The 114309-nt window shown below is 67.2% G+C and carries 103 protein-coding genes (1 of these 103 only partly in view); 68 read left to right on the top strand and 35 right to left on the bottom strand.

Annotated features, from left to right (window positions below; translation table 11 throughout):
• The 5 genes from VF167_05920 to VF167_05900 form a co-directional block, all read left to right on the top strand.
• A protein-coding gene (locus tag VF167_05920; protein ID HEX6924944.1) for a 2-oxoglutarate dehydrogenase E1 component crosses the window boundary here: on the top strand, nucleotides 1–47 show its final stretch. It extends 2770 nt beyond the left edge of the window; the window shows 47 of its 2817 coding nt (coding positions 2771–2817); its start codon lies off the left edge, out of view; it ends in the stop codon at nucleotides 45–47.
• A gap of 30 nt (nucleotides 48–77) precedes the next feature.
• Nucleotides 78–1415, top strand: a complete 1338-nt coding sequence (gene odhB, locus VF167_05915; GenBank protein HEX6924943.1) for a 2-oxoglutarate dehydrogenase complex dihydrolipoyllysine-residue succinyltransferase — start codon at nucleotides 78–80, stop codon at nucleotides 1413–1415.
• 155 nt (nucleotides 1416–1570) lie between these two features.
• Nucleotides 1571–1936 (top strand): response regulator, encoded by a 366-nt coding sequence (locus VF167_05910; protein HEX6924942.1) that lies wholly within the window; start codon nucleotides 1571–1573, stop codon nucleotides 1934–1936.
• Nucleotides 1937–2032: 96 nt separating this feature from the next.
• On the top strand, nucleotides 2033–4009 hold the full coding sequence (locus tag VF167_05905) for a response regulator (GenBank protein HEX6924941.1): 1977 nt from the start codon (nucleotides 2033–2035) through the stop codon (nucleotides 4007–4009).
• A 114-nt stretch (nucleotides 4010–4123) separates the two neighbouring features.
• Nucleotides 4124–5542 (top strand): class II fumarate hydratase, encoded by a 1419-nt coding sequence (locus tag VF167_05900; GenBank protein ID HEX6924940.1) that lies wholly within the window; start codon nucleotides 4124–4126, stop codon nucleotides 5540–5542.
• A 216-nt stretch (nucleotides 5543–5758) separates the two neighbouring features.
• Here VF167_05900 and VF167_05895 read toward each other — a convergent pair whose 3' ends face one another.
• Both VF167_05895 and VF167_05890 read right to left on the bottom strand, forming a co-directional pair.
• Entirely contained in the window at nucleotides 5759–6256 is a 498-nt protein-coding gene (locus VF167_05895; protein ID HEX6924939.1) for an HAD family acid phosphatase, read from the bottom strand.
• 2 nt (nucleotides 6257–6258) lie between these two features.
• The gene (locus tag VF167_05890) at nucleotides 6259–7005 is read right to left on the bottom strand and encodes an SDR family oxidoreductase (protein ID HEX6924938.1); all 747 of its coding nucleotides are present in this window, start codon (nucleotides 7003–7005) and stop codon (nucleotides 6259–6261) included.
• A gap of 172 nt (nucleotides 7006–7177) precedes the next feature.
• Between VF167_05890 and VF167_05885 the strand changes: the two genes are divergently transcribed.
• The 9 genes from VF167_05885 (at nucleotide 7178) to VF167_05845 (ending at nucleotide 15086) form a co-directional block, all read left to right on the top strand.
• Nucleotides 7178–7357: a hypothetical protein gene (locus VF167_05885; protein ID HEX6924937.1), complete on the top strand. Its 180-nt coding sequence runs from the start codon at nucleotides 7178–7180 to the stop codon at nucleotides 7355–7357.
• Nucleotides 7358–7648: 291 nt separating this feature from the next.
• Nucleotides 7649–8266, top strand: coding sequence for an SIS domain-containing protein (locus VF167_05880; GenBank protein HEX6924936.1), 618 nt, complete (start codon nucleotides 7649–7651; stop codon nucleotides 8264–8266).
• A complete protein-coding gene (locus VF167_05875; GenBank protein ID HEX6924935.1) occupies nucleotides 8266–8742 on the top strand; it encodes a hypothetical protein in 477 nt (158 codons plus the stop codon). The genes VF167_05880 and VF167_05875 overlap by 1 nt, the downstream gene beginning before the upstream one ends.
• A gap of 89 nt (nucleotides 8743–8831) precedes the next feature.
• A complete protein-coding gene (locus VF167_05870) occupies nucleotides 8832–9581 on the top strand; it encodes an MBL fold metallo-hydrolase (protein ID HEX6924934.1) in 750 nt (249 codons plus the stop codon).
• Nucleotides 9565–10239, top strand: a complete 675-nt coding sequence (locus VF167_05865) for a M15 family metallopeptidase (protein HEX6924933.1) — start codon at nucleotides 9565–9567, stop codon at nucleotides 10237–10239. Before VF167_05870 ends, VF167_05865 begins: the two co-directional genes overlap by 17 nt.
• 43 nt (nucleotides 10240–10282) lie before the next feature.
• Complete coding sequence (locus VF167_05860; protein HEX6924932.1) at nucleotides 10283–12082, top strand: hypothetical protein; 1800 nt, start codon at nucleotides 10283–10285, stop codon at nucleotides 12080–12082.
• On the top strand, nucleotides 12079–12669 hold the full coding sequence (locus tag VF167_05855; GenBank protein ID HEX6924931.1) for a DsbA family protein: 591 nt from the start codon (nucleotides 12079–12081) through the stop codon (nucleotides 12667–12669). Before VF167_05860 ends, VF167_05855 begins: the two co-directional genes overlap by 4 nt.
• Nucleotides 12670–12741: 72 nt before the next feature.
• Complete coding sequence (locus VF167_05850; protein HEX6924930.1) at nucleotides 12742–13014, top strand: hypothetical protein; 273 nt, start codon at nucleotides 12742–12744, stop codon at nucleotides 13012–13014.
• A gap of 389 nt (nucleotides 13015–13403) precedes the next feature.
• Nucleotides 13404–15086: a DEAD/DEAH box helicase gene (locus tag VF167_05845; protein HEX6924929.1), complete on the top strand. Its 1683-nt coding sequence runs from the start codon at nucleotides 13404–13406 to the stop codon at nucleotides 15084–15086.
• A 4-nt stretch (nucleotides 15087–15090) separates the two neighbouring features.
• On the opposite strand, the gene VF167_05840 is transcribed toward VF167_05845, so the two are convergent.
• Nucleotides 15091–15552, bottom strand: a complete 462-nt coding sequence (locus VF167_05840) for a Smr/MutS family protein (protein HEX6924928.1) — start codon at nucleotides 15550–15552, stop codon at nucleotides 15091–15093.
• Between the two features lie 76 nt (nucleotides 15553–15628).
• Complete coding sequence (locus VF167_05835) at nucleotides 15629–15913, bottom strand: HU family DNA-binding protein (protein HEX6924927.1); 285 nt, start codon at nucleotides 15911–15913, stop codon at nucleotides 15629–15631.
• Nucleotides 15914–16032: 119 nt separating this feature from the next.
• Between VF167_05835 and VF167_05830 the strand changes: the two genes are divergently transcribed.
• The 11 genes from VF167_05830 (at nucleotide 16033) to VF167_05780 (ending at nucleotide 32025) form a co-directional block, all read left to right on the top strand.
• Nucleotides 16033–17406: a GAF domain-containing sensor histidine kinase gene (locus VF167_05830; protein ID HEX6924926.1), complete on the top strand. Its 1374-nt coding sequence runs from the start codon at nucleotides 16033–16035 to the stop codon at nucleotides 17404–17406.
• Nucleotides 17403–18587 (top strand): pyridoxal phosphate-dependent aminotransferase, encoded by a 1185-nt coding sequence (locus tag VF167_05825; GenBank protein HEX6924925.1) that lies wholly within the window; start codon nucleotides 17403–17405, stop codon nucleotides 18585–18587. The genes VF167_05830 and VF167_05825 overlap by 4 nt, the downstream gene beginning before the upstream one ends.
• Nucleotides 18584–19351, top strand: a complete 768-nt coding sequence (locus VF167_05820) for an HAD-IB family phosphatase (protein ID HEX6924924.1) — start codon at nucleotides 18584–18586, stop codon at nucleotides 19349–19351. The genes VF167_05825 and VF167_05820 overlap by 4 nt, the downstream gene beginning before the upstream one ends.
• A gap of 148 nt (nucleotides 19352–19499) precedes the next feature.
• Nucleotides 19500–20600: an alanine--glyoxylate aminotransferase family protein gene (locus VF167_05815; protein HEX6924923.1), complete on the top strand. Its 1101-nt coding sequence runs from the start codon at nucleotides 19500–19502 to the stop codon at nucleotides 20598–20600.
• Nucleotides 20597–22201 carry a phosphoglycerate dehydrogenase gene (gene serA, locus VF167_05810; protein HEX6924922.1) on the top strand — a complete coding sequence of 535 codons (1605 nt, stop codon included), beginning with the start codon at nucleotides 20597–20599 and terminating at the stop codon, nucleotides 22199–22201. Before VF167_05815 ends, serA begins: the two co-directional genes overlap by 4 nt.
• Nucleotides 22202–22321: 120 nt before the next feature.
• On the top strand, nucleotides 22322–22816 hold the full coding sequence (locus tag VF167_05805; protein HEX6924921.1) for a hypothetical protein: 495 nt from the start codon (nucleotides 22322–22324) through the stop codon (nucleotides 22814–22816).
• Nucleotides 22817–22862: 46 nt separating this feature from the next.
• Nucleotides 22863–23885 (top strand): HD domain-containing phosphohydrolase, encoded by a 1023-nt coding sequence (locus tag VF167_05800; GenBank protein ID HEX6924920.1) that lies wholly within the window; start codon nucleotides 22863–22865, stop codon nucleotides 23883–23885.
• A gap of 171 nt (nucleotides 23886–24056) precedes the next feature.
• Entirely contained in the window at nucleotides 24057–25001 is a 945-nt protein-coding gene (locus tag VF167_05795) for an NAD-dependent epimerase/dehydratase family protein (protein HEX6924919.1), read from the top strand.
• 333 nt (nucleotides 25002–25334) lie between these two features.
• Nucleotides 25335–29843: a glutamate synthase large subunit gene (gltB, locus tag VF167_05790; GenBank protein ID HEX6924918.1), complete on the top strand. Its 4509-nt coding sequence runs from the start codon at nucleotides 25335–25337 to the stop codon at nucleotides 29841–29843.
• A complete protein-coding gene (locus VF167_05785) occupies nucleotides 29836–31290 on the top strand; it encodes a glutamate synthase subunit beta (protein ID HEX6924917.1) in 1455 nt (484 codons plus the stop codon). The genes gltB and VF167_05785 overlap by 8 nt, the downstream gene beginning before the upstream one ends.
• Nucleotides 31291–31473: 183 nt before the next feature.
• A complete protein-coding gene (locus tag VF167_05780) occupies nucleotides 31474–32025 on the top strand; it encodes a hypothetical protein (GenBank protein ID HEX6924916.1) in 552 nt (183 codons plus the stop codon).
• 132 nt (nucleotides 32026–32157) lie between these two features.
• On the opposite strand, the gene VF167_05775 is transcribed toward VF167_05780, so the two are convergent.
• Complete coding sequence (locus tag VF167_05775; GenBank protein ID HEX6924915.1) at nucleotides 32158–34629, bottom strand: TonB-dependent receptor; 2472 nt, start codon at nucleotides 34627–34629, stop codon at nucleotides 32158–32160.
• 180 nt (nucleotides 34630–34809) lie between these two features.
• Complete coding sequence (gene mutL / locus VF167_05770; protein ID HEX6924914.1) at nucleotides 34810–36576, bottom strand: DNA mismatch repair endonuclease MutL; 1767 nt, start codon at nucleotides 36574–36576, stop codon at nucleotides 34810–34812.
• A 157-nt stretch (nucleotides 36577–36733) separates the two neighbouring features.
• On the opposite strand from mutL, the gene VF167_05765 reads away from it, so the two are divergent.
• Nucleotides 36734–37816: a hypothetical protein gene (locus VF167_05765; GenBank protein ID HEX6924913.1), complete on the top strand. Its 1083-nt coding sequence runs from the start codon at nucleotides 36734–36736 to the stop codon at nucleotides 37814–37816.
• 230 nt (nucleotides 37817–38046) lie between these two features.
• Here VF167_05765 and VF167_05760 read toward each other — a convergent pair whose 3' ends face one another.
• Complete coding sequence (locus tag VF167_05760) at nucleotides 38047–38859, bottom strand: glycoside hydrolase family 16 protein (GenBank protein ID HEX6924912.1); 813 nt, start codon at nucleotides 38857–38859, stop codon at nucleotides 38047–38049.
• Between the two features lie 189 nt (nucleotides 38860–39048).
• Nucleotides 39049–40065, bottom strand: a complete 1017-nt coding sequence (locus VF167_05755; protein HEX6924911.1) for an SMP-30/gluconolactonase/LRE family protein — start codon at nucleotides 40063–40065, stop codon at nucleotides 39049–39051.
• A 184-nt stretch (nucleotides 40066–40249) separates the two neighbouring features.
• On the opposite strand from VF167_05755, the gene VF167_05750 reads away from it, so the two are divergent.
• The 3 genes from VF167_05750 (at nucleotide 40250) to rhaM (ending at nucleotide 43855) form a co-directional block, all read left to right on the top strand.
• On the top strand, nucleotides 40250–42643 hold the full coding sequence (locus tag VF167_05750; GenBank protein ID HEX6924910.1) for a TIM-barrel domain-containing protein: 2394 nt from the start codon (nucleotides 40250–40252) through the stop codon (nucleotides 42641–42643).
• A 110-nt stretch (nucleotides 42644–42753) separates the two neighbouring features.
• Complete coding sequence (locus VF167_05745; protein HEX6924909.1) at nucleotides 42754–43506, top strand: TonB-dependent receptor; 753 nt, start codon at nucleotides 42754–42756, stop codon at nucleotides 43504–43506.
• 34 nt (nucleotides 43507–43540) lie between these two features.
• The gene (gene rhaM, locus VF167_05740) at nucleotides 43541–43855 is read left to right on the top strand and encodes an L-rhamnose mutarotase (protein ID HEX6924908.1); all 315 of its coding nucleotides are present in this window, start codon (nucleotides 43541–43543) and stop codon (nucleotides 43853–43855) included.
• Between the two features lie 261 nt (nucleotides 43856–44116).
• On the opposite strand, the gene VF167_05735 is transcribed toward rhaM, so the two are convergent.
• Both VF167_05735 and VF167_05730 read right to left on the bottom strand, forming a co-directional pair.
• On the bottom strand, nucleotides 44117–45208 hold the full coding sequence (locus tag VF167_05735; protein HEX6924907.1) for a PmoA family protein: 1092 nt from the start codon (nucleotides 45206–45208) through the stop codon (nucleotides 44117–44119).
• 216 nt (nucleotides 45209–45424) lie between these two features.
• Entirely contained in the window at nucleotides 45425–45607 is a 183-nt protein-coding gene (locus tag VF167_05730) for a hypothetical protein (protein ID HEX6924906.1), read from the bottom strand.
• On the opposite strand from VF167_05730, the gene VF167_05725 reads away from it, so the two are divergent.
• Genes VF167_05725 through VF167_05710 form a run of 4 tightly spaced genes read left to right on the top strand, consistent with a single transcriptional unit; the run spans nucleotide 45548 to nucleotide 53355 of the window.
• A complete protein-coding gene (locus VF167_05725) occupies nucleotides 45548–48496 on the top strand; it encodes a glycosyl hydrolase (protein HEX6924905.1) in 2949 nt (982 codons plus the stop codon). The two genes, VF167_05730 and VF167_05725, sit on opposite strands and share 60 nt — an antisense overlap.
• 2 nt (nucleotides 48497–48498) lie before the next feature.
• On the top strand, nucleotides 48499–50250 hold the full coding sequence (locus tag VF167_05720) for a hypothetical protein (GenBank protein ID HEX6924904.1): 1752 nt from the start codon (nucleotides 48499–48501) through the stop codon (nucleotides 50248–50250).
• A gap of 16 nt (nucleotides 50251–50266) precedes the next feature.
• Nucleotides 50267–52144, top strand: a complete 1878-nt coding sequence (locus tag VF167_05715) for a rhamnogalacturonan lyase (protein HEX6924903.1) — start codon at nucleotides 50267–50269, stop codon at nucleotides 52142–52144.
• A gap of 2 nt (nucleotides 52145–52146) precedes the next feature.
• Complete coding sequence (locus tag VF167_05710; protein ID HEX6924902.1) at nucleotides 52147–53355, top strand: amidohydrolase family protein; 1209 nt, start codon at nucleotides 52147–52149, stop codon at nucleotides 53353–53355.
• A gap of 73 nt (nucleotides 53356–53428) precedes the next feature.
• On the opposite strand, the gene VF167_05705 is transcribed toward VF167_05710, so the two are convergent.
• A complete protein-coding gene (locus VF167_05705; GenBank protein HEX6924901.1) occupies nucleotides 53429–53614 on the bottom strand; it encodes a hypothetical protein in 186 nt (61 codons plus the stop codon).
• A 296-nt stretch (nucleotides 53615–53910) separates the two neighbouring features.
• Between VF167_05705 and VF167_05700 the strand changes: the two genes are divergently transcribed.
• The 4 genes from VF167_05700 to VF167_05685 all read left to right on the top strand — a co-directional run bounded on the left by VF167_05700 (nucleotide 53911) and on the right by VF167_05685 (nucleotide 57198).
• Nucleotides 53911–54993: a family 16 glycoside hydrolase gene (locus VF167_05700; protein ID HEX6924900.1), complete on the top strand. Its 1083-nt coding sequence runs from the start codon at nucleotides 53911–53913 to the stop codon at nucleotides 54991–54993.
• On the top strand, nucleotides 54990–55727 hold the full coding sequence (locus tag VF167_05695; GenBank protein HEX6924899.1) for an SGNH/GDSL hydrolase family protein: 738 nt from the start codon (nucleotides 54990–54992) through the stop codon (nucleotides 55725–55727). Before VF167_05700 ends, VF167_05695 begins: the two co-directional genes overlap by 4 nt.
• Nucleotides 55728–56173: 446 nt before the next feature.
• On the top strand, nucleotides 56174–56533 hold the full coding sequence (locus tag VF167_05690; protein HEX6924898.1) for a hypothetical protein: 360 nt from the start codon (nucleotides 56174–56176) through the stop codon (nucleotides 56531–56533).
• A 26-nt stretch (nucleotides 56534–56559) separates the two neighbouring features.
• Entirely contained in the window at nucleotides 56560–57198 is a 639-nt protein-coding gene (locus VF167_05685) for a family 16 glycoside hydrolase (protein ID HEX6924897.1), read from the top strand.
• A gap of 19 nt (nucleotides 57199–57217) precedes the next feature.
• Here the strand turns inward: VF167_05685 and VF167_05680 are convergent, their stop codons facing one another.
• On the bottom strand, nucleotides 57218–57835 hold the full coding sequence (locus VF167_05680; GenBank protein ID HEX6924896.1) for an isochorismatase family cysteine hydrolase: 618 nt from the start codon (nucleotides 57833–57835) through the stop codon (nucleotides 57218–57220).
• Nucleotides 57836–58016: 181 nt separating this feature from the next.
• Here VF167_05680 and VF167_05675 point away from each other — a divergent pair, with 181 nt between their 5' ends.
• The 13 genes from VF167_05675 to VF167_05615 all read left to right on the top strand — a co-directional run bounded on the left by VF167_05675 (nucleotide 58017) and on the right by VF167_05615 (nucleotide 70312).
• The gene (locus tag VF167_05675) at nucleotides 58017–58928 is read left to right on the top strand and encodes a family 16 glycoside hydrolase (protein ID HEX6924895.1); all 912 of its coding nucleotides are present in this window, start codon (nucleotides 58017–58019) and stop codon (nucleotides 58926–58928) included.
• A 2-nt stretch (nucleotides 58929–58930) separates the two neighbouring features.
• Nucleotides 58931–59824 carry a DUF1080 domain-containing protein gene (locus VF167_05670; protein HEX6924894.1) on the top strand — a complete coding sequence of 298 codons (894 nt, stop codon included), beginning with the start codon at nucleotides 58931–58933 and terminating at the stop codon, nucleotides 59822–59824.
• Between the two features lies 1 nt (nucleotide 59825).
• On the top strand, nucleotides 59826–60875 hold the full coding sequence (gene yiaK / locus VF167_05665) for a 3-dehydro-L-gulonate 2-dehydrogenase (protein HEX6924893.1): 1050 nt from the start codon (nucleotides 59826–59828) through the stop codon (nucleotides 60873–60875).
• 4 nt (nucleotides 60876–60879) lie between these two features.
• Entirely contained in the window at nucleotides 60880–61311 is a 432-nt protein-coding gene (locus tag VF167_05660) for a peptidylprolyl isomerase (protein ID HEX6924892.1), read from the top strand.
• Nucleotides 61312–61787: 476 nt separating this feature from the next.
• Complete coding sequence (locus VF167_05655) at nucleotides 61788–63794, top strand: YjhG/YagF family D-xylonate dehydratase (protein ID HEX6924891.1); 2007 nt, start codon at nucleotides 61788–61790, stop codon at nucleotides 63792–63794.
• Nucleotides 63795–64089: 295 nt separating this feature from the next.
• A complete protein-coding gene (locus tag VF167_05650) occupies nucleotides 64090–64389 on the top strand; it encodes a Dabb family protein (protein HEX6924890.1) in 300 nt (99 codons plus the stop codon).
• Nucleotides 64390–64439: 50 nt separating this feature from the next.
• Nucleotides 64440–64724: a hypothetical protein gene (locus VF167_05645; GenBank protein HEX6924889.1), complete on the top strand. Its 285-nt coding sequence runs from the start codon at nucleotides 64440–64442 to the stop codon at nucleotides 64722–64724.
• A 271-nt stretch (nucleotides 64725–64995) separates the two neighbouring features.
• The gene (locus VF167_05640) at nucleotides 64996–66381 is read left to right on the top strand and encodes an SLC13 family permease (protein HEX6924888.1); all 1386 of its coding nucleotides are present in this window, start codon (nucleotides 64996–64998) and stop codon (nucleotides 66379–66381) included.
• Between the two features lie 138 nt (nucleotides 66382–66519).
• Entirely contained in the window at nucleotides 66520–66744 is a 225-nt protein-coding gene (locus VF167_05635; protein HEX6924887.1) for a hypothetical protein, read from the top strand.
• Between the two features lie 103 nt (nucleotides 66745–66847).
• On the top strand, nucleotides 66848–68089 hold the full coding sequence (locus tag VF167_05630; GenBank protein ID HEX6924886.1) for a Gfo/Idh/MocA family oxidoreductase: 1242 nt from the start codon (nucleotides 66848–66850) through the stop codon (nucleotides 68087–68089).
• A complete protein-coding gene (locus VF167_05625) occupies nucleotides 68077–68574 on the top strand; it encodes a hypothetical protein (GenBank protein ID HEX6924885.1) in 498 nt (165 codons plus the stop codon). Before VF167_05630 ends, VF167_05625 begins: the two co-directional genes overlap by 13 nt.
• Before the next feature lie 441 nt (nucleotides 68575–69015).
• Nucleotides 69016–69858 carry an SAM-dependent chlorinase/fluorinase gene (locus VF167_05620; GenBank protein HEX6924884.1) on the top strand — a complete coding sequence of 281 codons (843 nt, stop codon included), beginning with the start codon at nucleotides 69016–69018 and terminating at the stop codon, nucleotides 69856–69858.
• A gap of 4 nt (nucleotides 69859–69862) precedes the next feature.
• The gene (locus VF167_05615; GenBank protein HEX6924883.1) at nucleotides 69863–70312 is read left to right on the top strand and encodes an NUDIX domain-containing protein; all 450 of its coding nucleotides are present in this window, start codon (nucleotides 69863–69865) and stop codon (nucleotides 70310–70312) included.
• A 63-nt stretch (nucleotides 70313–70375) separates the two neighbouring features.
• On the opposite strand, the gene VF167_05610 is transcribed toward VF167_05615, so the two are convergent.
• The 4 genes from VF167_05610 to VF167_05595 all read right to left on the bottom strand — a co-directional run bounded on the left by VF167_05610 (nucleotide 70376) and on the right by VF167_05595 (nucleotide 73451).
• Nucleotides 70376–70606, bottom strand: a complete 231-nt coding sequence (locus tag VF167_05610) for a hypothetical protein (protein ID HEX6924882.1) — start codon at nucleotides 70604–70606, stop codon at nucleotides 70376–70378.
• A 51-nt stretch (nucleotides 70607–70657) separates the two neighbouring features.
• Complete coding sequence (locus VF167_05605) at nucleotides 70658–71428, bottom strand: 3-ketoacyl-ACP reductase (protein HEX6924881.1); 771 nt, start codon at nucleotides 71426–71428, stop codon at nucleotides 70658–70660.
• 29 nt (nucleotides 71429–71457) lie between these two features.
• Nucleotides 71458–72825 (bottom strand): hypothetical protein, encoded by a 1368-nt coding sequence (locus tag VF167_05600; protein ID HEX6924880.1) that lies wholly within the window; start codon nucleotides 72823–72825, stop codon nucleotides 71458–71460.
• Nucleotides 72826–73160: 335 nt separating this feature from the next.
• Nucleotides 73161–73451 carry an HU family DNA-binding protein gene (locus tag VF167_05595; GenBank protein ID HEX6924879.1) on the bottom strand — a complete coding sequence of 97 codons (291 nt, stop codon included), beginning with the start codon at nucleotides 73449–73451 and terminating at the stop codon, nucleotides 73161–73163.
• A 218-nt stretch (nucleotides 73452–73669) separates the two neighbouring features.
• Between VF167_05595 and VF167_05590 the strand changes: the two genes are divergently transcribed.
• The 8 genes from VF167_05590 (at nucleotide 73670) to VF167_05555 (ending at nucleotide 80040) form a co-directional block, all read left to right on the top strand.
• The gene (locus VF167_05590) at nucleotides 73670–75367 is read left to right on the top strand and encodes a S8 family peptidase (GenBank protein HEX6924878.1); all 1698 of its coding nucleotides are present in this window, start codon (nucleotides 73670–73672) and stop codon (nucleotides 75365–75367) included.
• A 315-nt stretch (nucleotides 75368–75682) separates the two neighbouring features.
• The gene (locus tag VF167_05585) at nucleotides 75683–75901 is read left to right on the top strand and encodes a hypothetical protein (GenBank protein HEX6924877.1); all 219 of its coding nucleotides are present in this window, start codon (nucleotides 75683–75685) and stop codon (nucleotides 75899–75901) included.
• A gap of 7 nt (nucleotides 75902–75908) precedes the next feature.
• Nucleotides 75909–76475 carry a peptide-methionine (S)-S-oxide reductase MsrA gene (gene msrA / locus VF167_05580; GenBank protein ID HEX6924876.1) on the top strand — a complete coding sequence of 189 codons (567 nt, stop codon included), beginning with the start codon at nucleotides 75909–75911 and terminating at the stop codon, nucleotides 76473–76475.
• A 7-nt stretch (nucleotides 76476–76482) separates the two neighbouring features.
• The gene (locus tag VF167_05575; GenBank protein ID HEX6924875.1) at nucleotides 76483–76671 is read left to right on the top strand and encodes a hypothetical protein; all 189 of its coding nucleotides are present in this window, start codon (nucleotides 76483–76485) and stop codon (nucleotides 76669–76671) included.
• Nucleotides 76672–76683: 12 nt separating this feature from the next.
• Entirely contained in the window at nucleotides 76684–77172 is a 489-nt protein-coding gene (locus tag VF167_05570; protein HEX6924874.1) for a YiiD C-terminal domain-containing protein, read from the top strand.
• Nucleotides 77169–78221: a D-alanine--D-alanine ligase gene (locus VF167_05565; protein HEX6924873.1), complete on the top strand. Its 1053-nt coding sequence runs from the start codon at nucleotides 77169–77171 to the stop codon at nucleotides 78219–78221. The genes VF167_05570 and VF167_05565 overlap by 4 nt, the downstream gene beginning before the upstream one ends.
• Entirely contained in the window at nucleotides 78221–79219 is a 999-nt protein-coding gene (gene coaA, locus VF167_05560; protein HEX6924872.1) for a type I pantothenate kinase, read from the top strand. The genes VF167_05565 and coaA overlap by 1 nt, the downstream gene beginning before the upstream one ends.
• Nucleotides 79220–79491: 272 nt before the next feature.
• Nucleotides 79492–80040, top strand: coding sequence for a hypothetical protein (locus VF167_05555; GenBank protein ID HEX6924871.1), 549 nt, complete (start codon nucleotides 79492–79494; stop codon nucleotides 80038–80040).
• Here VF167_05555 and VF167_05550 read toward each other — a convergent pair.
• From VF167_05550 to VF167_05525, 6 genes are read right to left on the bottom strand one after another with little or no spacing between them, the layout of a single operon-like run.
• Nucleotides 80027–81571, bottom strand: a complete 1545-nt coding sequence (locus VF167_05550; GenBank protein HEX6924870.1) for an ATP-binding protein — start codon at nucleotides 81569–81571, stop codon at nucleotides 80027–80029. The two genes, VF167_05555 and VF167_05550, sit on opposite strands and share 14 nt — an antisense overlap.
• Nucleotides 81561–82379 (bottom strand): MBL fold metallo-hydrolase, encoded by an 819-nt coding sequence (locus VF167_05545; GenBank protein HEX6924869.1) that lies wholly within the window; start codon nucleotides 82377–82379, stop codon nucleotides 81561–81563. The genes VF167_05550 and VF167_05545 overlap by 11 nt, the downstream gene beginning before the upstream one ends.
• Nucleotides 82379–83554 (bottom strand): NAD(P)/FAD-dependent oxidoreductase, encoded by a 1176-nt coding sequence (locus tag VF167_05540; GenBank protein HEX6924868.1) that lies wholly within the window; start codon nucleotides 83552–83554, stop codon nucleotides 82379–82381. The genes VF167_05545 and VF167_05540 overlap by 1 nt, the downstream gene beginning before the upstream one ends.
• Nucleotides 83551–84267: a methyltransferase domain-containing protein gene (locus tag VF167_05535; GenBank protein ID HEX6924867.1), complete on the bottom strand. Its 717-nt coding sequence runs from the start codon at nucleotides 84265–84267 to the stop codon at nucleotides 83551–83553. The genes VF167_05540 and VF167_05535 overlap by 4 nt, the downstream gene beginning before the upstream one ends.
• The gene (locus VF167_05530; GenBank protein ID HEX6924866.1) at nucleotides 84264–85625 is read right to left on the bottom strand and encodes an amidohydrolase family protein; all 1362 of its coding nucleotides are present in this window, start codon (nucleotides 85623–85625) and stop codon (nucleotides 84264–84266) included. Before VF167_05530 ends, VF167_05535 begins: the two co-directional genes overlap by 4 nt.
• Nucleotides 85622–87433: a BamA/TamA family outer membrane protein gene (locus VF167_05525; GenBank protein HEX6924865.1), complete on the bottom strand. Its 1812-nt coding sequence runs from the start codon at nucleotides 87431–87433 to the stop codon at nucleotides 85622–85624. The genes VF167_05530 and VF167_05525 overlap by 4 nt, the downstream gene beginning before the upstream one ends.
• A gap of 261 nt (nucleotides 87434–87694) precedes the next feature.
• Here VF167_05525 and VF167_05520 point away from each other — a divergent pair, with 261 nt between their 5' ends.
• Together VF167_05520 and VF167_05515 are read left to right on the top strand one after the other, a co-directional pair.
• Nucleotides 87695–89968, top strand: a complete 2274-nt coding sequence (locus tag VF167_05520; protein ID HEX6924864.1) for an NADP-dependent malic enzyme — start codon at nucleotides 87695–87697, stop codon at nucleotides 89966–89968.
• Nucleotides 89968–90504: a DUF402 domain-containing protein gene (locus VF167_05515; GenBank protein ID HEX6924863.1), complete on the top strand. Its 537-nt coding sequence runs from the start codon at nucleotides 89968–89970 to the stop codon at nucleotides 90502–90504. Before VF167_05520 ends, VF167_05515 begins: the two co-directional genes overlap by 1 nt.
• Nucleotides 90505–90578: 74 nt before the next feature.
• Here the strand turns inward: VF167_05515 and VF167_05510 are convergent, their stop codons facing one another.
• From VF167_05510 to VF167_05500, 3 genes are all read right to left on the bottom strand, one after another.
• Entirely contained in the window at nucleotides 90579–90779 is a 201-nt protein-coding gene (locus tag VF167_05510) for a hypothetical protein (GenBank protein ID HEX6924862.1), read from the bottom strand.
• 15 nt (nucleotides 90780–90794) lie between these two features.
• Complete coding sequence (locus tag VF167_05505) at nucleotides 90795–91244, bottom strand: vitamin K epoxide reductase family protein (GenBank protein ID HEX6924861.1); 450 nt, start codon at nucleotides 91242–91244, stop codon at nucleotides 90795–90797.
• Nucleotides 91245–91312: 68 nt separating this feature from the next.
• Nucleotides 91313–92017, bottom strand: a complete 705-nt coding sequence (locus VF167_05500) for a DsbA family protein (GenBank protein HEX6924860.1) — start codon at nucleotides 92015–92017, stop codon at nucleotides 91313–91315.
• Nucleotides 92018–92205: 188 nt separating this feature from the next.
• Between VF167_05500 and VF167_05495 the strand changes: the two genes are divergently transcribed.
• Both VF167_05495 and VF167_05490 read left to right on the top strand, forming a co-directional pair.
• Nucleotides 92206–92811: a hypothetical protein gene (locus tag VF167_05495; protein HEX6924859.1), complete on the top strand. Its 606-nt coding sequence runs from the start codon at nucleotides 92206–92208 to the stop codon at nucleotides 92809–92811.
• Nucleotides 92808–93023 (top strand): hypothetical protein, encoded by a 216-nt coding sequence (locus tag VF167_05490; GenBank protein ID HEX6924858.1) that lies wholly within the window; start codon nucleotides 92808–92810, stop codon nucleotides 93021–93023. The genes VF167_05495 and VF167_05490 overlap by 4 nt, the downstream gene beginning before the upstream one ends.
• 7 nt (nucleotides 93024–93030) lie before the next feature.
• Here VF167_05490 and VF167_05485 read toward each other — a convergent pair whose 3' ends face one another.
• Entirely contained in the window at nucleotides 93031–93792 is a 762-nt protein-coding gene (locus tag VF167_05485) for a gamma-glutamyl-gamma-aminobutyrate hydrolase family protein (GenBank protein HEX6924857.1), read from the bottom strand.
• Between the two features lie 141 nt (nucleotides 93793–93933).
• The gene (locus tag VF167_05480; protein ID HEX6924856.1) at nucleotides 93934–94416 is read right to left on the bottom strand and encodes a response regulator transcription factor; all 483 of its coding nucleotides are present in this window, start codon (nucleotides 94414–94416) and stop codon (nucleotides 93934–93936) included.
• Between the two features lie 320 nt (nucleotides 94417–94736).
• Between VF167_05480 and VF167_05475 the strand changes: the two genes are divergently transcribed.
• Both VF167_05475 and VF167_05470 read left to right on the top strand, forming a co-directional pair.
• A complete protein-coding gene (locus VF167_05475) occupies nucleotides 94737–95120 on the top strand; it encodes a BlaI/MecI/CopY family transcriptional regulator (protein ID HEX6924855.1) in 384 nt (127 codons plus the stop codon).
• Nucleotides 95117–97153 carry a M56 family metallopeptidase gene (locus tag VF167_05470; protein HEX6924854.1) on the top strand — a complete coding sequence of 679 codons (2037 nt, stop codon included), beginning with the start codon at nucleotides 95117–95119 and terminating at the stop codon, nucleotides 97151–97153. The genes VF167_05475 and VF167_05470 overlap by 4 nt, the downstream gene beginning before the upstream one ends.
• 111 nt (nucleotides 97154–97264) lie before the next feature.
• On the opposite strand, the gene gyrA is transcribed toward VF167_05470, so the two are convergent.
• From gyrA to VF167_05455, 3 genes are all read right to left on the bottom strand, one after another.
• A complete protein-coding gene (gyrA, locus tag VF167_05465; GenBank protein ID HEX6924853.1) occupies nucleotides 97265–99790 on the bottom strand; it encodes a DNA gyrase subunit A in 2526 nt (841 codons plus the stop codon).
• Between the two features lie 294 nt (nucleotides 99791–100084).
• A complete protein-coding gene (locus tag VF167_05460) occupies nucleotides 100085–101440 on the bottom strand; it encodes an amidohydrolase family protein (GenBank protein ID HEX6924852.1) in 1356 nt (451 codons plus the stop codon).
• The gene (locus tag VF167_05455; protein HEX6924851.1) at nucleotides 101433–102827 is read right to left on the bottom strand and encodes an amidohydrolase; all 1395 of its coding nucleotides are present in this window, start codon (nucleotides 102825–102827) and stop codon (nucleotides 101433–101435) included. The genes VF167_05460 and VF167_05455 overlap by 8 nt, the downstream gene beginning before the upstream one ends.
• Nucleotides 102828–103125: 298 nt before the next feature.
• Between VF167_05455 and VF167_05450 the strand changes: the two genes are divergently transcribed.
• Nucleotides 103126–103746, top strand: a complete 621-nt coding sequence (locus VF167_05450) for a hypothetical protein (protein HEX6924850.1) — start codon at nucleotides 103126–103128, stop codon at nucleotides 103744–103746.
• A 160-nt stretch (nucleotides 103747–103906) separates the two neighbouring features.
• Here the strand turns inward: VF167_05450 and uvrA are convergent, their stop codons facing one another.
• Entirely contained in the window at nucleotides 103907–106747 is a 2841-nt protein-coding gene (gene uvrA, locus VF167_05445; protein ID HEX6924849.1) for an excinuclease ABC subunit UvrA, read from the bottom strand.
• A gap of 181 nt (nucleotides 106748–106928) precedes the next feature.
• Between uvrA and VF167_05440 the strand changes: the two genes are divergently transcribed.
• Nucleotides 106929–108224: a glycosyltransferase N-terminal domain-containing protein gene (locus tag VF167_05440; protein HEX6924848.1), complete on the top strand. Its 1296-nt coding sequence runs from the start codon at nucleotides 106929–106931 to the stop codon at nucleotides 108222–108224.
• A gap of 86 nt (nucleotides 108225–108310) precedes the next feature.
• Here VF167_05440 and VF167_05435 read toward each other — a convergent pair whose 3' ends face one another.
• On the bottom strand, nucleotides 108311–109027 hold the full coding sequence (locus VF167_05435) for an alpha/beta family hydrolase (GenBank protein ID HEX6924847.1): 717 nt from the start codon (nucleotides 109025–109027) through the stop codon (nucleotides 108311–108313).
• A gap of 101 nt (nucleotides 109028–109128) precedes the next feature.
• Between VF167_05435 and VF167_05430 the strand changes: the two genes are divergently transcribed.
• Nucleotides 109129–109533 carry an immunoglobulin-like domain-containing protein gene (locus VF167_05430; protein HEX6924846.1) on the top strand — a complete coding sequence of 135 codons (405 nt, stop codon included), beginning with the start codon at nucleotides 109129–109131 and terminating at the stop codon, nucleotides 109531–109533.
• A 100-nt stretch (nucleotides 109534–109633) separates the two neighbouring features.
• Here VF167_05430 and VF167_05425 read toward each other — a convergent pair whose 3' ends face one another.
• On the bottom strand, nucleotides 109634–109846 hold the full coding sequence (locus tag VF167_05425; protein HEX6924845.1) for a hypothetical protein: 213 nt from the start codon (nucleotides 109844–109846) through the stop codon (nucleotides 109634–109636).
• A 104-nt stretch (nucleotides 109847–109950) separates the two neighbouring features.
• Nucleotides 109951–111852 (bottom strand): ATP-dependent zinc metalloprotease FtsH, encoded by a 1902-nt coding sequence (ftsH, locus tag VF167_05420; GenBank protein HEX6924844.1) that lies wholly within the window; start codon nucleotides 111850–111852, stop codon nucleotides 109951–109953.
• Nucleotides 111853–112119: 267 nt separating this feature from the next.
• Here ftsH and VF167_05415 point away from each other — a divergent pair, with 267 nt between their 5' ends.
• On the top strand, nucleotides 112120–112572 hold the full coding sequence (locus VF167_05415; GenBank protein ID HEX6924843.1) for a hypothetical protein: 453 nt from the start codon (nucleotides 112120–112122) through the stop codon (nucleotides 112570–112572).
• Nucleotides 112573–112681: 109 nt separating this feature from the next.
• Here the strand turns inward: VF167_05415 and VF167_05410 are convergent, their stop codons facing one another.
• Nucleotides 112682–114121 (bottom strand): SusD/RagB family nutrient-binding outer membrane lipoprotein, encoded by a 1440-nt coding sequence (locus VF167_05410; GenBank protein HEX6924842.1) that lies wholly within the window; start codon nucleotides 114119–114121, stop codon nucleotides 112682–112684.
• Nucleotides 114122–114309 lie beyond the last annotated feature (188 nt).

Raw genomic sequence — 114309 nt, 5'->3', positions numbered from 1 at the left:
CCTGGGAGGATGCGCCGGCACCGCGTCGCGAACGCAAGAGAGCTTAAGAGAACACTCAAAGTCACTACAAAGCGAAAATGTCCGTTGAGATCCGCGTTCCACCGCTGGGCGAATCCGTAGTCGAGGCGACCGTCGGCACCTGGTTGAAGCAGGCGGGAGAGCCGGTCGAAAAAGACGAGGTCCTGGTGGAGCTGGAAACGGACAAGATCACGGTCGAGGTGGCGGCGCCGCGCTCGGGTGTGCTCAGCCGTATCGAGAAGCAGGAGGGGGAGACGGTCGGGCTGAACGAGGTGCTAGGCACGATCGAGGAGGGTGCCTCGGCCGGCGCCGCGGCAGGCGAAGGAGACGCCGTGGAAGCAAAGCCCGACGCCGCCGTGAATGCGGCTCGGGGCGCCGCTGTGAGGGCGGAGGCCGGCGGCGGCGCTGCCGCCCCCGGAACGGAGGAGAGGGCCGCCACCGCCACCCCGCCGCAGTCCTCACCGGCGGCGCGCGCCATCGCAGCGGAGCACGGCATCGACATCGCCTCGATCAGCGGGACGGGGCCCAACGGCCGCGTCACCAAGGAGGACGTGCTCCAGGCGCTGGAGCGCAGACAGGCCGAGGCCACGCCCGCGGCGCCGACTGAACCGCGACCGTCCGCTCCGCCTCCGCCCGCCGAGCCGGCTCCGGCACGGCCCAGCGCGCCCCCACCGACCCCCACACTCTCCACGGACGGAAAGCGGGAGACCCGCGAGCGCATGTCACGGCGGCGTCAGACCATCGCGCGGCGCCTGGTGGAAGCGCAGCAGACCACGGCGAGCCTGACGACCTTCAACGAGATCGACATGTCGCGGGTGTTCTCGCTGCGCAAGCGCCGGCAGGAGAACTTCGTCAAGCAGCACGGGGTCAAGCTGGGCTTCATGTCGTTCTTCGCGAAGGCGGTGGTCGGGGCGCTGCGTCGCTTCCCGCGACTCAATGCGGAGATCCAGGGCGACGAGATCGTCCTCAAGCACTACTACGACATCGGCATCGCGGTCGGCACGGACGAAGGGCTCGTCGTACCCGTGGTCCGCGACGTGGATCGCCTGAGCTTCGCGGAGATCGAGAGGCAGATCGCCGACCTGGCCAAGCGGGCGCGCGAGGGGAAGCTGACGCTGCCGGAGTTGCAGGGAGGTACCTTCACGATCACCAACGGCGGGATCTACGGGTCGATGCTCTCGACCCCCATTCTCAACCCGCCCCAGGTCGGCATCCTCGGCATGCACAACATCGTCGAGCGTCCGGTAGTGGTCGACGGGCAGATCGAGATCCGGCCGATGATGTTCGTGGCGCTGACCTACGACCACCGGATCGTGGATGGCAGCGAAGCGGTGCGGTTCCTGGTCACGGTCAAGGAGATGATCGAGGACCCGGAGACCATGCTGCTGGAAGGATAGCGGGAATCCGAGCTTCCCTCCGCCGCGGCCACGCAGGAAGCCGCCCGGGTATCCCTCGGGCGGCGGTTCCACCTCTCGAGCTGCTGCGTCACGCCTCCTCGCTGCCGATCCCCAGCGTCCCGACCATGCAGAACCAGCCACCAGCTCGAGAACGGATGCCGAGGATCCTGCTCGTCGAGGACAACGAGCTGAACCGGGACATGCTGTCGCGGCGACTGCAGCGACAGGGCTTCGAGGTCGCGGTCGCCCACGATGGGCAACTGGGCCTCCAGCTCGCACGGGATTGGCGTCCGGATGTCATCCTGATGGACATGAGCCTCCCCGTGCTGAGCGGATGGGAGGCGACGCGCGCGCTGAAATCCGACGAGGCGACGCGCAACATCCCGGTGGTGGCCCTCACGGCGCACGCGATGTCGGGAGACGAGGAGCTCGCGCGCCAGGCAGGGTGCGACGACTTCGATACCAAGCCGATCGATCTCCCCCGCCTGGTCACCAAGATCCGCTCCCTCCTCCCCTCCTGAACGTCCGATTTCCCGGGTCCTCACCAGGGCACCCCGCGCGACCATGGCGCAACCGGCCGGGCCGGCAACCCGCACCCCCACACGACTGACGGCGAGATGAGCTTCATCGCTTCGGTCCGAGATTTCGCGCGTGAGCTCCGCCGGCGACGGGTGACTCGCGTCGCCGTCGCGTACGGCGTGGTGGCCTGGCTGATGGTGGAGGTCTCGGCCGCGGCCGAGGAGGCGCTGGCCCTGCCCACGTGGACCGACTCCTTCGTCGTCCTCATCGCGCTCGTGGGCTTTCCGCTGGCAATGATCCTGGCGTGGGCCTACGACCTCAGCCCCGAGGGCGTCAAGCGAACCGGCTCCGATGCGGAGAATCCTCCGGCACTGCGTGCGAACACCCCGCCGGCGGCGGCGATCGCGCGTCAGCTCCCCCGGCGTGCGCCGCCGCGCAGGGAGGCCGCGCGTCCGGCCGCCGCTCCGAGCAGCCCTCCACCTGCCGACCTCCAACCCACGCCCGAGGACCTCCGCCGCGCACTGCTCGCCACCCTGCGACACGAGCTCCGCACGCCCCTCAACGCGGTGATCGGCTACAGCGAGCTCCTGCTGGAGGACCTGCCGCCGGAGCGGGAGGCACCAGTCCGGGCAATCCTCACCGCCGGTCAGCGCAGCCTGCTCCTGGTGAACGAGATCCTCCGCCCCGACGCGGGCGAAACGGAGCTGACCGACGATGTGCTCGCCGCGATGCGCCGGCGCATACGCGAGGAGATGGACGAGTCCACCGCGCGCCTCGGCGAGCTCTGCGCCGAAGCCCGGACGGCCTTGCAGGATGCCGACGCGGACACCCTCGCCGACGTCGACCGGATCGCGGAGGCGGCGGGGCGGTTGCGGACGCTGGTGTTATCCGAGCTGAACGGCCCCGCCGTCGGAATCGATCAGTCCGCGGCGGGGCTCACCCGTGAGCTGGCGGCGCGGGTCATTGCCGGGCTGCCGCGCGGCGGAGCCGTGGAGGAGAACGCGCCGCCGTTGCATGGCCACATCCTGGTCGTCGACGACAACCCGACGAACCGGGACCTCCTCTCCCGGCAGCTCGCACGGCAGGGCTTCAGCGTGGCGCTGGCGGAGGACGGGAACACGGCCCTCGAGCTGCTTCGACGGCAGGACTTTGACCTCGTCCTCCTGGACGTCCTGATGCCCGGCCTGGACGGGATCGGTGTGCTGACGCAGATGCAGCGGGATCGCGCGACGACGGAGGTCCCGGTGATCATGACCTCAGCGATGGACGAGATCGAAGGGGTGGTGCGGTGCATCGAGCAGGGGGCGGTCGACTACCTCATCAAGCCGTTCGATCCCGTACTGCTCCAGGCCCGACTCTCCGCCACCCTCGATCTGTACCGCCTGCGGGCGCAGCAGCGGCGGGCGCGGCAGGAGCTGGAAGAGGAGAGCGCGTGGGCGGAGCGGCTCGCCCGCAGTCTGGTTCCCGACCGCTTCACACCCCGCCTGCGCGCCGGCCGCGGCGCCCTGGTGGAGAGTCAGGACAGCCTTGCCGTCGTGATCGTCGTCCTGCAGGGGCTCTCCACCTACGCCACCCGACAGGGTGACACGGCCCTGGCGGAGTGGCTGCTCGGCACGATGGAGGCCTTCGAGGCGTGCGCCCAGGACCTGCCGGTGGAGCTGCGGTGGGAGGGCGGGGCCGCACTGGTCGCGACCAGCGCTCCGGCGGACCCCGCGGACGAACCGGACGCAGTGGCGATCGGGGAACTGGCGTTGAGGCTGCGCGAGGAGGGGGTGGCTCGGGCCGCGGATGTCGAGGCGATCCGCGTCGGCATCGGCATACACGTGGGGCCCGCGGTGGCGAGCCTGATCGAAACCGACCGGTTTGCGTTCGGCCTCTGGGGAGAGGCTCCGGAAGTCGCGCGGGAGCTCGCCGCGCAGGGTGAGACCGGCACTGTGCACGTCTCACCCGCGGCGTACGCCGCTCTGCATGGAGCCTTCGAGTTCGAGACCCGCGGCATCATCGAAACCTCCTCCGGGACTCAGATGCCCGTATACGCGCTGCTGGAGCGGCGGGAAGCAGACCGGGTGTCCTGATTGCGCCTCGGTAGCCGGTGGGACATCTTCCGGGCGACGAAGGGGCGAGCCAATGGAGAGGCCTCGCCCGGTCTTGAAGCGCAAGGATTCACTTCCCGATTCCCATAGCATCCCATGGTGAGCAAGGCGGGTTTTCGCGTCGAGCGCGATTCGCTCGGTGAAATGCAGGTGCCGGCAGATGCCCTCTACGCGGCGCAGACCCAGCGCGCGGTCGAGAACTTCCCCATCAGCGGCATCCGCTTCCCGCGCCGCTTCATTGCGGCGTTGGGTACGATCAAGAAGGCGGCAGCCGAGGCCAACCTGGAGCTCGGGCTGCTCGATCGTCGCATCGGAGAGGCGGTGGTCGCGGCCGCCGGCGAGGTGATCGAAGGACGTTGGGACCACCAGTTCGTGCTGGACATCTTCCAGACCGGAAGCGGCACCTCGACCAACATGAACGCCAACGAGGTGATCGCCAATCGGGCGGCCCAGATCCTCGGCGAGGAGGTGGGCTCCCGGGTGGTCCATCCCAACGACCACGTGAACCTGGGTCAGAGCTCGAACGACGTGATCCCCACCGCCATGCATGTGGCGGCGCGAGTCGCCATCCACGAGGACCTGCTTCCCGCGCTGGACAACCTGCGCGAGGCGCTGGCGGCCAAGGCACTCGAGTTCGACGACGTGATCAAGAGCGGGCGCACTCATCTCATGGACGCGACCCCGGTTCGGCTGGGGCAGGAGTTCGGGGGCTATGCGGCGCAGCTCGAGCACGGTATCCGGCGCGTGCGGACGGCTGCGGAGGACCTTGCGGAGCTCGCGCTCGGCGGCACCGCCGTGGGGACCGGCACCAACCGCCTGCCCGAGTTCCCGCAGCGGACCATCGAGCGCATCTCCCGTCTGACCGGGCTCGAATTCCGCGAGGCCGCTAACCACTTCGAGGCGCAGGGAGCGAAGGATGCCTGCGTCTTCGTCTCGGGCACACTGAACACCGTCGCCGCCTCGCTGTTCAAGATCGCCAACGACATCCGCTGGCTCGGCAGCGGGCCGACCTCCGGGCTGTACGAGATCCAACTTCCAGCGGTGCAGCCGGGCTCATCGATCATGCCGGGGAAGGTGAACCCGGTGATGAGCGAAGCGCTGATGATGGTCTGTGCGCAGGTGATGGGGAATCACGTGACGGTCACGGTCGCCGGGCAGAATGGGAACTTCGAGCTCAACGTGATGATGCCAGTGATGGCTCACGCGCTGCTGCAATCGATCTCCATTCTGGCCGGAGCGGTCGAGGCCTTCCGTACTCGCTGCGTGGAGGGAATCCGGGCCAACCGCGAGCGCTGCCAGGAGCTCCTGGAGCGCAACCCGTCGATCGCGACCGCGCTGAACGCCTACATCGGCTACGACGCCGCGGCCGAGGTCGCCAAGGAAGCCGCTCGCAACTTCGAATCGGTGCGCACCGTCGTGCAGCGCCGCGGCCTTCTCCCGGATGACCAGCTCGACGAGGTCCTCAACGTGCGGGAGATGACCGAGCCGGGGATTCCGGGCGGCGGGGCGGGGTGAGGGGTGACAAGGTGGCAAGGTGAACGGGGTGGTGGGGGGGTGAACCGCAGATAAAGACAAGGAGACAAGGAGACAAGGAGTGCGGGTGTACGGGTGAACGACGAGGCCGGCATCTAGGTCGATCCCGGCCTCTTGATTTGACCTGCCTCGGAGGGCGGAAACCCCTCGCCCGCTCCTTGTCTTCTTGTCCCCTTGTCACCCCGTCACCCCGTCACCTCATTCAACCGACCACCCCGCCCCTCCCGCGCCGTACACAAACACCGGCACTCCCCCGCGCCGCAGGTGCTCGGCCACATCCAGACGGTCCTCGAAGGCGCAAATCAGATCGTAGCGCTGTTTCAGCTCCTGCACCATCTCCACCTTGAACTCGCCCGCGTGGCGCAGTTCGCCGTGCGGGCGCATGAGCAGCAGGTCGAACTCGTCCAGCCCGTTGGCCTTCAGCCAGCGCTGGGTCCGCAGGCGCGTGTACTCCGGTCGACCGGTCAGGTAGACGATGCGGATCCCCGTCGCGCGCAGCGCGTGCAGCAGGGCGATCGACGCGGCGATCGGCGGGTCCTCTTCGATCGCGTCGAAGTAGGATTCCCAGTCCCGCTGCTTCCCCGCCTCCACCTCGACGAAATGCGCGCGAGCGCGGTCGTCGCAGAGCGTCCCGTCGAGGTCCCAGATCACCGCTTTCGGCTTCGTTCCCTGTGAAGCCGTCGTTCGCCCCGCCATCGCTACTTCTTGGGAGGACGTGTGGGTCGCACCTCCACGCGTGAGGGAAGCGTGCGTTCCGGCATCGCCAGCAGGTCCATCACGATCGCGGCGACGTCCTCGGGCTGGATCTTCCACGCATCCGCCTCCGGATTCGGCGTGTGCTGGTTGAAGTGGGTGGCCACGCTACCCGGCATCACGCAGCTCACGCGGATGCCGTGGTGCCGCACGTCAAGCATCATTGCCTCGGAGAAGCCGAGCATCCCGAACTTGGACGCGTTGTAGGCGCTCCCTCCCGGCATGGCGTGCTTGCCCGCCAGCGAGCCGATATTGATGATCCACCCGCCTCCGCGCCGCTTCATGTGCGGGATCGAGGTGTAGCTCGCGTAGTAGGGCCCCATGAGGTTGGTCTCGATGACCTGGTGCCAGGCCTCCGGCGACAGCTCGTCGATGGGGGCGTAGATGCCAACGCCGGCGTTGTTGATCAGGATGTCCACCCCATCGAACTCCTCCACCGCCCGTTGCACCAGCCGCCGAACGTCCTCGAGCTTGCGCATATCGCACGTCACGCCAATCACCCGGCCATCGCCCCTGCCCTCCAGTTCGCTACACGCCCGGGTCAGCTCCTCCGCGTTGCGTGCACAGAGCACCACGTTCGCCCCGGCCTCCGCGAGCGCCGCCGCCAGCGCGTAGCCGATCCCCTTGCTCGCACCTGTCACGATCGCCGTTTTTCCCCGCAGATCTCCGCGCATCGTCATCGTGAAATCCATTATGTGTGTGGGTGATGAAGAGCTTCGTCGGGCTGCAGCCGCCGTGCCACCTTCCGGCGCTGCGAACCCCCGGAGTGTAACTTGCTATCAATGGCGCGAAAGCGTAAAATCCGCGCATGAATTCCAGCGTCCCTCACGATTGCACGTCGCCTGACCGATTCGGAGAACGACCATGAAGATGATGCTGATTGCTGCCGTGCTCATCACTTTCCCGGCAATCATGGTTGCGATCTTCTTCTTCGGGCGGACGGCGATGCTCCCGGCGCTCGCCAGCCTCAGCATCAACCTCCTGCCCTTCCTGGTCGCCGGGTGGATTCTCAAGCGGCAGAACGGCATCGACGCCGAGCACTGAGGTCACTCAGGGCATCTCAGCTCGCCAGAGCGTTAAAACCGACAGCGCGACGGCGCCCTCGAAGCCGGCAGCGCTGGCCGAGGTCCGGCTCCTGCCGATCACCACACCGTCGACAGTTCTTCCTTCCTCCGCCGCACACCCACCTGTAGTCTGGAGTGCGGCGGTAAGTGCGCGCCCCGGATCGCTCCCCGCGACGCCCGGCATGGCCGCCTGCGTCGGCACTTCTCATTCCTTCCCCGCCCGTGTACCTTAACCGTCCGCCAGCACATTCCGCTCCCAGGTTCGTTCCGGATGACCGACCCGATCGCCATCGTCCAGGCAGGTCTCGAGGAATCTGCCCGCGTCAAACGGGCCATGCAGGAGCTGGCCCCGGCGATCGCGCGCGTGGCCGACCGCATGGCCGACGTATTCCGGGCCGGCGGACACCTGTACGCGTGCGGCAACGGCGGTTCGGCCTGTGATGCTGTGCACCTGGTGGAAGAGCTGGTCGCGCGCTACAAGCGCGACCGCCCCGGGCTGCCGGCTCACCACCTTCTCGACGCCGCCACTCTGACCTGCTGGTCCAACGACTACGATTTCGAAGGGGCCTTCGCACGCCAGGTGCAGACCCTGGTCGGCCCGAAAGACCTGCTCCTGGCAATCAGCACCAGCGGCAATTCCCCCAACATCGTACGCGCCGTAGAGGTGGCGAACGAGCGCGGTGCTTTCACTATCGGTCTGACGGGCCGGGACGGTGGCCGACTGGCAGCGCTCTGCAGTGACACACTCGTGGTGCCCTCCGATGCCACTGAGCGAATCCAGGAGGGGCACATCACGATCATTCATCTTCTCTGTGAGCTCGTCGAACGAATCCTGTTCGGCGACCTCGAGAAGATGCGTAACGGACCGGCCGATTCACCCTCCGCCTGATGAAGCCTAACCGCACTTCTACATTCGGTATTCTGGGTATTCTCGTCGCCGGCGGTCTGGCGGCCTGTAGACCGGACGACTCGGGCCCAACCGAGGAGCAGCTCCGCGCGCGCCGTCTCGCCGCCAGCGAGGCGTGCGCGGCGGAGCGCCTGTTGCAGCAGGCCGAGGACGAGCTGGCGACGCTGGAGTCGCTGGGAGTGACTGCGGGACCGGTCGCCTTCCAGCGGGCATTCGTACAGCACGCACGACTGCGCCTCGCCGCCCTGGCTCAGCTCGACTCTGCACTCAATCACGCCCGGTCTCCGACCGATTCCGCCCGCTACCACGACGCGTTCAAGCGGATCCAGATCCGGGCTCCCGACCCGGAGTCGGTGGAGGCCAACGTGTTCCGTAGCTACGAGTCGAAGGCCGCCGCGATCCTGGCGGATGCGGACCATCCCTGCAACTGGCAGCCGGAGCTGGAAGCGAGCAGGTAGAGGCCACATTCAGAGCCGCGGAGACGCAGACATTGGCGTCCAACTTGCTGCCGCGGCCTCACGCCACCCCACCGTCCACTTCGACGCTCATGGCCCGACTGCACCTGCTCGGCACCGGCGCCTCCCTCTCCAGCCCCGACCGCACCACCACCATGCTGGCGCTGGAGAACGACGGCTCGGTGATCCTGGTCGATTGTGGTGCGGATCCGATCCACCGGATGCTCACCGTCGGGCTCGACCCGGGTCGGATCGATCTCGTGGTTCTCACCCACGGGCACCCGGACCACATCACCGGGTTCCCCCTTCTGGTTCAGAAGGTCTGGTTGGCGAAGCGGGGTCGTGATCTACCCGTTCTCGGTCCTCGGCGCGCGCTGGAGCAGGCGCGACAGCTCTTCGAGGTCTTCGATACCGAGGGATGGCAGGGCCTGCCCCGCATCGAGTGGCGGGTGGCGGAGGAGAAGGATGAGGCAGAGTCGTGGCGCAACGACCTCTGGTCGATATCCACCTCGCCCACCCAGCACGGGAGCACGCCCTCGGTTGCGCTGCGGGTGACCGACCTGCGGAGCGGGCGGGCGGTCGCCTATTCGTCGGACACCGAGCGCTCGGAAGCGGTCGCGCGCCTCGCTCGCGGGGCAGCGATCCTGGTACACGAGGCCACGGGAGGCTTCCCCGGACACAGTACCGCGGAGGACGCGGCGTGGGTAGCAAGGGAGGCGGGGGTGGAGCGGCTAGTCCTGGTCCACCTGCCTCCCGATGCCGACACCATGGACCTGGACGCCGCGCGGAGGCACTATCCAGCGATACAGCTCGGCCACGACGGCGATGTACTGGCTTTCTGAGGGCCGGCGGCGGCCTCCCGTCGCCGCCACCCTGGTGCTCACGCTGCTGGCGGCCTGCGCCCCCGGACGGACGATCTCGAACGGCTGTCCACGGACGCTTCCGCACCTGATAAACCTGGAGACCCTGAATCCCGCACCGATCACGGAGGTCAGGTACGCTACCGCCGAAAACTTCACCGGAGCTCCGCTCCCCGGCTACGAGGAGCCGGTCGCGCTGCTTCGACCCGACGCAGCGCGCGCCCTGGAGCGAGTGGCGGCGCGCCTGAGGGCCCAGGGCCTGGGGCTGAAGGTCTGGGACGCCTATCGACCGGCGCGAGCCTCCCGGGCGATGGTGCAGTGGGCGCGACGCACGTCGAATGATTGGGTAGTCGAGGAGGGCTACGTCGCCCCTGAAAGCGGTCACAACCGCGGGAACACGGTCGACCTGACGCTGGTGAGCCTGGAGAGCGGAGCCGAGCTCGATATGGGCACGGGTTATGACGAGTTTACCCCGGAAGCCCACACTGCCGCGTCGTCAGGGGAAGTGCTCGCCAACCGGATGACGCTGGTGCGCGAAATGGAAGCCGAGGGGTGGGAGAACTATCCCCTCGAGTGGTGGCATTTCTCCTTCCCGTCCACCGCGCAGCCGCTGGACGTTCCGCTCGCCTGCTGGTCCTGAGCCGTTGTCGGTAACACGCTCGCCCGATTGCGGTGAGGTCCCCATGAACCGTCTGCTCCCGACGCTGGCGTTCCTGCCCGTCGCGCCATTGTCCGCCACACTGGCTCCTGCCGCCATGGCGCAGGCGGTGGTCGCATCGGAGATGCGGGAGGTATCGATCCCCGCTTCCCCCACCAGCCGGGAAGACTCGATCCGTCTCCACCGCTCCGCGCGCTCCCGCCAAGCCGCGTTCGAGCGGCTGCGGCGACATAACCTGCCATGGGCTTGGGGTGGGGGCCGGGGCGAGTGCGACGAGCGGATCGGACGCTTCTGCCTGACCTACTCGGAGGAGGACGCCCCCGAATGGGTGCCGCCGGAGGAGCCGACGGGGGTAGCGAACGCACGCTGGCGCCTACTGGACCAGCTCACCGACGCCGCGACGGCAATCCCGGGGGATGGCTGGGTGGTCGCTCAGCTGGTACGATACCTGGCGGAGGTCGGTCGCTTCGACGCGGCGCGCACCGCCGCCGACCTCTGCCGGGGAGAGCGGTGGTGGTGCGAGGCGGTGCGAGGTTTCGCTGCGCACCAGGCCGGTGACTCGGGAGCGGCGGATGCCGCCTTCGCGCGCATGCTCCGCGCGATGCCGGAGGAGAAACGGGAAGAGTGGACCGACCTCAGCCAGATCCTGGATAGACGCCCCCTCCGCGTGTACCGGCGTCTGAACGACGAGGAGAAGCAGGAGTTCGAGACCCGTTTCTGGATTCTCGCCGATCCGCTCCTGCAGACTCCCGGGAACGAGCTCCGCTCGGAGCACTTTTCCCGCAATCTGTTGGTAGAGCTGCAGGATGATTCCGAGACCACCGAGAACCTCTCCTGGAGCAAGGACCTGCGCGAGATCCTGCTGCGCTTCGGCGCGCCGAGCGGCTGGGAGCGCATCCGCCGCCCCTTCCAGCTGCATTCCGCGGAGCTTTCCCTGCTGACTCACTACCCCGACGCGGATATCGACCTGGTGCCTCCCCCGGAGCTCCTGGTGGGTGAGTTCGACCCCCTGGCCGGAGTCTGGAACGACGAGGACCGGCGGGCGCGGGCGAGCTATCCCCTGCCACAGGGCCGGGAGCGGCTCCGCTGGATCGATCCGCTGGAGTACCAGGTTGCCGTGTTCCGCGACCGAGATTCGGCCCGGGTCGTGGTGGCATATAGCCTTCCCGAGGACTCTTTTCCCGGCGGAGCCACGGTGGACGCAGTACTCTCCGCACGCCTGAGCGTGCCCGGCGAGCCGCTGGTGACCCGCGATCCCAGCGCGGGCCGGGAGGCCGTCCTGACGCTTTCCACTCCGCAACGGCCGGCGCTCGTCAGCATCGAGACGCTGTCGCGGGAGAGGCGCCGCGCCGCCCGGGCCCGTTTCGGCCTGGGAATCCCGCCGCTGCTGCCGGGCCTGCTCTCCGCCTCGGACCTTCTCATCCTGAGCGCGGAGGCCGACTCGGTGCCCGAGTCCCGGGAGGAAGCGATCCGGCGGGCACGCGGATCATTGCGGGTGCGCGCGGGCGAGCGGATCGGGATCTACTGGGAGATCTACAGCCCGGCGGTGGAGTGGCCGGAGCGGCTGGAGATCTCGTTGCGGCTGCTGGATGCCGACGCGGGTTGGCTGAGACGTCTCGCGGAGCGGGCGGGAGTGGTGGATCGGATCGAACCGATCCGCATCGTCTGGGGGGAGAGCGGCTATGTCGGCGAGACGCTACCGCGCTCGCTGGTGCTGCGTATCCCGGAGGAGGTGAAGCCAGGGCAGTACGACCTCGAGGTCTCGGTGCTGGCGCCCGGGCGGGAGCCGGTGGTGGTCCGGCGCACGCTGGAGGTGGTCGGTTGAGGTCGGATTCGTTGCCCATCACCTTCTTCGTGGACTTTACCTGCCCCTTCAGCTACGTGACCGAGGCGGCGCTGCACGCCCTCGCGCCGGCGCATCGGCTGGATCTGCGGCCGCGGGCGTACGAGCTGTATCCCGCCCCGGAGCCGCTCCCACGACCCGCGCACAGGACCGACGAGCTGGCCGCGGTAAAGGAGATCGCCGCCGAGCTCGGGCTGCCTCTCAACCCCCCTCCCTTCCGTCCACGTACCCGGAAAGCACAGGAGGCTTCGCGCTTCGCCGAATCGCGCGGCATCCGCGACCAGATGCGTCGCTCCATCTACCGCGCCTACTGGGCCGAGGGCGCGGACATCGGGCGGATCGATGTGTTGATGGGGCTCGCGGGCGACCTCGGAATCGACCCGACCGACGTTAAGATCTCACTCGACATCGACGAGCACGCTGCGACGGTCGAGGCGGACATGGCTCTGGCGCGGCGGCTGCGTGTGACCGCGACCCCAACCCTCTTCGTCGGCGACGGCCGGGACGCCCGCATCCTCCAGGGAGCACGGGGGATGGCGGCACTGGACGCGGCGCTGCGCGAGGGCTAACGTTTCGCCGCCCGCGCCGCAGCCCGGGGGGCACCGGGAGCGGGATGCGCACCCGATACCGAATCCGAGATCATGTCCGACTATCAGCGCTATACCGCCCTTTCCGCCGGGGAGATTCTCGCCCTGGCCGACCAGATCCTCGCCGAGCGAGCCGGCCTGCGCCGGAGCCGGGAATCCCGCCACACCGTCACCTACGCCGGTCGCGAGGGGGTCGTCACCCTCGAAACCCACCGCCACGGCCCCATGACCGACGTCATCGCCCGCACCGACCAGCTGCGCACCTCCAAGATCGACATGGCCGTGCGCCACCTGCTGAATCAGCTCCCCTACCAGCCGGGAGACTGATGCCGCCGCTGCGCGGCGAATTGGTAATTACGAATTACGAATTACGAATTACGGAAGACCGCAGAGGCCAGCGGAGGGTTAGCGCGGAGGGCACAGAGGAACACCCTCCCCCCTTTTCTCCGACAGTCAGGTTTTGAAAGTAAAAAAAGGAGAAAGTACGCGGAGAAATTGTGGATTTCTTCTGTGCCCTCAGTGCGCCCGTCGTAATCCTGTGGTCCATGCGGTTCCTACGCCCGTCGCGTAGAATTTCGTAAGCCGTAATTCGTACTTCGTACTTCCTCCGCCGATTCATAATTCGAAATTTCCCGCGGCGGGGCAGACAATTTGCGCCCGGTGGTTATATTTCGCGCTTGCTTCAACCCTGGACTCTCGCAGCATCCAGAGGCGTCATGCCCTCGTTCGAAGATATCGGCCTGCGCTCCGAGCTCCTTCGCACCCTGGAGGACGAGGAGATCGAGCGTCCGACCGCGCTTCAGGCGGCGGTCATCCCCACCCTCCGGCGCGGAGGAAATCTCGTCGCCCGTGCGAGCAGCGGCTCGGGCAAGACGTTGGCCTACGGCCTCGGCGTACTCGACCGTCTGCGGGCGGATGCGGGCGATGCCGCCCAAAGCGAATCCCTGCTGCGCATGCTCATTCTGACCCCGACGCGGGAGTTCGCCGAGCGCGTGGCGCTGTCGCTGGCACCCTACGCCCAGTCCGTCGGGCTGGGGATCTCGGTGTCGGGAGGGGCGTGGGGCACGTCTGTGGAGGCGGCGGAGGTGCTTGCGGGCACCGCAAGCGACGTCATGGATGCGGTGAGCGCGTCACGTCTCAAACTCGAGCGCGTGGAGGCGGTGGTCATCGACGCCGCCTCGGCCATCGCGACGCTGGGAGAGTGGGAGACGGTCGACTCGCTGCTCGACCTCGTCCCGCGTGACGCTCAGCGGATCGTTGTCTCCAGCGTCCTGACCGAAGAGGTGGAGGACCTCATCGCCCGGCGAGTGAAGCGCGCGATCCGGTACCCGGCGGAGCCCGCTGTTGCCGAAGAAGGGGCGGGAGCTCCGCTGCAGGGGCAGATCGGCTACGTGGTGCTTCCCGCCTCCCGGAAGCTGGAGGTGCTCGCCCGTCAGCTCGCCAGCTCGGAAGAGCGCGGCGCTCCCCCGATCCTCTTCCTGGGTAGCGACGAGCGCGCGGCGCTACTCGCTGAGCAGCTCTCCGTTCGCGGCTTCGTGGTCGGTGCCATCGACGACCCGGATACCGACGTGGCGCTCGCCTCGACCACCACCACGCGGGCGGAGCTGCTCGAGGAGGCCGACGGCGACCTGGGGCAGACGATCAGCTTCGAGGTGCCGCACGACGCGGAGACGCTGCTCGCCCGCCACCGGGGTGATGACGACGCGGTGGTTCTGGTGGAGCCACACGAGCTGACGCACTTGCAGGAGATCGCGCGCCAGGCGCGCCTGCGCGTCAGACCATTGCCCCTGCCCCCGGAGAGCGGTGTCGCTGGTGAGCTGGCGGCCTTCCGCGATCAGCTACGGCGCGCCCTGCGGGAAGAGGACCTCACCGCTCAGCTCCTGGTCCTGGAGCCGTTGCTGGAGCAGTACACGGCGCACGAGGTGGCGGCCGCGGCCACGGCCTTGTTGCGACGCAAGGGGCCGGTCGCCGAGTCCCCGGCAGCGACGCCTTCGATAGCCGCCGTGCCGGCAGCGACCGCCCCGCCCCCCCCTGCAGCCAGCACGGAGCGACCGGCCGGAGCGGTGAAGCCGCCGGCGCTGTGGGCGAGGCTGTATGTCGGCGTGGGAAGCCGCGACGATGTACGTCCCGGCGACCTGGTGGGCGCACTGGCCGGTGAGGCCAACATTCGCGGCTCGCAGATCGGCAAGATCGAGATCCGCGACACCTTCTCCATCGTCGAGGTGGAGGCGGACGTCGCCGACCGCGTCATCCAGGCGGTCAACGGAATCACCTTGAAAGGCCGCAGCGTGCGGGTGGACTACGACCGGGGCGCGGACCGTTCCCGGCGCGGCACGGGACAGGGCGCGCGACCCGCATTCCAGAGACGCGCGACGCGCCGCCCGCCGCGAGGGGAGTAGCGGATCACGAGCGACGTTTGCGCTCTTCCCGGAGCCGACGGATCTCGGCGGCGAGAAGTTCGGGCGTCGGCGCGACGCCCAGCTCCGCGAGCGCCTCCTCTGCCTGCCTGCGCAGCTCGGGGCTCGCCTGCGGCACCGGGGGCGGCGCTCGCGGTGGAACGGTAGTGGAGGCGCGCAGCTCGACCCGGAAGGCGCCGCCGCCTGCCTCCTCTTCGAACCGCATCACCATCCCTCCCGTCCGCTCCCGCAACAGGGCGCCGATCTCCTCGCGCAGAACGGGACCCGCCAGCGAGTGCTTCCCGCGGCCGGTGACGACGAGGACCACTCGCTCGCCCTCGGATCGCTGCTCCTCGAGCCAGCGGATGGTGATTCGCCGCGCGCTCTCCGCCGTCTCACCGTGCAGGTCGAGCGTGGGCAGGAGCGATCCTCGCATGGCTGCGGCGCGCCTACCCCTTCTTCTCGACATGCGCCGGCTCCCGGATAGAGAAAGAGCCACGACGTTGCCGTCGTGGCTCCAGGATTTCGAACTGGGGGCGATCGGCTCAGCTGATCGCGTCCTTCAGCCCCTTACCGGCACGGAAAGCCGCGCTGGTGGAGGCGCCGATCTTGATCTCCTTCCCCGTGCGGGGGTTCCGCCCCGTCCGAGCCTCGCGCTTGCGGGTTTCAAAGCTCCCGAAACCGGTGATCTGCACCTTGTCGCCGGCCTTGAGCGCCTCAGCGATAATCCCGCCGTTGGCACTAAAGATGGCGTCCACAGCCTTCTGTGCCTCGGCCTTGCTAAGATCCGTCCGCTCGGCCAGCTTCTGAGTGAGTTCCGATTTGTTCACCGCGGGCTCCTGTGTGAAGGTGGGGGAACTACAGGAAACACAACGGCAGACGCCGTCTGCCACAAACAGTAGAACGGGCGTGCGAGTCCGTCAAGAGAGAATTCGGCCAGAAACCCAAGGTGTCTCCTAGGTCTTGCCTCCCTATCGACACGCCCGGACGGGAGCTCCAAGCCGCCCGCGACATTGCCCACGCCTTCCTGACCGCACGTCGGCCCGGAGAGGTCTATCGCCTTGCGCTGGGCCGAGTTGCACCACTCGTCGGCGCGGCATTCGGGTGCGTATTTCTGCGCGATCGTGACCCCGAACTGCTTCGCGTCGTCGCCGCCTATAACTGGCCGCAAGCGTACGCTGGCCATCTGAGCGCGCTGCGCGTGCGAGTGGGCAACGGTCCCACCGGGCGCGCGGTGCAGCAGAACGAGCTGGTGGAGGCACCGGAGGTCTTCGCGGATCCGGCGCTCGAGGATTGGTGGGAGGCGGCACGCGAGCTGGGCTTCATCTCTTCGGTCTCGGTGCCGCTCTCGCCGCAGGCCAAGCCGATGGGGGCGCTCACCTTCTACTTTACCGAGCCGCTCGACTTCGACGAGGCGGACCGGAGCTTCCTGCGGCTGGTCGCCGATCAGCTCGCCGCGACGGCCGAGAAGGCGCACCTCATCGACGACCTGGAGCGGGCCAACGAGCAGCTTCGCGAGCAGAACTTCGCCCTCGAGGCGCGCTGGCGCGAAGCCACCGAGGCACGCCGACTGAAGAACGAGTTCCTGGCGAACATCTCGCACGAGCTGCGCACCCCATTGACGGCGATCCTGGGGTATGCGTATCTCCTGCGCGAGGGACTCTCGGGTGAGCTGCACCAGGAAGCGCTGGACGCGGTCGCCAAGATCGAGGCGGCCGGGCAGAACCTGATGTCGCTCATCGACGACCTGCTCGACCTGAGCCACCTGAAAGGCGGCGCTACCGCGGTCGAGCTCGAGCTCTGCGAGGCGAACGCCCTGGCACGCGCGGCGCTGGCCGCCGTGCGGCCGCCCGCCTCCGGGGTGCAGCTTTCGATCGAGAGCACCGCCGCGCACATTCCGGTTCGCACCGATCCGGGGATCGTCCTGCGCATCCTGCAGAACCTGCTCTCCAACGCGGTCAAGTTCACGCCGCGCGGATCGATCCGCCTGCGCGTGGAGGTCGAGGAGCCGGACGGGATAACACGCCACCCGCCGGGCTTCGTGTTGTGGAGGGTGGAGGATACCGGCATCGGGATCGCGTCTGAGGATCAGGCGACGATCTTCGACGAGTTCCGACAGGTGGACGGCTCCGCCACCCGTCGCTTTGGTGGCACCGGGCTCGGCCTCGCCCTCTCCCAAGGCCTCGCCCATCGCCTCGGGGGAGAGATCCGCCTTCGTTCCGTGCCGGGCGAGGGTTCCGTGTTCACGTTGGCCGTGCCTGCCATGCCTGCCATGGAGGGGGCGCGGAGCTTTGAAACAACCGCTCCAGGTGGAGACTCATGACGCAGTTCTCGTCCAATATCGCCGCGTTGCAGCCGTCCGCGACCATCGCGGTCTCCTCGCGTGTGAAGCAGCTCATCGCGGAGGGCCGGGACGTGCTGAACCTCTGCGCCGGTGAACCCGACTTCAACACCCCCTCGATCATCGCCGAAGCGGGGGTGAAGGCGATCCGCGAAGGGCAGACGCGATACACGCCCGCGCCCGGGATCCCCGTGCTACGGGCCGCCATCGCCCGAGACATCGAACGGTTCGCGGCCTCGGGCGCCAGGTTCGACCCCCGCGGCGTGGTGGTCAGCGCCGGCGTCAAGCAAGCGCTGTTCAACGTGCTCTTCTCGCTCTTCGGGCCAGGGGACTCCGTCCTGATCCCGAAGCCGTACTGGACCTCCTATCCGGAGCTGGTGCAGCTCGCCCGCGCCGAGCCGGTCATCGTGGACGGCGACCCGGAGAACGACTACAAGGTCGACCCGGCTCGCCTGGAAGCGGCCGCCGGCCCCTCGACCCGGGCAATCCTGCTCAATTCTCCCTGTAATCCCACGGGCGCGACCTACACGCTCGAGGAGCTTCGTGCGATCGCGGAGTGGGCGCGGGAGCGCGACGTGTGGATCATCTCCGACGAGATCTACCGCCGAATCTACTTCAAGGGCGCGATCGCACCGGGCATCTTCGACCTTCCCGCCGAGCTCACCGAGAAGGCTATCCTGCTCGACGGCACCTCGAAGGCTTTCGCCATGACCGGATGGCGCATCGGGTTCTCCTACACTTCCCCCGAGGTGGCGGAGAAGTTGAGCGCCCTGCAGAGCCAGACCACCTCCAACGCTTCGACCCCGGCGCAGTACGCCGCCCTGGCCGCGTACGAGGCCGGCGCCGAGGTCGACCAGGCGGTGGAACAGATGCGGGCCGCCTTCCAGTCGCGCCGTGACCTCGTCCTCGACCTGTTTGCCACCCGACTGCCCGGCGTCTCGGTGCTCGAGCCGGACGGCGCCTTCTACTTCTGGGTCAGCGGCGAGCGCTTCGCCCGACCGGGTGAGGGATCGGTGCAGTTCTGCGAGCGGTTGCTGAACGAGTACGGCGTCGGGGTGGTCCCGGGAATCGCCTTCGGCGACGATCGCTACTTCCGGATGTCCTTCGCCTACTCCGAGGACACGCTGCGCGACGCGGTGAACCGCCTCGAGAAGGCGCTGTGACGACCACGGCGGAGGAGGCGAGGCCACGGCGCGGCTTCGCCTCCGTCGTCTTCGACTGCGATTCGACTCTGGTCTCCGTCGAGGGGATCGACGAGCTGGCGGGCGATCGGATCGATGAGGTCCGCCGGATGACCGATCTGGCGATGGAAGGGGCGATGGCGCTCGAGGAGGTGTACGGCAGGCGCCTCGCTCTCATCGACCCGACCCGGGAAGAGCTCGAGCGGATCTCCGGCATCTACCGGAAATCGCTGGTCGAGGACGCCCGGGAGACCGTCGCCGCGCTGCGCTGGCTGGGCAAGGAGGTGCGGATCGTCTCGGGCGGGCTGCGCCCCCCGGTGGAAGCCCTGGCCGCGGAGCTGGGGCTCGCCCGGGAGCACGTCGCGGCCGTGGGGATCGATTTCGACGGCGAGGGCCGTTATCTCGACTATGAGCGCGACTCGCCGCTGGCGCGCAGCGGTGGGAAGCCGGACGTGATCGCGGCCTGGCGCCTCCCGCGTCCAATCCTCATGGTGGGCGACGGCTCCACCGACCTCGAAACCCGCCCCGTGGTGGACTGCTTCGCCGCCTTCATGGGGGTCGCGCACCGCCCCCTGGTGGCGGCGGGAGCCGACGTCGTCCTCACCGCCCCATCCCTCGCGCCAGTCCTTTCGCTGGCGTCCTCTCCCATCGATCGCGGTCGGCTGCGCGGCACACCCTGGGAGACCCTGCTCGCCCGCGGCGACGCGCTGCTGGCGGCCGCTAGCGAAGCGAGCCGCGGGGACTAAATTGTCCGGCGAAGCGCGACCACGCGCTTCGCAATTTTGGATTATGAATTTTGAATTTTGAATTCGGGAATGCGCTTGATTCGAAATTCAAAGTAAAAAATTCAAAATTATTTCGAAATCACAGCGTCCTTTGCTTAGCTGACTTATCATGTCTGTTTTCGGGCGTTTCTTCCTGCCCGGCCCCACCGAGGTACGACCGGAAATCCTGGCCGCGATGAATCGACCGGTGATCGGACATCGCGGCCAGGATCTTTCCGATCTGCTGCGGGAGGCCGATCCGCGCCTGCGGCGCCTCTTCGCAACCGAGCGTCCCGTCTACGTCTCCTCCTCCTCAGCCACGGGTCTGATGGAAGCGGGGGTGCGCAACGGCGTGCGCCGGCGCGCGCTCTCGCTGGTCAACGGCGCGTTCAGCACCCGCTTCCGCGACCTCGTCACCGACTGCGGCAAGGAAGTGGAGAGCTACGAAGTGCCCTGGGGGGAGGCGCACGATCCCCAGGAGGTGGAGCGCAGGCTTCGCCGCGGCGGCTTCGACGCGGTCACCGTGGTCCACTCCGAGACGTCGACGGGCGTGCTGAACCCGCTGAAGGAGATCGCGGAGGCGGTTCGCGCCGCCGAGCGCACCACCGGCGAGGAGATCCTGCTGCTCGTGGACGGGGTCACCAGCGTGGGCGGCGGCCTGGTAGAGGCGGACGCCTGGAAGCTCGACTGGCTGCTGACCGGATCGCAGAAAGCGATGGCCCTTCCTCCGGGTCTCGCCTTCGGCTGCGCCAGCGAGCGCATGCTCGCGCGCGCCGCCACGCTCCCGGGCCGGGGTCAATACTTCGACTTGCTCGAGTTCGACCGGTACTGGAGCAAGCACCAGACGCCGAACACACCGGCGGTGAACCTCCTCTACGCCCTGGTCGAGCAGCTCCGCTACATCGACAACGAGGGAGTCGAAGCCCGCGCTCAACGGCACTGGTCGATGGCCCGCCTGGCCTGGAACTGGGCGGCGGATGCCGGCGCTCGTTGGGGAATGTCGGTGCTCGCGCCGGAGGGGGCGCGCTCCCCCACCGTGACGGCCTACGTGCTCCCGGAGGAGCTGGTGGGCGCACCGATCGTGTCCCGGCTGAAGCAGCGCGGGTACACCATCGGCGCGGGTTACGGCAAGCTGAAGGAAACGACGATACGAATTGGACATATGGGTGATCACACGGTAGCGGAGCTCGAGCGTCTCCTCGCCGAGCTCGAGGAGGTGCTCGCGCAATGACGGAGCAACGGTTCAAGGTGATGGTGACCGACGAGGTGGATCCCGAGGGGATCGCCATCCTGCGCTCGGAACCATCGATCGAGGTAGTGGAGAGGCCCACCCTGCCCCCCGAGCAGCTGCTGGAGGAGATTCCGGAATACGACGCCCTGATCGGGCGCAGCGCCACTCGCATCACCCGGGAGCTGCTCGACCGCGGCACCCGCCTCAAGGTGATCGGGCGCGCCGGGGTCGGGGTGGACAACGTCGATCTCGAGCGCGCCACGGAGCTCGGCGTGGCGGTCATCAATGCTCCGGGCGGCAACGTCGTCGCGGTGGCGGAGCTCTTCTTCGGCATGCTCGTCTCCCTCTTTCGCCACGTGCACATTGCCGATCGGCTGATGCGCCAGGGCGAGTGGCCACGCTCGCGGCTCGGGGGGGTGGAGCTGCGTGGGCGCACCCTCGGAGTAGTCGGCCTGGGTCGCATCGGTGGGGAGGTGAGCCGCCGCGCACGGGCCTTCGGCATGCGGGTGATCGCTTACGACCCCTACGTGGCTCGTAGTCGCTTCGAGGAGGTGGGAGTGGAGCGCGCGGAGACGCTCCACGACGTGCTCGACGCCGCCGATGTGCTCACCGTGCACACACCCCTGACCGCCGAGACCCGGGGGATGATCGGCGCGAGCGAGCTTGCCCGGCTCAAGCGCGACGCCGTGGTGCTCAACCTCGCGCGAGGCGGCATCATCGAAGAGGAGGCGCTGGTGGAGGCCCTGCGGGATGGGCGCATCGCCGGAGCGGGGCTGGACGTGTACGCGCGCGAGCCGCTGGCGCCGGATCATCCGCTTCGTTCTCTCCCGAACGTGCTGCTGACGCCGCACCTGGGCGCCTCCACCGCCGAGGCGCAGCGGAGCGTCGCCCTGGAGGCGTGCGCGGCGGTACGCGACGCCCTGATCACCGGCGACCTCAGCGGCGCGCTGAACGCGGCGGGAGTGGGGGGCGCCGGGGTGTCGGAGCTTCGTCCCCTGATCGAGCTGGCCGACCGGCTGGCGCGGCTCGGACGGGCGCTGCTGCCGGGCGGGATCAGCGCCATCGAGCTCCGGTATTCCGGACCGCGGGAAGAGGCACCGCGCCCGCTGCTGCTCGGCGCCCTGCAGGGTGCCCTGCGGGACGTGGTGGAGCGTCGGGCGATCAACCTCGTCAACGCCCAGTACGTGGCGGCGGAGCGGAACATCGAGACCGCCTGGACACACGCCGGAACGACCTCCGAGCTCGGCGAGGAGATCGAGCTGCGCATGGAGAGCGGAAACCGTGGCATCCGGGTGGCCGGCGCGCTCTTCGGTGAATCGCACGGGCGCATCACCCGGATTGGCGCCTTCCGCGTCGACGTGGCGCCCCGGGGAACCCTGGTCGTGCTGCGCAACCGCGACGTCCCGGGCGTGATTGGCCGGGTCGGTACCCTGCTCGGCGAACAGGGGGTGAACATCGCCGAGTACCACCAGGCGCGGCTGCAGATGGGCGGGGAGGCACTCGCCGCCATCTCCGTCGACTCGGCCCTCAACGGCGACGTGGTGCAGCGGCTCGCCGCGCTGCCCGAAGTGCTCGAGGTGCACCAGGTCGAAATGAGCTAGTTCGGCGAGGGGTGCCGAGGCCCCGGAGGCATGGGGCACCACGGTGGAAGGGTGGAACGAGACCTGCACTTTGCAGCGCCGCGATTTCGCCCTTCCACCGTCACACTCACCGTTTTAAGCATGTCCCTGCGCCGCTGGGTGCGCGAGCAGATGTCAGGCGCTGAACCCGAGGGGAACGATCTTCCTCCTCGTGGCTCCTTGGTAAACAGCGCTGTGCGTCGCGAGGAAGTCCGGCTCCGCTCGCTCGGCGAGTACGACAGCACGACCTACCCGGTCGACCTCGCCGAGCTGCTGCGCACTCGCGGTGAGGTCCTTCAGGAGTTCATGCGACTGGACGTGGCCACGCCCGAGTCGCGCATCGCGGCGATCCCCCGGCTCAAGGAGCTCCTCCGCCGCTATCCCCACCCGCTGCTCTACGAGTCCCTGATCCACGCCTATCTCGACGCCGGGCGCTACGACGAGGCGCGCGGAGTTGCCTTCGCCGCGCGCGAGCGCAGACACGAGTGCGAAGCGTCGCCCTATCCGGAGATCCAGGCCGAGATAGACGGGCTGCGGGAGTGGAAGCCGGAGGAGGTGGATCGCCTGCGCGAGGAGAAGGAGAAGCACCGCTCGTAGTCACCGCGAACTCGCCGTCACCGCAGCGAGCGCCGGAGATGCCGACATGGAGCTCACACCTGCCCAGCACCGCTCCTTCCAGGCCGGTAATTGCGATGCGACTTACGGCACAGCCGCGGCCGGGTTGGATTTCCGCGCGCTGGTCGAAGCCTCCGCGGACCTGGTAACGGTCATCGATGCCACCGGCCGGATCGTCTACGACAATCCGGCAGTGGAAGAGGTACTCGGCTACCAACAAGGGGAGCTGGTCGGCCGCAACGCCTTCGAGCTGATCCACCGGCGCGACTATCCGGGCGCGGTATCACTACTGGCGGAGCTCGCCGCCGGCCAGCGGACCGAGGGCTCCCTCGACTTCCGCTTTCGCCGCGCGGACGGCGGGTGGTGCGCGCTGGAGTCGCGCGGCCGGCTGGTCGAGCGCGGCGATCACGCGACGGAGATCGTGGTCACCAGTCGGGAGCTCGCCCGTAGCCCGGCAGGCGGCGAGGAGAACCCCGAGCTGGAGGAGGCGAGGGTGGAGGTGGTGGAGCGGCTGGCCCGCGCGGCAGAGTTCCGGGACGAGCCCACCGGCCGGCACCTGCGTCGCGTGGGGGAGATGAGCGCACGGGTCGCCGAGCGCCTGGGGCTCCCGCCGGGGGAGGTGGAGACCGTGCGTCGCGCGGCCCCGCTTCACGACGTGGGGAAGATCGGCATCCCCGACGCCATCCTGCTCAAGCCCGGCCCGCTCCTGCCGACGGAAGAGGAGATCATGCGCACGCACCCGATCCTGGGTGCACGGATCCTGGCCGGTGGTCACTCTCCCCTGGTCCGCGCCGCCGAAGCGATCGCGCTCTCGCACCACGAGCGCTGGGACGGCCGCGGCTACCCCTGGCGTCTGGCCGGCGAGGAGATCCCCCTTCTGGCTCGCATCGTCGCCCTGGTCGACTTCCACGACGCCCTGAGCCACGATCGCCCTTACCGCGCGGCCTGGCCCGCCCACCGCGTGCTCGCCCTGATCCGGGAGGAGGCGGGTCAGCGATTCGATCGACAGGTGGTGGCAGCCTTCCTGTCACTCGCCGGCGATCCGGAGTAGTGGCGAGTCGCGCAGGGGTGCTCTTCACGATGTCTCCCTCGATGTAGTGTCGCCTTTCGGCCGACGGCTGCGCACGCCATGACGGCGGCTCCCTCCTTCCCTCCTGGTCATGCCGATACTACACTCCGCACGTTCCGATCACCGTTACATTTACATTCAACGATCGATCCCATGGCCCGAGTTCTCGTGACCGGCGGCGCCGGTTTCATCGGTTCACACCTGGCAGACGCCTATCTCCAGCGGGGCGACGAGGTCGTCGTGCTCGACAACCTCGTGCACGGCCGGCGCGAGAACGTCCCCTCCGGCGCCGAGTTCGTGGAGCTCGACATCCGCGATCCCGGAGCCGCGGAGCTGATCCGCAGCGGCCGCTTCGACGTGATCAACCATCACGCCGCCCAGATGGACGTTCGCGTCTCCGTCAACGACCCCCGCTTCGACGCGAGCGTGAACCTGGACGGCCTGTTGAACCTGCTGGAGGCGGCGCGGGAGAGCGGGGTGGGCAAGTTCGTCTTTGTCTCCTCGGGCGGGGTGGTCTACGGCGAGCCGGAAGTTCGGCCTACACCGGAGAAGGCGCCGAAGCAGCCAGAGAGCCCTTACGGCGTGACCAAGCTGGGTGGCGAGTACTACCTGTACTACTACCACCGCGTCCACGGACTGGATTACGTGGCCCTGCGCTACTCGAACGTCTACGGCCCGCGCCAGGATCCGCACGGAGAGGCCGGCGTGGTCGCCATCTTCTCCACCCGGCTGCTACGCGGCGAGCCGCTAACCATCTTTGGTGATGGCGAGCAGACCCGCGACTACGTCTACGTGGGAGACGTGGTCGCCGCGAACCTGCTGCTCACCGACCTGAGCCTCCCCCGCTCCACCGCACTCGACGATCGCGCCTTCAATGTCGGTACCGGGATCGAGACGAGCGTGAACGAGCTGGCGCGCACCCTCGCCGACGCGGCCGGTTGCCCGCTCGACGTCCGCTACGCTTCAGCCCGCCCCGGCGAGCTCCTCCACTCCAGCCTGAATACCGATAAACTGCGCCGACACGGATGGGCTCCCCGGACGCCCCTCCACGAGGGGCTCGGTGCGACCTTCCAGTGGATTGCTGAACATTCGGACTGAGGCGTACTCAGCCGCCATCAGAATCGCTGGAAGGGCACTTGACACGCTCTTTTGCCCTGGTTATGCTCTGAGGGTGGTTATCCTCTACTGTGAATAACTATTCAAGCGGAACCATCGAGAACGCAGGCCGCCGGTCGGTCGTGAAACACCCGTCGCGCGCAGTGCCCAATGTGAATAGCACCACCTTCTCAGCGAGAGGGGCGGTGAGCTGACGCGCGAAAAAGACGGCGCACGAACCTGATCAGCGAGCGGCCTCTCGTTCACGGGAGGCCGCTTCTTTGTGAACTCTGCACGTGGGAGCACCGTATGCCCGCATCGCCAGCGTCCCGCGGGATGCCTCCTATACAGGGCCTTTACGACCCGGCCAACGAGCGTGACGCCTGCGGGATCGGCTTCATCGCCCACGCCAAGGGAATACCTTCTCACTCGATCATCCGGCAGGGGCTGACCCTGCTGGAGAACCTCACCCACCGGGGCGCGGCGGGCTGCGACCCCTGCAGCGGCGACGGCGCGGGTCTTCATTTCCAGGTGCCGCATGCCTTCCTGCGGGTGGCGTGCGATCAGATCGGCATTCAGCTCCCGGGCGCCGGCGAGTACGGCGTCGGGATGATCTTCTTCCCGGAGGACGAGAGCGATCGCGCCTTCTGCGAGCAGACGATCGAGACCGTGACCCGGGAAGAGGGGCAGGAGTTCCTTGGCTGGCGCACGGTGCCGACCGATCCCGAGCACATCGGGACCGAGGCGCGCAAGACGCTGCCGGTCATTCGCCAGTGCTTCATCTCACGCGGCGCGCTCGACGAGGACGCCTTCGAGCGCAAGCTCTACCTCATCCGTAAGCGGGTGGAGAAGGCGGTCGCCTCCTCGGGCATCGCGGGCGCTTCGGCGTTCTACGTGGCGAGCCTGTCGAACCGGACCATCGTCTATAAGGGTCTGCTCATTCCCCATCAGATCGATCGGTTCTACATCGACCTGGCGGACGAGCGGGTGGAGACGGCGATCGCGCTGGTGCATTCGCGCTTTTCCACCAACACCTTCCCGACCTGGGCGCGAGCGCATCCGTATCGCTACATCTGCCACAACGGAGAGATCAACACCCTGCGGGGCAATATCAACTGGATGCGAGTGCGCGAGGGGGCGCTCCATTCGCACCTCTTCGGTGACAACCAGGAGGCGCTCTTCCCCATCATCGAGGAGAACCAGAGCGACTCGGCGAGCCTGGACAACGCGCTCGAGTTCCTGGTGATGGGCGGCCGCTCGCTCCCGCACGCGGCGATGATGCTCGTGCCCGAAGCGTGGCAGGGGAACGACGCCATGGATCCGGAGATCCGGGCGTTCTTCGAGTTCCACTCGGCCATCATGGAGCCCTGGGACGGCCCCGCCGCGGTCGCCTTCTCCAACGGCCGCCAGGTGGGCGCGGTGCTGGACCGCAACGGCCTGCGGCCGGCGCGCTGGTTGATCACGCACGACGACCTGGTCGTGCTCGCCTCCGAGGCGGGTGCACTCCCCTTCGAACCCGAGCAGATCCGCGCCAAGGGGCGGCTTGGACCGGGCAAGATGATCCTGGTCGACACGGTGGCCGGCAGGGTCATGCACGACCACGAGATCAAGCTCGAGATCGCCCGGCGCCGGCCGTACGCCCAGTGGGTCCAGGAGCAACAGGTGCACCTGGCCGATCTGCCGGCGCCCGAGCCGATCCGACGCGTAGAGGCGGCGAACCTGATGCAACGCCAGACGGCCTTCGGCTTCACCACCGAAGAGCTGCAGGTGCTCCTGACGCCGATGGCCACCACCGGGCAGGAGCCGGTGGGATCGATGGGCACGGACACGCCGCTGGCGGTGTTGTCGGACCGGCCGCAGCTCCTGTTCAAGTACTTCCGGCAGCTCTTCGCCCAGGTGACCAACCCCGCGATCGATCCGATCCGGGAGCAGCTGGTGATGTCGCTGATCACCGACCTGGGTCCGCGGGGCGACGTGCTGGAGGAGCGGCCGGAGCATGCGCGGCGGATCCGCCTCGACCAGCCCGTGCTCTCCGACGCCGATCTCGATCGACTGCGCGCGGCGCCCGAGCCGTTCCAGAGCTGTACGCTCAGCACCCTGTTCCCGGTGGAGGAGGGGCCTGAGGGGATGGCGGTGGCGCTCGACGAGCTCTGCCGGGCCGCCGCCGAGGCGGTCCGCTCCGGGTGTGGCGTCCTGATTCTCAGCGATCGATCGGTGGATGCCTCCACCGCGCCGATCCCCGCCCTGCTCGCCACGTCCGCCGTGCACCATCACCTGATCCGGGAAGGACTCCGGACTGGGGCGGGCCTGGTCGTGGAGACGGGCGAGGCGCGCGAGGTCAACCACTTCGCGCTTCTCCTGGGATACGGCGCCGAGGCGGTGAACCCGTACCTGGTCTGGGAGACCCTCGCTTGGATGGCGGAGCGTGGGGAGCTGCCGGTCGACGGCTACACTGCGGCGAAGAACTTCACCAAGGCGATCGGCAAGGGGCTACTGAAGATCCTCTCGAAGATGGGGATCTCCACCCTGCAGAGCTACTGCAACGCCCAGATCTTCGAGGCAATCGGGCTCGGGCGTGAGGTGGTGGACCGGCACTTCACCGGTACCACCAGCCGGATCGGGGGCGTGGGTCTCCGCGAGATCGCCGAAGAGACGCTGCAGCGTCACCGCGAGGCGTTCGAGCCGGTCGCGCCGCTGCTGCGGCTCGCGGCGGGCGGGGAGTACTCGTATCGCATCCAGGGGGAGCACCACAACTGGAGCCCGCTGGCGATCGCGAAGCTGCAGCACGCCACCCGAGGCAACAGCTACCAGACCTACAAGGAGTTCAGCCGCATCGCGAACGAGGAGCAGGCACGCTTCAACCTGCGCGGCCTCTTCGACTTCGAGTTCGCGAGCGAGCCGATCCCGCTCGAGGAGGTCGAGCCCGCCAGCGAGATCGTGAAGCGCTTCTGCACGGGCGCCATGTCGTTCGGCTCCATCAGCAAGGAGGCGCACGAGACCCTCGCCATCGCGATGAACCGCTTGGGTGGCCGCAGCAACACCGGTGAGGGGGGTGAGGATCCGGAGCGCTTCAACAGCGAGCGCAACAGCCGGATCAAGCAGGTGGCGTCGGGACGATTCGGCGTCTCGACAGACTACCTCGTCAACGCCGACGAGCTCCAGATCAAGATCGCCCAGGGGGCCAAGCCGGGTGAGGGCGGCCAGCTCCCCGGCCACAAGGTGGACCAGATCATCGCCAAGACCCGGCACTCCACGCCGGGGGTTACGCTGATCTCGCCTCCGCCGCACCACGACATCTACTCGATCGAGGACCTGGCGCAGCTGATCTACGACCTCAAGACGGTCAACCCGCGCGCCATGATCTCGGTCAAGCTGGTCTCCGAGGTGGGCGTGGGGACCGTGGCCGCCGGCGTCGCCAAAGCGCACGCCGACCTGATCGTCATCGCCGGCGATTCGGGGGGCACGGGTGCCTCGCCGATGTCGTCGATCAAGCACGCTGGCATCCCCTGGGAGCTCGGACTGGCGGAGACGCAGCAGACGCTGGTCCTCAACGATCTGCGTGGCCGGGTGGTCCTGCAGACGGACGGGCAGATGCGCACCGGCCGCGACGTGGTCGTAGCCGCCCTCCTGGGGGCGGAGGAGTTCGGCTTTGCGACGGCACCCCTCATCGTCGAGGGGTGCATCATGATGCGGAAGTGCCACCTGAACACCTGTCCGGTGGGCATCGCCACGCAGGATCCCGTTCTGCGCGCGAAGTTCACGGGGCAGCCCGAGCACATCATCAACTACTTCTTCTTCGTTGCCGAAGAGGTGCGCGAGCTGATGGCGCAGCTCGGGTTCCGGAAGTTCAGTGACATGGTCGGGCGCTCGGACCGACTCCGGCCGCAGGAGGTGCAGCACTGGAAGGGGCGGCACCTCGATCTCTCGCCGATCGTGCATCGACCGGAGGTGGGTAAGCACGTCGCCATCCACTGTGTGCAGTCGCAGGAGCACGACCTGGACGGGAGGCTCGACCACGAGCTGATCCGGCTGGCGGAGCCTGCCCTGGAGCGCGGCGAGCCGGTGCGAGTCGAGTTGCCCATCCGCAACGTGCACCGGGCGGTGGGGGCGATGCTCTCGGGCGAGGTGGCGCTCAGATACGGGCGGGCCGGGTTGCCTGCGGACACCATCCACTTCCGCTTCACCGGGTCGGCAGGCCAGAGCTTCGGCGCCTTCGCCGCCGCGGGCCTTACCCTCGAGCTCGAAGGAGAGGCCAACGACTACGTCGGGAAGGGCCTCTCGGGCGGGCGGCTGATAATCTACCCCTCGTGGAGGGCCACCTTCGTCGCCGAGGAGACCATCGTCGTCGGCAATACCGTGCTCTACGGTGCTACCGGCGGGGAGGCCTACTTCCGCGGGCTCGCGGGCGAGCGGTTTGCGGTCCGCAACAGCGGGGCGCGAGCGGTAGTGGAGGGAGTGGGCGACCACGGCTGCGAGTACATGACCGGCGGGATCGTGGTTGTGCTCGGGCGCACCGGTCGGAACTTCGGTGCGGGGATGAGCGGCGGAGTCGCCTACGTGCTCGACGAGGACGGCGACTTCGAGCGCGGCTGTAACCTCGGACTGGTCGAGCTGGAGGAGGTGGTGGAGCGGGACGACCAGGACACCTTGCGCGGGCTGATCGAGCGTCACACTCACCTGACGGGGAGCAGCCGGGGCCGCTGGGTGCTGGAGCACTGGCGCGAGCTGCTGCCGAAGTTCGTGAAGGTGATCCCGGTCGAATACAAGAAGGTGTTGCTCCTGCGCACGCGGCGTGAGCAGGAGGCGAGACTCACGGAGCAACCGGAGATGGCCGCTCATGGGTGACCCGACTGGATTTCTGAAGCTGAAGCGGGTCAATCCGCAGCGACGCCCCGTTCAGCTCCGGGTTCGCGACTGGCGCGAGTTCTACGAGCCGATGCCGCAGTCGGCGCTGCGGGAGCAGGGGGCCCGCTGCATGGATTGCGGTGTTCCCTTCTGCCAGGGCGATACCGGCTGCCCGGTTCAGAACCTCATCCCGGAGTGGAACGACCTCGTCTACCGGGACCGCTGGCAGGACGCGCTGACGTCGCTGCACTCGACCAACAATTTCCCGGAGTTCACCGGGCGCCTGTGCCCCGCTCCCTGCGAGGGAGCATGCGTGCTGGGGTTGATCGATGAGCCGGTCTCGATCAAGAACATCGAGCAGGCCATCATCGACCACGGCTTCGCCCAGGGGTGGGTGAAGCCCCTTCCACCCCGTGAGGAGACCGGCAAGCGGGTGGCGATTGTCGGCTCCGGCCCCGCGGGGCTGGCGGCTGCGCAGCAGCTCCGGCGGCTAGGCCACTCCGTGGTGGTCTACGAAAAGGACGACCGGATCGGCGGGCTACTCCGCTACGGCATCCCCGACTTCAAGATGGAGAAGTGGGTGCTCGACCGTCGGCTGCAGCAGCTGGAGGCCGAGGGGGTGGAGTTCGTCACCGGGGTGAACGTAGGGGTGGACCTGCCCGTCGAGCAGCTCAGGTCCGAGTTCGATGCCATCTGCCTGACGGGAGGCGCGCAGGTGCCGCGGGAGCTGCCGGTCGAAGGGCGGGAGCTCGGCGGGGTTCACCTGGCGATGGACTACCTCACCCAGCAGAACCGGCGCGTGGCGGGGGATCACATCGACCCGGCGGTCAGCATCGACGCGCGCGGGAAGCGGGTGGTGGTGATCGGCGGCGGCGACACGGGCTCGGACTGCGTCGGCACCGCGCACCGACAGGGCGCCGTCGAGGTCGTTCAACTGGAGCTCCTTCCCCAGCCGCCGCTCGAGCGCGCCGCGGAAACGCCCTGGCCCTACTGGCCGATGAAGCTGCGCACCTCGCACGCGCACGAGGAGGGCGGGATTCGCGAGTGGAGCATCATGACGACGCGCCTCAGCGGGGAAAACGGCCAGGTGCGGCGGCTGCATGCCCAGCGGGTGGAGCCCGAGGTGGGCCCCGATGGCCGCATGTCATTCCGTCCGATTCCAGGGGGCGAGGTGGAGATCGAGACGGAGCTGGTGGTGCTCGCGATGGGCTTCACCCAGCCGATTCGCGAGGGGCTGCTGGAGTCGCTAGGCGTCGCGCTCGACGCACGCGGCAACGTGATCGTGGGCGCCGACCACCGCACCTCGGTCGAGGGGGTCTTCGCGGCAGGCGACATGCACCGCGGAGCTTCGCTGATCGTCTGGGCGATCCGCGAGGGACGCGATGCGGCCGCGGGGATCGACCGTTATCTGCGAGCCAGGACGCCGGCGGCGGTCACCGCGGCCTGAGCAGCGGCGCGCCCACCGCCCCCACATGCGAAGCAGAGGCGCGAGAGGGACGCCGTCCCTCCCCCGCCTCTCGCGTTCCTGGACACCAGGAACCCTGTGGCCGACCGGCAGCGGATCAGGTATGTTGAGGTAGTTCCGCGGCATTCTGCAGATACCCCACCCCGAACCCGCACGCTCTCGACCATGAGGATCACCCCTACCCTGGCGGCGCTCCCGCTGCTGCTCGGTGCCTGCGCCTCCGCCTCGAACATTCCACAGGCGGACACGGAGCGCTCGATCGTGTCCGTGCAGACCTCACCCGCAACCATGGGGGAGGCCATGGAGCTCACGCGCGACGCCAACATCCACTCAGCGGCCCTGGCGGCCGACGCCGAGAAGGCCTGGACGGAGCTTCCGGCCGTCTTTCAGGAGCTGGCGCTGGGCGTGACCGCCGTCGATGGGAACGTGCGTGCTCTCTCTTCGGTGCAGAGGGTGCGGCGCATCGGCGGCAAGGGCCCCGGCTCTTTCTTCCGCTGCGCAGGGCCCTACGGAAACCTCGCCTCCAGCGGAGACGTGTACCTCTCGTTGCAGGCCCAGATCCTCCCCGCCCAGGGCGGATCAGGCAGCGTGCTGCGTACCCGCGTCGAGGCGACCGCCCGCGCCGCCACCGGGGCTACGCAGGTACAGTGTAGCTCGAACGGCTCCCTGCAGAAGCTGATCACCGACACCCTGAAGAAGCGACTGGGCGAAGCCTGAGAAGCCCGAACGCCGACGCGGTGGCCCTCGCGGAAGCGAGAACACGGCCGCACCCCTCCAATGCCGGAACGCCGGAGTGTCGCCCCCGACGCTCCGACGTTCCATTTGGCTCCAGGGCCGACAGGGCGCTCCCTAGCGAGGGCCTCCTGGGCCTGGTCGATCCGGCCCCCCTCTGCCGTCCCGTCCGCCGCCATCCGGTCCGCCGCGGCCTCCCTCCTCGAAGCGCGGGGGACGGCCAAAGCTGTACGAGAGGCTGATCACCGCGGCCCGCATGCTGAAGTCGGAGCGTCCCGTCTGGATATGGGTCGCGTCGTGCGTCGTGAATTCCCGGTTGTAGAGGTCGAAGGGATCCCGGAGCGACACGTTCAAAGAGACCTTGTCGTCCATGAACTGCTTCCGCAGGCCGAGGTCCATGCGCACGGTGGAGGAATAGCGCCCCTGCGGGACCTCGCGCCCCGGGCTGTAGAAGATCATGCTCTGCAGGCTCAGGTCGTCGCTCAGCCTCGCCTGCAGGTTCGCCCGCGCCCGCCAGTTGAAGGCCGAGCCCGAGAAATCGCGATCAAGGTTGGACGCGTTCCGCTCCTCCTGCTGACCGCTCACGCTCACATAGCCGCCGAAGCCGTTGTACGGGCGCAAGTTGGCGGTGATGCTGGCGCCGTAAGAGTCGACCGAGTTGAGGTTCTGCCAAGTGACCGTCGAGACACCGTGCTCATCCACCGTCCTGATCTCCGCCCAGTCGCCGACCGAGCGCCGGAAGTAGGGCGAGACGCGCAGCGTCCCGACCGCGCCGCTCCAGCTCGCCTCCAGGCTGACGTTGTGGTTGTAGACGGGATCGATGTAGGGATTGCCCACCCGCCGGTTCAGCGGATCGTCGGAGCGGTTGATCGGGTTCTGAACCCACGGGTTCGGCCGACGGATCCGCTTCGAGTAGGAGAGCCGGAGCTCACGCCCACCCCCGAGGTCGTAACGGAGGTTCCCGCTCGGGAAGATGGTCGAATAGTCGTTGTGGAAGCTCTCTCCGCCGGGAATATCGAGACGCGTGTCGGCGCGCTCCGCACGCAGGCCGACCTGCAACCCCAGCCTCCCCAGGGTCCGGAAAACGGTCAGGTAGGCCGAGTTGAAGGTTTCGTGCTGGGCAAAACCCCGATCGAGGAGGCTGGTCGGGTCGGTGGCGTCCTGTGACGCATAGATCTCGAGGACGCGGTCGCTGTCGGTGCGCTCGAAATCGCCGCGGTAGCCGAACTCGATCTGTCCCTCCTTGCCCAGTGGTCGGACGTAGTCGAGCTGCACGGAAAGCTCCGACTCGTCCTCGTCCTCCCGCTCATAGGTGAACTCGTCCGGGATGCCTGCGTCCTCCCCTTCCGGGGTCAGGAAGTCGCGCCGGATGACGCTGCGGTCGGAGTCGCTCCCGAGGTCCGCCTCGATTTCCAGTTCCAGCTCGTGTCGCTGAGGCTCGAACTGGTGGGTGAGACCCACCACCAGGTCGGTGGAGAGGCCGGTGCGCTCCCCGCCGCTGATGCGATCGTAGCGCTCCGTGGGGTGCCGATCGGCGTCGAAATGCGTGTACGCAGTGAGCTCGTCCTGGTCGTTGCCGCGTCGGAAAGCCCGTACCTCGGAAAAGAGCGTGGTGCGCTCGGATAGCTCGTAGTTGCCCGAGAGGTTCACGCTGCCCGAGAGGCCATCCCGCTCGGACCAACCGTCCTGCTCCAGGAAGGTAACCGGATCGGCTAGGAGATTCTGGCGGAAGTCATAGCGGGTGTTGTCCCGGTTGGAGATGCGGGCGAAGCCGCCACCCATCAGCGTCAGCTTGCCTTTCTGGTAGGTGGCGTGACCTCCGCCTCCGAGGTCTCCGCGCGTGCCGCCGTTCACGAAAGCGGTCCCGCTGAGCCCCAGGTCGACGTCCTCCTTGAGCACGATGTTGACGATCCCACCGGCCCCCTCAGCCTGAAAACGCGCAGAGGGGTTGGGAATCACCTCGATCCGCTCGATTCGATCTGCCGGGAACTGCTGGAGAAAGAGCTGCAGCGACTCGCCCTCCATTGGCGCAGGCCGGCCGTTGATGTAGATCTGGGGTGCGGTTCCTCGCAGCTCCACATTCCCGTCGATGTCGACCAACAGCTCAGGCACACCCTGCAGCACGTCGGTCGCCATCCCGCCGGCGGCTACGGGCATGTCTCGCGTGCTGTAGATCGTCCGGTCGGGCGCTATGATGATGCTGGACTGCTCACCCTCCACAACCAATCCCTCCAGCGCCACCGCCTGACTGACCAGCGAGATCGTACCCAGGTTGACCAGCGATTCGTTCGCGGTGATCTCCACGTCCCCTCGCCTGGCGGCGGAGTACCCGAGGAGAGTGACCGAAACCATGTAGCGGCCCGGCCGCACCCCCTCCACGCGGAACTGGCCATCCGCGTCGGTGACGCCTCCGCCCACCAGCGTAGAGTCTGCCGCCGATCGCACCTCCACCCCGGCGGCCGGCAGCGGCGCTCCCGATTCCGACACCACCCGCCCCTGGATCACGCCGCCTCCGCCTGCTCCCTGCGCCCACAACACTCCGGGAACGAACGCGAACAACACCACCGCAACGACACTGAATCCCCGCATCCTCACCTTTCCTGGGTTCACACCAATGACGGAAGGCGCATTCCGCTCGACGGCGGATGCGCTCACGCCGAGCTATACAGGTTGTTTCCGGAATGCGTTGGGAAATCGCGATTAGCTACAATACAAGCTGTTGCCAGCAAGATCTTACGTGAGGTAAAGCGGGACGTGGGCGTGATTGCCTCAGCCCCCGCGGCCCATGCGGCGGGCGATCTCGGCGCGATCGAGGAGGAGGATGGCGGGGCGTCCGTGCACGTCGTGGCCGGCGAGCTCGACCTGCACCAGCGCGGCCCACAGGGCGCGCATTTCCGATTCGGAGAGGGGTTGCCCGGCGCGCACGGCGGCGTGGCAGGCGAGCGAGCGGAGCATGTGTTCCTCCACGGCGGCAAGGTGCAGCGAGACCTCGTGCGAGCGGAAGCCGAGCTCCCGGCCCTCGGCGTAGATCTCGATCAGGTCCTCGAGCGCGGCGCGGGCGCTCCGGCCAGTGAGGGCGGCGGGAACGCTCTGGACCAGGAAGTCGTGCGGCCCGGCCGGCACCAGGTCGAAGCCAACGCGGCGGAGGAAGGGTTCCATCTCGGCGAGGAGCAGGGCCGCCTCGCCGGATAGAGGGATCGGCTCGGGGAAGATCAGCGATTGCACCTCCGGATCGCGGCCCAGCCTGCGCAGCCGCTCGCGCAGTCGTTCGAAATGCACCCTCTCGTGGGCGGAATGCTGATCCACGATCAGCAGCCCCTCGGGGACGGGGCAGAGCAGGTAGGTGTCATGGAGCTGGACGAGGAAGCCGGGTGAGGCCGGAATTCCGTGCCGGGGCGGCAGGCGCAGCGTGGGGCTCTCGCCGGCGAGCGTATGAAGGTCTGGGCCGCCGAGGAATCCCCACGGATCGTCGGCGCCGCGAACTGAGGAGGGGTAAGGGTCGGGCGCCGGCTGCGCATGGCCCACGGCCGCCAGGCGGACGATCGCCTCTTCCTCTCCGAGCGCTCGCTCGAGCGCGTCGTGGATGGTGGCGAGCACCAGCCCCGGTCGTCGGAAGCGCACCTGGGACTTGTCGGGACTGACGTTGGCGTCGACCTCCCGCTGCGGGAGGTGAACGCGGAGAACCGCTTCGACGTGGCCCCCTCCCGTCACCCGGGGCGAGAAGGTGGTGGCGAGGAGCCGTCGGATCTCGAAGCTCTCGAAGGGGCGGCCGTTGACGGCGAAGGCGTTCCGCCGGGCCCGACGCACCGCCGAGGCGGGATGGCTGACGAACCCGGTGACGGCGACTTCTCCACGCGCGGCCGCTACGGGGAGCAGTGCGTCGGCGAACTCCCGGCCGTGCACCTGCAGAATGCGCTCGAGCAGCTCCTCCGTGGGGGCGGTCGAGAGTAGCTCCCGGTTGCCTTCGCGCAGGGTGAAGCGCACCGACGGGTTGGCCAGCGCCGCGCGCTGAACCACCTGCAGCACACGGGCAGACTCCGCACGCGGCGTGTCCTGGAACTCGCGGCGTGCCGGAGTATTGAAGAAGAGGTACCCCACCTCGACGGTGGTGCCGGGACGGCGCGCCACCGGACCTGTACCGGTAACCTCTCCGCCCGCACCCATGACCAGGGTGCCCACGTTGTCTTCGGGGCGACGGGTCTCGATGCGGAGGCGAGAAACCGAGAGGATCGCGGCCAGCGCCTCGCCGCGGAAGCCCAGGGTGCGGAGCGACTCGAGGTCTTCGACCGCCGAGATCTTGCTGGTGGCGTGAGGAGAGAGGCAGAGAACAGCGTCGGACGGATCCATCCCGCAGCCGTCATCCGCCACGCGGATGGTGCGCAGCCCGCCCTCCTCCAGGAGGATGTCGATGGCGCTCGCCCCCGCGTCGAGGGCGTTGTCGATGAGCTCGCGAACGACCGACGCCGGACCGGTGACGACTTCTCCGGCCGCGATCAGCGTGGCGAGCTGCTCGTCCATCTGGCGGATCTGGCCCATCCTACCTCCGCCGGGGGGATGCGCCGTTACGGTATCTCTTCGGTATACACTCCTCTTCGGGGAAGGTGCGTCCCTGGTGTCAAACGACGCGCTTGCAGCGGCGTGAGGCCTGACGCAACTTGCCGAGGGCCGATTCCCGTCCCTGCACAACCGTGACATGCTCCGGCGCTTCCTCCTCTTCCTCCCCCTCACCCTGGGCCTGACTCCGGCCTGCGCGCAGGCGCCGGCGTCGGGCACTGCGTTTTCGGAGATCAGTGAGGCACTCTCCGAGCCGGGCGGGTACTTCGATACCGACAACCTGATCTCGAACGAGGCCTCCTACCTGCACGTGATCGGAGGGCTCGACTCGCTCGAGGTTCGAGGAGGAGGCTATCTGGGGGTGGGCCCCGACCAGAATTTCTCCTACATCGCCCGCATCCGTCCGGAGATCGCGATCATCATCGACATCCGGCGAGACAACCTACTCCAGCAGCTCCTGTTCAAGGCGCTGTTCCAGCTCTCCAGAAACCGGGGCGAGTACCTGAGCCTGCTGCTCTCCCGGGCCCCGCCTGAAGAGCTGGCGCCTGAGGCGCCAGTGGAGGCTCTGACCGCCCATTTCGATTCGTCGACGTACGATCCGCAACTGTTCGCCGCGAGGGGTGAGCGGCTGCGGCGGCAGCTAGACACCTTCGGATTCGACCTCAGCGAGGAGGATTTCGCTACCATTGCGAGGTTCCACGAGGCGTTCGGACGCGCGGGGCTGGACCTGCGCTTCCAGAGCTTCGGACGGCCACCGCAGTACTACTATCCCACTTTGCGTGACCTCATCCTGGAGCGGGATCGGGCGGGGAGGCAGGCGAGTTATCTCGCCAGTGAGGAGGCTTTTCAGATCGTGCGGTCGCTGCAGCTTCGGGATGGGATCATCCCCGCGGTGGGCGATCTGGCCGGCTCGAGAGCCGTCCCGGCGATCGCCGCGTACTTGCGGGAGCGGGGGATTCCGCTCACAGCCTACTACACCTCCAACGTGGAGTTCTACCTCGGCAACGAGGGCTCGCTCGACGAGTTCATCGAGAACCTGCGCCTCTTCCCGCGCGCCCCGAACGCCGTCATCATCCGCAGCGTCTTCCGTACGCCGCTCCCGGCGAGCGTTCCGGGCTACGCCAGCACGCAGCTCCTGCAACCGATCGACAGCCTGCTGAAGGCGTACGACGAGGGTCGCGTGCGGAGCTACTACGAGCTGATTCGAACGGGGGCCTTCTAAGCGGACTGTGAGGGCGCGGAGGACGGCAAGAACCGCGGAGGGCACGGAGGATTACACGGAGGTCACAGAGGAGCAGCCGCGAGTAATCACAGCCTCGTATTACCAAAGCTCCCCTCGCACCATTGATCGATAGGATTGGAAGATAGGAGTTGGAGGATAGGCGAAAAGGGGTGGGTTGTGGTGGTTCCTCTGTGACCTCCGTGTAGTCCTCCGTGCCCTCCGTGTTCAAATCAGTCCCGCTGATAAACCCTGATGTAGTCGATCTCGTAGCGCGCGGGGAACTCCGTCGCCGAGGGATCTCCTCCATTGGTGCCGCCCACGGCAAGGTTGACGATCAGGTAGTGAGGGGCGTGGAAAGGGTTCCGACCATCGAAGTTGACGGTTTCCGACAGGTCGGTGCTGTTCAGCAGCTCGTCATCCAGGTAGAGCTCGATCCGCTCCGGCGTCCAGTCCATCCGCCAGACGTGGAATTCGTCCTCCCACCCTCGGGGATAGTCGTCGATCGGCTTCCGTAGATCGTCCCAGAAGGCGCGGCCCGGTTCGTCCCGCGCCCAGGCGACGTTGGCGAGCACCATCCCCCGATAGTACTCCATGATGTCGATCTCGCCGCCCGCCGGCCATCGGCCGGAGACGCCCAGCGTCCAGAAGGCGGGCCACATGCCGGGTCTCGTGTCAATGCGGGCGCGCATCTCGAAGCGACCGTACTGCCAGCTATGCCGACCGCGGGTGGTGAGGCTGGCGGAGGTGTAGTCGATCTCGGGCCGGCTCCGCCGCCAGTCGTCGCTCCCGGGCTGGTAGGTCGGGTTCGGCTTCGACTCCCGCCGGGCTTCGATGATGAGCATGCCGTTCTCGACGCGCGCATTCTCCGGCTGGTACCACTGCAGCTCCTCGTTGCGCACGAAGCCACGCTCGTAGGTCCAGTTGGTGGAATCCGGTTGCCCTGGCTGGTCGAACTCGTCCGACCAGACGAGGCGGTAGTCTGATTGTGCCTGAGCGGCGGTTGGGAGTACGAGGCAGATTGCCGCCACAACGGCGCGATTCATCCGCATAGTGATCGAAATTGTATACGGCGCTTCTTGTTAGACGCCTGCGGCGGGCTTATGCGGAGCGATGTAGCCACACTCCGGGGGAATTCTTTAACTGAGCCAGACCACCTTCGAGCACGTTATTCACACCCTATTCACACCCGCCCGCGAGCGCCGGTTCAGCATCTACCCTCCGCCGGCCGAGCCTCAGAACCCCACCCCGCGAGTTGTCGTGCGCACGCGGATGATGTTCATGTCCGCGGTCAGATAGAGCGTGGAGCCGTCGTCGCCGAAGGCGGCGTTGGAGGTCGCCTGGCCAGTCAGGATCGTTCCCAGATGCTTCCCCTCGGGGGAGATGATCAACACGCCGCCCGGGCCCGTCGCCCAGAGGTTCCCGTGAACGTCCACGGTGAGCCCGTCGGGCGCGCCGCGACGGTCCTCCCGCATCAGCGGAGATGCATCGAAGAAGACGCGGCCGCCGCTCACCGAGCCGTCCGGCGCCACGTCGTAAGCCATCCAGACCGGGTTCTGCGGATCCGAGACCGCCACGTACAGCGTCCGCTCGTCCGGCGACAGGGCGATGCCGTTGGGGAAGGTCAGCTCGCGGGTGATGAGCGTGAGCTCGCCGTTGGGCCGGAGTCGGTAGACACCATTGAAATCCAGCTCCTTGGCGGGGTTGCGGTTGAGGTCGCGCAGCCCGTAAGGAGGGTCGGTGAAGTAGATATCGCCGTTGGAGTGGATGACGAGGTCGTTGGGGCTGTTCAGCCGCTTCCCCTGGTAGCGGTCGGCGAGGGTGGTGCGGGTGAAGGTGGTCTCGTCCAGGCGCGCGATCTGGCGGTTGCCGTGGTCGGCCATCACCAGCCGATCCTGGGCGTCGAAGGCCAGACCATTCGTTCCCAGCTCGTGTCCCGCGGGATCGTCGCGGATATAGCCGGCTGGCCTCAGGAAAACCGAAAGCCCCTCCCCTTCCTTCCAGCGATAGATCGTGTTTCGCGGTATATCGGAGAAGAGCAGATAGCCGCCACTCTTGCGCCAGACAGGACCCTCCGACCAGTCGAGGCCGTCGACGATCCGCTCGAGCTGCACATCCGCGGGCAGAAGCTCTTCGATGGCCGGGTCGAGCCTCTCCACCACCTGCCCCGAGAGCATCGAGGTGTTGCCGGCGAGAAGCGTGGGAAGGGCGGCGAGGACGAGGGGACGCGCGAAGTTCGCGAAAGATGGCATAGCCGTCGAGTCGCTGGGCGGGTTTGGTGAGCCGGCACCGTGCCGGACCGGGTGCACGATGACTCCTACGACCGCATCGGGCAAGAGGTGGACGACGCCGGCCTTGCGAACCCGCCTTCCCGCCGCTTCCATTTGCGGCAGAACCGCGGCCCCGCCGCCCTGTTTCCCACCTGACCACCACCCGATGATCCTGCCACCCGCCTCCGTGAAGAGTCTGCTCCGACGGGCCGTCGGGCTCGTGTTTGTGTTTGCGGTGCTGCCCGGAGAACGCGCGACCGCCCAGGTGCTCGGCGATCCGCCCGACGTGAGCGCCGACTTCGCGAAGTTGGAGCAGGTCTACTTCATCGCGAGCGAGGTGACCTCTTTCGACCCGGCCACCGGCGAGGGAACACTCCAGTGGAATCGCTACACGCGGTCACCCAGCTACTCCTTCGCCAAGCTGGACCTTCCTTTCACCCGGGCCGGCGGCAACGAGTTCCCGGGAACCGAGTACGCCACCGATCCACAGCTTCCGTTCTCGATCACCTTCGTCAGCCCGCGCACGGTCCGCCTGCGGATATCGAGTCGCGATGCTCCACTGCCGGACTCCGTAACCCCCATGCTGGTCGGGCCTGTACCGGTGGACCGGGGCTCCTGGCAGGTGCAGGAGAGCGACAGTGCCGTCACCTGGACCGGTCCTTACGGCCGCGTCCGGATGATCCGCGCCCCCTGGCACGTCGAGCTCTACGACGCCGAGGGCAAGCTGCTCACGCGCACGCGAAACCTTGGCGAACCGAGCACCTTCGCGGTGCCGGTTCCCTTTTCCTTCGTACGGCGGGCGAGCGACTTCGGGCGCAGTACCGCTGCCGCCTTCGAGCTCTCGCACGACGAGAAAATCTTCGGCACCGGCGAATCGTTCACCCGGCTGGACAAGCGCGGGCAGAAGCTCAACCTGTTCATCCGGGACGCGATGGGCGCGCAGACCAGGTGGATGTACAAGCCGGTCCCGTTCTTCCTGAGCAGCGACGGCTACGGCGTCTTCACCCACACCAGTGCGCCTGTCACCTTCGACTTCGGGCACGACTTCGACGAGACCGCGGTCATCTACACCGGCGACGAGGCACTCGACCTCTTCATCTTCCTGGGCGAGCCCCGCGACATCCTGACGGAGTACACGGCGCTGACCGGCCGCAGCCCGGTGCCGCCCCTCTGGTCCTTCGGGCTCTGGATGAGTCGCATCACCTACAAGTCCGAGGAGGAGGTGCGAGCGGTCGCCGAGCGGCTTCGGCGCGAGGAGATCCCCGCCGACGTGATCCACATCGACACCGGCTGGTTCGAGGTCGACTGGCAGAGTGACTTCGAGTTCTCGACCACGCGCTTCGACGACCCGAAGCGCATGATCGAGGATCTCCATGAGATGGGCTTCCACGTGAGCCTCTGGCAGCTCCCCTACTTTACCCCCCGCAATCGCCTCTACGACGAGATCGTGTCCCACGGCTACCACGTGCGGAATGCGGCGGGCACCCTGCCGGACCTGGACGCGATCCTGGACTTCAGCAATCCGGAAGCGGTCGAATGGTACCAGGAGAAGCTCGCGGGCCTGCTGCGCTTGGGGGTGGATGTCATCAAGGCCGATTTCGGCGAGGGCGCGCCCGTGACCGGCCTCTATGCCTCCGGGCGCACCGGTTGGTACGAGCACAACCTCTATCCCGTGCGCTATAACGACGCGGTGGCGGAAATCACGGAAGAGATCTCCGGGGAGCGGATCATCTGGGGCCGCAGTGCCTGGGCGGGCAGTCAGCGCTACCCTCTCCACTGGGGAGGCGACGCGGAGAACACCAATTCGGCCATGGCCGCCACCCTGCGGGCGGGCCTCTCCTTCGGACTGTCCGGTTTCACCTACTGGAGCCACGACGTGGGAGGCTTCGTCGAGCGCCCCTCGCGTGACCTCTACCGCCGCTGGCTCGGTTTCGGAGTGCTCACCTCGCACATCCGCACCCACGGGGCTCCCCCGCGCGAGCCGTGGGAATATGACCAGGGGATCGTCGAGGATTTCCGGCGCGCGCTGGCGATGCGCTATGCGCTCATGCCCTACCTCTACGCGCGGTCGGTGGCCGCGTCGCAGGCGGGGCACCCGCTGCTCCGACCTCTCTTCTTCGAGTTCCCGGACGACCCCGGGTCCTGGCTGATCGAGGACCAGTACCTGCTCGGATCGGACCTCCTGGTAGCGCCGCTGATCGAGTCGGGGAGCTTGCGCCGGGTCTACCTGCCGCCCGGCGAGTGGATCGACTACCAGACGGGAAAGGCCTATTCCGGCGGTAGTTGGCACGAGATGGAAGCGGGGCCGGTGCCGGTCATCGTGCTCGCGCGCGGAGGCGCCGTGATCCCGCACATTCAGCCTGCCCAGCATACCGGGGCGCTGGACTGGAGTCGGATCGAGCTGCGGCGCTTCGGGGACATTGCGGCCGGCGGGTCTACGCTGTTCGCCCTCCCTGGAGGGGATTTGTATACCCTGCGGATCGGAGCGGATGGCAGGCTGGTGGAGGATCCCCTGCGCGGGGAAGTCACCTGGCAGATCACCAACGCCCGAGCGCGCTGAGCGGCTCATCACCAAGTTGCGGGGTAATAATAGACAGAATGTCGATCGACCCCGCTGGCCCGAGAGCGCCCGCCCGCGCACCGGGGTTCGGGGCCCACCTGGAGGTTGCCATGTCTCCTCGAAAACGGATCGGATGGATGGCGGGGGTGGTCGGGGCGGTGATGGCCCTGGCGGCGGGTCCCGAGCTGCACGCTCAGGTCATCACCGGGCAGCTCGTGGACGCGTCAACCCGGGACCCGGTGGTGGCGGCCAGCATCGTGCTGGTGGCCGCCGACACCCTCGCCGTGGACGAGGCGACTACCGATTCGCTGGGTCAGTTCACGGTGGGCGCGGAGGACCGCGGGGAGTTCCGCCTGCTGGCACAGCGGTTCGGCTACCCCGAGACGATCTCCACGCCGCTCCGGCTCGCGGTGGGAGATACGCTGCGGGTGGAGTTTCGCATCTCCGCGGCCGCGGTGCTGCTGGATCCGGTGGTCGTGCAGGGCCGGAGGAGGCGGCCTCCACCCGACATCGTGGCCTTTTACGATCGCGCGGAGCGCTCCATTTCGGGCATTTTCCTGACCCGGGAGCAGATCGAAGCCGCCCACGCGATGCGGGCTTCCGATCTTCTGCGGACGGTCCCCGGAGTGCAGGTGGGGCCTACCCAGTTCGGCCAGGCGCCGATCACCATCCGCGGCTGCGTGCCACTGTTCATCGTGGACGGAGTGATCGCCCGCTTCGAGCGCTCGATCGACAACCTGGTCACCCCGCTGGACCTCGAAGGGCTGGAGATCTACCGCTCACCCTCACAGGTTCCGGTCGAGTACGGGGGGCTGCGGAGCAACTGCGGGGCCATCCTGATCTGGACCCGGCGCGGCCCGTGAGCGAGTTGGCAACGAGAGGGGAGAAAAGGAGAGGATGATCCGCAAGGCCTTCCGCATGTCGGTTCACCCCGGGCAGGAAGAGGAGTACGGACGGCGGCACTCGCCAATCTGGCCCGAGCTCGAGCGGGTCTTGAAGGAGCACGGGGTACACAACTACTCGATCTTCCTGGACCCGGCGGACCGCAGCCTCTTCGCCTACGTGGAGGTGGAGGACGAAGCGCGCTGGGACGCCATCGCCGACACCCCGGAGTGCCGCCGCTGGTGGGCCTACATGCGCGAGGTGATGCCGGCGAACCCCGACGACAGCCCGGTCAGTCGCGACCTCCGGGAGGTGTTCCACCTGGACTAGTGGCAGCGCGAACCGCCTCCGGCGTGCCAACAACGATCGCCTCAGGTGCGTGTCGAGCGCCTCGCGGGGTGCGGCGCGCGAACGCTCGGGGTGCCAGTCCCCGCCGTGAAGGCCGCGTGAGGTGGCAGATAGTGCAGGATGTGAACGGCTGCATGATGAAACGCCCGGTGCGATCTCGTCAGAGACCGCACCGGGCGCTTTCTTCGTCGGTACCTTCTCTCGCTCCCGATTGTCACGATCGGGGGCGCGGCGCCTCCTGCCCTACTGTGCGAAGGCCTGGTACGCCGTCTCGATCTGCTCGGCGGTGGGCTGGCCGGAGAAGATCTCGATCCGGTGGCGGAAAGTCAGCGACTCACCGGGGTTCAGCGTGAGCACGAACGGCTCCTCCTTGCCTTCGGTCATCGCCTGAGGCGCGAGGGGGTTGGCGGCGAAGAGGCCGTAGCCGCGCGCGTGCCAATAGGTGGGATGGTTGGTGTTGCTCGGGTGATCGAAGATCGCGACCGTCACCGGCGCCCCGTCCACCACACCGGAGAGGGCATTCCACTTCGCCCGGGTTCCCCACACCGCCTCACCCTCGATCCCCTCCGAGGTGACGTACTTCCCGGTAACACCCTCGTTGTTGAGCACCGGAACGTTGGTGGGCTTGCCGCTCGCGTCGGTGAAGACCTCGGGCTGCGTGGACGGGTGCTCCAGCGCGCGAGCGACCCGCAGCCCCAGCACCCCTTCCTTGTTGTCGGTGAAGGTGACCGGCTGATCGAGCGCGGTGAGCGTGGTGATCCGGTCGATGGTCCGAGTGCTGTCGGCGGCGTGGAACTCGAAGCGGGTGTCCTCACGGAGCAGTGCCTCGCCGGCGGGGTTCAGCCACTCCATGGTGACCTCCAGCGCCCCCTCGCCCGCACCGCTCTCCGTTCCGCGGATCTCCCGATGTACGATCGTGCCGTAATGGTCCCTCCGCTCGGGCGGAATCGCGTCCGAGTTGTTCCAGAAGTCCAGCCCGTTCACGTCTCCGTAATTGAACCAGAGACCCACGTGGTGCGGATGGTCCACCCGCTCACCCGGCCTGGGATCGAGCGGGAATCCGCGCGTGATCGTCTGCCCGGTTGCGGAGACGATGGGATAGAGGACCGGCTTCTTGATCGTGGAGGGATAGATGTAGGCGGTAAAGAGCTCCCCTCCGACCAGCACGTCGACCCGGTTCTCCGCCTCGTTGGGGACCACCTGCACTTCCGGCGCTCCCGCGGCCTCCTCACCCGGCGAGGCTTCCCCTGCCTCTTGCGAGCAGCCGATGATCGGCAGGAGGAGAAGCGACAGCGGAAGCCATCGCGGCAGCTGCAGCGAATCGATCAGGGACATGGGAATCAAAGGGTTGCGCGTCCATGGGAGGTACCGGCGGCGAGGTGCCGCGCGGCAGGCGGGATAATCGAGACCACGACGCATCGGTCGCAGGCGCGGTGCGCAAAGCTTTCGTCCGTCGTGGTGATACCCCATTATCGAGAATGGCCCGGGCGGAGGCAAGAGGAGCGGGCGTTCCCCTCCCCGGCGCTCGCCTGCCGCCTCCCGCAAGGACGATCATCCCGCGCCCGAACGGAGCTTCCCGCACGATCCCGTGTGGATGCCTGTGTCCTCGCGCGCGCTACCGATCCCTGAATAGAAGCCATGCCCGCCTCCGTACTTCACCGCGTCGCTCGCGACCTGACCGCTGCGCTCGCCGCAGTTGTACTCCTGGGCGGCGCGCCGCCTATCCACGCGCAACAACCTGTTCCCGACGCCCCTCCCGCCTGGCCGGAGATCACCCGAGAAAGTCGGCCCTGGACGCGATGGTGGTGGCACGGCAGCGCGGTGGACGAAACGAACCTCACGGACGAGCTGGAAGAGCTCCGCGCGGCCGGGATAGGTGGCGTGGAGATCACCCCCATCTACGGCGTGTACGGCGCGGAAGACAGGTTCATCGACTACCTCTCGCCACGCTGGATGGAGGTCTTCACGCACACGCTGCGTGAAGCGGAGCGGCTCGACCTGGGCGTCGACATGGCGACCGGCAACGGCTGGCCCTTCGGTGGCCCCTGGGTGGGCCCTGAGGAAGCGTCTCGCTACCTCGCACACCGGACCTACACGCTGAACGGTGGCGAGCGGCTGCAGGAGAGAATCGTCCTGCGCCAGGAGCCGCTCCTCCGCGCCGTGGGCAACCAGATCTACGAGACCTATGGCGAGATCCTGGCCGTCCCGGGGCAGGAGCTGGAAGGCACACGCGAGCAGCCGCTACGAAGGCCAGGAGCCCGGGAGATCGACATTGCCCAGCTGCGCGATCCGGTGGCGCAGAACGAAGACCTCCAATCGCTCGCGCTCGAACAGGTGCGGTTCCCCCGCGAGCTGCCGCTCCAGCGGGTGATCGCCCGCTCGGAGGATGGCCAGGTGCTCGACCTCACCGAACGTGTAGGCGCCGACGGCACACTTGACTGGACCGCTCCGCAGGGCCGCTGGACAGTATACGCGCTCTTCCTGGGCTGGCATGGCAAAATGGTGGAGCGGGCAGGACCGGGCGGAGAGGGAGAGGTGATCGACCACTTCTCCGATGCCGCGCTCGAGCACTACCTGCAACGCTTCGACGAGGCGTTCTCGGGTTACGACCTCTCCACCCTGCGGGGCTTCTTCAACGACTCATACGAGGTGGACGACGCCTCGGGCGAGGCAAACTGGACGCCGGAGCTGTTCGAGGAATTCCGCGAGCGGAGAGGGTACGACCTGGGCGAGTACCTCCCCGCCCTCCTCTTCGGCGCGGAGGGCGACACTGCCGCCCGCGTTCTCACCGACTATCGCCAGACGGTCGCGGAGCTGCTGCTCGAGAAATTCACCGAAGAGTGGCGTGAGTGGGCCAACGAGCACGGCGCCATCACCCGCAATCAGGCTCACGGCTCACCCGCCAACATCCTCGACCTCTACGCCGCGAGCGACATTCCCGAGACGGAAGGGACCGAGATCCAGCGGATCAAGTTCGCCTCCTCGGCAGCCCACGTGACCGGCAAGCGCCTGACCGCCGCGGAAGCGGCCACCTGGCTGGGCGAACACTTCACCTCCACCCTGGCCGATGTCCGAAGGGCGCTCGATCGTTTCCTGCTCGGCGGCGTGAACCACCTTGTCTACCACGGCACCGCCTATTCACCGCAGGACGCACCGTGGCCGGGCTGGCTGTTCTACGCGGCGGTGCACTTCAACCCGCAGAACACCTGGTGGGGGGATTTTGGGGCGCTGAACCGCTACGTTGCGCGGATCCAGTCGTTCCTGCAGCAGGGTGAGCCCGACGAAGATCTGCTCCTCTATTTCCCGATCAGCGACTGGTACGCCCGCCGCCAGGGGGACGCGCTCCTGCAGCACTTCAACGGGATCCCGGGGGATCCGGAGTCCCGGTCACACCCCTTCGTACAAGGGGCCACACAGCTGCATGAGCGGGGATACGGATACGATTTCGTCTCCGACGCGCAACTACAGGAGATCGAGGTCGAGGATGGGGAGTTGCGGGCAGAGGGGGGCCAGTACCGCGCCCTGATCGTGCCGCGTTCCACCTACATCCCGTTGCAGACCGCCGAACGGATCTTCGAGCTCGCCCGCAACGGGTCGACGATCCTGGCCTATCGAGGACTGGCCGAGGAGGTGGCCGGCCTCGCAGAGCTGGAGACGCACAGTGCTCGCCTGCGGGAGCTGCTCGGCGAATTGCGGCTCCGCCCCGTGGGCGACACGGGGCTCCAGGAGGCGGCCATCGGCGAGGGGAGAATCGTGATCGGTAGCGACCTCGATGCCATGCTCGGTTACGTCGGAGTACGCCGGGAGTCGATGACAGACAGTGGTCTCGAGTTCATCCGACGGCGGCACGACGATGGGACTACCTACTTCGTCGTGAACTGGGGCGAGACCCCTGTGGATGGGTGGGTGCCCTTTGCGTCGACAGCGCGCGCCGTGGCTCTGTACGACCCCATGACCGGGGAATCGGGCTACGGCCACGTGCGCCTCGCCTCAGGCGGCGTAGAGGTGCACCTTCAGCTCCAGCCAGGCGAGAGCGCCATCATCCGGCTGTACGACGAGGAGCGCAGTGGGCGCCCATGGCACTACCTGCGCCCGGCCGGTCCACCGGATACGCTCGAGGGAACCTGGACGCTGCGGTTCGTGATTGGCGGCCCCACCCCGCCGCAGGAGCGGCGGCTCACCTCGCTGGGCTCCTGGACCGAACTGGAGGGTGAGGACGTGGACGCCTTCTCCGGCTCCGCCACCTACACGCTGGAGTTCGAGCGCCCCGCCGGCAGCGCCTCCGCGTACCTGCTGGATCTGGGAGAGGTGCACGAGAGCGCGGGCGTCGCGCTGAACGGCGATAGCCTCGCCACCCTCATCGGCCCCTCCTTCCGCGTGAAGATCCCGGCGGAGCGCCTCCGGGAGCGCAACCGGCTCGAGGTCACCGTGACCAATCTGATGGCCAACCGGATTGCGGATCTAGACCGTCGGGGCGTGTTCTGGAAGCGCTTCTACAACGTGAACTTCCCGGCGAGGTTGCGGGAGAACCGGGGTGCGAACGGACTCTTCGACGCCTCGCGGTGGGAGCCCTTCCCGTCCGGCCTCGTCGGTCCGGTCACGCTACAGCCTCTCCAACCCTGATCATGCGCGTTCGACATCCCGTCCCGCTCCCGGTCGTCCTGCTCGCGCTGTTCGCGCTTCCCGCCGCCGCCGCGGCCAGGCAGGCGACGCCGCCGGCAGGGTCGGATCCGATCATCCTGGACGCCAGCGACTTCATCCACGAAATCCAGAAGAACCACGTCCTGACCGACGCGGCATCACTGGACGTACCCTGGATCTTCAACAACACCGCGCTGGAGATGCGGACGAGGTCCAACTACCTCATCCGCGTGCCGGTGGCGGAGGCGGGTCGCTACTACCTCTACGCGCGAACACACGGCAGCGAGGGCAGCTACTTTCGCATTGCCGTCGGTGATCGCGTCATCGAAGAAAACGTGGGCGACGCCCCGCTGCGGTTCGAACGGGTGGGCGCCTTCGACCTCCCGGCCGGCGAGGTCGACGTACGCCTGATGCGCATCGAGGGGCGTCCCGTGCTCGACGTGCTCGTCCTCTCCCGGCGTGACGACATCACCGTGGAGGAGCTACGCGGCTGGCAGCTCGACCGGGAAGTGCGACTCCTGCGCGAATACGACATCCCCGCCTCCAACGCGGTAAAGTTCGGCGACCTGACCGGTGACGGGCAGATCGATTTCCTGGTGCTCACGCGCGGCTACTCCGCCCATGCCTTCGATCACCAAGGCAACCTGCTGTGGAGCTGGGAGGCGCCCGCGGGAGGAGAGCGCCTCCGCGCGGAGTTCGAGGCCCCGGGGGTGGTGTGGGATCTCGACGGAGACGGGGCGGCGGAGGCGATTCACTGGCGTCAGGAAAACGGGCAGGAGTGGCTGGTCGCCGCGGACGGGCGCACCGGAAAGGTGAAGTACCGAACACCCTGGCCAACCCGCCCACTGCCCCACGTGTACAACAACTTCCGGCTGGCAATAGGGCGCCTCGCACCGGGTGAGCCGCAGCACGTGCTGGTCTATACCGACAGCGGCGACGAGGTCTCGGTGGCGGCCTACGACCGGCAGCTCCGTCAGCTCTGGAACTGGACGGACCGCAAGCGCAAAGACCACCTCGGGCACTACGTCTACCCGATCGACGTCGATGGTGACGGCATCGACGAGGTTCTGATCGGCTCGATGATGCTCGATGCGCACGGGAAGGAGGTCTGGAACCGGTTCGACCTCTTCTACGACCATCACGACCACGTGGACAGCTACCGCGTCGCCGACCTCGACGGGGACGGGACGGTGGAGGCGGTCGCCGCCCACAGCGAAGTGGGTGTGGTGGCCTACCGGGCGCTGACGGGCGAGATCCTCTGGCAGAACATGGGGGAGCATTCCCAACAGATCGAGATCGGCGACTTCCGCGACGACGTTCCCGGACTGGAGGTGGCGATCGGGGCCCGTACCTACGGCAACCGCGAAGCCGGCGAGCCCTACCTCTCCGCGCAGGTCTGGTGGTTCGACGCCGCCGGCAACCTGGTCTCCAAGTGGCCCGGGATGCCTCTGAACGGAAACCCGGTCTTCGTGAAGGGAGACTGGCACGGAGACGGGAAGGAGGAGCTCTTCTGGTACAAGTTCCGGCTATTGCCCGACGGCACCGGAACCCTCTACTTCGGCGAGCCGGTCTTCCACATGTTCGATTTCCTCGGGAACGGTGCGGAGGAGGTGATCACGCTGGAGCGCGGCAAGCTGCGCGTCTATGGCTACGTCGGCGCGAACCCGGAAGGGCCGCGCGTACCTCGGGATTCCGAGTACCTCAGATACCGAATCGCGAACCACACCCACTACTGACCCGCCTCGACCCGCCATGGACCTTCGTCCGTCGTCCCGGCTCTTCCTCTCCTGTCTGCTGCTTTCCGCGTCGGGGGTGACGCCGGCCAGCGGCCAGTGGCCTCTGGAGAAGCTGGACCGAGGGGTCGTCGCGGTGCCGCGGGAGGAAGGCGGAGCTTTCGTGAGCTGGCGCCTGCTGGGGGACGATCCTGAAGGAATCGCCTTCAACGTGTACCGGGCTTCGCAGGGAGGCGAGCCCCGGAGGCTCAACCCCGAGTCGATCAGCCAGGTGACCTTCCTGCTCGACGAGACGGTCGCGCCAGGCGAGAGAGCCGTCTATTCGGTGCGGCCGGTGGTGGATGGGCGGGAGAGTCCCGCCGACGGGTGGTTCACCCTGCAGCCCGAGACTCCGTATATCGTCATCCCGCTGCAGACGCCGGAGGGATACACCCCCAACGACGGGTCTGTCGGGGACCTGGATGGCGACGGCGCGTACGAGCTGGTCATCCACCAGGTCGGTCGCGGGCGCGACAACTCCCAGAACGGGGTGACCACGGAGCCGATCATCGAGGCCTATGAGCTCGATGGGACGCTCCTCTGGCGCATCAACCTGGGGCGAAACATCCGCGAGGGCGCCCACTACACGCAGTTCATCGTCTATGACCTGGACGGGGATGGGCGTGCGGAAGTGGCCATGAAGACCGCCGACGGCACCGTGGACGGGCTCGGCAAGGTGATCGGCGATGCCAACGCCGACTATCGGAACGAGCGGGGACACGTGCTGGCCGGTCCGGAATACCTGACCGTCTTTGACGGCCGCACCGGCGCGGCGCTCGCCACCGCCCCCTACATCCCACCCCGTCACCCGACCAAGCTCCATCCGAGCGAAGAGGAGCTGCGCGAGATCTGGGGCGACGGAAGAGGAAACCGGTCGGACCGCTACCTCGCCGCGGTGGCCTATGTGGACGGCGAGCGGCCGAGCCTCATCATGGCGCGAGGCTACTACACCCGCTCCGTCATCACCGCATGGAACTTCCGCGACGGGCAGCTCACGCGGGTCTGGACCTTTGACAGCGACGACGGCACACCAGGCAACGAAGCGTATCGCGGCCAGGGAAACCACAACCTCAGCGTGGGCGACGTCGACGCAGACGGTCGCGACGAGATCATCTACGGTGCCGCGGCCATCGACGACGATGGCACCGGACTCTATTCGACCGCTCTGGGCCACGGGGACGCGCTCCACTTCGGCGACCTCGATCCGACCCGACCGGGGCTGGAGGTCTTCAACATCCAGGAGCGCTTCGACGATGCTGGCGCGAACTTCCGCGACGCCCGCACGGGGGAGGTGCTCTGGAAGAAGGCTTCAGTCCGGGCCGGGGAGGACGGAGAGGGTCCCGGGCGGGGAAACGCTTTTGACGTGGATCCGAGGCATCCGGGTGCGGAAGCGTGGGTGGCGGGCGCCAATCTGAACGGAATCTGGAACGCCCGCGGCGAGCTGATCAGCGAGACCCAGCCAAGGTCGGTCAACTTCGCGGTCTATTGGGACGGGGATCTGTTGCGGGAGCTGCTCGACCGCAACGTAGTCTACAAGTGGGACTGGGAAGCCTCGCGACTGGACACCCTCTTCGTCGCGGAGGGAGCCGCGTCCAACAACGGCACCAAGGCAACCCCCACGCTCAGCGGTGACCTGCTGGGAGATTGGCGGGAGGAGATCATCCTGCGGGCGGAGGACAACCCGCGGGAGCTGCGGCTCTACACGACCACTCACCCCACCGCGGTCCGTCTGCCCACCCTGATGCACGATCACATCTATCGGCTCGGCATCGCCTGGCAGAACGTGGCCTACAACCAGCCCCCGCACCTCAGCTACTCCCCGCTCGACAAGTACCCCCATCCTGAAGAGAGCGATTGACCATGATCCGGCCGACGCTGTGCGCCAGCCTGCTGCTGGCGCTCCTGCTGACCTTCGTCCCGGTTGACCGCGCCGCCGCCTTCCAGGGCCCCGGTGGACCGGGCGGCGTGAGGGTGTCCCCGGGTGAGGAGTGTCCCCCGGGTACCACCGAGGTCCGGCCGGGAAACTGTCGCGCCCCGGAGGTTCCCGCGCCGTCCATTCTCGACTACCGGCCGGAGTCCACGCTGGTCACCAAGGAGACGCTCGTCCCCCGTGCGCGCTTCCCGGTGGTCGACGTTCACGGACACGCACGCGACCTCACCGATCCCGGCCGCATCGAGGAGATCGTCGCCGCACTCGACTCGCTCAACATCCGCATCTACATCGCCGCGGATAACCTGCAGGGGGAGCGACTGCGGGAAACGCTGGCGGCCCTCCGCGCGAGCCCACACGGGGATCGTTTTCGGGTGATGGCGGGCCTGAACTTCGACAACGTGGGGCCCGGCTGGGGCGAGCGCGCGGCGCGTCAGCTGGAGGAGGACATCCGCGCCGGGGCGATCGGCGTCGGCGAGATCGGCAAGGGCTTCGGCATGTCCATCCGGAAGGCCGACGGCACTCGCCTCGCCATCGACGACCCCGAACTGGACCCGGTCTGGGAAACGCTTGCGCGGCTGGGAGTGCCGGCCTTCATCCACACCGCGGATCCGCCGGAGTTCTGGGAGCCATTCGATTACACCAACGAGCGCTGGCTGGAGCTCGCCCTGTTCCCCAACCGCCGCGCTTTCGGGCCGGACGAGGTCCCCTTCGAGCAGCTCATCGAGGAGCGCAACAACCTCTTCCGCCGCCACCCCGAGACCACCTTCATCGCGGCCCACTTCGGTTGGCACGCGCACGATCTCGCCCGCGCAGCCAAGCTGCTGGATGAGTTTCCCAACGTGTACCTCGAGGTCGGGGCGGTGCTGTACGACTTCGGGCGGCAGCCCCGCGCGGCGCGCGAGTTCTTCATCAAGTACCAGGACCGGATCCTCTTCGGTAAGGACAGCTTCCAGCCCGTGGAGTACCCCTACTACTGGCGGGTATTCGAGACCGATGACGAATACTTCGATTACTATCGGGACTATCACGCCTTCTGGAAGCTCTACGGGATGGACCTTCCGGACGAGGTCCTCCGCAAGCTCTACTACGGGAACGCCCTCAAGCTCTTTGCCGACCTCCCGCGCGACGGCTGGTAGCGGCGGGGTGCGTCCGCTAAGCGGCGCTCCTCTCAACGACTGCGCTCCCCGTAGGCGGGCACCTCGCGCCCGGTCAGGTTCCAAACCGACCCGGGCGATCCGCGGTGCCGGTGTGGGTGACCGCGAACCAGATCAGGAAGACCAGCACCCCGAGCACGATGAGACAGCCGATGGCGAGCTTGGCCCGGCGCCGTGCGGGGCTTGCCGGGAGGACCTCGTCGTCGGGGTCGTCGATGGGAATCTTGGGATCCGTTGCCATGGCCGCTCCCGCTCCTGAAGGACTAGCCCTGGCCTAGCGGCAGGAAGCATTCCGCGCCGGCCGGACCGAGCGTTCCGCCGGGCCACACCGGAAACATCGGACTGGAGCATCCGCCGGCTAAGGTCGTCGACTCCTGCGCGATTCGAGCGCCGGATGAGGGGCCGGGGCCGCGGCCGCCCTGCGCGTCGCGATGCCGGCGCACCGAGCGGCGGTTGCATCAGCACGCTCATCATCTTCATCATACTGTCCGGCAACCCCGTGTGCTTTCTGACCACCCCCTTCCATCCAATGAGCTCATGCGAGGCTACGTCTCTCGGATCTCGATCCTCGCGCCGGTACTGCTGATGAGCCTTTCCGCGCCAGGGGCCGCGCAGCAGCCGTCCGGCTGGAAGCAGCACGAGTGGGATCGTCCGCGCCCGCCGGTCGTGGAGCCGGTAGCGATCGACCTTCCCGCCCCTGTGCCGGCGGACGCCGTCGTCCTCTTCGACGGCGACGACCTCGACGCCTGGCAGAAGCCGGACGGGTCGGCCGCGCCGTGGGAGGTGGGTGATGGATTCTTCCAGGTACGCCCGGGGACGGGCACGATCCAGACGCGCCAGGAGTTCGGGGACGTGCAGCTCCACGTCGAGTGGGCTTCCCCCTCGCCACCGCGCGGGACCAACCAGGACCGGGGGAACAGCGGCGTCTTCCTGATGGGTCGATATGAGATCCAGGTCCTCGACTCATACCAGGCGGAGACCTACGCCGACGGTCAGGCGGCAGCGATCTACGGCCAGTACCCCCCGCTCGCCAACGCCTCGCGCGCGCCGGGAGAATGGCAGGCGTACGACATCTACTTCCGGCGGCCGCGCTTCGCCGAGGACGGCTCGCTCCTGGAGCCGGCGCGGGTGACGGTAGTGCACAACGGCATCCTGGTGCAGAACAACGAGGAGATCCTGGGGCCGACGAGCTACATGCAGTTCTCCCCCTATTCCGCCCACGGGGACGAGGGACCCATCCAGCTCCAGGACCACGGACATCCGGTGCGCTACCGGAACATCTGGGTCCGCCCGCTACCGGAGCGCCCGGCTCCACCGCCCGGCTACCCGCCTGCCGGAATCGAGCTCAGCTCGGCGCAACTGGATCGCTTCGTGGGTCGGTACAACCGCGGTGAGCAGGGGCAGGGCCCCAAGCTCGTGGAGGTCAGCCGCGAGGGCGACCACCTGGTCGCCGACATCAACACACACTCGCCGCAGCGCCTGACGCCTCTCTCCGAGACCGAGTTCGCGCTCTCGCACACCGCAGGGCGGCTGATCTTCGAGCTCGACGACCAGGGCCGGCCGACGGCGGTGGTATTCGAGATGGGCGGCAGCCGCAGCCGTGGCGTGAGGGCCCAGTGAGCGCGCGGAACCGCGGGACGGCGCGAGAGCGCCGCGGTGCAGTTCCGTCGCCCATCCTCGGGCCTGTGATCGGAGCGCTGCTGTTGGGAGTGATGCTGGCCGCGTGCTCGAGCGCCGCTCCGCCGGCGGCGACGTCCCGTTGGGAGCCCGACATCCAGGCCTTCGAGGCGGCCGACCAGGAACATCCGCCCGCTCCGGGCGGCGTCCTCTTCGTCGGCAGCTCCTCGATCCGGATGTGGGAAACCTTGGAGGAGGACTTCGAGGGCCTGCCGGTGCTCAACCGCGGTTTCGGTGGCTCGCAGATGTCCGACGTGGTCGAGTTCGCCGACCGTATCGTGCTGCCGTACCGGCCACGGGCGATCGTCGTCTACGCCGGAGACAACGACCTGTGGGAGGGGGACACGCCGCAGCAGGTGCTGGAGGACTTTCAATCCTTCGTCCGGATCGTCCACGCCGAGCTACCCGAGACCCCCATCGCCTACATCGCGGTCAAGCCGAGCGTCGCGCGCTGGAGTATCGTCGATCGTATCCGGGAGACCAACGACCTGATCCGCCGGTTTACCGAAACCGATCCGCGCCTCGAGTTCATCGACATCTACACCCCGATGCTGCGGAGCGACGGAACCCCCGACCCCGCGCTGTTCATCGAGGACGGCCTCCACCTGAACGCCCGCGGGTACGACCTCTGGGAATCGATCGTGGAGCCGGTGGTCAGGAAGATGGCGGGAAGCTGACGACTAAGGGATTACGAATTACGAATTACGAATTACGAATTGTGAGGTCTGGATGGACTGGGATTGGAACCACGAAGGTCACGGAGGATGGCGCAGAGAGCGCGGAGGAGTGCATCCGTTCCGCCCGAACGAAGCCGCATAGTCGTTGTGTTTAAGAGCTTCAATGTGGCCGGTTCTACATGCGGCGAGTTTTTCCAATGATCCTCCGTGCCCTCCGTGTCACCCTCTGCGGCCTCTGTGATTTGCCGTTAATTCGTAATTCGTAATTCGTAATTGTACGTCCATCCTCCCTCTGCGTACTCGGCCCGTCTCCCCCTCCGATGCAACCGCTCCTGGGGCCGGCAGCGTCTCAGGCGGAGGGCGCCGGCGGCCGTTGCCGGGGCGGCCCTTTGCGCTGTACTCTGTCCCGTCGTTCGCATATGGACCCGAACCGCTGTTCCCGGCGCATGCGCTCGTACAAACCCCTCCTGCTGCTCGCACTCCTGCTGGTGTTCGCCGCCTGTGGCCCCTATCGGCTGATCCGCCCCGACGAGATCCAGATCCCCAATTACGAACCCCGTCCGGTGGCGGTGCCGGCGACCTGCGACTCGCTCATCAACCGCGCGGCGGCCGTGGGGATGACCCGCTTCAGCGAGAACGAGGTTCGCGAGGTCACTTTCTGCCAGCAGCAGCAGCTCATCCGCGCGCAGGAGGAGGAGGCCGCCTCGCGGAAGATCGAAGCTCATGCGGAAGCCGCGAGCTTCGCGCTGCGGCTCACCGTGGTCACGGTGGGGGCCCTTATCGCGATACTGACCTGGCTCTTCTGACGCTCGACAGAACCCCGACCCCGATCATGCTCCCTCCGCTCCGGAAGCTGCCTTTCGTCGCGATCGCGCTGCTCGCCTGCACTCCCGCCGCGGGCGACGAGACGCTGACCCCGTCCCTCGACGGCCCTATGGCCGCCGAGGCGTGGGAGTTCCAGCATCCGGACTCGTGGGTGATCGAGGACGGGATCCTGCGCATCGCTACGCCAGGACGCCCCTCGGGCCCGATTCGCAAGCCGGCGGAGTGGGCCATCCTGCAGAGCGAGCCGTTCGGCGACGTGCTTGTCGAGGCGGAGGTGCGCGCCGACGCCCCGGTAACCCGCATGGGACGGGACGTACTGGTCTTCTTCGGCTACCAGTCCCCTACTCGCTTCTACTACGCGCACCTCTCCAACGAGACCTCCCCACCGCACAACGGCATCTTCCTGGTCAACGACGCCGATCGGGTGCGCATCGACGACGGTGCGGCCGTGCCGCGACTGATGGACGATGCCTGGCACCGCGTTCGGCTCGAAAGGGAGTCCTCCACGGGCGCGATCCGGGTGTACCTCGACGACGTGCTCGCGCTGGAGGCGAGCGACACCACCCTTCGCACCGGTCGGATCGGCTTCGGCTCCTTCGACGATCCCGCCGCCTTCCGCTCGATCCAGGTCCGCCCGCTGAAGTGAGCAGGTCTGCTGGCGTGCCTCAGCGGCCTTCCCCGTCGCCCCGGCTCAAGCGCGAGAGGTCCAGCTCGGCGGCGGGGGCGATATCCGCGTCGAAATTGCGCTGCATGTAGGCCAGCGCCCGCGCGTTCTCGCGCGGGTTCATGGAGGCCACACAATCCGAGGGTACGTGGAGGTGCAGATCCCGTAGATAGGCGTCGGCGGCGCTCAGCAGCACACACTGGTCGCCGCTGAAGCCGCAGAGCACCAGTCGATCGACCTCCAGGTATTTGAGCAGGAGCTCCAGGGGCGTGGCGAAGAAGGCGGAGTGCTTCGGCTTCAGGACGAAATAGTCTTCCGATCCCGGCCGAAGGAGCTCGACGATCGGCTCGCCTCGCACCCCGTCCTCCAGGCAGTGCTGCACCACGTCGTTCAGGTTCGACTGCCAGCGCCCGAAGTTGTCGTTCGCGTAGATCGTCGGGATCCCGTGTCGAGCCGCGCGCTGCTTCAGCTCAGCGATGCCCCGCGCGGCGGGTAAGGCGAACTCGAGCAGCTGCTCGCCCCCCTCGAACTCCAGGTCGTTGATCACGTCGACCAGCAACAGCGCGGTCGGCGACCGATCGGGAGCATTGCCGTGAAGGTCGTCGTGCTTGCCGGGCATGGACACACGGAGAGGGGGTGGACGCGGCTGGAGACCGTGCACAACGCAAGGCACACGCCGCTTGCCCGATCGTCCACGGTGCCTTAGTCTGGCCGCTGAACCTGGTCGACGTGTGGCATCGATCTCCCGCTCCGCGCCGACCCGGACGCCGCACCGGACCAACCCATCATCCCCCGGTAACATGACTACCGTCGCATCGCTGCTTTGTCGCGCCCTTCATGGCCGCCTGGTTCTCACCCTGTCCGTGGCCGCCACCGCCACGCTCGCCGGGTGCGCCTCGGGAGGCAGCAGAACCCCGAGGGTCGATCCCGACGAACGCGAGTGGGTGCAACTCTTCAATGGCCGCGACCTCACCGGCTGGACGCCCAAGATCCGAACGCATGAGCTCGGTGAGAATTACGCGAACACCTTCCGGGTGATCGACGGCAACCTGAGCGTCCGGTACGACGGGTACACGGACTTCAATGACCAGTTCGGCCACCTCTACTATCAGGAGCCGTTCTCCTATTACCTGCTCGGCGTCGAATACCGCTTCGTCGGGGAACAGGCCCCCGGCGGTCCGGGCTGGGCGAGACGCAACAGCGGCATCATGGTGCACTCGCAGCCCCCCGAGACGATGCTCCGTGACCAGGACTTCCCCATCTCCATCGAGGTGCAGCTCCTCGGCGGGCTGGGAGAGGGACCACGAACGACGGCCAACCTGTGCACGCCCGGCACCAACGTGGTGATGAACGGTGAGCTGGAGACCCGGCACTGCATCAACTCGTCTTCGGAGACCTACGAGGGCGAGCAGTGGGTTCGCGTCGAGGTGCTGGTGCTCGGTGACTCCATCATCAAGCACATCGTGGAGGGGGATACGGTGCTCACGTACACCAAGCCGCAGATCGGCGGTGGCTCGGTGAACCCGTTCGATCCGGAGGTGAAACAGGACGGGCGGCTACTCACCGGGGGTTACATCACCCTCCAGAGCGAGAGCCACCCGATCGACTTCCGCAAGGTCGAGATCCTCAACCTCTCCGGCTGCACCGATCCGCAGGCGGCGAACTACAAGTCCTACTACGTCCACTCGGATCTCTCCCAGTGCAGCTACTGAGGATGTCTCCCCGTTCCCCCGCGCGGCACCGGACCGCGCTCGCGGGGGTGCTCGTGCTGCTCGCCGCATGCGTCTCCGCCGCCGGCACGACCGCGGCCAATGATCCCGACGAGCGCGAGTGGATCGAGCTGTTCAACGGTCGTGACCTCAGCGGCTGGACGGTGAAGATCCACCACCACGAGGTGGGGGACAATTACGGCGACACCTTCCGGGCCGAGGACGGGATGGTCAAGGTGCGGTACGATCAGTACGGCGATTTCGGCGATCGCTTCGCGCACCTCTACTACGATCAGCCCTTCTCACACTACCTCGTCTCCCTCGAGTACCGCTTCTCGGGCGAGATGCAGCGTGGCGCCCCGGACTACGTCCTGCTCAACAGCGGCATCATGCTGCACGCGCAGGATCCCCGCACGATGCCGCGGGAGCAGGACTGGCCAATCTCGGTCGAGATGCAATTCTACGCTCTGATCCCCGGGCAGCGGCCACGACCGACCGGTAACCTCTGCACGCCGGGCACGCACGTCGTCTACAACGGACGGCTCGATACGCGGCACTGCATCAACGCGAGTGGTCAGGCGCTGCCCAAGGACGAGTGGGTGCATGCGGAGGCACTGGTGCTCGGTGACTCCATCATCAAGCACATCATCAACGGTGACACCGTACTGGTTTACAGCAAGCCGCAGATCGGCGGCGGGGTCGTCACCCGATTCGACCCGGCGATCAAGCAGGACGGCAAGATCCTGGACAGCGGGTACATCGCCCTGCAGAGCGAAGGACAGCCGATCGAATTCCGCAACATCCGGCTCCTCGACCTGAAGGGGTGCATGGACCCGAAGGCGACCAACTACAAGCGGTACTTCGTGGCCTCCGACCCGGCCCGTTGCCGCTACGAGTGAGATGAGCAGTACGGAGGTTCGCGTCCCGTTCGAGGAGTTGCACCGCACGCTGACGGCGATCCTGGTGGCAGAGGGCTTCGAACAGGAGCGCGCCGCCGCCTCCGCGCTCCTCTTTGCGGAGGCCAGCCGCGACGGGGTGCACTCACACGGCCTGAATCGCTTCCCCCGCTTCGTCAGGAATATCCGCGACGGGCTGGTGGATCCGTCGGCCACGCCTGTGAAGGTCTCGGGCGATGGCGCCGTCGAGCGCTGGGACGGACGGCGCGGCCCCGGTAACCTCAACGCCCGATTCGCCATGGCTCGGGCTATCGCGCTGGCGCGTGAGCGGGGTATCGGCTGCGTGGCGCTCAGGAACACCAACCACTGGATGCGCGCCGGAAGCTACGGCTGGCAGGCGGCCGAGGCGGGGATGATCGGCATCTGCTGGACGAACACTCTCCCGAACCTGCCTCCCTGGGGCTCCGAGCGTCCCCTGCTCGGCAACAACCCGCTCGTGATCGCCGTTCCGCGCCCGGGGGGCCACGTGGTCCTCGACATGGCCATGTCGCAGTTCTCCTATGGCTCGCTGGCCGGGTACGCGCGGTCGGGACGGCCGCTGCCGGTTCCTGGCGGCCACGACGAGAACGGGGAGCTGACCCGCGATGCGGCGGCCATCCTGCGCACGGGGCGGCCGCTGCCCACAGGCTACTGGAAGGGCAGCGGGTTGGCGATGCTGCTCGACATCGTGGCGGCCACGCTGGCCGGTGGGCGGGCAACCTGCGACATCGAGCCCGACTTCGATCGCGAGACCGAGATCTCGCAGGTTTTCCTGGCCATCCCGGCCGACGGGAGTGCCGTGGCCGAGCGGGTCATCGCGGGTCTGCGGGAAGAAGGAGTGCGCTACCCCGGGGAGCGGGTTCTCCGCGATCGCGAAGAGAGTCTGCGCCGAGGGGTCCTCGTCGATCCGGAGATCTGGAGCCGGGTACGCGAAGAGGCGGCAACGCTCTTGCGTCGCCCAGCCGCTTCCCGCGGGAGCGCCGTCCCGCGTACTTCTTCACCCCCAGCGGAGTGAGACCATGGATAGAGCGCAACCCGGTGACACCGTCCGCGTGCACTACACCGGCAGCCTGGAAGACGGAAGCGTCTTCGACTCCTCGCGCGGCAGGGATCCGCTCGAGTTCACGGTCGGCTCCGGGCGGGTGATCTCCGGCTTCGACCAGGCCGTCACCGGCATGGCGGAGGGGGAGGAGCGCACCGTCACCATCCCCGCGGCCGAGGCGTACGGGGACCATCGCGACGACCTCGTCTTCTCTGTTCCCCGCGAACAGTTCCCTCCCGGCATGGAGCCGGCCGTGGGGCTCGAGGTGCAGCTCACCCAGGGAGGCCAGCGAGCCATCGCCCGCATCTCCGAGGTCACGGATGACGCCGTGACACTGGATGCGAATCACCCGCTGGCCGGCAAGGATCTGACGTTCGATCTGGAGCTGGTGGAGCTGCAGAAAGGCTGACGGCTGCCCTCAGGGGCCGGTCCGCCACTCCTGACGCAGACGAGGGCTGTCGAGTGGAAGGGCACGGCTCGCATCACCAAACACGAGCGGCGCGTATCGGCGGTGGAAGATCGGTGCGAGCCGCTCGCAGAATTCCTCCGCCGTTCCCCCCCGCGCTAGAAACCTCCGCATCAGAGCGCACTGCAGGGCCAGGTACGCACCCAGTCGCGTGGGGTGTGTCACCATATATCGACGCATGATTTCCATGAGCACTCTCCGTCTCGAGGTTCACCCTCGGAGAATGCTTAAAGCGTGCCGCTTCGTAAGTTGAGTTATAACAAGTAGTTATCTGATCTAGCACACATTCTCTGTCCTCTGCAGGTCACACTGTACCAGGCGAAGTGCCGTATGGGGAGGGCGTTCGAGGAGCGTTGCCGCCCCGGGGGCAACGTGCGAAGTTGAACACTGTTTCCGCACACGGCTTTTTACTCTCGACGATGATGTCCCGACTTCGCACGCCCACGCTCGATGAGGTTCTGGGAGGCGATGCCTCCGCCACCACCACCCGACTGGCGGGGGAGGGCCCGCACGGACGCCTCACACTCACGGAGGCAATGCTCCGCGAGGCGCCGAGCGGGAACCTCTTCGGGCTGACTCAGAACGTGGGGATGGGCTGGGACCCGACTGCCGCCCTCGGCTCCGATTTCGTGATCGTGAGCACGCACGGAGGTCTGCGGCGGGAAGACGGCAGTCCGATCGCGCTCGGCTATCACACGGGCCACTGGGAGATCGGCCTCCTGGTTCGCCGGGCGGCGGACACGATTCGCGAGCAGGGCGGAGTTCCCTTCGCGGTGTACTGCAGCGATCCCTGCGACGGGCGCACGCAGGGCACCACCGGGATGTTCGACAGCCTGCCTTATCGGAACGACGCCGCTCAGGTGATGAGACGGCTGATCCGGTCGCTACCCACGGCGAAGGCGGTCATGGGTGTCGCCACCTGTGACAAGGGTCTTCCCGCGACCATGCTGGCGCTCGCCGGGATGAGCCACCTTCCAGGCATCGTCGTTCCGGGGGGCGTGACCCTGCCCACCGTCGGAGCAGAAGACGCGGGGCAGGTGCAGAGCCTCGGAGCGCGCTTCGCGCACGGCCTGATCACTCTGGAATATGCGGAGGAGATGGGATGCCGCGCCTGCGGCTCACCCGGGGGTGGCTGTCAGTTCCTGGGGACGGCGGCGACCTCACAGGTGGTCGCCGAGGCGCTGGGACTGACGCTCCCGCACAGCGCGCTGTGCCCCTCGGGGGAGCCGATCTGGCTGGATATGGCCCACCGCTCCGCGCTGGCGCTGGTGCGGCTCGCTGCCGCGGGCACGGCTCTGCGCGACCTCCTGGACGAGCGGGCGCTGCACAACGCCATGCTGGTGCACGCCGCGTTCGGCGGGTCGACCAACCTCCTGCTGCACATCCCGGCGATCGCGCACGCCGCACGACTTCCCCGCCCGACCGTTCAGGACTGGATCCACGTCAACCGGTCGATCCCCCGCCTGGTGGACGTGCTTCCGAACGGGCCCCGCAATCACCCCACCGTTCATGCCTTCATGGCCGGCGGAGTGCCGGAGGTGATGCTGCACCTGCGCAGGATGGGACTGCTGGAGCTCGGGGCTCGGACCGCTACCGGCGAGACCCTCGACAGCGTCCTCGACTGGTGGGAGGGGAGCGAGCGCCGACACGCCGTGCGCGCTCGTCTGCGAGACGCGGCGGGGGTCGATCCCGATCGGGTGATCATGGACCCCGACGCGGCACGCGCGGCGGGACTCACCAGCACCGTTGTCTTCCCCGTGGGGAACATCGCTCCAGAGGGGTCGGTGGTGAAAGCCACCGCCATCGACCCTACGGTCGTGGACGAGGACCAGGTGTACCGGTTCAGAGGTCGTGCGCGGGTCTTCGTCGACGAGAGGGAAGCGATCCGGGCGGTAAAGGGGGGAACGGAGCGCCCGGTGCAGCCCGGAGAGGTGCTCGTCCTCATCGGCGCGGGCCCTTCGGGAACAGGAATGCAGGAGAGCGCACAGATCACGACCGCGTTGAAGTACGTTCCCTGGGGCAAATACATCCCCGTGCTGACCGACGCCCGCTTCTCCGGCTTCTCCACGGGCGCCTGCGTGGGGCACATCGGTCCCGAAGCGCTCGCCGGCGGTCCGATCGGTCGCCTGCGGGACGACGACCTGATCGAGATCGAGATCGATCGTAAGGCGCTCACCGGGCGGATCGACCTGGTCGGCACTGCGGACGGCCCCCTCTCGCCCGCCGAGGCCGAGGCGATCCTGCGCGGCCGCGATCCCCACCCCGCGCTGCGCCCGCACCCCAATCTGCCCGACGATACGCGCCTCTGGGCGGCCCTGCAGCGCGTCAGCGGCGGCACCTGGGCCGGGTGCGTCTATGACGTGGACCGGATCATCGAGGTGCTCGAGGCCGGATTGCGTGTGACGGAGGCAGAGGCCGTGGGGTAATTTTTGATTTTGAATTTTGAATTTTGAATTGGCTCTGAGGCCGAATCGTCGGACGCAGCCCGAACTGCTACACAGTAAGCTCCAACGAACAACTATCAGCGGGCTCGTCACTTACAATTCGCAATCGACGACGACTTCTGATTCAAAATCCAAAATCCAAAATCCAAAATCCAAAATTCCTGCAGCATCCGCGCCGTGTTCAGGACGAGCTCGCTTCTCGGCTCGTCCTTTCCAAATCGGCTCACGGGGTGAATGATTAGCGCTTTCACGCACGTTCACCCCGCGTTCGTATCCCATGTTCATCCATTCCGTCTACTTCTGGCTCGCCGATGGCCTCACCGAGGCGCAGCGCGAGCAGTTCGTGAGTCAGGCTCGAGCGCTTACGCGCATCGAGACCGTCCGTTACGGCTGGCTGGGCAGGCCGGCCCCGACGGACCGCCCGGTGATCGATCGAAGCTACTCCTACGCTCTCACGGTGGTTTTCGACGACCAGGCCGGTCATGACGCTTATCAGGACCACCCGGTCCACGACCGCTTTCGCAATGAGTGTAGTAGCTTCTGGACCCGCGTGCTGATCTACGATTCGGTAGACTAGCGCCGCACGACGGTCCGCCGAGGGCGTCCGCCACCCGCGAGGAGGAGACCATGACCCGGGAGCACCTGATCGAGGACCTCGAGAACGTGATCGAGCTCTGTCGGACTCGCGCCACCGAAGAGGACGCCCACCGGCTGCGACTCGCCTTCGCCGGACTGTCCCGGCACGTCGAGGCAGAGGGTGACGCACCGGAGCGTGTGCGCAGCTGTCTCGCCGAGTCGCTCCGCGTTCTCGACCGTGCCGGTTCGACCATCGACGAGGACACCTGGGACTACGCCAGGGTGTGCCTGGAGGCAGGCCTCGAGTTCGCTCGTGGAGGTGCGATCGGGAACTGACGCCCGGCCGCCAGGCCGCGGAGCGGAATTGGGCTGCCTTCGACGCCAGTTCCGGGTGGCGTGAGGTCTCGCGGCTTCGCAGGTCGACGGGCGCATCGCGTCGAAGGTGGAGCCGTCCTTCCTCCGCCCGACGGATCGTTCACCCATTCGATAGGCCGGCTAACTCCGGCCCGCGCTCCCACCCCTCCCGGACTCCGGCAGGGGTTCCGGATCGGTCCGGATCTTCTGACCCGTGCGCGCATGCCTATGAACCACAAACGGAAATCTGCCCGTGAGTGAGCTCTTCCCGCTGGTCATCCTGCTCATCGGGATGGTCACGGTCATCGGCCTGATCGTCGGCCTTCGTCTCAACGCCTTCATCGCGCTGCTCATCGCGGCCATCGTAGTGAGTTTGCTGGCGCCCGGCGACCTCGCGGTGAAGATCGGTCGGGTAGCCGAGGCCTTCGGCACCACCGCCGGAAGCATCGGCATCGTCATCGCCCTGGCGGCCGTGATCGGCAAAGCGATGATGGACAGCGGGGCGGCCGACAGAATCGTGCGAGCGTTCCTCTCGCTGCTCGGCGAGGACCGAGGAGGAGTGGCGCTCCTGTCCAGCGGATACGTGCTGGGAGTGCCCGTCTTCTTCGATACGGTCTTCTACCTGCTGGTACCGCTCGCGCGCTCCATGTACCGGCGGACGCGCAAGAATTATCTGCTCTACATCATGGCGATCGGAGCCGGTGGGGCGGTCACCCACACCATGGTCCCGCCGACCCCCGGACCCCTGGTGCTCGCGGGAACGATGGGGATAGACCTGGGAGTCATGATCGTGATAGGTGCGATGGTAGGCATCCCCTGCGCGGTGGCCGGGCTGCTATACGCCGGTTGGATGGATCGCCAGATGCCGGTGCACCTGACCGGCGACGAGGCGGGGGTTCCGCAACCCGACTACGCACCCGAGCCCACGCTTCCGGGGCTTTTCCCGTCGCTGCTCCCGATTCTCCTACCCGTCGTCCTGATTTCCGCCAACACGATCGTCTCCACCTTCGTGGAGATTCCCGGCTCATCCGCTTTCTGGACGACGGTGCAGCCGTACACCGCGGTGTTCGGTAACTCCAACTTCGCCCTCCTTCTGTCCGCCTTCGTCGCGATGTGGCTATACTACGACCAGCGGCGCCCCTCGCTGGACGAGATGGCCACGATGACGGAGGATGCGCTGATGAGCGGCGGCGTGATCATCCTGATCACCGCCGCGGGAGGCGCGTTCGGGGCGATGTTGCGCGAGGCACAGATCGGCCCCGCCATCCAGAGCCTCTTCGAAGGAAACCTGGCGGCCTCGCCGGTCATGCTCATCCTGGTCTCGTTCGCCCTTTCGAGCCTGCTGAAGACGGCGCAGGGTTCGAGCACTGTCGCCATGATCACCGCTTCGGCGATGATGATGGCGATCCTCGGGGGGACGGATCAGCTCTCCTTCCACGTCGTCTATCTGGCCACGGCCATCGCCAGCGGCTCGCTGGTGGTCTCCTGGATGAACGACAGCGGCTTCTGGATCTACACCAAGATGGGCGGGCTCACCGTCACTCAGGGGCTCCGATCCTGGACCACATTGCTGGTCGTTCTCGGCTTCACTGGATTGCTCGTCACGCTGGTTCTGGCGCACTTTTTCCCCCTCGTATAGCTATGGAAATACGACATTTACACGCTATCCAGCGATTCCGGCAGAGCTCTTGCATTGAGAGCCCGCGCACGAGGGTTCTCGGCGGTTCCACCCATTCGGGGGTAGGGCGCGAGGCCTTCCTTCCATCGGTGGATCATCATGTCGGAAAGCCTGGTTATCATCCGAACCTTCGACGAGTACATGGACGCCGACGAGGCGCAGGTAGAACTGCTCTCGGCGGGAATCTACTCGCTACTCTTCACGGAGGAGGCGACGAATCCCGTCGCTTCTCCTTCGAGCCCGCCGGGGATCGCCCTCGCCGTGCACGCGCGGGACGCGGACATCGCGGAGGCCGTGCTGGTCGCCCGACCTGTGGTGCGCTAGCGCTCTGGCCTGAGGCCGGCACCCCCCGGGCTTTCCGGTCGGAAAGCACCTTCGCTCCCGCCTTGCAGGCACGCGCTGCCACCTGTGCGCCGGGGGTGGCATCATGAGCGCGCGTCGCCTCCGTATCGGTTTCGTCGGCAGCGGTTTCATCACGCAGTTCCACATCAAGTCTATCATCGGGGTCCGCGAGGCGGACGTGGCGGGCGTCTGGAGCCCTCACCGCGACCGCGCCGAGGCCGCCGCGCGTCTTGCCCGCGAGCTGGATGTGGGCGAGGCCAAGGCCTACGGGTCAATCACGGAGATGGTGGCCGATCCGGAGATCGACGCCATCTGGATCTGCGGACCCAACCACGCCCGCGTGGAGAACGTCGAGGAGATCGTCGCCGCGGTAGAGAGCGGAAAGGGATCACTGATGGGCGTCGCGTGCGAGAAGCCGCTCGCCCGGAACTCCGCCGAGGCACGACACATCACCGCCCTGGTGAAGCGGGCCGGCCTCACCCACGCTTATCTCGAGGATCAGCTCTTCACCCCGCACGTGGAGCGCGGGCGCGAGCTGATCTGGGCGCGAGGCGCCGCGGTCACCGGCAGGCCCTATCTGGCTCGGGCGGCGGAAGAGCATAGCGGGCCGCACAATCCCTGGTTCTGGCAGGGAGACAAGCAGGGTGGCGGGGTGCTGAACGATATGATGTGCCACTCGGTGGTCCTCGTCCGACACCTGCTCACCCGCCCGGGCGAACCGCTGTCGACCGTGCGTCCGGTCCGGATCAGCGCGAAGATCGCCAGCTTGAAGTGGACTCGCCCGGAGTACGCCCGCCTGCTGACCCAGCGGTACGGGGCCGAGGTCGACTTCACCCGGCGCCCGGTGGAGGACTTTGCCAGCATGACGGTCGAGTTCGAGACGGACGACGGCCACACAGTGATCGGGGAGGCGACCACCTCCTGGAGCTACGTCGGCGCGGGTCTCAGGCTCTCCGCCGAGCTGCTCGGACCCGAGTATTCGATGTCCTGGCGCTCCATCGACAGCGGTCTCAACGTCTTCTTCAGCCGCGAGGTGAAGGGCGAAGCGGGCGAGGACCTGGTGGAGAAGCAGAACGCCGAGATGGGGCTGATGCCGGTGGTTCCGAACGAGCCCTCGGTCTATGGTTACGAGGCGGAAAACCGGCACTTCGCCCGAGCCTTCCTGGGTAAAGAGAAGCCCCTGCTGACCTTCGACGACGGGGTGGACGTGATGGACCTGCTCATGACCGCCTATCGGAGCGCGGAGGAGGGGCGCACGCTCGAGTTCCCGCCACCGGGAATCGAGTCCTTCGTGCCCGCGGTTGCTCGAGGGGAGTGGAAGCCCTGAAGGGAACCACCCTTTCGAGCCCGCAGTACATTCACCCGCGTGGCGATCCGGGGGTGGTCGTCACGCGGGACCCGCACAGCCTAGCGAGCAGGATGGAGAGGGCGCGATACCTCGCCCACCGCGGGAAACGCATCCTCTACGTGGACTACTCGGGAATCCGCACGGTAGAGGAGCTGGAAGAGGCTGCCCGCCAGGCGACCAGCATGGTGCAGGCGGAGCCACCGAACTCCGTCCTTGCCCTGCTGGACCTGAACGGGGTTCCTTTCGGCCTGCGCCTCGTGCGCATGCTGGGGGAGGCCGCCGCCGCGAATGTGGACTTCGTGAGGGCGCGGGCGGTGGTGGGCCTTCCTGAGACTGAGCGCCCCACGCTCGGAGCGGTGGCGGATTTCACGGGGCGCCCTCTGGAGGCATTCCAGAGCACGGAGGCGGCGCTGGATTGGCTCGTCAGCCACGCGCCGGAAGAGCCGGAGAGCGACCGAAGGTGAAGTAGTGGCTGTCTCTTCGATGGCTCCGGCTTGGCTGTCACGCGTCGCGGAATCGAACACGGGCGTTGCCACACTCCGAAGGCAGAGAAGCCTCCCACCCGAATGGCCGGGGGGAGGCTTCTCGCTTCTGGTGCCGTGCATGCCGGGGGTGTTTTGAAGCCCGATTGTACAATCGTTGGGTGACCGTTCTTGAGCTCCCGCCTTCCCCTCTCGGGGCGTGGCGTCACCGTTCGAAACGGCCCCCGGCTTCTGAACTGTCGGCTCAAAATGGAGCCCCCGTCATGCGCGACGGTGTCAAACGTATGCCGGAAGCGCTGACCCGTCAAGGGTCTCGATACGGAGAGATCGGGTAGAAAGAATCGATCTGAAGCATCAATCTAAGTAATTGCTGCATTGTCGGTTATAATCCAACCACCAAGCCCTTCGGAAATTGGAGTTTTTGTGGATTTTGGAGAGTCTACCGGACTCGTTTCGCTGCTGACGGACTTCGGGGGGCGCGATCACTACGTGGGGACGATGAAGGCGGTCCTGCTGGGTAGCGCGCCCGGGGTCTCGATCGTGGACCTCGGCCACGAGATTCCTCCTGGCGACGTGGAGGCAGCCGCCTTCTCGCTGCTTGCGGCCTACCCCTACTTCCCTGCGGGGACCGTGCACGTGGTGGTGGTGGATCCGGGCGTGGGGAGCGAGCGGAGGGTCATCGTGGTAGAGGCGGCGGAACAGCGCTTCGTCGGGCCGGACAACGGTGTGTTCAGCTACCTCCTCGATCGGGAGCCGAACGCGGTGGTCCGCGAGGTCACCGAGCGGCGCTTCTTTCGACCGACGGTGAGCACGACTTTTCACGGCCGTGATATCTTTGCGCCGCTGGGCGCCGCCCTCGCTCGCGGGGTGAATTCGGCCACCCTCGGCCCACCCGTCGCGGATCCTCGGCGGCTCCCACCGCTGGAGCCACACCTCAGTGGGGATCGGATTCGCGGGCGCGTTCTCCACGTGGACCGGTTCGGGAACTGCGTCACCAACCTCACCGAGGCGCTGCTGGCGGACGGCGCGGTGCGAGTCCACGGCCGCGGTGGCGAGATCGAGCTGCGGGAAATCCGCACGACCTACGCGGGAGCCATCCCGGGGGCGCCGTTCCTGATCATCGGGAGCTCCGGGTTCGTAGAGGTCTCGGTGAACGGTGCGTCGGCGGCCGAGGCGCTGGGGATCCGCCGCAGCGATCCGGTCGAGGTCGTGCGCCGATCGTCGCTCGAGGCGACGGATGGGTCGAAGGCCGGGGAACAGGGATAGAGCGGTGAGTGAGATCCTGGACAAGCCAGTCAAATGCTCGGTTGCGGCGGTGGTGCGGGATCGCGCCAGACCAGCGGCGTTCCTGGCCGTGCGCCGTCCGCCCCACGACCCGGAGCTCGCCCTGCTGTGGGGCCTCCCGGCCGTATCGCTCAAACCCGGTGAGCTGCCCGAAGCGGCCCTGCGGCGATTGGGAGAAGAGAAGCTAGGCGCGGAGCTGGCTGCTAGGCGCTTCGTCGGGATCCGCGCCGCGGACCGCGGCGAGTACCTGCTGATCCTGATGGACCTGGAAGCGGTGGTGGTGAGCGGTGCCCCCGACGTGCGCCGAGCACGCACCACCGGAACGGCCTACGTCGAGCAGCAGTGGACCACCGACCTCTCCCTTCTCATCGAGGCCGCCCGCCACGGATCGGTATGCTCGAGGATCCTGCTGGAGGCTGAGGGGGTTCGGTATTGAATTACGAATTACGAATTACGAATGGTAGATTCTCAATGTTGAATTTTGAGTTGCTCACCGGCATCAATCCCCTCCCTCTCCCAGTTCCCGCCTGAGCATCTCGTCCAACTCTTCCTCGGTCACTCCGTAGACTTCGCGAGCGAGGAAGCTTCGCGTGGCCTCCTCGTTCGCTTCGAGCTTGCGCAGGAGGAGGGCGAGGCGCTCGCGCGGAAGGCCCAGCCGGCGAGCGGCGGCGGCGAGCCGCTCGAGCACCTCTCGTCGTCGGGCGTCGTCGTCGGCAGGAGGGTAGGACATGAGCAGCGATTCGTAATTCGTAATTCAGAATTCAGAATCCCCACCTGCCCCTCAAAGTCGATCCACCAGCATTCCCCCATCCACCATGATCACCTGGCCGGTGGAATAGCTGAGGTCGCCGCGGGCGAGCATGGCGACGGCGCGACCCACGTCCTCCGGGAGGCCCCAGCGGGGCTGGAGCATGAGACCCTGTTCGATCAGCCGGTTGTAGCGCTCCTGCACGCCCGCGGTCATGTCCGTCTGGATCACCCCGGGACGAACCTCGTACACGGGGATCCCGAACTCGGCCAGCCGCACCGCCCAGGTCTGCGCAGCCATGCTCAACCCCGCTTTGGAGATGCAGTACTCCACCCGGTTGGTGGAGGCCACGGTGGAGGAGATCGAGGTCACGAACACGATCGATCCCTCGAAGGAGGGATCTTCCCGACGCTGCTCGAGCATCCAGCGGGCCACCGCCTGAGTCAGGAAGAAGGGTCCGCGCAGATTCACACTCAGCACCCAATCGTAGCTCTCCTCGGTGGTGTCGAGGATGTCGTTCCTGACCCGCGGTGCCACCCCGGCGTTGTTCACCAGCAGGTTCAGCCGGCCGAAGCGCTCCCGCGCGCTGGCCAGGAGCCGTGCCCTGGCCTCGCCGTCACTCACGTCGGCGGTGACGTAGTGGACGGCGCCGCCGAAACGCTCCAGCGACTGCACCACCTCCCCGACCGCCTCGGCGGGACGCTGTCCACAGAGCACCAGGTCGTACCCCTCCCGGGCGAGCGACTCGGAGATCCCGAGCCCGATCCCCCGCGCGCCGCCGGTCACCAGTGCGACTTTTCTCATCGTTCCTGTCGTCGGGTCGTCCGGGGCGCTCACGCCCAGAAAGTGAGGTACGGTTCACCGCGAGCCACGCGCTGCAGATAGAGCGCGGCTTCGCGAAGGTGGTAGTCGCCCCACATCGCCGATTCACCCGCCGGCACCCGCTTTCCCCGCGGTACGTGGTCCCACCCCCGGGGCCAGTGATACACCACGTGCAGCAGCAGCCCGTGGTGATCCGGGGAGGTGCTCAGGTAAGGCTCGTCCAGCAGGGTCCTCATCACGCGGAGCCCGGCCTGCCAGTAGCGCGCACCGTCGCCCTCGCGACCGAGGTAAGTGCCCAGGCGGAGGAGCCCCTGCGCGGCAATCGCCGCCGCCGAGCTGTCCACCGGCTCCACGTCGTTGAACGGGTCCGCCGGCCGCGAGAGGTAGTCCTCCAGTCGGTGCAGCTCAGGAGCCCCCGTGTCCCAGTAGGGGACCCCGCAGGTCGGCGTGTTCTCGATGTAGAAGTCCGCCGTTGCCAGGGCTGCCCTCTGCATCATCCCCTCGATCTCGGCACGGCCGCCGAGCGGAGCCAGCTCTTCGTCGGAGCGGGTCTGGAGGAACTCCAGCTGCTCCGCGTAGCCGCAGATGATCCAGGCAAGCCCGCGCGTCCAGGTAGTGAAGGGCGAGAAGCCCTGCTGGCTGTTCGGGCAGCGATACTGCCCGTCGTTCACGTTGAAGATGCTCTCGTGGGCTACCCGTCCGCGCACGTCGTAGTGATCGCGTCCCTCGCCGTAGTAGACCGTGTAGCGTGCGGTGGTCCGCGCATGCACTACCAGGCGCTCGAGCAGCGAGACGCTTCGGTCGTTCTCCCCCGATAGGGTATGCCCGAGTTGGTGGGCAACGGCGAGCGAGCGCAGCGACCGGATGGTGTCCGCAAAGAGCGAGTGTGGGCCGTTGAAGGAGTAGATGTACCCTTCCCCCGAGGGCAGCTCGGTCCAGCGATGAGCCTGCACCGCTCCGGAGGCTTTCAGCGCCATCTCGTAGAAGGCGAGCTCCCACGGATCGCGCGGTACGCGGCCCTCCAGCACGAGGCGGCGGAGGTTTCCGTAGGTGCTGACGTTGTTGAAGCCGTGATCGTGGACGCCAAAATGGGTGACGTGCGGCGCCATCCGCTCCAGCGTGTTCCGCCGGCCCGACTCGAGGAACTCCGTCTCGCCGGTGGCGTCGAACTGGAGGATCTCCGAGCCATACTGAAAGCCCTGCGTCCATTCCGTCCAGCCCCGGGTGGTATACCGTCCTTCCACCGTGAATACGGGGGCCCCGAGTGCGGGGTCGAAGTCGGAGGCGATCGAGCGGATCTTGCGGGCGGACAGCTCCCACATCCGGGTAATTGCGGACACCAGGTCGGCGGGGGAGAGCGGCTGGCTCAGGTCGATCACGGCGAATGGCCTCCGGCGGTCGAGAGGTTGATGGTCAGGAACGCCGGGAAGAATAGAGAGGCGGAGAGGGAGAGTCCAGCGGGGGAGGCCGATGATGCAGGCGCGAGAGTTAAGCTATAGAGGTAGGCGGGAGAGGTAGGTTGGCGAGATCAGCTGGAGAGGTGAGCTCGAGATTTCAGGCGCAAGGTATGAGCTCGACGGTGTAAGCTCGAGGTGCTGCGGACGGGCTTCGAGCTCTGAGGCCCGAGAGACCTGAGCCACCGAAGGAAAGCGCGACCCGGCTCCGCCTCGGTGGCCCAGGTCTCGAACCTCGCGGCTCGAGATTCAGGAAAAATTCATTTCCGGTTCAGCGCGTCCTTCAGCCCCTTTCCAGCGGTGAACCCGGCCGCGGTGGAAGCGGCGATGTCGATTACCTTCCCGGTCTGAGGGTTGCGCCCCTTTCTGGCCGCACGCCGGGTTGTGCGGAAGCTCCCGAAGCCGGTGATCCCGACGTTCTCCCCCTTTCGCAGCGCCGACACGATCGCTCCGTTCTCAGGGTTGAAGAGCGCGTCGACGACAGTACTCACCTGGCTTCGCGGCATTCCGGTGCGCTCCGCAACATCCTGGATGAGCTCGCTCTTGTTCATGCCCTTTTCCCTTCCCTTTGGGGTTCTGAATAGAGGCGGAAAGACGCGTCCGTGAGGCGTGGGAGCTACCACCCCACCGGCGCGGCGCACAACTCTGCGCAAGATCCTTGCGAGCACGAGGGATCCGGCAGGCCGGATCGGGGTATGCGGCTGCACGCCCCGCGCGGGCGCGAAGCTGGCATCTACGCAACAAAACGCGATCCGCACACTCGTTACGCGTGCTGGAACCCACCTTCACCCGGACTCGCCCCGTGGTCAACCGTTTTCATCCGTTCCTTGCCGTCTCCCTGCTCCTGGGTGCATGTGCCCCGACGGCAGCGTCGGTAAGTGGACCTGCCCCGGACGATCGCGGGGCGCCACCCCCGCCGGCGCCCACGGTGGTGCTAGAGGAAGCCCCGGAAAACTGGTGGCTCCTCGACACGGAGGCACACGTTTTCGGTACCGGCACCGAGCGCGCCTACCGCGAGCTGCTCTCCGGGCGCGAACCCGAGCGGACCGTGGTGGTGGCCATCCTCGACTCGGGGGTCGACATCGATCACCCCGATCTCGCGGACAACATCTGGACGAACAGCGACGAGGTTGCGGGTAACGGGGTAGACGACGACGGCAACGGCTATCCGGACGATGTGCATGGATGGAACTTCCTCGGCGCACCCGACGGGCGGAACGTGGAGCAGGACACGTACGAGATGACGCGGCTGTACGTCGAGGGCCGGACCCGTTTCGCCAACGTGCAGCCGGACACCCTCTCGCCGGAAGCGCGCGAGGACTATGAAACGTATCTCGCCGCCGCCGAGGAATTCCAGGCCGAGCGGGCGGACAAGACAAATCTGCTGAACCAGTACCGGAACATCGACGCGGCGCTCGACCGCGCGATGGCGGTCCTGCGCGCGGAGCTGGGGACCGACAGCCTCACCGTCGAGAACGTGGAGGCCATCAACAGCGGCCGCGTCGACGTAATGCAGGCGCAGAGCATCTACCTCCAGCTTGCCCGGCAGGGGGCGACGCCGGAGGTGATCGACCGGGACCTGGAGGTGCTGGAGGAGATGGTGGAGTACAACCTCAACCCCTCCTTCGACCCACGGCCGATCGTCGGGGACGACCCCGATAGCCTGCATCAGCGCTACTACGGCAACAACGACGTGGAGGGCCCCACCGCCGAGCACGGAACGCACGTCGCGGGCATCGTGGCCGCAGAGCGGGGGAACGGAATGGGCATCGACGGGATCGCGTCCGCGGTCCAGATCATGTCGGTGCGAACGGTGCCGGACGGGGATGAGCGCGACAAGGACGTGGCCAACGCCATCCGCTACGCCGCGGACAACGGCGCGCAGATCATCAACATGAGCTTCGGCAAGGGTTACTCGCCCAACAAGGAGTTGGTGGACGAGGCGGTCCGCTACGCCGAGGAGAAGGGCGTGCTATTCGTGCACGCCGCGGGCAACGACGGAGAGGACGTAGGGGTGGAACCCAGCTACCCGACTCGCGTCTTCCTGGACGGTGATTCGGCGCGGGCGTGGATCGAAGTCGGCGCTCTCTCCTGGAAGTCGCCACCCGAGCTGGTCGCCCCGTTTTCCAACTACGGCGCGAACGCGGTGCACGTCTTCGCCCCCGGCGTAGACATCCTCTCCACCATTCCGGATGGCGAATACGAGGAGAACAGCGGCACCAGCATGGCTGCGCCCGTGGTGACCGGCATCGCCGCGCTGATCATGTCCTACTACCCGGATTTGACGGCGGAGCAGGTAAAGGAGATCATTCTCCAATCGGCGGTGCGGCAGCCCGACCTGACGGTGACGCTCCCGGGCGACGGCGACAGGCGAGTTCCCTTCGGCGAGCTCTCGATCACCGGGGGAATCGTCAACGCCTACGAGGCGCTGCGGCTCGCCGAGCAGATCAGCGGCAGCTCCAACTAGGCTCCCCAACAATCAACCTTCTGTACTGGCGGAGAAGCACGAAATGGCGGACATGCACAACCGGGAGGAGTCGAACCTGAAGATCGGCCTGATCGGCTTTGCCACGGCGCTGGTCTTCATCGGCATCGTGATGGCTTTCTCGTACTGGCTGGCAGCCCACTGAGCCGGAGAGAGGGGAGGCGCGGTCGATGCCGCCCGCGACCTGCTCCCCTCCCTCCGCTCGTCGGAGAACTTCGCAATGGCTCTCGACGCGGACCTGAGGCGGGAATCTCGCTCGCTCAACAGGAGGCTCGACGCGTCGGCGACAGCCCGGTGATGGCGGATCGCCTCGCCGAGCGCATTGCCCGCATCTCGGAGCGGGTCAAGGCTGCGCCGATCCCCGACGAGCTCCGTGCTCGCCTGCTCGCCGCACTCGCGGACGCGGAACGGGTACTGCGTCGCGACGACGACGGGTTCGAAGCCGCGCGTCACCTGCAGACGGCGCTGCGGCTCGCGGAGGATCGGCCGCGGCCGCCGTCTCCCTTCCTCGATTGAACGCCCGATGAACGAGCGCACGGCGGAGCGTCAGGTCGCCACCCTCGCGGGGGGCTGTTTCTGGTGCACCGAAGCGGTCTTCGACAGCCTGCGCGGGGTGGAGAAGGTGGAACCGGGGTACACCGGCGGCACCGCTCCGAACCCGACCTACGAGCAGGTCTGCTCGGGCACCACCGGCCACGCCGAAGCGATCCGCATCACCTTCGACCCTAACGAGATCTCCTATCGCGAGTTGCTGGAGATCTTCTTCAGCACCCACGATCCGACCACCCCGAATCGTCAGGGCGCGGACGCGGGAACGCAGTACCGCTCGGCCATCTTCCCGCACTCGCCCGAGCAGAGGGCGATTGCGGAGGCGGTGATCGCAGAGCTCGAGCGGAACGGGATCTACCCGGATCCGATCGTTACGACCATCGAACCGGAGGGGCCTTTCTATCCAGCGGAGGAATACCACTACGACTACTACGTCCGAAATCCGCGGCAGGGCTATTGCCAGGTAGTGATCGCCCCGAAGCTGGCGAAGTTCCGGCAGCGGTACGCAGACCGACTCCGCGAACCCGCCACTGGCAGGTGAAGGGACGATGGACGAAGCCAGGCGAAAGCGCGAACAGAGCGCCCGGGAAAAGGCGGATGTGAACCCTGCTGCCCGGCGGGACCGCCCGGGGGAGGCAGACGAGGAGGAGATCCGCAACCACGGCGCGGCACGACACGTACCGCCCGTCCAGGAGGAGCCGCTCGATCCGCTCGGGCCGGGTGGCATCGGTGGCTGAGTCCCGGGGTCGATGACGACGGACCTTGCCGCCCTCGAGGCCTACCTCCACACCCACATCCCCCTGAGCCGCGCCATGGAAGTCGCGGTCGTGCAGGCGGACGCGGAGGGAGTTCGGCTTCGAGCCCCTCTCGGGCCCAACATCAACCATCGCGACACCATCTTCGGGGGTAGCGCTTCGGCGCTCGCCATCCTCGCCGGGTGGACGCTCATCCACACCCGGCTGCGGGACAATGCCCATCCCAGCCGCATCGTCATTCAGCGCAACACCATCGAGTACAGCCGCCCACTGCCGGGCGATTTCGAAGCCTTCTGTCCGGCGCCTGCGCCCGAGAGCTGGGAGCGCTTTCTTCGCAGCCTTCGTCGCCGCGGACGTGCCCGCATCCAGGTGCATGCAGAGCTTTACGGAGAAGGAGAGGTAGCCGGGTCTTTCGAGGGGGCGTACGTGGCTTTCGGCGAACGCGCCGCACGCGCGGGCATTCCTGATCCTGGGACCGTATGAAGATCGCGGTTTTGCTGGGCGGGACGAGCGAGGAGCGAGACGTCTCCATCGCCAGCGGGGCGCAGGTATTCCGGGCATTGCGATCGCGTGGCCACGAGGTGGTGGCCGTGGACACCGCGCGGGGCACGCTCCAGGGGGAGGACGAGGCCCGCCTACTGGAATCCGGCGTAGGACCACAACCTCCCTCGGAGGAGGAGCTGCGCCGCCTCCGCCAGGGCAATCCACTGGCGCTCGCCGAGAACCCGGCGCTACGGGAGGCCGACGTCGTCTTCCTCGCCCTCCACGGCGGTTCCGGGGAGGACGGAACGCTGCAGGCAATCCTGGATTTCGCGGGCATCACCTACACGGGAAGTGGCCTGCTCGCCAGCGCGATCGCGATGGACAAGGACGTCGCCAAGCGTCTTTTCAAGCTCGCCGGTGTTCCCACCGCACCCTGGCTGATGGCGCCTGTCGAGCCGGAAACGGTAGAACGTGAGCTCGGCTTTCCGGTCGTGATCAAGCCGAGCAAGCAGGGCTCGTCGGTGGGATTGAGCATCGTGCGGGAACGCGCCGAGCTGGAGGATGCACTGGCGCGCGCCGCCCGGTTCGACGACGAGGTGATGCTGGAGCGGTTCATCCCGGGACGGGAGCTCACCGTCGGCATCCTCGCCGGGCAACCTCTCGCCGTGGGAGAGATCATCCCGCGCGGTGAGGTCTTCGACTACGAGAGTAAGTATCAATTGGGGGGTGCCGAGGAGATCTTCCCCGCGGCCCTCCCTGAGGAGGACTCCGAGCGGGTACGGGAGCTGGGACTCAGAGCCCATACCGCGCTGAAGCTGCGCGATTACAGCCGCGTGGACTTTCGGCTCGACCCCAACGGCAACCTCTGGTGTCTCGAGGTCAACACCCTCCCGGGGATGACCTCGACCAGCCTGCTTCCCAAATCTGCCGCGGCCGTGGGAATCGCGTTCGATGAGGTGTGTGAGCGGATCTGTGAGCTGGCGCTCGCGCGGCGGGCGGCGGGCACGGGCGGGCCTGGCACCGCGGCCGGACGAGGCAACGAGGTCTGATGGTGGCACAGTCGGCAGCGGCGAACGTGCCTGATCCCGCCCGAGACAAGCGGGCAATCCATTCAGCGGACGAGGTCGCCGCCTATTCCCCGTACGTCACCTTCTCGCGAGAGGAGTGGTCGGCTCTCAGCGGAAAGATCCCCGTTCCGCTCACCGAGGAGGAGGTGCTGCGACTGCGGGGAATCAACGAGGAGATCTCGCTGCAGGAAGTAGCCGACATCTACCTGCCCCTCGCGCGCCTCGTGAACCTCCACGTGGCGGCAGCCCAGCACCTGCACCGGGTCAGCGAGACCTTCCTGGAGAGCACGCCGGCGAAGGTGCCCTACGTGATCGGCGTGGCTGGCAGCGTCGCGGTGGGAAAGAGCACCACGGCGCGCATCCTTCAGGCGCTCCTCTCCCGCTGGGACGACCACCCCCGCGTCGACCTCATCACCACGGACGGCTTCCTCTACCCGAACCGGATCCTGGAAGAGCGCGGGCTCATGCACCGCAAGGGGTTTCCGGAGAGCTACGACCTGCGGCGGCTGATCCGCTTCTGCTCGGACGTCAAGTCGGGTCGTCCGCGGGTAACCGCCCCGGTTTACTCTCACCTGCGCTACGACATCGTGCCGGGCGAAGTGCAGACGGTGGACCGACCCGACATCGTCATCATCGAAGGCCTGAACGTGTTGCAGACCGGCGCGGCAGCTCCCGTTTTCGTTTCTGACTTCTTCGACTTCTCCATCTTCGTCGACGCCTCGGTCGAGGACCTGCGAGAGTGGTACGTGCAGCGATTCCTGCGGCTGCGCGAAACCGTCTTCCAGGACCCCGAGTCGTACTTCCACCGTTTCGCCGACATCTCCGAGGAGGAGGCCGTGGAGACGGCGCTGCGCATCTGGAAGGAGATCAACGAAGTGAACCTGGTCGAGAACGTGCTTCCCACCCGCGAGCGCGCCGATCTGATCCTGGAAAAGGGAAGACGCCACTCGGTCCAGCGCGTGCGACTACGCAAGCTGTAGCCACCTGCCTCCGCCCCAGCGCCGCGAAGACGGCCTCCGCGGCCTCCGCCTTCCCAGAAGCGTCCACCGCCCCTTCCGCTGGTTGTCCTCTGCAGATGCCAGAAGAGCCCTTCGGGTTAGCTGCTTGAAAGCGCTTATCGTATTTGCTGATAATACCTTATACACTATCAGGGAAACGGGAATCCACTTTGCTCTCGAGTGAGGTCGGGCAGGGATTCGGGATCGAGAGATTGGCACAGTCTGCCCGTCACCTTTACCTCTTGAGAATCGACATGGCCGCTTCATCCAGGCTACGCCTGCTCATCGCTGCCGTCTTTGCGCTCGGGATGGCCGCTGTGGCGACCAACCCCGTCCGGGCTCAGAGCGTCGGATTCGAGGCGGGAATGAGCGGGGTCGAAAGTTACGACGGGGTGCGTCCCGCGGTCGGAGTCTCCCTCTTCCTTCCGCTGACCGAACGGCTACGCGTGGCCGCCACGGGCTCGCAATGGTCCGGGTGTCCAAGCGGAGGCTGCGAAGATCCGCGGGTGGGTTACGGTAATCGCGGACTCAACGTCCTGGGGATGTTCACGGCGGTAGACGGTCGACGGACAGATCTCTCTCTCGGGGCGGGTATGGGATGGTACGAGATGAAGCGGTTGGACGAAGAAGGGAGCGGATCGGAGTCGTACTACGACGAGGCCCTGACCTTCGCGGCGGAGCTTCGCCGGGACGTGGCTTACAACTCGGGTGTGTACCTGCGGGGAGAGGCCAGCGTACCGACCGATGACAGCGCTGCTCGCTGGATGGCCTTGCGGTTGGGAGTCGACGTCAGGCCGTTTTGAGCGGTAGCTCCAGACAGAAGCAGGAACCCTGCGGAGAAGACGACTCGAGGTAGAGTCTCCCGTTGAGCAGCCCCGCGACCCGGCGGGCTACGGCGAGACCCAGCCCGCTTCCCATGACCATCGATTGGGAGCGGGATGGGTCTCCCGTTTGTTCGAAGGGACCGAAGATGCGGTCCTGGTCAGCGACCGGAATGCCGCGCCCGGTGTCGAGCACCCGGAAGAGCACGCGCGGCTCGACCGACTCGCCCTCCGACTCGAGGCGGGTGAGCGTCACCTCCACCATCACGCTTCCCGAAGCGGTAAACTTGACCGCGTTGGACACCAGGGACGAGAGAAGCTGCCGCAGCCTCTGCGGATCGGTCTCGAGACGGGCCGCCTCGTCGGCCACCACCACGTTGAAGGTAAGCCCCTTGGCTTCGGCCTGGTGACGGTGGGGCTCCAGAATGGGCGGCAGGAACTCTGGGAGCGAGACCGCCTCGGGGACCACGGGGAGCTTCCCGATCTCCGCGGTGGTGAGGAGCAGCACGTCGTCCACCAGCCGGGCGAGGTGCTCGGCGCAGACCCCAGCGCGCTCCGCGGCGCGGCGCGCCGCCTCGGGCAGCCTCCCATAGGTCTCGCTGTTGAGCAGGTGAGTGTAGCCGACGATGGCGTTGAGGGGGGTGCGCAGCTCGTGGCTGATGGCGGCGAAGAAGCGCCCTTTCGCTTCGTTGGCCTCGTTCGCCTTCTCCACCAGTCGCGCCAGCTCGTGCTCGCGCTGCACCCGTTCCGTCACGTTCTCGAACATGATGGAGATCCCACCTCCGACCAGCGGGTAGATCCACAGGTCGAAGATCCGGCCGCGGAAAATGCGGCCCTCGGGGCGGACTTCGCGCAAGTGACGCTGGATGCCGTCTTCCATCGTCGCCCGGAGGCTCTCCGCGATCTCCGCCGGGCCGGTGGGAAGGAGGGGCCAGATGGAGAGCCCCAGCGCCTGCTCCCGGGAGAAGCGCAGGAGCGACTCGGCAACGCCGTTGATGTAGAGGACCCGCCAGCCGGTATCGACGGCGATGAAGCCGTCGCGCATGGACTCCAGCAGCGCAGTGTGCTCGTTGGAGCGGGTGACTTCGTCGGTGGCGTCACGGAACTGCACGAGCAGACTACCGTCGCTCATCGGTGCGGCGTGCACCGCCGCGAAGCCCCGGCCCTGCCTGCGTGGTAAGCTCTCGATGAAGTCGTGCGATCGATTCTCGGCCCGCGCGATGCGCAGGGCATCCCACGTCGCGGTACCGCGCAGGAGCGGGAACTCGTTCCACAACACGCGGCCCAGGACCCGGTGTCTCCGCACCCCCAGGAGCTTTTCCGCGGCCGCGTTCCAATAGGTGATTCGCCAATCCCTATCGAGGATGCACACACCGTCACCGAGCGCTTCCAGCGCCGGCTGCACCGCGTGCACCTCCAGGGTCTGCGTTGCGCGCGCCATCCTGCCCTCTACTCCTTCGAGGATCCTCGGCTTCACCGCGTCGGCGGCCTCAACCGCTGGCTCAGTGCGCATTGTCCGCATCCAGATGAGCGAGGATCGCCTCGATCGATCCTCGCGCGGCTCCGAGCAGCCGCGGATCGAGCTCCGGACCGTAGACCAGCTCGATCATCGCTTCCGCGCCCAGCTCGGGCCGCTCCGACCTCAATCGTCGGACCTGCTCGATCCGCGCCAACCGATGGGACCGGTAACGCGCGATCGCCCGCTCGGGGTCCCGTAACGGCGGGCCGTGAGCGGGGAAGATCACTGTCGGTCGAGCTTCGGTAACCGTTTCCAGGGAGCGGAGATAATCCGACACGCTCCCCTCCGGGTGCGAAACGACCGTACTATCCCCCACTCCGAGCAAAAGATCCCCCGCAAACAAGGCTCTCCGGCCGTCAGGGGCGACGTACAGGAAGACGAGGTGCTCGGGCGCGTGCCCCGGGGTGGAGATCACCCGGACGGGACCCGCATCGGAGTCGAGCACGTCGCCGTTCGTCAACCACGTGGTCACTCGCTCCACCGGGAAGGGGAGGCGCAGGGCGCCCCTGCCCATCGCGATCGGCGCGCCGGTGCGTTCCGCGAGCAGTGGAGCACCTCCCGCGTGATCTGCGTGCCCGTGCGTGAGGAGGATGGCACCTGGAGTAAATCCGTCCAGCAGCCGGAGCAAGGTCTCCAGGTGCTCCTCGTCCCGCGGCCCCGGGTCGATCACCAGCGGCCGCTGCGTCCCCAGCACGAAGGTGCGTGTTCCGTCCAGCGTCATCGGCGACCGACTGGCCGCGCGCAGCACCCGTAGTTCGGGAAAGCCGGCGACGGATCGGTGCCGAGGCAGCCCCCTCATCATCAGGCCACGAGCCTGACCAGCGTGCGCGGCGACCACAGGGAGCGGACGGGCTGCAGGTCACCCGTTACCGCTACCAGGGCATCCGCAATTGCCGGGCGGCTGCGGAGAATGGTGCTGGCTACCCGGAAGAGGCGTCTTCGCGCAACGAAACCCTCGATCACGTGCTGCAGCCGCACGCCCGGCCCGAACGTGGCCCGCCGCGCGACCTCGTATGGTCGCAGCGCCTGCGCGGAGACGCTGCCGGTTGCAAGCGCTCGAGCCGCGGTCGCGGCGGCCAGCGACGCTCCACGCAGCGCGCGAAAGATGCCCTGCCCGGTGAAGGGGTCGAAGTAGCCTGCTGCATCCCCCACCAGCATCAACCCGTCTGCTACCGCGCAACGAACCGGCCAGTCGAAGGGTCCCGTTGCACGAACGGGTCCCACGCGGCGAGCTCCCGTCACGCCCAGTCCCGCGACAACTGCGTCGTAATATCGGTCCGGTGCTCCGGCCAGGCGCGGTCCCTCCGCTTCGTCCACGACCACCGTGACGTTGGCGCGCCCGTCGCCCAGCGGCGCGATGCCGACGGTGGCGAAAGGGAGCACTCGCAGCTCTCCCGTCTGCGCGGGCTCGCCGACCCACTGCAGGCGAGCGGTCAACGCGATCTTGCGCAGGCGGGGCGAACGCGCAAGCAAGCCCGCCCGCCGCACCACCACCGAGCGAAGGCCATCCGCGCCCACCACCAGCCGCGCCGCCAGCACCTCACCGTCCTGCAGCACCACGCCGCACACCTCTCCCGCCGTGCCCCGCCGCAGATCGGCAGCCCGCACGCCGGTGCGCACTTCCGCCCCGCTTGCGGCCGCGTGCTCGAGGAGGATGGTGTCGAGCCTCTCCCGCGCGACCGCAATCCCCTCCAGACCGCTCGGGAATGTGCCGCAAAATCGGTCGGATTCCTCCGCTCGGATGGTCCACCCGCGCAGAGTTGCGTGTGGCACCGAGCGGATCCGATCCAGCAGGCCAAGGTCATCCAGCTCCCGCACGGCCGCCGGGCTGAGACAGTCGCCACAGGGTTTGGGCCGGGGGAAGGTGGCGCGATCCAGCAGCAGCACCCGAAAACCTTCCCGGGCTAGCCGCGCGGCGGTCGCCGAGCCGGCCGGACCCGCGCCCACCACCACCACGTCGAAGGTCGACGCCCTCATCTCCCCCTCGCGGCTGGGGCAGCAACCAGCGAGAAGCGGAAGAACAGGTGGCGACGCGTCCGGATCTGCTCGAGCCCGGCGGCGCGGGCCAGCTCGGCTGCTTCGTCGGCGGTATATGCCGCTCGAATGGACACCACGCTGTCGTGGCGCGTCACAGGGTGGGCGCGCCAGAGGGTGGCTGCGAGCAGGCGCACCACCAGCTCCGCCAGGCGGCCGCGAGCCAGGTCTGTGACCACGACAGCGTGGCTGGCCACCCGCCCCAGCTCCGAGAGTAGCTGCCGCGCCTCGCGGTCCGCGAAGTGGTGGAGGGAAGTATGGCACATGGCCACGTGGAACTCAGCGTCCGCGAAGGGCAGGTCGAGCGCGTCCGCCCGGGCGACTTCGATCGCCGGTTCATCCGCTACCACCTCCCGCGCAACCGAGAGCGTCTCCGGGTGCAGGTCGCTCGCGACCACGTGCACGCGCAGCCCCTCCGCTCGGGTCCGTCGGACCAGAGCCAACGGGATGTCGGCCGAACCGGTAGCCACGTCGAGAACCTTCACGGTCGGCGCATCGACGGCGCGGATCGCCGGCAACGCGGCCCTCAGAGCCGCACGCCCTCCGCCGAACCAGCGGTTCACCCGGCGCAGATCGGACAGCCCCTCCGCCAGCGCGGCAGAAGCCACGTCTAGCCGATCCATCAGCTCCGAGCCGGGAACACGCGTGGTCCTCATCGTTCTCCCATGCGGCGGGCGATCCCGTCGAGCGCGCTGCGCGTAGCCTCCTCGTCGACTGTGAGCACCCTCTCACCATTGTAGAGCACGCGCCCCCGGACGACCGTCAGGATCACGTCACACCCCCGGGTCGAGTGGAAGAGGGCGGCGAGCGGGTCGTGCACCGGTCGCGCGTGGACGCCGCGGAGCGACACCGCGCACAGGTCTGCTTCCAGGCCCGGCTGCAGCGCGCCGACCCGGTGCTCGATGCCCAGGGCGCGCGCCCCCTCGAGCGTGCACATGCGAAGCAGCTCCTCTCCCCCCAGGGCCGCGGGGGTTCGCAACCTCGCCCGCTGCAGGATGGAGGCGACCCGAGCCTCCTCGAGCAGATCGAGCCGGTTGTTGCTGCCGACCGAATCGGTCCCCAGAGCGACGGGCACCCCCGCCGCACGCATTTCTGTAACCGGAGCGATGCCGTGGCCGAGCCGAGCATTCGCGATCGGGCAGTGAGCGACCGAACTCCCCGATGCGCCGATGCGGCGCACGTCCTCATCGTCCACATCCACCACGTGGATCAGGAGAGGACGCGCGCGAAGCACGCCGAGACGGTCCAGAAGCTCGATCGGAGAGCCGGCTCGTACCGGCGTGGCGATCCCGCGGGCGTTCAATCCCGGCTGGAAATCCCCCCCGCCGTTGGCGACCAGTGCGCGCTCCGCCGCGGATTCAGCGATGTGCAGCGCCATAGGAAAGCCCTCGCCGATCGCCAGCTCGGCGCCGAGGCGGTACAGCCGGTCGGAGACCGTGTAGGGCGCGTGAGGGGAAATGCCCACCCGCACCAGGTCGTCCGCAGATTCGTCCCGGCGTAGAGCCTCGACCCTTTCGCGCAGCCCCCGGATGGCTGACTCGGCATCCGCCGGGTCGGGACCGAACACCTCCTGGTAGACGATGCCCCGCATCCCCGCCTCGCGCAGGGCCGCAACCGCCGCCGTGGACGACTCGGTACAGGCAATCGTGGTGATCCCTACGCGGAGCGCCTCCACCATCGTCCAGCGCGCTGCCCAACGATAATCCTCGTCCTGAAGGGTTCCCCGCTTGGCTCCGACCAGGCGCACGATCCAATCGCAGAAGGGAAGATCCTCCAGCGCGCCCCGGAACATCGCGAGCTCCGCGTGCGCGTGGGCGTTGATGAGTCCGGGAAGGAGGATGGCTTCTCCCAGCTCGATGATCTCGATCCCTTGCGGGGGCTCGATGGCGGCTTGCGGTCCCACGGCGGCAATGCACCCGGCATCATCCACCAGCACCGCACCGTTGCGGATGGGGGGCGCCGTCACCGGTAGCACCCAGTCGGCCCGGTAGAGAGCGCGCACGGAGCGACTCATCGGGACTGCAGCGGAGGCTGCACGAAGATGGAGGGCAGGGCGGCTTGCCGGGTGCTGCGGTCGAGCTGAGGATCCCCGAGGGTACCGCGGAACCCGACCGCCTGACCCACGCCGACAGAGAACACCGCGTTGCCGATTCCACCGCCGGGACCGAAGGGCACGGCCACGTCCATGCGGAGGGTCTGGCGCGAACCCGGCGGGAAGGCCAGCCGCAGCCCCACCCCAGCATTCACCCGGATGGGTGACGTTTCCCCGAACGGGGCCGAGCCTGCCCAGATCTTCCCCGCGTCCACGAAGGCAACAGCGCCTGCGTCAAAGAGATCGGGGTACGGCCAGCCGAGATACATCCGCTGCTCCAGGGTAGCCACGATTCGCCGCGCCCCCGGATACACGTGGTCCGGAAAGCCACGCAGCCCGGCCTCGCCGCCGAGGGTGAGCTGAAAGGGGGTGCGGTCGTGCCAGCCGCCGGCGGCATTGAGGGCCGCTACGAGGACCGACGAGGCCTCGGGATCGGATCGGAGGTACGCCCAGAGGTCGAGCTGGCCGAAGACGTCGGTCCACTCCGGCTCCCCCTCTTTGGCCCGGTAGTCCCGCCGTGCCTCGAGAACGAGCTGCCCCCCGGCGACACTCTCCCTCGGCAGCTCGCCCGCCGCCGTCAGCAGCATGTCCACCGTCAGATCCTGCCGGTGGGTAAGGCCGGCGATACTCGGACCGAAGGCGATCTCCGTCTCCACGCCCAGGCGGACGTCTTCGACGCCGTTGACAGTGTCGAGCCGACGGCTCCTGAGGTAATAGACGCTCCGTTGCCCGAGCAGCACCAGCGCCCGGACGCTCTGTACGGTGTCCCGGCGCAGCCCCTCGAAATCCGGAATGCTGTCGGCCAGGTCCGGATCGGCGAATCGGGGCAGCTCGTCCTCGGGGTAGCTGGTCCACTCACCGGCGATGGCGGCGCCGATCGTCGTCCGATTGTACCGATCGTGACCGAGCCTGACGGCGAAGCCAATATCCGTGCTGAGTCGCCGCTCCGGGAACCAGACCCGCTCCAGCTCCCCTTCCCCGTTCCGCACCACGTATTCGAAATAGCGATCGTGGAGGTTCAGCCGCTGGCGAAAAGCCCAGCGTCCGAACTCCCCGACAAAGGGATACGAGACGCTCTCGTGTAGCAGCGCGCCTACCGGCGTCTTCCCGACGTCCAACGCGGCGTCCCAGCGCGAGCCGAGGAGCTGCGGGGTGAAGAAGGAGCCGCCGTACACCTGCTCCTCCTGGTCGTTGAGGTAGAAGGCGGAGAGGTGAGTTCCCGATCCGAAGAGGTTGTCGTCACCCGCCCGAACTCCCGTCAGCCCCGAGCCGTTTCCTCCCCCGATCTCCGGCTCCACGCGCAGCGACCACTCGTCTCGCGTGTCCACCAGCACGTGAATGGTCCCGTCGGCCTGTCGAATCCCGAAGATGTCCACCGCGGCAATGAAGTCGAGCGAGCGCAACAAGCGCTCCGAGTCGCGTAACCGCTCCACGTCGTAGCAATCGCCGGGAGCAAAGAGCAGCTCACGGCGAATGAGCTTCTCGCGAGTGGCGGGATGCATGCGGTTCGCGAGGCGGTAGGCCCAGTCGAAGCGCATGTCCAGGTCGGGATCGGACAGGTCGAAAACCGAATGGTTGTCGATGAAGACGTTGGAGATCCGCCCCTCGCGGCACGCCCCGTCGATCTCCTGCGCCAGGACGATCCCGGGACTGGCGGACAGGAGGAAGGCGAGCGCGGCGGTGCGGCCGCGACGCCAGGCCCGCGGGTGCAGTCGTCGAGGATCCTTCACGTTGATCGGAAGACGGTGCGAAACCTTCGCCGGAGGGACCGAAGAGGGCCACCGACAACGGTTCGGGTGCGGAAAAATTGCCACAGAATGCTCGCGGAACTCGCAATCTCTACGCCGCGTAGCTAATTAGGTCAAGCGGGCGCCGGAAAGAGTCGCTTCAGGCGCCTGGCATTCCCTTCGCGGCACGGCGCCACGACCCGACGGAGCGCGGCTCACCGCCCGAACGGACCACCTGCCCTCGTCATTCCCGGAGAACTCTCGATGTCGGTCAAACGCCAGGACGCGCTCGATTATCACGCCGTGGGCCGGCCAGGGAAGATCGCGGTTATCCCGAGCAAGCCCGCCTACACCCAGCGAGACCTGGGACTGGCTTATTCACCCGGCGTCGCGGAGCCCTGTCGGGAGATCGCGCAGAACCCGGAAGACGTGTTTCGCTACACGGCACGCGGCAACCTCGTGGCGGTGGTAACCAACGGCACGGCCGTCCTGGGGCTGGGGAACCTCGGGCCGTTGGCTTCCAAGCCCGTGATGGAGGGCAAGGGAGTCCTGTTCAAGCGATTCGCGGACATCGACGTGTTCGACCTCGAGGTCGCCTCCACCGACCCTGATGACGTGATCCGCTTCTGCGAGCTGCTGGAACCGACCGTGGGGGGGATCAACCTCGAGGACATCCGCGCCCCCGAGTGTTTCTACATCGAGGAGACGCTCAGGGAGCGCCTCGACATCCCCGTCTTCCACGACGACCAGCACGGCACGGCGGTGATCTCCGGCGCGGCTCTGATCAACGCGCTGCACATTACCGGCAAGAAGATCGACGAAATTCAAGTGGTCTTCGCCGGCGCCGGTGCGTCCGCGGTGGCCACGGCAGAGCTTTACGTGGCGCTCGGCGTTCGCCGTGAAAACATCACCATGTGCGACATCGTCGGCGTGGTGCACTCCGGGCGCGAGGACCTCGACCCGTACAAGGCTCGCTTCGCCCGGGAGACGCCGCTGCGCACCCTCGCCGAGGCACTGCGGGGAGCCGACGTCTTTGTGGGGCTCTCGGCTGCCGGCGCCGCCACCCAGGAGATGATCCGCCACATGGCGGAACAGCCGATCATCTTCGCCCTTGCCAACCCCGAGCCGGAGATCACCCCCGAACAGGTGCTGGAGGTGCGCCCGGACGCCATCACCGCCACCGGCCGCAGCGATTATCCGAACCAGATCAACAACGTGCTCGGCTTCCCCTTCATCTTCAGGGGAGCCCTGGATGTGCGGGCACGGGCCATCAACGACGCGATGAAGCTGGCCGCAACGCACGCCCTGGCCGAACTGGCCCGACAGGACGTGCCGGAGGCGGTCGAACGCGCGTACGGTGGCGAGCGCTTCCGCTTCGGGCCGGACTACCTCATTCCCAAGCCCTTCGATCCGCGCATCATGCTCTGGGTGGCCCCGGCGGTGGCGAAAGCGGCGATGGAGTCGGGGGTGGCCCGCGTGCACCTGGATCTGGAACGATACCAGTACGAGCTCGAATCCCGGCTCGGTCGGGGACAGGAAGTCATGCGCGGGATCATCACCCGTGCCCGAAGAGATCCGCGACGCATCGTGTTCCCGGAGGGCGAGCACGAGCGCATCATCCGAGCGGCCACCCGGATCGTCGAGGAAGGGATCGCCGTGCCGATTCTGTTAGGAAGACCCCGCATCATCGAGCAGCGGGCGGAGGAGCTCTCCATGTCGCTGAAAGGAATCGTAGTGGTCGATCCCGCGGCCGACCCCGAAACCAAGGAGCGGTACGCCCAACAGTTCTACCAGGCGAGGCAGCGGAAAGGCGTGACCCTGGCAGAGGCGCGCGAACGCATGCGGCAGCCGATCTATTACGGCTGCATGATGGTCCAGTCTGGAGATGCGGACGGCCTGGTAGCCGGGGAGGAGATGTACTACCCCGATACGATCCGCCCCGCGCTGGAGACCGTCGGTACCGCTCCCGGGGTGCACAAAGTGGCGGGGTTGTACCTGATGGTGCTCGAGAAGGACCTCCTCTTCTTCGCCGACACCACCGTGAACATCGAGCCGGACGCGGAGACACTGGCGGAGATTGCCCTGCTCGCTGCGGGAGTCGTGCGCAAGCTGGGAATCGTACCGCGAGTAGCGATGCTCTCCTTCTCCAACTTCGGGTCGGTGCGCCACCCCCATTCCGAAAAGGTGCGGATCGCCACCGAGTTGGTGAAGCAGCGCGATCCCGACCTCATCATCGACGGGGAGATGCAGGTGGAGCCGGCGCTCATGCCGGAGTACCGCACCGAGCTCTACCCGTTCACCACTCTGACCGGGTCGGCAAACGTCCTCATCTTTCCCGATTTGGACGCCGCGAACATCGCCTACAAGCTGGTCTGGCGACTGGGCGGAGCGGAGGCGATCGGCCCGGTGCTGATGGGGATGTCGCGCCCCATCCACGTGCTGCAGCGGGGCAGCTCCGCCGCGGACATCGTCAACCTCACCGCGCTCGCGGTGGTGGATGCGCAGGAGATGCGCTCAGGCGTGATGCGAGGATTCTGATGACCGCCCGGGTCACCATCCACTACCGACGCCCTCCCGACCGGATTCAGGTGTTCGATCAGCTCGTGCTCGAGCGAACTCCGGACTGCACGGTGACCTTCCTGCCGGAGGCCGAGCTCCCGCGCCCCGTTGCCGCGGCGGGCCGGGTGATCCTGGAACCCGGCGCCCCGGTCGTCTGGTTCACCTATCCAGGGCTCTGGCACGACATCGGCCGGTTCCACCTCGCCAACGGGGAGTTCACCGGGTACTACGCGAACATCCTCACGCCGGTCGCCATGGAGGACGACCGGTGGGAGACGACTGACCTTTTCCTGGACGTCTGGATTCCTGCCGACGGGGAGGCGATCCTGCTGGACGAGGAGGAGCTCGACCAGGCAGTCGAGCTCGGATGGGTGGATGCGGAGCTGGCGGAGAAGGCCCGCAGTCACGCCCGGGATCTGCTCAGCGCCGCGCGCAACGGGCTGTGGCCACCCAAGCACGTGGAGCTCTGGACCGTTGATCGAGCGCGCGACGTAGCTGAGAGGATCAGCAACTGAGCGGAGCTACGGTGGCTGGCAGCCCTCGCGGGAACCGCCCGTCCGGGCCACCTCCTGGAGCTCGCGCGTCGGGTCTATTCTCCGGCTTCGAGTACGGTGGCCGTCACGAGACGCTTGAGATCTACGTAGTTGTTGCGGGTCACGACGGGATCCTCGCGCAGCAGGTCGATCAACCGGTCGTACTGCTCCAGGGTCGTCCGTTCCACCTCGATGAATTCGGTGTGGAAGCTACCCGAGTCGGCAAAAACGAGTCGGACCTTCGCTATATCTCCCATGACTCTCTTCGATCGTCAGTTCGTCGGGCTCCGCCTCGGTCCTCGTAGCAATCCGAGGAGTGAGAGAAGGAAGATGAGGGTGATCAGCACGGCCGATACTACGCACCACTGGCACCAGGCGCGCAGGACGACCGCCTCCACATAGGTGAGCCAGAAGGAGAACAGCAGGCCCCCGCCGGAGAGCAGGACCAGCAGCCGCGCGATCGTGCGCGACCCGACGTAGCGGGGCTGCAGCCCGAGCAGGCCGACGACGAAAAGGGTCAGGTAGCCGATCAGGCCGAGCAAGGCCACGGGGATCCCCCACTGGACCACGGTCCGTGGGGGAAAGAAGGCATAAGCCGAAGCCTGTACCGTCTCGCATCCGCCGACCACGCTGCACTGCAGGGTCCCGATGTACCCGAAGCGATGGAGGGTGAGGTACCCCGCGACGAAGACACCGATCAGCGCGAGAAGAACGAGCGCCATCCGGCCGAGCGGTGGAGGGGCAGGCGAGACCCCCCGAGCAGCTCCCGCCTCGCTGCGGATCGTGGAGGTCACGGCGCGGTGGCACCCGCCGCTGAATCCGCCGCCGCGGCAGGCGCGCCCAGCTCCTGCTCCACCATCTGCTGAAGCTGGGAGAAATCGGGAACGTCCGGCAGGCGCTTCATGTTTACCATGAGGGTCGGGGTGCTCCGCACCCCCAGACGCTCCCCGAGCTCGATGCTACGCGACACCTCCTCCTGGTAGCGGTCCGAACGCAGACAGGAGGAGAACGCGGACTCGTCCAGGCCGATCTCTTCGGCGAGGTCGATGAAGAAATCGGTTGCGTTCCGCAGCACCGCCCAGGTGGGCTGTCGGGCGTAGAGCACGTCGTGGTACTCCCAGAATTTGCCCTGCTCGTTGGCACAGCGCGCGGCGCGGGCGGCCAGGAAGGCGTGCTGGTGCTGAGGGAGCGGGAAATCGTAGTAGACGAAGCGCACCTGGCCCGTCTCCACCAGCCGCTCCTTGATGAGCGGGGCGGTGAACGTGGCGAACTGTCCGCAGCCGGGGCACTGGAAGTCAGCGAACTCGTAGATAACCACGGGTGCGTCCTGCCGCCCGATGGAGATCCCCTGCACGCTGTTGAGCTCGGCGTCGCTGATCTGCACCGGAATTGGCTGCGTCGCCGCGCCTCCGCTCCCTCCTGCACGCATCTGCCAGAGAATGAAGGCGACGCCTGCCACCGCCACGACGGCGAGGGCGACGTAGAAAGGCTTCATCGATCCGGACGCACTGGCGGATTTGCGGGCCACGGAACCGCTCCCTGTACAGGTGGAGTCTGATGGAATATCCTCGATCAGAGGGCGAACAGTACAATCTCTCCGCCGGCACCGGCAAGGTGGTGTGCGGAATGCTGCTTGCACCCCCTTCGCCGGCGTAACGATCAACAAGCGCTCGAGCTCCGATCATGGCGGATATCCGGATGGTACAGCCCCGGACGGGGCGAATGTGGTTCTGGGCACTCGCCCTCGCCCTGCTCGGGATCCTGCTCTGGGCCAGCAAGTTCGTGGTGGGAGACGCAACGGATCCGGAGCGGGTCCGCGGGGTGGGAGCGAACGCCGGCTTCGGCGACGAGCGTGCGCCGCTGATCCCGATGGTGGCTGAGCCGTTTGAAGAGATCAACCCCATAGAGACCCGCGACCTGGGGCGCCTGGTGCGGATCACCGGGGTGATCGAGAACGGGGTGCGGGCGAATTCGGCGTGGGTGCAGGCCGCCGACGGGCGACGCATTCTCGTGCGCTTCGAACCGTCACCACCGGAGGGAGCTCTGGCGCGCTTAGGACCCGGAAGCAGGATCGACCTCCCCGGCTACATCTCCAAGGTCAGCCGGGCCGAGTTCAACGTTTGGATCGACACCCTGGGAGCCTCGATCCCGCGCCCGCGGCCCGGGCGCAAGTTCGGCGACCTTCCCGATCCGGCCTTCATGCGGCTGGACTCGCTTTTCGTGAAGACCTTTTACATCTCGGTGCGCCCGGAGGCGCTGGAGCCCGAGGACGAGGAGGCGGCGGAGTGATGCAGTGGACCCCGGAGGCGGTCGATCGCCTGGAGCGCGCGATCGTGGAGGGCGCGCGGGTGCAGATCTGGCGCCGCGGCACCGAGTACATGCTGGTCCCACGCGAGATCCGCTCCCGCGGTCCCGACGATGAGCTGGTGGGGACCACGAACACGGGGGACGAGCTGGCGTTTCCGTTTGGCGAGATCGAGGCGTTTGAAGTGGTGTGGTGACTTCTCGTCACGCCGCCGCCCTCACCCTTTCACTCCTGAACCTCCTTGCCTCCTCCCCGAAGGCGGAGAACAGTCGCCAGTCCGGGTGGGTGTGGGTGTCGGGGACCTCGGCTTCGGCGCGCTCGGGGTGCCACTGCACGCCGATGACCCACGGGTGGTCCACCGCTTCGACAGCCTCGATCAGGCCATCCTCGGCCCAGGCGAGGGGGCGCAGCCCTGCACCCAGGCGTTCGATTCCCTGGTGATGGAAGGAGTTGATCTGCAGGCTCTCCGACCCCAGGATCCTGGCCAGTCTCGATCCGCTCTCCACCCGCGCGCCGTGCCAGTGGTCGGTGATCGGCGCCTGCTGCTCATGAATCAGCCCACCCGGCCGCTCGGACGGCAGATCCTGAACGAGGGTCCCCCCGAAGTGCACGTTGAGCAGCTGTAGACCCCGACAGATGGCCAGGACGGGCATCCTCGCCTCCAGCGCTCGTCGGAGCACCTCGAGCTCCATCACATCGCGGGCGTGATTGACCGTCTCCAGCTTGGCGTGCGGTCTCTGCCCGTAGCGTGAGGGGTCGATGTCTTCCCCACCGGTCAGCAACAGGCCGTCGACCAGCTCCATCAGCTCGGCAATGGAGGCTTTGCCGTGGGCGGGGGTCACCAGCAACGGGGTAGCACTCACCCGTTCCACCGCTTCGAGGTAGGGACTGCCGAGTACGACCTGAGGCGTTCGGTACTCCGCTGCGATGTGACTGCTGGTGGTGACCGCGATCCGTGGTCGCATCTCTTCTCCGCGCAACGATTTGTCCGCGCGACGCCCGCAGCAGGAATCGCGCCGGTCAGAGACAGCGGGGAGGTTTCAGCGGGTGCCGACGCGGTCGACGGTCAGACAGCGCACAGGCCGAACGATCCCGATCGAACCGGGTCAGGAGGGGCGCTCCCGGGTGGCGTGGATGATCTGCGGAGCACCTCGTCCTGGCTGCCCGCCTTCTTTGCGCTGCCCGCCTTCTTTGCGGTCGCTCCGACGTACATGCGCCTCGATCCGCTCGAGCAGCTCGCCGAGGCGAAACGGCTTGATCAGGAGGTCGACAGCGCCTTCCTCCCGGGCGGCCACACGCAGCGCCTCGTCCGTCGCCGCCGTGATCATCAGCACGGGGAGTTTGCACCCGCGTGGGTGAGCCTGGAGCGTGCGCAGCACGGCGAAGCCGTCGATGCCGGGCATCATCACGTCGAGGAGGAGCAGGTCCGGGTCGACCTGACCCCCGTCGATCATGGCGAGTACCTCCTCTCCGCAGGAGGCGGTGGCCACCTCGTAGCCGCTTGCGGTGAGCGCCCGGTCCAGCCCCTGGAGGAGGATGGGATTGTCTTCGGCAATGAAAATCCTAGCACGCTTCTCGGTTTGGGCCACCACAGGAGGCGCTCCTTCGAGGGAAACAGGGGATTATCCGAAAGGGTCGACCAGCGGCGGCGAGGTATGATGATCCCCTTCCGGGCAGGGACACTGCAGGGCTGCAAGCGTGGCAAGATTGGCGCCAGCGATCACCGTCCCTCATTGCCACCGGCCATGTGATGCGGGCTGTCGTCCTGCTCCTCCCCGGCCGCCGAGGCCGTGCCGTCCGAGGAACTCGCCAGTTCCCACCTATCGTTCTACTACGGGGAAACCCGTTGACAACTCTCTCAGGGGCAATTATCCTTGCTACGGGATGACCCGTAGATAGGAGCCGATGCATGAAGGGACCCCGTTTTACCGCACGCGAGCTGGACGTGATGAGCGTCCTCTGGCGGCAGGGCTCCGGCACGGTGGCGGAGGTGCGTGAGCAGCTCCCGGACGAGCTCGCCTACACCACCGTGCTGTGGGTGCTGCAGACGCTGGAGGAAAAGGGTTACGTCCGACACGAACGGGAAGGACGAGCACACCGCTACATCCCGCTGGTCGAACCCGAGGAAGCGGGCGCCACCGCGCTGAGCCGGATCGTGGACAAGGTCTTCCACGGATCCGCCGAGCAGCTCCTCGCCCAGTTGGTCACCGAGCGCAACCTGCCCGCGGAGGAGTTGCAGCGGATGCGCGACCTGCTGGATCGGCGTCTGGCAGAGGCAGGAGGTGAGGAATGATCACCTGGATGACCTACGCACTGATCGCCTCGGCGCTGCTCGCCGGGGCCGGCGTGGCGCTCGAGCAGGCTACCGGCCTGCTGCGGCGACCGCGCCGCTGGGGCTGGCTGGCGGTGATGCTGCTGGCGGTCGGCCTTCCGGTGCTCTTCCGTTTCCTACCAGCTGAGACGCCGCGCCCGTCGCGCACTGCCCCGATGGACCCTGCGCTACTGGCGGAGCTGTTGGCGCACGCCCAGGCAGGGCAGGCGGAAGTGGGCATTCTGGACCGCATCCTCCACGCCCCTGCCGCTGGTCCCATCCTCCTGACAGCCTGGCTGACTCTCACGGTCGCGATCGGGCTCACCCTCTGGGTTGCCTATCACCGGCTGCGACGCGTGCGCGCCTCCGGGGTGCCCGTGCAGATCGCGGGGTTCCCGGCCATCCTCACCGAATCCACCGGGCCGGTGGTGATCGGCGTGGGCAAGCCCGAGATCGTCCTGCCGCGCTGGATCGACCTGCTCTCGGAGGAGGAGCGCAAGCTGGTCGTCCGACACGAGTGGGAGCATATGTGCGCGGGTGATCCTCGCCTGTTGATGTTGGCTGCGATGCTGGTGGCCGCCATGCCGTGGAACCTCCCCCTCTGGTGGATGCGCACGCGGCTGCGGCAGGCTCTCGAGCTGGACTGCGACGCGCGCGTGCTCGCCAGCGGCGCCGACCGTCGTACCTACGGGACGATCCTGATCCAGACCGCCAGCCGCCCCGGTCCGGCTCCCTTACTCGCTCCCGCCCTGCTGGAGCCCCCCACCCTGCTCGAACGGAGGATTGTCGCCATGACTGGTCGCATTCCCGCGCATCGCCGCATGCGCATCGCCGTCGCCAGCGGGCTCGGCGCCCTGATGTTCATCGTCGCCTGCGAAATGACTCCGCGCGGCGGCACCCCGTCTCCCACCGAGCCGCAGCTCGCGGACGTGCTGGAGCCGGAAGCGCCGGGTGTGAGCGAGCGAGTGGTCATCCAGATGTCGGCCGACGATTCGGCCGGCGCGATCGCCCACAGCCTCTCGCCCGAGGGAGAGGTGACGGTCATCCGGGTGGGGCCGGACGGAGATACCACCGAGATCCGCGACATGAGGATCAAGGTATCCCCCCTCGACGAGCTCGCTCAGGATGGGCCACAGCCGCTGTACATAGTGGACGGGGAAAGGGTGGAATCGATCGAGCAGCTCGACCCGAGCCGCATCGTCTCGATCGACGTCCTGAAGGGCCCGCTCGCCCTCGAGCAGTTCGGCCCGGATGCAGAGAACGGCGTAGTCCAGATCCAGACCGGTGAGCCGGGTGGGACCGTGCAGCGGGAGTCGTCAGCGAGCGTTGAACGCGAACGAGCCCTTGAAATTGCGCGCGATGGCGTCGGAGTGCGCCTCGAAGACCGCGAGCCGGGCGAATCACGGCTCCAGATCTTCAACCCGGGCAACCCGGACGCCCAGCCGCTGGTGATCGTGGATGGGAAGAGGGGCGTCTCCCTCGACGAGCTGGATCCAGCGCGGATCGATCGCATCGAGGTCTTCAAGGGGAGCGAAGCGATAGAGCGTTATGGCCCCGAGGCGAAGGACGGGGTGATCATCGTGACCACGCGCTCCGTCGCGCGGGAGCGGGCGAGCGCAGCGACGCCTGTAGGTGTCCCGAATCGGGTCAACGCCGAAGCCATGATCGACCCGAATGGTGCTCCACGCCTTGCAGCGCCCCCTCTGGCGGTCCGGAAGGTTGCTCCCAGCGCGCAAGCGGTTGCTCCCACACCCGGGACGCCTCTGCGGGTGAAACCGGCGAGCGCCCCTGGCGAAGGTTACGGCGTGGGCGCCAACGCGCGTGCGGTGAAAGTAGCGGATGGCCAGGTAGCCAACCTGCCCCAAGCAATAGCTGTCCCGTCGGAGCAAGCACCTGACGCCACGGCTGCCCCGGCCGTCGCGAATGTACAGGCGATCGCCGCACAGCCGGGTCAGCCGGTCAAAATCGTCGAAGACGAGACGGTCTCGTCCGACGCCGAATCCGAAGCACGCTGATTCCCGAGCCCAGGACCCGGTACGCCGGGAGGGGCGCTCGCACACAAAGCGCAGGCGCGAAGGGCTTCCAGCTCCCTTCGCGCCTTTGATATTGCGATCCCGCTTCTCTTCCTACTCCTCCTCCTCGTCGCCAACCACCTCGATCGCCCCTCCGCTCACCGCTTCGAGGTCCCCTGCGGCGGCCGCTTCGGCGACCTCATCGAGCGCTTCCTCGCTGACCACGCAGGCGACATCCACCACCTGGTCGTTGGCGTCGAGATTGATCAGCCGCACCCCCTGGGTGTTTCTTCCGATCACGCGGATGCCGTTCACCGACTGCCGGTTCACGATCCCGTTGCGCGTGATCAGCATCAGCTCGTCGTCGGGCACCACCGGCTTGATCGCCACCACCAGGCCCGTCTTCGCCGTGGTCTTCACGTTGATGACGCCCTTCCCGCCGCGCCGCTGCAGCCGGTATTCCTCGATCTCGGAACGCTTGCCCATTCCGTTCTCAGTCACTACCAGCAGCGTGGTCCCCGCCTTCGCGACCACCATCCCCACTACTACATCGTCTCCCGTCAGGGTAATGCCGCGCACTCCGGTGGTGGCCCGACCCATCTCCCGCACATCGCTCTCGGAGAAACGGATCGCCAGGCCGCCGCGCGTGGCCAGAATGATCTCGTTGTTCCCGTTGGTGAGCTGCACGTCGATCAGCTCATCGGCCGGGGCGATGTTGATCGCGTTGATCCCCGTGACCCGCGGGTTGCCGTACGCGGACAGGACCGTCTTCTTCACCACCCCCTTACGGGTGGCGAACATCAGGTAGCGATCGCTGGAAAAGGACCGCACCGGGACCAGCGCCGCCAGCCGATCGCCGGGATCGATATTGATCAGGTTGACGATCGGCTTACCACGACTGGTCCGGCTCCCCTGCGGGATCTCGTAGACCTTGAGCCAGAAGCACTGGCCGTTGCGGGTGAAGAACAGCAGATAGTCGTGGGTGTTGGCCACGAAGATCTGCTCCACCCAGTCCTCTTCCTTGGTGCCCATCCCGGCCACACCGCGCCCGCCGCGGCCCTGCCTGCGGTAGGCATCCACCGGCATGCGCTTAATGTAGCCGGCGTGGGAGATGGTGATGACCATCTCCTCGTCGGCGATGAGGTCCTCGTACGAGAGCTCCCCGGTCTCGCCCAGGATCTCCGTACGCCGCTCATCGCCGTACTTGTCCGCCACCTCCTGCAGCTCGTCCTTGATGATCTGGTAGCGCCGCGCAGGGCTCTCCAGGATCCCCTTCAGCTCGGAAATCAGCCCCCGGACCTCTGCCAGCTCCGCCTCGAGCTGCTCGATCTCGAGGCCGGTAAGCTTGGCGAGGCGCATGTTGAGGATCGCGTCGGTCTGACGCTCGGTGAGCTGGAACCTCACCCGTAGACGCTCACCCGCCTCCTCCGTCGTCTCGGAGCCACGGATGATGGCGATCACCTCGTCGATGTTGTCGACGGCGATCTTCAAGCCCTCCAGGATGTGCTCGCGCTCCAGCGCCTTGTCGAGATCGAACTGGGTGCGCCGCACCACCACGTCATGCCGATGGTCGATGAAGTGCCTCAGCATGTCCTTCAGCGAGAGCACGCGCGGGACGCCGTTGACCAGCGCCAGCATGATCACGCCGAAGGTGGACTGCATCTGGGTGTGCTTGTAGAGCTGGTTCAGCACGATGTTCGGAATGGCATCGCGCTTCACCTCGATCACGATGCGCATCCCTTCGCGGTCGGACTCGTCGCGCAGGTCCGAGATGCCCTCGATCTTCTTGTCGCGGACCAGCTCGGCGATCTGGGTGATCAGCCGGGCCTTGTTGACCATGAAGGGGATCTCGGTGACGATGATCCGCTCGCGTCCGTCGTCCTGCTCCTCGATCGTCGCGCGCGCCCGCATGACCACCCGCCCGCGACCCGTCCTGTACGCCTCGTCGATCCCCTCGATTCCGTAGACGAAGCCGCCCGTGGGGAAATCGGGGCCGCGCACGAAGGCGCGGAGCTGCTCCACGGTGGCTTCGGGATTGTCGATGAGGAAGACGCAGGCGTCCACGATCTCCCGCAGGTTGTGCGGGGGGATGTTGGTGGCCATTCCGACGGCGATGCCGCTCGAACCGTTCACCAGGAGGTTCGGCAGGCGCGCGGGAAGGACCGTCGGCTCCTGCAGCCGGTCGTCGAAGTTGGGAGCGAAATCGACGGTGTTCTTGTCGATGTCCGCCAGCATCTCGCTCGCGATCGGGGCCAACCGCGCCTCGGTATACCGGTAGGCGGCAGCGAAATCGCCGTCGATCGAGCCGAAGTTCCCCTGGCCGGCCACCAGCGGATAGCGGAGGGAGAAGTCCTGGACCATCCGCACCATGGCGTCGTAGACCGCGGCATCGCCGTGCGGGTGGTACTTGCCCAGCACGTCACCCACCACCGTCGCGCTCTTCTTGAACGGGCGGTTCGGGGTCAATCCGCTCTCGTGCATCGCGAAGAGGATCCGCCGGTGCACCGGCTTCAGCCCATCGCGTACATCCGGCAGGGCACGTTGCACGATCACGCTCATCGAATAATCGATGAACGACTCGCGCATCTCGTCTTCGATCAGACGAGGAAGGATCTTCTGCTCGGGGGGTAGAGAGCTCATGAATGATCGGAAAATGGCGAATCCTCTCGGACCGGCGCCGTCGCCGGCATAACCAATATTTCTACCCCTCACGCGCGCGCGTGTTCGCGCGCGCAGCGCGCGCGAACGCGCAGTTACGAGTTACGAATTATGAATTATGAATGACTGACGGGTGCCGGCAGCAGACGACCGAGCACCATTTTACAATTTTGAATTCTGGATCTTGAATTGGGCTCGGCTGAAGTCTGCGGATCGCCCCCGTAATTCGTAATTCGTAATTCGAAATTCAAAAGCCAAAATTCAAAATTCCACCCCTCAGGGCCTATACGCCCTCTCCGGCCCCAGGTCGAGATATCGATCCCGCAGCTGGGTCTCCCGGCTCTCAAGCGGGATCTGCCGGCCGCGGATGATCAGGTGGGTGACGGAGGTGAGAAGCTCCAGCGGATCGCCGTCCCAGACGACGACGTTGGCGACTTTGCCGGGTTCGAGGGAGCCGTAGTCGGCTTCCAGCCCCCAGATCCGCGCGGGGTAGAGGGTGAGCGCGCGGAGGGCCTCGGCGTGGTCCATCCCATGGGCGACGGCGTTGCCCGCCTCCTGTCGCAGGGTGAACGCGCGGAAGGTATCGTCGGTGGTGATGGCGACAGTGACGCCGGCGCGGGAGAGCCGGGCGGCGTTCTCGTAGGTTGCGCCCAGCTTCTCGAAGCTCTCGGGGAGATTCTGCAGGACCTTGACGATGACCGGCACGTTGGCGGCCGCGAGCTCGTCCGCGACCATCCAGGCTTCGGTCCCGCCGTAAATGATCGGACGAAATTTGTACTCCTCGGCAAGCCGTAGGACGGTGCGGATGTCGCTCGCGCGGTGCGCCTCGATCACCAGGGGGATCTCCCCCGCGAGCACGGGCTGCAGCGCTTCGAGGTCGAGGCGATCGACCGCCAGTTCCCGGAAGGCTCCTCCCTCGAAGCGCTCCCGGTTCTCGCCGTACGCCCGTGCGTCCTCCAGCACCTCGCGGAAGTGCATGACGGTCTCGCCTCGCCCACCCTCCACCGCGCTACGGGCCGTCTCTCCCAGGCTCGCGAACATGGCGGCGGGTGCCCGCACAACCATGTCCTCACGTCGCTCGCCGGCCAGATCGATGACGGCACCCTGGCCGGAGAATAGCCCGCCGTCCGGGCGTGCCATCACCGTCGTGACGCCACCGGAGCGCGTCACCGGGATCACCATGGATTGAGGGTTGAGCCCGTCCTCCACGCGGAACGCGGCGTCCACGAGGTCCTCCTGGTCCGCGCCGCGCGAGTCGTCGCTCTCCTCCACCGCCTCGATCTCCACCACCCCCACGTGGGTGCCGGAGTCGAAGAGCCCCGGGGTGACGATCCGATCCGTGGCGTCGATGCGCACAGCGTCGGCCGGGACAGCCACGTTTGTCCCCACCTCCGCGATCCTGCCATCGCGGATGAGCACGGTGGCATTCGGCAGCGGCGGACCAGTCATGGTGTGCACCGTCCCACCCTCGATCGCGATGACCTGCGCCTGCAGCGGATGAGCCGGCAGCCCGGCGAACACCACCGCTACGGTGGCCCCAGCGAGCACGGCGACGAGGTCAAGCCGGCGCAATCCCCTGGACGGACGCAAACCTTCGTATCCGGGCCCCGGCCTGGGAGACATGTCAGTCATCACTCCTCCCGGACGGCAGTCCGAGCTCGAAGTCGGTACGCGGCTGTCGCGCCGGATCCAGGCGATCGTACACGACCGCGCCGTCGATGAGCACCTGGTCGGCCCGAGCGTAGACGCTGAACGGGTGCGCGGACCAGATCACCACGTCCGCCCGCTTGCCCGGCTCGAGCGTGCCCACCTCTTCCTCGATCCCCAGGGCCCACGCCGCGTTGGCCGTGATCCAGCGCAGCGCCTCGTCGTCCGAGATCTCGATTCCCACCTCCCGACCAGCGCGCAGCGCCTTCGCCGCTTCCTGGTTCAGACGCTGGATCCCGATCGGATCATCCGAGTGCACGATCGCCCGCACGCCCGCCTGGTGAACCAGGGCGATGTTCGCTCGGGTGAAGTCCATCGCTTCCATCTTGAACCCCCACCAGTCCGCCCAGAGCGAGGCCGCGATCCCTTCCCTGGCCAGCAGGTCGCGGATCTTGTAGGCCTCCACCGCGTGGTGGAAGGAGCGGATCTTGTAGCCGAACTCGTGGGCGACGTCGATCATCCAGGCCATTTCGTCGGCCCGGTAGCAATGGTTGTGAACGAGGATGTCGCCTCGCAGAACACCGACGAGAGTCTCCAGCTCCAGATCGCGCGTCGGCATGGATCCTGGCGAGCGGGAGCCACGGTTCCAGGCATCCCAGCGGCGCTGGTACTCCTGGGCACGGATCCACGCCGCACGTACCGCGGCGATGTTGCCCATCCGCGTCGCGGGCGAGCGCCCGTTATCGCCATAGACCCGCTTGGGGTTCTCTCCACAGGCCATCTTCAGGCCGTACGGGGCGCCCGGGAACTTCATCTCCTGCACGGTGCGCGCGGGTACGTTACGGAGGGTGACGCTGCGCCCGCCGAAGAGGTTCGCCGAGCCGGGCAGGATCTGCAGCGTGGTGATTCCACCTTCCAGCGCGCGGATGAAGCCGGGATCCTGCGGCCATACGGAATGCTCCACCCACACCTCGGCGGTGTTCGGATCGGTGGCTTCGTTGCCGTCGGCTAGCGCATCGACCGCGGGACTCGGATATGCCCCGAGGTGTGAATGGGTATCGATGAGGCCGGGGGTGACAAATCGGCCGGTCGCATCGATCACGGTCGCGCCCGCCGGCGCCTGGAGATCAGTAGCCACGGCGCTGATGCGCCCGTTCTCGATCAGGACCGAGCCGCCCTCGATGACCTCGCCCGCGGCGGTCATCACGGTGCCGCCTCGGATCAACGTGGGGCCCGACGGGAGTGGGGAGTAGGTGCTGGGGTAGGGATCGGCGGCCGCGCCGGGAACGGGTGCAGCGGCTTCGGAGGGAGTACGGCCCCTGCCGGCGCAACCGGTTGCCACCAGCAGGAGAATCACGGCGGCAGATCGCATCGTGCTCGCGGCCTGGAATTGCTGGAGCCAGGCGTAGATCCCCCACCCGGCGGTCGCGCCAACCTAGCCGCGCCGCGATTCGGGCGTCAAGCCGACCCGCGCGGGACTACCCGCCCCAGCGTCCCCCACGGGCCGCGCGGCGCGTCATCAGAGGTGGACACCCGCGACTCTTTTGCGAAACGCCTGCTTCCGCGAAAACCTTGGTAAAGCCTGCATTCCTGCGCGCTGTAGCGTTCGGCACCGGCGTTGCCTCGTGCTCGGGGCGAGTGGACGAATCCCGAGCAAGGAAGCAGGCACCATGATCCACAAGCATCAGCTCAGGACAGCTCTCGCGATCGCGGCCTTCTCCTTCGTGGCGGTCTCCCCGGCGCTGGCGCAGGGGAAGGGAGAAGGAAACGGCAGGGGGAAGAATCGGCCGGCGAGCGTCCAGGCCGAGCGCGGTCGTCCGACCCTGCAGCGGCGGATTGATCGAGACGACACCCGACGACCTCGATACGAGGACCGCAGCCGCGACCGTTACGACGATCGCCGGGATCGCGATGATCGCGACAGTCGTGACCGCTACGACAATCGACGTCGCCGGCCCCAGGCCACCTGGGAGGACATCCTGTTCGGGCGGGACGAGCACGGTCGAACCAGGGTGCCGCCGGGGTGGTGCAGGGGTCGCGGCAACCCTCACAACACGCCTGAGAACTGCGGCTACTCCAATCGGCGGTACGACTGGGACTATCGCGATCGCTACGGCGGCTATGGCTCCTACGCCGAGGCGCACCGCGCCTTCCATCGGGCGCTCGATCGTGAATACGCCGCCCGCGCCGAACGGCACCGCAACGACCCGTTCTACCTGATTCGCCTGCGCGCGGAGAAGGCTGCGGATCACGCGCAGTGGCACGAGCGAACCGGGACGAGACACTCGTAGCGAGCTCGCTCCCGGAGTTCGGGAAATCGCGAGCGCAGCCGACCGACCTCGGCTGCGCTCGCGCTCCTATGTAGCCTCCGCTTGTAGTCTTCAGACCGAACGATCGACCTACCTCGCCGTCCGCGGTCGGTCGATCAGCTCCGCCCGGACGCGCGTGCCATCATCCCCTTCCCGCCCCCGCCGGCTCGCCGCGCAACACCCGCTGAAGGTAGGCGCCCGTCAGACTCCCCTCCGTCTCGGCCACCTCCTCGGGCGGACCCATGGCCACCACCCTCCCGCCTTCCGGTCCCGCACCCGGGCCGAGATCGATGATCCAGTCAGCCGTCTTGATCACGTCGAGGTTGTGCTCGATGAGAACGACCGTGTGACCGGCATCCACCAGGTCGGAAAGAACCCTCAGAAGCTGCCGGATGTCGTCCGGGTGCAGACCGGTCGTCGGCTCGTCGAGCAGGTAGAGCTTGCGCCCGCTACGCCGCGCGCCGAGCGCCAACTCGCGCGCGATCTTGATGCGCTGTGCCTCGCCACCCGAGAGGGTCGGCGCGGGCTGCCCCAGCCGGAGGTATCCCAGCCCCACCTGCTGCAGGTGCCAGAGCGCCTGGCCAAGCCGATCCTCGTGCAGGAAGAAGCGAATCGCCTCGTCGACTGTCAGATCCAGCACCTCAGCAATGTTCTTCCCGCGATAGCGCACTTCGAGGATCTCGGGCTTGAAGCGCTTGCCGCCGCAGATCTCGCAGGGGACGTATACGTCGGCCATGAAGACCATCTCCACCTGCACCGTCCCCTCGCCTTTGCATGCCTCGCAACGGCCGCCGGCCACGTTGAAGGAGAAGCTGCCGGCGGTGTATCCCCGTGCACGCGACTCCGGCAGGTTCGCGAAGATCCTGCGCAGCTCGTCGTACGCCTTGATGTAGGTCACCGGATTGGATCGGGAACTGCGACCGATTGGTGATTGGTCCACCCGCACGACCTCGCGGAACCGCGACGCACCGGAAAGCTCACGGTACGCCCCCACCGTCTCGCCAAGGTGCCGCTTGGCGCTGGTCTCCCCTCCCGAGAGCTCGCGCTCGAGGGCGCGGTAGAGCACGTCGTGTACGAGGGTCGACTTCCCCGAACCGGAGACCCCGGTGACCACGGTCATCGCCCGGAACGGGATCTCCACGGTCACATCCTTCAGGTTGTGCTCCGTGGCGCCGACGAGCCGAAGCCGCGGTCCGTTCACCGGCCTGCGCTTTTCGGGAACGGGAATCTCCTCGACGCCCGAGAGATAGCGGCCGGTCAGAGTGTCGGCACGCTGCATCTCTTCGAGCGAGCCCTGGAAAACGATCTCGCCGCCGCGCTCGCCGCTGCCGGGTCCCAGCTCCACCAGATAGTCCGCCATCCGCATCGCGTCGGGATCGTGCTCCACCACCAGCACGCTGTTGCCGCTGTCGCGAAGACGTGCGAGCAGGGCGAGCAGGCGCTCGTTGTCGGCCGGGTGAAGCCCGATGGTGGGCTCGTCCAGGACGTAGAGGGTGTCCACCAGGCGGCTTCCCAGCGCGTTCGCCAGAGAGATCCGCTGCGCCTCTCCCCCGGAGAGGGTCCGGGTCTGCCGGTCGAGGGTCAGGTAGCCAAGACCGACGTCGGCCAGGAAGCCCACCCGCGAGCGGAGCTCCCGGTAGAGTGCATCGGGGACGGGGATCGCGGTCGGGGCTTCCTGCCCATCCACCAGCGGCTGGTCGGGCTGCAGCCGCTCGATCCAGGTGCGCAGCTCGCTGATCGGCATCTGCGCAACCTCGGAGATGGATTGCCCGGCGACCTTCACCCATAGTGCTTCGCGGCGCAGCTTCGTCCCGTTGCAGACGGGGCATGGCAGCGCGCTCTGGTACTGGCGCAGGAAGACCCGGATGTACTGCTTGTAGCGCTTCTCCTCGAGTGCGGTGAGGAAAGGGATCACTCCCTGGAATCCTGGCGCCCCGTAGATAACCGCATGACGGAAGCTCTCCGGAAGCGTGGCCCAGGGCGCATCCAGCGAAACCCCTTCCCTTCGAGCGAACTCGGCCAGTCGCGCGCGGCGTGGCTCGTACCGCGGCTTCGACCAGGGGTCGACCGCCCCCTCGCGCAGGCTGCGAGACTCGTTCGGGACGATCAGCTCCGGGTCGTAGGTGAGGACCGCGCCGAAACCCGTGCACTCCGGGCAGGAGCCATAGGGGTTGTTGAAGGAGAAGAGCTGCGGCGTGGGAGTAGCGAAGGCGATTTCCGGGTGCTCGGGACAGCGAAAGCTCTCGGTGAAGCGCAGCCGCTCTCCACCCACCGGAACGACCACCGCCTCCCCTTCCCCCTCGGAAAAGGCCGTCTGAAGGGAGTCAGCAAGCCGCGACGGATCTTCCAGCGGAAGCCGCAGGCGGTCTACGACCACCAGCAGCTCGGCTGGCTGGGTGAGATCCTCCCCCTCGTCGAGCTCCTCCAGGTGCACCTCGCGCTTATCCGCCAGCACGCGGACGAAGCCCAACGCCCGCAGGTTGTCGACGACCAGCTTGTGGGTCACCCGCGCCGAACGCGGCAGAGGAAAGGTGACCATCACCCGCGTCCCGTCGGGCAGCGCGAGAACCCTGTCGGTTGCGCTCTGCACCGTATCGGGGCGCACGTCCCGCCCACACTCTGGACAGCGGGTGCGCCCGGTGCGCGCCCAGAGAAGCCGCAGGTAGTCGTAGACCTCGGTGGCGGTACCTACGGTGGAACGACTGGTCTTGGTCGGGTTACGCTGCTCGATCGCGACCGCGGGTGAGATCCCATCCACCCTGTCCACGTCCGGCTTCTCCATCCGGTCGAGGAACTGCTTGGCGTACGTAGAGAGCGACTCGACGTAGCGACGCTGTCCCTCGGCATAGATGGTGTCGAAGGCCAGGGAGCTCTTCCCCGACCCCGACGGACCGGTCACCACCACGAACGCCCGTCGAGGCAGATCGAGGTCGAGGTTCTTCAGGTTGTGCTGGCGTGCGCCGCGAACGGAGATGAAATTCAAGAGGAAGAAAGAGTAAGCAGAATCTCAGAATATCGGTTGCTGATCCCAGGTCGAGCGAGATGACAGAATCAGGAGCTAGCTGCGAGAAGCTAGAAGCCAGAATACGCTGCACGCGACTCCGGCCGTGGCGGCGTTATCGCCCGAATCCCACTCTAGCTTCTAGCTCCTAGCTTCTCATCTCATGCCCTCATCGCTCACGGAATCAATATACACCCTCGCTCTGCGCGCGCTCCGACCCGGGCTGCCGCTGCTCGCCAAGGGGCAGGGGAAGCTTGCCCGCGGCATCCGCGGGCGACAGGGGGTGTTGCAGCGCATGGAGCAGTGGAGCGCGAAGCAACGGAACCCCGAACGTCCTCTGCTGTGGTTTCACGCTCCCAGCGTGGGCGAAGGGTTGCAGGCGCGAGCGGTCATTGAGGCGGTGCGCGAGCGTCGGCCGGAGGTGCAGATCGTCTACACCTTCTTCTCGCCCTCGGCGGAGCGCTTCGCGCAGAGCGTTCCCGCCGACTTCACCGACTATCTACCGTTCGACCTGCCCGGACCGTCCGCCCGCGCGATCGACCTGCTCCGCCCGCGGCTGATGGCCTTCTCCAAGACGGATGTCTGGCCCAACCTCACCCTCGCGGCGGAGCGGCGAGGGATTCCGATGGTGCTGTTGAGCGCCACCCTGCCCGCCAGCTCTTCGCGGGTGGGACCGATGGCCCGCCTGCTGCTCGGACCGGCCTACCGCCGCCTTGCCCGGGTGGCGGCGATCTCGGAGGCCGACGCTTCCCGCTTCGAAGCCTTCGGCGTGCCCGAGGAGCGCCGCTCGGTGATGGGTGATGCTCGCTTCGACCAGGTGCTCGCCCGGACGGTGACCGCGCGCGAGTCTCGCTGGCCGGCGCTGCTGGGCTCCGATGACCACCTCGTCCTGGTGGCGGGCTCCACCTGGCCCCCGGATGAGGACGTGCTCCTCCCTGCCCTGCGCGACGCGCGGGGCGGGGCACCGCCGGTCCGGGTGATCCTCGTTCCGCACGAGCCCACCGAACAGCACCTCGAGCGCAGCGCCGCGCAGCTGGAGCGCCTGGGACTCACACATCAACGCCTGGCCGAAGTTGAGCGCGACCGCGTAACCAGCGAAGTCGTGCTCGTCGATCGCGTCGGGGTGCTCGGGGACCTGTATGCGGTTGCGGACCTGGCGTACGTGGGCGGGGGATGGGGATCGGCCGGCCTGCACTCGGTGCTCGAGCCGGCGGCGTTCGGGGTGCCCGTCCTTTTCGGCCCGCGTCACGCCAACGCCCGCGAGGCGGGCGAGCTGGTCCGTCAGGGGGGTGCGTTTTCGGTGGCGAGCGCCTCCGAGCTGGGCGACCGGCTGGCGTCTCTCCTCCGTGACGAAGCGTTGCGTCAGCGGATGGGCGCCGCGGCGGCGGCCTACGTGGAAGCAGGGCGCGGAGCGGCCGTCCGCGGAGCCGAATGCGTCATCGCCGAGGCATGGCTCTAGAACCCTCTTCCGATTTCACCGCATTACGCGGCCGAAACAGGGCAGTCGAGCCGAGGGCAGCGGAACGTCCTTTCCCCAGCGGGCCTTTACTTCCCCGGACTGGCTGACGCCGCCCCGCGCCGATCCGGAGGGGTGACCAGGTGGGTGCGGAACCAGTCGATCGCCAGCCGCGCCACCTCGTCCAGCGCACCGGGCTCCTCGAAGAGGTGGCTCGCCCCCGGCACGATCTCCAGGCGCACCTCGGCCTGCGTCATCTTCGCCATGGCCTCCCGGTTCAGGTCGATCACGACCGTGTCGAGGCCACCCACGATGAGCAGGGTGGGCGCACGCACCCTTCCGAGCGCCTCTCCCGCGAGATCGGGCCGACCCCCGCGGGATACCACCGCCTCCACGCGCACCGGCAGCTCCGTCGCGGCGACCAGCGCGGCAGCCCCGCCCGTGCTGGCGCCGAAATAACCAACCGGCAGCGCCTGTGTGGCGTGGTAGCGACCGACCCATCCCGTCGCCCCTGCGAGCCGCTCCGCCAGCAGCGGGATGTCGAAGCGATGCTGACGGGTGTGCGCGTCCACCTGCTCCTCCGCCTCCGTGAGCAGATCCATCAACAGCGTGGCGAACCCGGCCTGCTGGAGTTGTCGGGCAACGCGTCGGTTGCGCGGACTGTGCCGGCTGCTGCCACTGCCATGGGCAAACAGAACGATCCCGGAGGCGTGCTCCGGCACCACCAGGTTCGCGGCTAGCTCGACCCCCGCTGCGGGAATGTGGATCTCCCGCTCTTCACCCGTCGGCCCGGAACCGGCGTGCATGGCTCCCTCCTTTCCGCGGCCCGCTCCGTCGGCGCGATTGATGCCGGAGCGCCGAACGCTGGCAATTGCTGCAACATCCGTACGTCACAGGGAGGCCCTTGATGCGAACGATGCTGGCGATGTGCACCGTACTCACCCTCGCCGCGTGCGGGCAGGGGATGCAGGCGGGAGAAGCAAGCGACATCACTCTGTCGGTGGAACCGACGAGCGCCGCGCCCGGCGATTCGGTGGAGCTCGTGCTGCGCAACAACTCGTCCAGCGATGTGGGATACAACCTCTGCTCCAGCGGGCTCGAGCGGCGGGTCGAGTCGGGCTGGGAGCAGGTCCCCTCCGATCGCCTCTGCACGATGGAGCTTCGTACCCTGCCCCCCGGCGACGAAGCTCGCTACACGCTCCAGCTCCCGGCGGATCTTGCCCCGGGGGAATACCAGGCTATCACCAACGCCGGCCCGGTGGACGGTGGAGGGGGGCCAATCCGTAGCGGAAGCTTCCAGGTTACCCCATAGCCCACATACATCCCGCAAACACAAGGGCGCCCGGTGCGGGCGCCCTTGGTATCTTCTCGCACCTACGGCCAGCACCTCAGCTGACCATTTCGGTGGCCTCTCAGCCGGCTGCTTCGTGTCCCCCCTCTTCCTTCCGCGCCGGCGCGGCCCGCATTCTCTCGTCCTCGTCGAGGTCGCGCGCACCCTCCGCCTGGGGTGGATCGTCCAGCTCGGCGAGGTCCATCCCCGCTTCCTCTTCCGGAGTGATCAACCGCTCCGGCTCGGGTGCATCCTGCTCGGCCGCCGTGAGCGGGCTCTTGTGCAGGTCTCTCATGGAGATCGCTCCTCCTCGGGTGGGCTCGTCACCCCGGACGCCGCGGACGCCCGGCGTGCTCACCCTGTTTCGATGCATTCCCCGGTCCAGCGGGTGCGGCCGGGTCAGCCGGGTACGCGATCTTCGCTCGCGCCCCCCACCGGCTCGATTGCAGGGGGAACGACCACGTTGTCCTCGTCTTCGCGCCTGCGCGGCGGCAAACCCATGATCTCGCGCAGCTCCGCCTCATCCACCACCTCCTTCTCGAGCAGTCGCTGCGCAAGCACTTCCAGCACGTCGCGATCCGCGAGCAGGATCTCTCGCACGCGGGCGTAGGTCCCCTCGACGATTCCCTGCACTTCCTGGTCGATCTCGCGAGCGGTCTCCTCGGAATAGTTCCGCCCATCCGACGGCACCCCGTCCGCTCCGGGGAGGAACTGCCCGCGCGCCGGCCCTCGATAGTTGATCGGCCCGAGCTCGCGTGACATGCCGTACTCCATCACCATGCGGCGAGCCAGGTCGGACACCCGCTCGAGATCGTTTCCGGCCCCGGTGGAGATCTCGTCGAAGACGATCTCCTCGGCCACCCTCCCGCCCAGGAGCACGGCAATCCGGTCCATCAGCTCCTGCTTGGTGAGAAGGTACCGATCCTCCGTGGGGAGCTGCTGCGTGTAGCCGAGGGCAGCGACCCCGCGCGGAATGATAGAGATCTTGTGCACCGGGTCCGCGGTGGGCACGCGCTCCGCCACGATCGCGTGCCCCGCCTCGTGGTAGGCAACGATCTTCCGCTCGCGCGAATTGATCAGCCGGTTCTTCTTCTCCAGCCCGGCAATGATCCGGTCGATGGCGTCGTCGATCTCCTCCATCCCGACCGCCTCCTTATTGCGGCGGGCGGTGAGCAGCGCTGCCTCGTTCAGCAGGTTGGCGAGATCGGCGCCCACGAAGCCGGGAGTCCGACGCGCTACGCGCTCCAGGTCGACGTCGGGGCCGAGGACGATGCCCTCTGCATGGATCTTCAGGATGGCGAGGCGGCCCGCCAGGTCTGGACGGTCCACCAGCACCTGCCGATCGAAGCGTCCGGGGCGGAGGAGCGCGGGATCGAGGATTTCGGGGCGGTTGGTGGCGGCCATGATGATGACCCCGATGCGCGGGTCGAAGCCGTCCATCTCCACCAGGAGCTGATTCAGCGTCTGCTCGCGCTCGTCGTGGCCACCGATCAACCCACCCGCGCCGCGCGCCTTCCCCAGCGCGTCGAGCTCGTCGATGAAGATGATGCAGGGAGCTTGCGCCTTCGCCTGCGCGAACAGGTCGCGCACCCGCGCCGCTCCGACCCCCACGAACATCTCCACAAACTCGGCGCCGGAGATGGAAAAGAAGGTCACCCCCGCCTCTCCCGCCACCGCTCGCGCCAGCAGGGTCTTTCCCGTCCCCGGAGGGCCGACCAGGAGCACCCCTTTCGGGATCTTGGCACCGAGCCGGCTGAATTTCTCGGGATTCTTCAGGTACTCGACGATCTCGACCAGCTCCAGTTTTGCCTCATCCACCCCAGCCACGTCGTCGAAGGTGACCCCGGTGCCCTCCTCGCCCAGAATTCTCGCCCGGCTCTTGCCGACAGTGAGCACGCCCTGGGTGGGGTTCATGCGCCGCAGCATCCAGAACCAGAAGGCGGCGAAGAGAAGGAGGGGGATGATCCAGCCCAGCGCTCGGGTCAGCCACCCGGCAGTGACGCCGGTATAGTCGATCCCGGCCTCCTCGAGAAGCGGAACCAAACTCTCGTCGGGAACCACGCGCGTGGCGACCCAGGCGCGCACCCCGTCCGCCTGCTGGATAGAATCGACGGGAACCGCCTCGATTACCTCCTGGCCGAGGCGTACCGCCTGCACCTGCCCGTTGGCGATCCGCTGCTTGATCTCGCTGTAGGGGAGCTGCTCCGTGCCCTGGCGTCCTACGAGAAACTGGATGCCGAAGATGAGGATGAACGCGAGGATGAAGTAGCCGAGGGAGAAGCGTGTCCGGCGGTCGTCCATGGGGCCACCGGGCGCACGGCTCTGGCGGCGGTCGGACGGACCCCGGCGCCGCTCACTACGGGTTGCATCTGAGTCGGTCATGTCGCGCACGGCGGGCAAGGTTCGAGCCAGGGTGGCCCCGCGGAATACCCTCGACGGGCTGAGTTCCCGGGGCGGTCCATCCACTAACGGCTACCCCGCAACGGCTCACCAGATCGTTGACGCGGCCCGGGGTGTGCAGCATAAATGCAGGTGCTTCCGGTACGCCCTTCGCCCCCTGGAGGTCCCATGTTCCCCTCCCGCGTCTGGCTGGCGGCTGCAGTACTCATCCTCACCGGCTGTGCTGGAGCCAATCGCCACAGTTCCAACGGCGGTCCGGACGTAGGCCATTCCTCGGTCAGTCGCATCGTCATTCGCGTGAGCGAGATGACCTCCCCGGTCAATCTCGTGACCCTGATCCAGTCACGGGTGTCCAACCTGGAGGTCCGCCGGGTCGGCGCCTGTCCCGAGCTGGAGTTTCGTGGTCGGAACAGCGTGATGCTACCCACGCCACCCATGGTGTACGTGAACGGTCAGAGGACTGTTAACACCTGCGTGCTGGATCTGCTCGACCCCAAAGACATCTCGCTCGTCGAGATCTACCCCATGGGTGTGACCAATCGTCCGGGCTACTACGCCACCGCGGGCGGCCTGATTCTGGTCTTCATGAAGGACGGATCGGAGGAGGAAGAAACGGGCTGACCATCCGCAGCGCGGCTGTTCTGAACCGCTGGAAAGTACCAAGGAAGTACCAAGGGGGGCCCCGATTCGGAGCCCCCCTTGGTCGTTTACCACTGTTGATCGATCCCCTCTACTGCTGCATGAACCAGACGGGATCGGTAAACGTCACATTCTCGTACGGAGCGAAGTTCTCCGCGTTGTACAGACCCTCGTCCGCCGGGTACGGCAGACGTGCAGGGAAGGCACCGGTCACGTTGGCAAAGGCGAGCTGAAGCTGTGGATACCCGGTGCGCCGGACCTCCGTAAATGCCTCCGGACCGGCCAGATAGAGCGCGATCCACTTCTGCACGCCGATGCTGGGCAGGCCGTTGTAAGCCACCTTCGGCTGCGCCAGGTAGGCGTCGATCTCAGTCTGCGCAACGCCGTACTGCTGCATCGAGGCTTCGATCCCCTGGCGGTACAGGGTGGCCGGATCGTCGGCGATCCAGCCCAGCGCGGCAGCTTCGGCTCCGAGGAAGAGCATCTCGGAGTACGACATCAGCACCGACGGTGTGGTGGGCTGGATGAAGTACGAACCGATCCAGGAGAAGTGGTCCACCGTACCTCCCGCCTGCGCCGGCGTGCGGCCGTTCTGCAGACCGCGGTACGCTCCGTCCGTCTTGGCCGGATCGGCGAAGATCGGGAGGCGCGGGTCGCTCAGCGACTTCAGCGTGTCGACAAGGGTGGCGCTGACACGGAAGTCGCCAGTGCGGCCTCCGATCACGATCTGCTCGTAGATTGGATTCTGGGCCGGTGGCGTCCCCGCCCAGTCGAGATCGGCGTTGTCGGAGTTGTCGTCGAACTTGTCGGCCGCCCAGGCTGCGGCGAAGGCCGCGCGCCCCGTCTCGGCGAGCTCCGTGTTGGCGAGGCGGATCGCGACGCGGAGCCGCAGCGCGTTCGCGAACTCCACCCACTGCTGCAGGTTGCCGTCGTAGATCAGATCTCCGGTGGCAAAGGTGGCGCTAGCCCCCGGATTGATCTGACTCGCCGCCGTTTCGAGACGCGTAAGCAGATCGGTGTAGATCTCCGCCTGCGGCGTGAAGGCTGGCTTCGGGAACTCTTCCAGGTTCAGCGCCTCGAAGTAGGGTACGTCCCCGAACATGTCGGTGAGGAACAGGAAGCCGTACACCTGCATGATTTCCGCGACGGCGAGCAGGTTCTGATCCCCACTCTCCTGCGCGAGCTCCTTCGTCCGCTGGAGATCCTGAAGCGCCCCCGCGTACATCTCCTCCCAGATGTTCTCGTTCACGCCTTCACGAGGGCTGTAGCGATCCTCGTCGTTGTAGGCGGACTGGGCGACGTGCTGCGGCCAGAGGGACGTATGGTAGAGTGTGGTCCACTCGCCAAACACCCCGCGGCCGCCTGCGTTGGCAACGACATCCCAGATCCCGCTCGAGAGGACCGTCTCGACCGGGACGTCCTCGGGGTTGTTCGGGTTCCGGTTGATGTCCGCCAGGCCGTCGTCGCACGCGCCGGCTGCAATCGCCAGCGCCAGCACGGGTACGGCCGTGAACAGTTTATTTCGACGCATATGAATATCCTTTCGAGTCGCGGCTACGGCCGCACGCTGACGGTGAAGCCGATGCTCCGCGGGGTGGGCATCTGGCCGTACTCGAAGCCCTGTACGTTGCTCGCCTCGTTCGAGGTCTCCGGATCGATGTGCCGGTTCTCGGACGGGGTCCACAGCCAGAGGTTGCGCCCGATCAGGGAGATCTGCAT

The organism is Longimicrobiaceae bacterium (assembly GCA_036375715.1).
Taxonomy (GTDB): Bacteria; Gemmatimonadota; Gemmatimonadetes; order Longimicrobiales; family Longimicrobiaceae; genus DASVBS01.
This window is presented reverse-complemented; position numbering and strand designations above follow the sequence as displayed.

What these genes read in the sequence shown, in the direction of transcription:
- VF167_05635 (HEX6924887.1), top strand. Translation starts at nt 66,520, where the DNA reads ATGTCGGAAAGCCTGGTTATCATCCGAACCTTCGACGAGTACATGGAC.
- VF167_05755 (HEX6924911.1), bottom strand. Translation starts at nt 40,065, where the DNA reads ATGCCATCTTTCGCGAACTTCGCGCGTCCCCTCGTCCTCGCCGCCCTT.
- VF167_05860 (HEX6924932.1), top strand. Translation starts at nt 10,283, where the DNA reads ATGAACCGTCTGCTCCCGACGCTGGCGTTCCTGCCCGTCGCGCCATTG.
- VF167_05510 (HEX6924862.1), bottom strand. Translation starts at nt 90,779, where the DNA reads ATGGGAGATATAGCGAAGGTCCGACTCGTTTTTGCCGACTCGGGTAGC.
- VF167_05760 (HEX6924912.1), bottom strand. Translation starts at nt 38,859, where the DNA reads ATGAATCGCGCCGTTGTGGCGGCAATCTGCCTCGTACTCCCAACCGCC.
- VF167_05875 (HEX6924935.1), top strand. Translation starts at nt 8,266, where the DNA reads ATGAAGCCTAACCGCACTTCTACATTCGGTATTCTGGGTATTCTCGTC.
- VF167_05655 (HEX6924891.1), top strand. Translation starts at nt 61,788, where the DNA reads ATGATGTCCCGACTTCGCACGCCCACGCTCGATGAGGTTCTGGGAGGC.
- gltB (HEX6924918.1), top strand. Translation starts at nt 25,335, where the DNA reads ATGCCTCCTATACAGGGCCTTTACGACCCGGCCAACGAGCGTGACGCC.
- VF167_05805 (HEX6924921.1), top strand. Translation starts at nt 22,322, where the DNA reads ATGTCCCTGCGCCGCTGGGTGCGCGAGCAGATGTCAGGCGCTGAACCC.
- VF167_05555 (HEX6924871.1), top strand. Translation starts at nt 79,492, where the DNA reads ATGGCCGCTTCATCCAGGCTACGCCTGCTCATCGCTGCCGTCTTTGCG.
- VF167_05815 (HEX6924923.1), top strand. Translation starts at nt 19,500, where the DNA reads ATGTCTGTTTTCGGGCGTTTCTTCCTGCCCGGCCCCACCGAGGTACGA.
- VF167_05690 (HEX6924898.1), top strand. Translation starts at nt 56,174, where the DNA reads ATGCGCTCGTACAAACCCCTCCTGCTGCTCGCACTCCTGCTGGTGTTC.
- VF167_05520 (HEX6924864.1), top strand. Translation starts at nt 87,695, where the DNA reads ATGTCGGTCAAACGCCAGGACGCGCTCGATTATCACGCCGTGGGCCGG.
- VF167_05700 (HEX6924900.1), top strand. Translation starts at nt 53,911, where the DNA reads ATGCGAGGCTACGTCTCTCGGATCTCGATCCTCGCGCCGGTACTGCTG.
- VF167_05750 (HEX6924910.1), top strand. Translation starts at nt 40,250, where the DNA reads ATGATCCTGCCACCCGCCTCCGTGAAGAGTCTGCTCCGACGGGCCGTC.
- VF167_05575 (HEX6924875.1), top strand. Translation starts at nt 76,483, where the DNA reads ATGGACGAAGCCAGGCGAAAGCGCGAACAGAGCGCCCGGGAAAAGGCG.
- VF167_05825 (HEX6924925.1), top strand. Translation starts at nt 17,403, where the DNA reads ATGACGCAGTTCTCGTCCAATATCGCCGCGTTGCAGCCGTCCGCGACC.
- VF167_05495 (HEX6924859.1), top strand. Translation starts at nt 92,206, where the DNA reads ATGGCGGATATCCGGATGGTACAGCCCCGGACGGGGCGAATGTGGTTC.
- VF167_05890 (HEX6924938.1), bottom strand. Translation starts at nt 7,005, where the DNA reads ATGGATTTCACGATGACGATGCGCGGAGATCTGCGGGGAAAAACGGCG.
- VF167_05410 (HEX6924842.1), bottom strand. Translation starts at nt 114,121, where the DNA reads ATGCGTCGAAATAAACTGTTCACGGCCGTACCCGTGCTGGCGCTGGCG.
- VF167_05585 (HEX6924877.1), top strand. Translation starts at nt 75,683, where the DNA reads ATGGCGGATCGCCTCGCCGAGCGCATTGCCCGCATCTCGGAGCGGGTC.
- yiaK (HEX6924893.1), top strand. Translation starts at nt 59,826, where the DNA reads ATGAGCAGTACGGAGGTTCGCGTCCCGTTCGAGGAGTTGCACCGCACG.
- VF167_05570 (HEX6924874.1), top strand. Translation starts at nt 76,684, where the DNA reads ATGACGACGGACCTTGCCGCCCTCGAGGCCTACCTCCACACCCACATC.
- VF167_05845 (HEX6924929.1), top strand. Translation starts at nt 13,404, where the DNA reads ATGCCCTCGTTCGAAGATATCGGCCTGCGCTCCGAGCTCCTTCGCACC.
- VF167_05720 (HEX6924904.1), top strand. Translation starts at nt 48,499, where the DNA reads ATGCGCGTTCGACATCCCGTCCCGCTCCCGGTCGTCCTGCTCGCGCTG.
- VF167_05765 (HEX6924913.1), top strand. Translation starts at nt 36,734, where the DNA reads ATGCTCCGGCGCTTCCTCCTCTTCCTCCCCCTCACCCTGGGCCTGACT.
- msrA (HEX6924876.1), top strand. Translation starts at nt 75,909, where the DNA reads ATGAACGAGCGCACGGCGGAGCGTCAGGTCGCCACCCTCGCGGGGGGC.
- VF167_05905 (HEX6924941.1), top strand. Translation starts at nt 2,033, where the DNA reads ATGAGCTTCATCGCTTCGGTCCGAGATTTCGCGCGTGAGCTCCGCCGG.
- VF167_05870 (HEX6924934.1), top strand. Translation starts at nt 8,832, where the DNA reads ATGGCCCGACTGCACCTGCTCGGCACCGGCGCCTCCCTCTCCAGCCCC.
- VF167_05715 (HEX6924903.1), top strand. Translation starts at nt 50,267, where the DNA reads ATGGACCTTCGTCCGTCGTCCCGGCTCTTCCTCTCCTGTCTGCTGCTT.
- odhB (HEX6924943.1), top strand. Translation starts at nt 78, where the DNA reads ATGTCCGTTGAGATCCGCGTTCCACCGCTGGGCGAATCCGTAGTCGAG.
- VF167_05460 (HEX6924852.1), bottom strand. Translation starts at nt 101,440, where the DNA reads ATGACTGACATGTCTCCCAGGCCGGGGCCCGGATACGAAGGTTTGCGT.
- VF167_05645 (HEX6924889.1), top strand. Translation starts at nt 64,440, where the DNA reads ATGACCCGGGAGCACCTGATCGAGGACCTCGAGAACGTGATCGAGCTC.
- VF167_05535 (HEX6924867.1), bottom strand. Translation starts at nt 84,267, where the DNA reads ATGAGGACCACGCGTGTTCCCGGCTCGGAGCTGATGGATCGGCTAGAC.
- coaA (HEX6924872.1), top strand. Translation starts at nt 78,221, where the DNA reads ATGGTGGCACAGTCGGCAGCGGCGAACGTGCCTGATCCCGCCCGAGAC.
- VF167_05500 (HEX6924860.1), bottom strand. Translation starts at nt 92,017, where the DNA reads ATGAAGCCTTTCTACGTCGCCCTCGCCGTCGTGGCGGTGGCAGGCGTC.
- VF167_05685 (HEX6924897.1), top strand. Translation starts at nt 56,560, where the DNA reads ATGCTCCCTCCGCTCCGGAAGCTGCCTTTCGTCGCGATCGCGCTGCTC.
- VF167_05610 (HEX6924882.1), bottom strand. Translation starts at nt 70,606, where the DNA reads ATGTCCTACCCTCCTGCCGACGACGACGCCCGACGACGAGAGGTGCTC.
- VF167_05475 (HEX6924855.1), top strand. Translation starts at nt 94,737, where the DNA reads ATGAAGGGACCCCGTTTTACCGCACGCGAGCTGGACGTGATGAGCGTC.
- VF167_05840 (HEX6924928.1), bottom strand. Translation starts at nt 15,552, where the DNA reads ATGTCGAGAAGAAGGGGTAGGCGCGCCGCAGCCATGCGAGGATCGCTC.
- VF167_05595 (HEX6924879.1), bottom strand. Translation starts at nt 73,451, where the DNA reads ATGAACAAGAGCGAGCTCATCCAGGATGTTGCGGAGCGCACCGGAATG.
- VF167_05680 (HEX6924896.1), bottom strand. Translation starts at nt 57,835, where the DNA reads ATGCCCGGCAAGCACGACGACCTTCACGGCAATGCTCCCGATCGGTCG.
- VF167_05735 (HEX6924907.1), bottom strand. Translation starts at nt 45,208, where the DNA reads ATGTCCCTGATCGATTCGCTGCAGCTGCCGCGATGGCTTCCGCTGTCG.
- VF167_05900 (HEX6924940.1), top strand. Translation starts at nt 4,124, where the DNA reads ATGGTGAGCAAGGCGGGTTTTCGCGTCGAGCGCGATTCGCTCGGTGAA.
- VF167_05540 (HEX6924868.1), bottom strand. Translation starts at nt 83,554, where the DNA reads ATGAGGGCGTCGACCTTCGACGTGGTGGTGGTGGGCGCGGGTCCGGCC.
- VF167_05605 (HEX6924881.1), bottom strand. Translation starts at nt 71,428, where the DNA reads ATGAGAAAAGTCGCACTGGTGACCGGCGGCGCGCGGGGGATCGGGCTC.
- VF167_05455 (HEX6924851.1), bottom strand. Translation starts at nt 102,827, where the DNA reads ATGCGATCTGCCGCCGTGATTCTCCTGCTGGTGGCAACCGGTTGCGCC.
- VF167_05550 (HEX6924870.1), bottom strand. Translation starts at nt 81,571, where the DNA reads ATGCGCACTGAGCCAGCGGTTGAGGCCGCCGACGCGGTGAAGCCGAGG.
- mutL (HEX6924914.1), bottom strand. Translation starts at nt 36,576, where the DNA reads ATGGGCCAGATCCGCCAGATGGACGAGCAGCTCGCCACGCTGATCGCG.
- VF167_05800 (HEX6924920.1), top strand. Translation starts at nt 22,863, where the DNA reads ATGGAGCTCACACCTGCCCAGCACCGCTCCTTCCAGGCCGGTAATTGC.
- VF167_05795 (HEX6924919.1), top strand. Translation starts at nt 24,057, where the DNA reads ATGGCCCGAGTTCTCGTGACCGGCGGCGCCGGTTTCATCGGTTCACAC.
- VF167_05435 (HEX6924847.1), bottom strand. Translation starts at nt 109,027, where the DNA reads ATGCACGCCGGTTCCGGGCCGACGGGTGAAGAGCGGGAGATCCACATT.
- VF167_05745 (HEX6924909.1), top strand. Translation starts at nt 42,754, where the DNA reads ATGTCTCCTCGAAAACGGATCGGATGGATGGCGGGGGTGGTCGGGGCG.
- VF167_05895 (HEX6924939.1), bottom strand. Translation starts at nt 6,256, where the DNA reads ATGGCGGGGCGAACGACGGCTTCACAGGGAACGAAGCCGAAAGCGGTG.
- serA (HEX6924922.1), top strand. Translation starts at nt 20,597, where the DNA reads ATGACGGAGCAACGGTTCAAGGTGATGGTGACCGACGAGGTGGATCCC.
- VF167_05650 (HEX6924890.1), top strand. Translation starts at nt 64,090, where the DNA reads ATGTTCATCCATTCCGTCTACTTCTGGCTCGCCGATGGCCTCACCGAG.
- ftsH (HEX6924844.1), bottom strand. Translation starts at nt 111,852, where the DNA reads ATGGACGACCGCCGGACACGCTTCTCCCTCGGCTACTTCATCCTCGCG.
- VF167_05780 (HEX6924916.1), top strand. Translation starts at nt 31,474, where the DNA reads ATGAGGATCACCCCTACCCTGGCGGCGCTCCCGCTGCTGCTCGGTGCC.
- VF167_05670 (HEX6924894.1), top strand. Translation starts at nt 58,931, where the DNA reads ATGTCTCCCCGTTCCCCCGCGCGGCACCGGACCGCGCTCGCGGGGGTG.
- VF167_05660 (HEX6924892.1), top strand. Translation starts at nt 60,880, where the DNA reads ATGGATAGAGCGCAACCCGGTGACACCGTCCGCGTGCACTACACCGGC.
- VF167_05515 (HEX6924863.1), top strand. Translation starts at nt 89,968, where the DNA reads ATGACCGCCCGGGTCACCATCCACTACCGACGCCCTCCCGACCGGATT.
- rhaM (HEX6924908.1), top strand. Translation starts at nt 43,541, where the DNA reads ATGATCCGCAAGGCCTTCCGCATGTCGGTTCACCCCGGGCAGGAAGAG.
- VF167_05530 (HEX6924866.1), bottom strand. Translation starts at nt 85,625, where the DNA reads ATGAGTCGCTCCGTGCGCGCTCTCTACCGGGCCGACTGGGTGCTACCG.
- VF167_05430 (HEX6924846.1), top strand. Translation starts at nt 109,129, where the DNA reads ATGCGAACGATGCTGGCGATGTGCACCGTACTCACCCTCGCCGCGTGC.
- VF167_05565 (HEX6924873.1), top strand. Translation starts at nt 77,169, where the DNA reads ATGAAGATCGCGGTTTTGCTGGGCGGGACGAGCGAGGAGCGAGACGTC.
- VF167_05850 (HEX6924930.1), top strand. Translation starts at nt 12,742, where the DNA reads ATGTCCGACTATCAGCGCTATACCGCCCTTTCCGCCGGGGAGATTCTC.
- VF167_05675 (HEX6924895.1), top strand. Translation starts at nt 58,017, where the DNA reads ATGACTACCGTCGCATCGCTGCTTTGTCGCGCCCTTCATGGCCGCCTG.
- VF167_05470 (HEX6924854.1), top strand. Translation starts at nt 95,117, where the DNA reads ATGATCACCTGGATGACCTACGCACTGATCGCCTCGGCGCTGCTCGCC.
- VF167_05910 (HEX6924942.1), top strand. Translation starts at nt 1,571, where the DNA reads ATGCCGAGGATCCTGCTCGTCGAGGACAACGAGCTGAACCGGGACATG.
- VF167_05450 (HEX6924850.1), top strand. Translation starts at nt 103,126, where the DNA reads ATGATCCACAAGCATCAGCTCAGGACAGCTCTCGCGATCGCGGCCTTC.
- VF167_05865 (HEX6924933.1), top strand. Translation starts at nt 9,565, where the DNA reads ATGTACTGGCTTTCTGAGGGCCGGCGGCGGCCTCCCGTCGCCGCCACC.
- VF167_05415 (HEX6924843.1), top strand. Translation starts at nt 112,120, where the DNA reads ATGTTCCCCTCCCGCGTCTGGCTGGCGGCTGCAGTACTCATCCTCACC.
- VF167_05705 (HEX6924901.1), bottom strand. Translation starts at nt 53,614, where the DNA reads ATGGCAACGGATCCCAAGATTCCCATCGACGACCCCGACGACGAGGTC.
- VF167_05885 (HEX6924937.1), top strand. Translation starts at nt 7,178, where the DNA reads ATGAAGATGATGCTGATTGCTGCCGTGCTCATCACTTTCCCGGCAATC.
- gyrA (HEX6924853.1), bottom strand. Translation starts at nt 99,790, where the DNA reads ATGAGCTCTCTACCCCCCGAGCAGAAGATCCTTCCTCGTCTGATCGAA.
- VF167_05785 (HEX6924917.1), top strand. Translation starts at nt 29,836, where the DNA reads ATGGGTGACCCGACTGGATTTCTGAAGCTGAAGCGGGTCAATCCGCAG.
- VF167_05710 (HEX6924902.1), top strand. Translation starts at nt 52,147, where the DNA reads ATGATCCGGCCGACGCTGTGCGCCAGCCTGCTGCTGGCGCTCCTGCTG.
- VF167_05425 (HEX6924845.1), bottom strand. Translation starts at nt 109,846, where the DNA reads ATGAGAGACCTGCACAAGAGCCCGCTCACGGCGGCCGAGCAGGATGCA.
- VF167_05630 (HEX6924886.1), top strand. Translation starts at nt 66,848, where the DNA reads ATGAGCGCGCGTCGCCTCCGTATCGGTTTCGTCGGCAGCGGTTTCATC.
- VF167_05505 (HEX6924861.1), bottom strand. Translation starts at nt 91,244, where the DNA reads ATGGCGCTCGTTCTTCTCGCGCTGATCGGTGTCTTCGTCGCGGGGTAC.
- VF167_05880 (HEX6924936.1), top strand. Translation starts at nt 7,649, where the DNA reads ATGACCGACCCGATCGCCATCGTCCAGGCAGGTCTCGAGGAATCTGCC.
- VF167_05545 (HEX6924869.1), bottom strand. Translation starts at nt 82,379, where the DNA reads ATGATGAGGGGGCTGCCTCGGCACCGATCCGTCGCCGGCTTTCCCGAA.
- VF167_05440 (HEX6924848.1), top strand. Translation starts at nt 106,929, where the DNA reads ATGCCCTCATCGCTCACGGAATCAATATACACCCTCGCTCTGCGCGCG.
- VF167_05485 (HEX6924857.1), bottom strand. Translation starts at nt 93,792, where the DNA reads ATGCGACCACGGATCGCGGTCACCACCAGCAGTCACATCGCAGCGGAG.
- VF167_05775 (HEX6924915.1), bottom strand. Translation starts at nt 34,629, where the DNA reads ATGCGGGGATTCAGTGTCGTTGCGGTGGTGTTGTTCGCGTTCGTTCCC.